Here is a 115,343-nt window from a genome sequence, read left to right on the forward strand (position 1 = left end):
CCCAAGACCGCGTCGCCGCCCGCAACCTCCTGGCTCGCCTGCGCTATCTGTGCCCGACCATCCGATTGGTCTGGGCCGATTCCGGCTACACCGGCACGCTCATCGACTGGACCAGATCGTTGTTCGGGATCAGCATCGAAATCGTCTCGAAACTCGCAGGTCAGGTCGGGTTCGTCGCCCTGCCACGTCGATGGGTCGTGGAACGCACTCTGGCCTGGATCAACCAGCACCGCCGCTGCGTGCGCGACTACGAACGCCGCCCCGAACACCACGAAGCCATGGTCCGCTGGGCCATGATCCACACCATCAGCAAGCGCCTCACTCGCTAGTTCAGGAACAGGCTCTGAGATCCGCGTGGGCGGGAGCCCACTTCACAGGCAGCGGCGAAGAGAGCGACCATTGCTCGGTCTCGTGCGCGGTGAACGCGGAGAGCCGGAGGCGAAGAGTCTCACGAATTTCTGCAAGATTTGTGGCTGTCAGGGGTCCTCGGCTGGAGCAGCGGGAGCACCGTGATGCCCAGGGTGATCAGGGCTGTCAACGCTGCGACGACGCTGGCGACCTTGTCGGCTTCGTCCGTGCCGTCGGTCAGCAGGTTCGTGATGATCCAGAATGCAGCAATGCTGAGGCCGAGTGCGAGAAGTGCGAGCTTTTTTCGCTGTGCGTGCAAGTCGGGGATACCTCGCCGCTCGTGATTCGCTGAGATCAAGAGTGTACCGGCCGTGCCGCTGCGCCAATAGTGGGAAATTTGCGGTGAACTGGTAACGGTGTTGCTCCTGGTGCTCTACAAGTATGACGAGCAGTATCCGATCTTCACTGGGGTGAAATCACATGTGACGCGCGGATGTGGAGTGCGCGCAGAGAGGTAGAAGCCGTGATGAGAACGGGTTTCAGGGGAGTGCTGCGCACATTCGCCGCCGCATCCGCCGCTGGGATGGTCGCGCTGGGTCTGTGCGCGCCCGCCGCCAACGCCGAGGACGAGGTGCCTCGATTGGCCGACGGTTTCGGTCTGACCGTGAAGCGGCAGCCGGAGTGGCTGGACGGTGGGCATCGGTCGTTCGTGTTCTCCGTTGCCACGGACGAGGTGCCGAATCCGACGCTCCTGTCGGATCAGACCGCCGGACAGCACGACATCGTGGTCACGCTGCCCGAGGACTACACGCGCAGCGAGGCCCGTTACCCGGTGCTCTACTCGCTGCACGGCAACCCCGATTGGCCCACCAACCCGTACCTCAGGCAGGTCTCCGAGCAGGCGACCGCTGGGAAGCCGCTGATCACCGTGCACCCCAACGGCGTCCGGAGTTGGTACTCGAACTGGGTGAACCCGGGAGGTGTGGGTCCGCAGAACTGGGAGACCTTCCACCTGGACCAGCTCGTCCCGTTCATCGATGCGAACCTGCGGACGTTCGCCGAGCGTGACGGCCGGGCCATCGTCGGTCATTCGATGGGCGGTTTCGGAGCGTTGCACTACGCCGAGCACAGGCCCGATCTCTTCAGCTATGTCGGCAGTTTCTCCGGCGGGCTCGACCTGCTGAACCAGAAGGTTCGCGCCGCGGTCATCGGGACGGAGGTGAGCCCGGGCTCGGGGACGCCGACCGTCGGTGCGGACGCCATCTTCGGCCCGCCTGTCTGGCCGCTTGACGGTGTGTGGAACGCGCAGAGCCCCGCGCAGCACGTCGAATCGCTGCGCGGCATGGGTGTGGCGCTCTACAGCGGAAATGGTGGAGACCCGCTCGTGGCGCCGGTGCAGTCGGTGACCGAGCAGGGAGTCCGGGAGACGAACGTCGTGACCTCTCAGAACCTCACGGCGGCGGGGATTCCGCACGAGTTCCTCGACTACGGTGACGGGAGTTCCTGGGCACCGGGATGCTCCGGCAAGCACGCCGACATCCAGTGCCTGCAGAAGGACATGGACCACTACGTCGGGCTGATCTTGGAACGCCTCCGGACCCGGTAGTCGGGTCAGCGGGTCCGGAGGCGGGTTCTAGTCCGCTCGGAGCGGGGGTAGGACGCCTGCGGTTTCGTAGTGGGTGAGTTGGGTGAGGCGGCGTTGGTGTCTGCCTCCGTCGAACTGGGTGGTGAGGAAGGTGTTCACGATGAGTTCCGCTTCCGTCAGGGCGTGGAGGCGGGCTCCGATGGCGGCCAGCTGGGCGTTGTTGTGCCTGCGGGCGAGGCGGGCGACGTGGGCGTTCCAGACCAGGGCGGCGCGGGCGCCGGGGACCTTGTTGGCGGCGATCTGCTCTCCGTTGCCGGAGCCGCCGATCAGCACGCCCCGGCTGCCCGGGTCGGCGACCACCCGCCGCGCCGCGTGGATGCAGAACGGCGGGTAGTCGTCGGCCGGGTCGTAGGTCGCCGGGCCCACGTCGATCGTGTCGTGTCCCCGTTCCGCCAGCTTCTTCACCAGGTGGTTCTTCAGCTCGAAACCGGCGTGGTCGGAGGCCAGGTAGACGCGCACCGCTCAGCCCGCCCGGACCGCGTTCAGCGTGCGGCGGGCCGCGGCCACCACCGCGTCCGAGGTGATGCCGAACTCGGAGTAGAGGCGGGCGAAGTCCGCTGAGGCGCCGAAGTGCTCCAGCGACACGACCTCTCCGGCGTCGCCGACGAAGCGGTGCCACGGCTGGGCGATTCCCGCTTCCACCGCGACCCGGGCGCGCACCGACGGGGGCAGCATCGAGGTCCGGTAGGCCTCGTCCTGGGCGTCGAACCACTCCACGCACGGCATCGACACCACACGGGTCGCGATCCCGTCGGCCTCCAGGACCTCCCGGGCCGCGACCGCCAGCTGCACCTCCGAGCCGGTGCCGATGAGCACCACCTGCGGCACGGCGGCCGAGGCGTCGGCCAGCACGTAACCGCCGCGGGCCACGCCCTCGGCGTCCGTGCCGGCCAGCGTCGGCACCGCCTGCCGGGTCAGCGCCAGACCCGTGGGGCCGCCGGTGTTCTCCAGCGCCGCCTTCCACACCGCGGCGGTCTCGTTGGCGTCGGCCGGGCGGGCCACCGCTAGGTCCGGGATCGCGCGCAGGCTCGCCAGGTGCTCCACCGGCTGGTGCGTCGGACCGTCCTCGCCCAGGCCGATCGAGTCGTGGGTCCACACGTAGATCACCGGCAGGCGCATCAGCGCCGACAACCGCACCGCCGGGCGCATGTAGTCGCTGAACACCAGGAACGTCCCGCCGTAGGGCCGGGTTCCGCCGTGCAGCGCGATGCCGTTGAGGATCGCGCCCATCGCGTGCTCGCGGATGCCGAAGTGCAGCGTCCGGCCGTACGGGTTGGCCGACCAGGTGTCGGTGGAGATCGACTCGGGCCCGAAGGAATCCGCGCCCTTGATCGTCGTGTTGTTGCTCTCGGCCAGGTCGGCCGAGCCGCCCCACAGCTCCGGCAGCACCTCGCCCAGCGAGGCCAGCACCTCCGAGGAGGCCTTGCGGGTCGCCACGCCCTTCTCATCGGGTTCCCAGGCCGGCATCCCGTCGGCCCAGCCGGCCGGCAGCTCGCGGGTGCGCATCCGGTCCAGCAAGGCCTTGCGCTGCGGGTTCGCCGCCGCCCACGCGTCGAAGGACAGCTGCCACTTCTCGCGCAGCGCGCGGCCTCGCGCACCGGCCGCGCGGGTGTGTTCCAGCACCGCCTCCTCGACCTGGAAGCTCTCGTCCGGGTCGAAGCCCAGCAGTTCCTTGACCTTCGCCAGCTCGTCGGCGCCCAGCGCGGCGCCGTGCGCTTTGCCGGTGTTGCTCTTCGTCGGCGACGGGTGACCGATCACCGTGCGCAGCACGATCAGCGACGGACGCGACGTCTCCTGCTGAGAGGCCTTGAGCGCGGCCAGGATTCCGGTGATGTTCTCGCCGCCGTCGACGGTCACCACGTGCCAGCCGTAGGCCTCGTAGCGCTTCGCGGTGTCCTCCGACAGGGCGATCTTGGTGTCGTCCTCGATCGAGATGTCGTTGGCGTCGTAGATCACCGTGAGGTTGCCGAGCTGCTGGGTGCCGGCCAGCGACGAGGCCTCGGAGGTCACGCCCTCCTCGATGTCGCCGTCGGAGGCGATCACGTAGACGTGGTGGTCGAAAACGCTCTCGCCGGGCGCGGTTTCGGGATCGAGCAGGCCCCGCTCGCGGCGCGCGGCCATCGCCATGCCCACCGCGTTGGCCAGTCCCTGCCCCAGCGGACCCGTCGTGGTCTCCACGCCTCGGGTGTGGCCGTGCTCCGGGTGGCCGGGGGTGAGCGAACCCCAGGTGCGCAGCCTCTGGAGGTCCTCGATCTCCAGGCCGTAACCGGCCAGGAACAGCTGCACGTACAGCGTCAGGCTCGAATGTCCCGCCGAGAGCACGAAGCGGTCGCGGCCGATCCAGTCCGCGTCGTTCGGGTCGTGCCGCATGACGTGCTGGAACAGCGCGTAGGCGGTGGGGGCCAGGCTCATCGCCGTGCCCGGGTGGCCGCTGCCGCACCGCTCCACGGCGTCGGCGGCCAGCACGCGCGCGGTGTCGATCGCCCGGACGTCCAGGCCGGTCCAGTCATCGGGCACGTGGGAGGTGGTCAACCGGTCGAGCTGGTCGCTCACGCGGGGGACAGCGGTCATGGTGGGCACTCCTGAGTTCTCGGTGATGGCGGGTCCTACGCGGGCCACATCCGGGACCGCTCCGGGTGGTCGTCGTCGATGAGCCGGTGCGCCAGCGCGATCGCCTCGGTGCGGTCCAGCTCGGCGACAGCGGGATCGTCGCGGGAGATTCCCTCGAAGATGGTGGCCAGCCGCTCGGCGTCGGCGACCGACACGCTGGTGTCGCCGTCGAAACCGCCGTCGTAGCGCCGGCGCACGATCGCGGCGGCCTGGCGCAGCAGGGCGCGCTGCACGTCGCTCAGGTCCACCTGGCAGTCGCTCATGTCGTTCTCCCTCACGTTCGAGGCGATCCGGGGGAGCGGGAAGGGCGTCGCCTTCCCGCTCCCGCGCCGGGTGTCAGCGGATCCGGGAACGCAGGGCCTTCGCGGCGGCACCCGGGTCGGCGGCGCTGTAGATCGCGCCCCCGGCCACGGCCACGGTCGCGCCCGCTTCCTGCACCGAGCCGATCGAGTCGGGCTTGATGCCACCGGCGATGGAGAACGGCACCCCGGCCTGCTTGCCGTCGTCCAGCAGCGCCTGGATCGAGTAGCCGGGACGGGCCTGCTCGTCCAGACCGGCGTGGATCTCGACGAAGGACACGCCGAACTTCGACACCTCGCGGATGCGGGAGACGCGGTTGTCGACCACCGCGATCATGTCCGCGACGACGTCCTTGCCGTGCTTGCGGCCCGCGGCCACCGCGCCCTTGACGGTGTCGTCGTCGGCGGTGCCCATGACGGTGACCAGGTCCGCGCCCGCGGTGAAGGCCAGGTCGGCCTCCAGCTCACCGGCGTCGGCGGTCTTCATGTCGGCGAAGACCAGCTTGTCCGGGTGGGCGGCCTTGATGGCCGTGATCGCCCGCAGGCCCTCGGCCTTGATCAGCGGGGTGCCCAGTTCCAGGATGTCGACGTGCTCGGCGGTCTGGCGCGCCAGGGTCAACGCATCGCCGAGCGTGGCGACGTCCAGTGCTACCTGCAGCTTCACGATAATCTCCTCAATCGGTGGTGCTCGGCGGATTCCGGCGCGGGTGATCCCGGCCGGAAGATCCGCGATGCGGTGAGCAATGTCCGGCGCCCGAACCGATTGCCATTCCGGGCGATGTGCGCGGATCACGACGATTCCGCGGGCTGCGCCTTTCCCGGCCCCTGGTGATCGGGGCCGTGAACGAGCAACGGCATGTGACGGTGCACGGATTCTCGCGGTGCGGTCAACCTCTGCGGAACGAACGGCGGGCGCGGCGGCACAAACGGTCTCCTGCGGGCCTCCAGCTGCCCGGAACCGCAGGTATGAGGCCTGTGCGATTACTTTCGCTGATGGGGCGATCAGGAATTGTTCGGGCGAATTCCGCGATTCCGCTTGAGGCCGTTTCAAAACCGTTCGTGCTTTCCCGGTATCTGTTCGTTCTCGTCGCGTTGACCGGGCGATGGGCGGCGTGCACTCTCGCTCTCCGACGCGGCATCGACCGCGTTCGAGGTCCCGTGCTCCGCGAATTCCCGCGGGTTTCGGCGAAGAACTCGGCCCCTCGTCACCGACCGGCATCCGGTGGTGCGAAGGCGGGCCGGACGAATGACATCCGAGTGGGGAGTGCCACGATGACCGACACCGTGAATCCCGGCGGCGACACGCTCAACCCGCCGCTGTTCAACTACGCGACCCTGGCCATCACCGGCGAGGTGGACCGGATCCGCCGGGGCGTGCAGCCCGCCGCGTGGGCCCGCGCCGGGGCGATGCTGCTCAAGGCTCCCGCGGTGTTCACCGTCGGCACCGGGCGCAGCGGCCTGGCGCTGCAGATGGCCGCGATGCGGTTGATGCACCTCGGGCTGTCGGTGCACGTCGTCGGCGAGGTGACCGCGCCCGCGATCGGCCCGGACGACGTGCTCATCGCCGCCTCGGGCTCGGGCACGACCAAGCGCGTCGTGCAGGCGGCCGAGACCGCGCGCAAGCAGGGCGCCAACGTCGTGGCCCTGACCACCGCGCCCGACTCGCCGCTGGCGTCGGTCTCCACCGAGGTCCTGGTGATCCCGGCCGCCGACAAGCAGGACTTCGACGGCAAGGTCTCCGACCAGTACGCGGGCAGCCTCTTCGAGCAGTCCGTCCTGCTGCTCACCGACGCCCTGTTCCACGCCCTCTGGCGCTCCAGCGGCACGCAGGCAACCGAGTTGTGGCGCCTCCACGCGAACTTGGAGTGAAGGCCGAGGCAACGGTCGAGACGAGGAGACCCGGACATGCAGGAAACGCGAACCCGCACCGACATCCACACCCTGGAGGCCGTGGCGCTGGGCGCTACCCAGCGGGCCGCGCTGGCCAGCTACCCGTGGGTCGGACGGCACGACAAGAAAGCCGCCGACGCCGCGGCGACCGAGGCCATGCGCGAGGTCCTGGCCGGTGCTCCCGGGCGGGGGACCGTGGTCATCGGTGAGGGCGAGAAGGACGAGGCGCCGATGCTGTTCAACGGCGAAACCGTGGGCGACGGCACCGGCCCCGACTTCGACATCGCCGTGGACCCGCTGGAGGGAACCTCGTTCTGCGCCAAGAACCTCCCCGGCGCGATGGCCACGATCGCCTTCGCCGAACCGGGCACCCTCTGGTCGCCCGGGCCCGGCTTCTACATGGACAAGATCGTCGTCGGGCCCGGCGCCAAGGGCGTCATCGACCTCGACGCCCCGCCGGAGTCCACCGTGGACAGTGTCGCCAAGGCCCTGGGCAAGAAGGTCTCCGAGATGCGCGTGGTCGTCATGGACAAGCCCCGCCACACCGAGCTTATCGCGCGGCTGCTGGCCGCCGGCGCGGCGGTGCACACGCCCGCCGAGGGCGACGTCGGCGGCAGCCTCGAAGCGCTGCTGCCGACCGGTGAGGCCGACCTGCTGCTGGGCGTCGGCGGCACGCCGGAAGGCGTGATGACCGCCGCGGCCGTGCGCGGCCTGGGCGGCGACATGCTCGGCAGGCTCGCCCCGCAGCGCCGGGAGGAGGCCGACGCGATCCGCGCGGCCGGCATGGACCTCGATCGCGTCTACACCTGCGACGAGCTCGTCGGCGGCGACGCGCTGTTCGCCGCCACCGGCGTGACCAGCGGTTCTCTGCTCGGCCGGCCCCGGGAGTCCGAGGGCGCCGTGCTGGCCGAGTCGCTGCTGGTCTCCCGCGGTCAGGTGCGCCGCATCGCGCACACCACTTTCGGCTCGATGCCCCGGCAGTGAGGACATGCGGTGACTCTGCACTTGGACGACCTCCGCGTTCGCCACCTCGGCGAATGCCACCACGACTCGCCGCTGGCCGATCTGGTCGCGGACAAGAAGACCTCTCCGCACTACGTCTCGGAAGGCGACCGGGTCCTGCTCGACGACACGGTGTCGATGCTCGACCGGCGGGGCATGGCCCCCGGTGACCTGCCGAGCTTCGAAGCCGCGGGACCGCGTCGCAAGATCTACTTCGACCCGGCCGAGGTCACCGCCGGGATCGTGACCTGCGGCGGCCTGTGCCCGGGGCTCAACGACGTCATCCGCGGCCTGGTCCAGGAGCTCACGGTCCAGTACGACGTGAAGCGGATCCTCGGGTTCCGCAACGGTTTCCGCGGTCTGACCGCCCGGCACCGGCACGACACCGTCGATCTCACGCCCGACGTGGTGCGCGACATCCACAAGTCGGGCGGCACCATCCTCGGCAGCTCGCGCGGCGGGCAGGACGTCGAGGAGATGGTCGACACGCTCGTGCTGCGCGGGGTGAACGTGCTGTTCGTCGTCGGCGGTGACGGCGGCATGAACGCCGCCACCAACCTGGCCGCGGCGATCCGGTCGCGCGGACTGGACATCGCCGTGATCGGGGTGCCCAAGACCATCGACAACGACCTGCCCTACACCGACCAGTCCTTCGGGTTCCAGAGCGCGTTCGCGCAGGCCGCGAACTTCATCTCGTCGGTCTCCATCGAGGCCTCGGCCAGCCCGGACGGCATCGGGATCGTGAAGCTGATGGGCCGGCATTCCGGTTTCATCGCCTGCTACGCCTCGCTGGCCCGCAACGCCGCCGACGTCGTGCTCATCCCGGAGGTCCCGTTCCGCCTGGAAGGCCCGGACGGCCTGCTGGCGCGCGTCGAGCGGCACGTGCGGGAGAAGGGCTTCGTCGTCATCGTCGTCGCCGAAGGAGCGGGTCAGGACCTGCTGGCCGAGCGCGGACTGCTGCAGGGCGGCGCCACCGACGCCTCCGGCAACGCCAAGCTCGGCGACATCGGGCTGCTGCTGCGCGAGATTATCAGCGCCCACCTGACCGAGGTGGGGCTGTCGCCGACGGTGCGCTACATCGACCCCAGCTACGCGATCCGCAGCGTCACCGCCAACGCCTACGACAGCGTGTACTGCCTGCGCCTGGCGCACAACGCGGTCCACGCGGCGATGGCGGGGCGCACCGAGACCGCCGTGGTGCGCTGGCGGCGGCGGTTCGTGCACGTGCCGATGCCGCTGATCATCAGCCACCGAAACCAGGTCGACCCCGACGGCGACCTGTGGATGTCGGTGCAGGAGGCCACCGGCGGGCTTGTGGCGCCCAGCGACGGGCGCAAGCTCGAACGGCCCGGCGTGCCCGAGCGGCCCGGTGCGGGGGTCGTCGCGGGATGACCGCTGGTTGGCGCGGCACCACCGCTCGTGGTCCGTTCGGCGGCGGTCGTGGTGCTCTGCTTGCCGCGCGTTTCCAGCACGACGTAGTTTTCGCCCACGACGCCGCGAAACCTGAGCGCACGGAGGCGACCGCGCTCGGGAACGCGGCCTGTTCCAGCGAGTCAGCGGCCCGCGCGGCGGCGCGGTCCGGCCCGGTTCCCCTCGCGAGATCGACGCGCGCCGGGCCGGGTGAGAGGACCGGAGGCGGTCTGAAGATGGCGAACGTGCAGCGACCGACCTTGCCGACCCGCAACGCGCGCACCCCCACGGTCTACGGCGCGTGGGAGCGGTTCGTGCGAGGTGAGGACGACATCGCGGGCGTGCGGCCCGAGGTGGCGCTGTCCTGGCACCGCTGCCGGGACCGGTACCGCGTCGACCCCGCGCTGACGGAGGCGCCGGTGGCCATCACCGACGTCGACCACAGCCTGGAGCACGACGTGGTGTTCGCCGAGCTGGGCTTCCGCGCCGCCTCGGTCGTCAACGAGGTCGCCGGCATCGGAGGCGTGGTCACCGTGGCCGACGCGACCGGGCGGGTGCTGGCCGAGTGGGGGAACAAGGACACCCGGAACTTCGCGGCGAAGGCCAACCTCGCGCCGTGGTACTGCTGGTCGGAGAGCGCCACCGGCACCAACGGCATGGGCACCGCGCTGGAGACCACCGCACCGGTGGTCATCCGCGGGCCCGAGCACTGGTGCGAGGCGTTCCACGACTGGAATTGCGCGGGCGTGGCGGTCCGCGACGTGGTCTCCAAGCAGCCGGTGGCGGTGCTCAACATCTCCTGCTGGCGCAGCGAGCTGCCGAAGGCGGCCGGTGCGTGGTTGAGCAACGCCGCCAGCCGCACCCAGTTCACGTTGCGCCGCCGCGCCCGCGACGCCGGCGCCGAGCTCATCGCCGCCTACAACCACGCCCGCTCGAACGCGGCGGTGTCGCTGGCCGCGGTGGACCCGTCGGGCCGGGTGGTGATCGCCGACGACCGCGCGGGCGTGCTGCTCGGCGTTCCCAGCTGCACGCCGGCGCCGGATCCGGCGGAGCGCTGGAACCCCGGCCTGCCGGGACTGGTCCGCGCGGTCCGCTACGCCGCCAAGCAGGCCGCCAGCAACCCGGACTGGGTGGGCTCCACCCAGATCCACACCCACCTGTCCGACGAGCCGACGCAGGTCAGCATCCGTCCGGTGTTCCAGTTCGGGCACCTGGTGGGCGACATCGTGGTGTTCGGGGCCTCCGACGGCGAGCAGATGCCGCGCGGCGAGCAAGGGGTGGGCGTCCCGGAGCGGGGGAGCGCGCCGCGGGTCGTGGCGTCGCGGGAGAACCGGATGGTGCTGCTGCGCCCGCCGGAGGTCGCCTTCGCCGAGTCCGACGGCAGCGACGTGTGGCTGTCCACCGACGAGGGCAGGCTGCGGGCCGCGTCCCCGGCGCTGGACAAGATCGAGCGCGAGCTGGGCGGCACCGGTTTCCTGCGGGTGCACCGGCAGTACGTGGTCAACCTCGACCGGATTCGCGAGGTCGAGCGGGGTTTCAAGGGCGAACTGGCGCTGGTGATGGACGACGCCGCCCGCACGATGGTGCCGGTCTCCCGCCGCAACGCCCCGGTGGTGCGCAAAGCGCTGGGCCTCTGAGAGTCGTGGGAAGGAGCTCCCGTGCCGGAGAACCCCGATGCCATCGCGGTCACCCGCAACTACGACCAGAGCGTGAAGCGCGCGGCCGAGCGCACCCGTGAACATCCGGCGGCCGGGGGTAGCAACCTGGACTGGTGGCCGCGTCGGCTGAATCTGGAGATTTTGGCCAAGCATCATCCGGCGCGGAATCCGCTGGGTGAGGACTTCGATTACGCCGCCGAGTTCGCGACTCTGGACCTGGATGCGGTCGCGCGTGACATCGACCGGGTGCTCACCACCTCGCAGGAGTGGTGGCCCGCTGATTTCGGGCATTACGGGCCGCTGGTGCTGCGGATGGCGTGGCACTGCGCTGGGACGTATCGGGTCTCTGACGGGCGGGGTGGGTCGCGCTCGGGGATGCAGCGGTTCGCGCCGTTGAACAGCTGGCCGGACAACCGGAACCTGGACAAGGCCCGCCGGTTGTTGTGGCCGGTCAAGCAGAAGTACGGCCGCAAGCTCTCCTGGGCCGACCTGATGGTCTTCGCCGGGAACCGGGCCCTGGAATCGATGGGGTTCCGCACGCTCGGTTTCGCGGGTGGCCGGGAGGACGTGTGGGAGTCCGACGCCGACATCTACTGGGGACCCGAACGCACCTGGCTCGGGGATGAACGCCACACCGGTATCCGTGACCTGGAAGAACCGCTTGCGGCCGATGAGATGGGCCTGATCTACGTCGATCCGCAGGGACCGGCGACGTTGCCGGATCCGATCGCGGCGGCCCGGGCGATTCGGGACACCTTCGCCCGTATGGCGTTCAACGACGAGGAGACCGTGGCGTTGATCGTCGGCGGCCACACCTTCGGCAAGACCCACGGCGCGGGCGATGTCTCGCACCTGGGGGCGGAGCCTGAGGGCGCTGACCTGGAGCATCAGGGTTTGGGCTGGTCGAGTGACTTCGGCACGGGCAAAGGTGCTGACGCGATCTCCACCGGTCTGGAGGGCACGTGGACGCCCAACCCCACGCAGTGGGACAACGGGTTCCTGGAGACGCTGTTCGCCTACGACTGGGACGTCGAGCTCAGCCCGGCCGGGGCGTGGCAGTGGATTCCGCGCGGCGACCAGGGCCACGGCACCATCCCGGACGCCCACGACCCGCTCAAGCGCCACCGGCCGACCATGCTCACCACCGACCTCGCGTTGCAGGAGGACGAGGAGTACCGGCGGATCGCGATGCGGTTCCTCGCGCGGCCGGAGCTGCTGGAGGACGCCTTCGCCCGGGCCTGGTTCAAGCTCACCCACATCGACATGGGTCCGATCGAGCGCTACCTCGGGCCGCTGGTGCCGGAGGAGCGCTTCCTCTGGCAGGACCCGGTGCCGGCCGTCGACCACGAGCTCATCGACACCGACGACATCACCGAGCTCAAGCGGCGGGTCCTGGACTCGGGCCTGTCGGTGTCGGAGTTGGTGTTCACGGCGTGGGCCTCGGCCTCGACCTACCGCGACAGCGACAAGCGCGGCGGCACCAACGGCGCCCGCATCCGCCTCAAGCCTCAACGCGATTGGGAGGCCAACGATCCCGAGATCATCGAGCCCGTTCTGGCCGAGCTCGAAAGGATTCAGAAGGACTTCCACGCGGAACAGACCGGAGGGAAACGGGTTTCGCTCGCCGACCTCATCGTGCTGGCCGGATGCGCGGCGGTCGAGCACGCCTCCGGTGAGCGGGTGCAGATCCCGTTCACGCCCGGCCGCACCGACGCCACCCAGGAGTGGACCGACGTCGAGTCCTTCGCCGTGCTCGAACCCCGCGCCGACGGATTCCGCAGCTACCTCGGTAAGAAGCCCCCATTGCCCTCCGAATACCTCCTCATCGACCGAGCCAACCAACTCACCCTCACCGCCCCCGAGATGACGGTGCTCATCGGCGGACTCCGCGTCCTCGGCGCCAACCACCGGGGTTCGACGCTGGGCGTGCTCACCGAAACACCCGGAACCCTCGGCAACGACTTCTTCGTCAACCTCCTCGACATGAACACCGAATGGTTTCCGCAGGGCGGGATATTCACCGGGCACGATCGGAGCAGCGGCGAACGGCGGTGGAAGGCCAGCCGAGTGGATCTCGTGTTCGGCTCGAACTCCGAACTCCGCGCCATTTCCGAGGTGTACGCCGGAGATGAGGAGCAGTTCCTGCGCGATTTTTCCGCCGCGTGGAACAAGGTGATGAACCTCGGCCGATGGTGACCGCGCAACACCGCGGGAATGAGGTCCTGGGCCCTCGTGGCACCAGGGCCTCTTCTCGTTCCAGCGGTCGCCTCGCGAGGCTCTCACGAGCGCGAATCCGGTTGGGCGGTAGCTGATTCCGGGGGAGCGGTGGGGCTCGGCAGCTCAGCGGTCAGCCCTTCCGGTGTGGTTGCGGTCACCGTAAACTTCCCGAGTATCACAGGTTAATTCGGAAGTGCTCGGAACATTCGGCCAGGGGCCGAAAAAGCCGTCGCATCGCCTGTGGGGAAGAAGCAGATCCCACGCGCGCAGCGCCTTTCCGCGAATCTCGGAAGCGCTGGGGCGCACCCGTGCGCGAGTGATCCGGATGCGGACTCGAAGTAGGAGGTGAGGTCCGATGACGTCGACTCAGGAACGCGATGACCTGCTGAGCGAACTGGGCTTGGACGCACAGAACAGCGCGGCCATCGGCCGCGTGCTCGGTACCGGCAACATCGAGCGGGCGACCGAACGGCCCGACGGCACGATGGAAGCGACCATCCGGATCAACGAGGACGAGATCGCCTGGGACCCGGCGATCCTCGTGCTGCCCCACGGCGGCAAGGTCGAGCTCACGGTCATCAACGACGACAAGAACACCCACGCGTGCCTGCTGCCCAGCAACGGCGACAAGAAGTTCCTGTGGCTGCTCAACCACTCCAAGGGCAGGGCGACGCTCGACCTCGATGGCCCCGGCTACTACTGGTACAGCTCGCCCGGCGGCAACGACGAGGGCCGCGGCCTGACCGCCGCCATCGTCGTGCTCGGCGAGGTCCCGCCGGAAGCCCGTCTCGACCGCCCCGACCAGCCGCGCCGGTGAAAGGAACGAACAGATGACCATCGAGTACGTTGACGCAGGTGAGGCCATCGATCACGGTGCGCTGAGCGCCGTGTCCGGCACCGCCCCGGCGGTCACGGACAACATCGACTACGACCGCATCCTCAACGCGCGCTCCGAGTCGCACAACTGGATCACCTACTACGGCGACTACGACGGCAAGCGCTTCAGCCTGCTGGACCAGATCAACGCCGACAACGTCAAGCGCCTCGGCCCCGCCTGGATCTTCCAGGCGGGCACCTCCGGCCAGATCGCCGGTGCCTCGACCTACGCGTTCGAGACCACCCCGATGGTCGTCGACGGCGTCATGTACGTGACCGGCTGGGACGGCTGGTTCTGGGCGCTGGACGCCAAGACCGGTGAGCAGCTGTGGCGCTACAAGCACGCCGTCCCGTTCGACGTCTCGCTGTGCTGCGGCAACGTCAACCGCGGCTGCGCCGTGGCCAACGGCAAGGTCTACTTCGTGACCCCCAACGCCCACCTGCTGGCGCTGGACGCCGCCACCGGCAAGAAGGTCTGGGAGAAGACCATCGGCGACGTCCGCGCCGGTGAGAGCGCCTCGCTGGCGCCGCTGGTCGTCAAGGACACCCTCATCACCGGCAGCGCCGGCGGCGAGTTCGGCGTCCGCGGCCACATCGACTGCTGGGACCTGGAGACCGGCGAGCAGCGCTGGCGCTGCTACACGGTGCCGAAGCCGGGCGAGCCCGGTTCCGAGACCTGGGGCGACGCCGAGGCCAACGCCTGGGCCCGCGGCGGCGCCAACCACTGGGTGACCGGCACCTACGACCCGGACACCAACCTGTACTACGCGGGCACCGGCAACCCGGCCCCCGACTTCGACGGCGAGGTGCGCCCCGGCGACAACCTCTACACCGACAGCGTCGTCGCGGTGGATGTCGACACCGGCAAGATCGTGTGGCACTACCAGTTCACCCCGCACGACCTGTGGGACTACGACTCGACGATGGAGATGACCCTCTTCGAGCGGGACGGCAAGAAGCTGCTGGGCCACTTCGACAAGAACGGGTACTTCTTCGTCCTGGACCGCACCAACGGCGAGCTGCAGCACGTCACGCCGTTCGTCGACCGGATCGACTGGGGCACGATCACCCGCGACGGCAAGGTGACCCCGCGCAAGTACCCGGACAAGGAAGGCGAGCCGGTTCACTTCTACCCGGGCCCTGCCGGGGCGAAGGAGTGGACGCACGCGGCCTACAACCCGAACCACGACCTGTTCTACGTGCCGGTCGCGGACGTCGGCGCCACCGCCACTCGCCGTCGCCGCGAGTTCAAGGAGGGCCAGCCCTACTGGGGCGCGGCCGTCCAGGTCGACATCGACAACATGGCCGGGTCGGTCAGCGCCTTCGACTCCCACGGCGTCGAGAAGTGGCGCTGGCGCAACCCGCACCCGATGGCCTCGTCGGTGCTGACCACCGCCGGTGACCTGGTGTTCGCCGGCACTCCGACCGGCGAGTTCATCGCGCTCAACGCCCGGACGGGCGAGGAGCTGTGGAAGTTCCAGTGCGGCAGCGGCCACCACGGCAGCCCGATGACCTACTCGGTCGACGGCAAGCAGTACGTGGCCGTGCCCGTCGGCTGGGGCGGATGGCTCGAGGGCATCATCCCCGGCATGCTCGGCGCCGGTCACGGCTCCGCCCTGATCGTGTTCGCGCTGCCGGACTGATCGGGATCACCAGCACGGAGTGAAGCAGGGAGGCTCCGGCCGGGCGGTGCGAGTGTGGACGCACCGCCCGGCCGGACTCAGTTCGCACCCGCTTCCGAGACCACAGCAACGGGAGGATGCGATGGGTGAGACGCGACGCGTTGTCGGGATCAAGGGGAACCGCCAGGTCCTGTTCGACATCGCCGAGGTCATCGTGGCCGAAGCCGTCGGAAGGGCTGTGTGGCTGAGGACCGACCTCGGGCGATTCCGGTGCGCCACCGACGGGATAGACAAGATCGACGACAAGTACGCGTCCTGCGGATTCGTGCGGGTTCACCGCAGCTACCTGGTGAACCTCAACCGCGTCCGCGAGGTGACGCGCAAGGACGGCGGGGAGCTGGAGCTCACCGTCGCGAACTACGGGTGGGTCGTGCCGGTGTCGCGCCGGCGGGCCAAGTTCGTCACCGAAGCGCTGGGTCTGTAGCGCTTCCGGCTCCGCAGCCGCACCTGTTCCGAGGCTCCGGGCGCACTCCTGCGCTCTCTCGGGACGGGTGCGGCTTTTTCGTGCGCTCCCGGTATATTCGAAAAGCGTTGGGAAAAGCGGGTGTTTTTCCGATCCGGCCAAGAAAATACGCGTACTGCTTCAGTCGCGCAACGGGTTTCAGCACTGCGGCCGCCTGCGACCACCTGGGAACCGTTCGTGCGCCGACGATCCCGGTTCGTGCCGAAAGCGTTGACCCGCAAGGGGGTTCGGGTCAGCCTGGGAACCCGATACGCGTCCTCGCGGCGGCTCGCAAGGACAGCAGAACCTCCGCGCGGTCACCTCGCGCAGTCGACGAACCCGAACCCGGCACCGCACGTGCCCCACGCTGGGAGGCGCAACGAAACATGGCCACCTTGAACGAAATCGCGCGCGACATGGTCTCCGACCGGCGCGGAATCCTCGCCGCCGACGAGAGCATCGGGACGATGTCGGCGCGCCTGGAGGGCGTCGGCGTGACCGCCTCCGACGAGAACCGCCGCGTCTACCGCGAGCTGATCGTCACCACCCCGGACCTGGTCGACTCGATCAGCGGCGTCATCCTCGCCGACGACACCACGCGCCAGAAGCTCTCCGACGGCCGCACGTTCCCGCAGGCGCTGAAGGACATGGGAATGCTGGCCGGCATCAAGGTCGACACCGGCGCCAAGCCGCTGGCCGGTGCCCCCGGCGAGAAGGTGACCGAGGGGCTCGACGGGCTGCGCGAGCGGATCGCCGAGTACGTCGAGCTGGGCTCCAGCTTCGCCAAGTGGCGCGCGGTGATCACCATCGGCGACGGCATCCCGACCGAGCGCGCGGTCCGCGCGAACGCGCACGCGCTCGCCCGCTACGCGGGCCTGTGCCAGGAGGGCGGGCTGGTCCCGATCGTCGAACCCGAGGTGCTCATGGACGGCGCGCACTCGCTCGGCCAGTGCCAGCAGGTGACCCGTGCGGTGCTGCGCGTGCTGTTCGACGAGCTCGACCTGATGCGGGTGCGGCTCGACTCCATGGTGCTCAAGCCGAACATGGTGGTGGCAGGCAAGAACTGCCCCGAGCAGCCCGGCGTCGACCTGGTCGCGCAGACCACCGTGGACACGCTGCGCGACACGGTGCCCGCGGAGGTGCCGGGCATCGCGTTCCTCTCCGGCGGCCAGAGCCCCGAGCTGGCCACCCGGCACCTGGGTGCCATGCAGAACTGCGGTGACCTCCCCTGGGAGCTCACCTACTCCTTCGGGCGAGCCCTGGTCGGGCCCGCTCTGGAGACGTGGCGGGGCGACGGCGCCCGGTGGGCCGACGCCCAGCGCGCGCTGTCGGTGCGCGCCGTCGCGAACGCCGCGGCCCGCTGAGCGACCCCGGGACGCGGCGACAAGGTGCACCGGAACCGCAAAGGAGCGGATTGTGACCACATCGGACACTTCAACGGACCGTGACAGACCCGCACACCGCGAGCCCGAGGAGGTGGCGGGGCCGCTGGCCGGCGACCCCGCCCTGATCGGGGTTCCCACGTTCGTGGTGGGCTCGATCGCCCTGGGCATGACGCTCGTCGGCGTCGTCCCCGCCGAAGCGGTCGGGGCACCGATCGCGATCATCCTCGCCGCCACCGGCCTCGGACAGCTCGTGGCGGCCCTGTGGGCGGCGGCGATCGGCCAGGGCGCGGTCGCGTCGATCTTCGGTACCTTCGCCGGGTTCTGGCTCAGCTACGGGCTCCTCGTGCTGGGGCTGACCCACGGCTGGTTCGGCGTGCCGGAGGGCAGCGCCACCGCCACCCAGGTGCTGTTCCTGACGTCGTGGTTCATCGTCGTGGCGCTGCTGACCGCCGGAACGCTGCGCCTGCCCGGCGCCTACACGCTGCTGTTCGCGCTGATCGCGGCGGCGCTGGGCCTGGTGCTGGTGGCCACGGCTCAGGACTCGGCGCAGCTGAAGACCATCGGCGGTTTCGTCGTGCTCACCTTCGCCACCCTGGGCGCGTACCTGTTCCTGCACGTGCTGTCCGTGGCCACGGGTGGTCGTGGCCTGCCGCTCGGCCGTCCCCTGCGGGGGCGGTGAGGCAGGCGCGGGGGCGGCCCCAACCCACCGCCTCCGCGCCGTCCCCCACGACCACGCCCGGTGGGGGAGGAGGGCCCGGTCTTCGTCGCCGCGAAGACCGGGCCCTCGACGTGCTCAACCCGGGGCGCCGCACTTGATGCAGTGACGTCCTCCACCGCCCTGCTCCGGCACCCAGGTGTGAGCACCGCCGGCGGGACACTCGTCCGCGGGAGCGGGCGGTGTGGTGGCCGCGCCGGGGCGGTGCTCGGGTGGTGCGCCCACTCCTCGTGGTCCTCCCAGCAGTCCTCGCCGGTCACCGCCTCCGCCCACAGCCGCATCCGGTCGTGGCAGCGGCGGAAGTGGGTGTAGACGGAACTGCCCCGGCTGAGCTGTTCGAGGTTGTCGTGCCAGTCGCGGGTGACGTGGCGTTCATCCCCGACGCGAGCCCGGGTCCGGCCGTCGGGGTCGGTGGACTCTATGAGGGTGACGAGGTCGTGCCGGGCGTGCGTTCGGGTCATCGTGGCGATCCAGTCGCACACGTCGTCGGGCGACAGCAGCACCGATTCGGGCAGCTGCGTCAGGCGTTCGTCGCGAGTGGTGATGTCCTCGAACGGGTCGTCGCTGGAGACCTCGACGTAGGCGTGCCAGTGGACGCCGCGCCGCATCCACTGGTCCGGGTCCTGCAACAAATGAAATCCTTTCGGCGAATCGGGGATCGCCCGCCCCGGCGCCGCGTCGAGGTGGGGTGGACGGCGCCGGACCGGGAGCGTGCGGAAGCGCGCGGTTCGGGGGCGAACCGCGCGACCGTGCCCGGGACTCCCCTCAGCGTTACCGCAGCGAACGCCCATCACCAGGGGTGAAGCTCCCTCAGAACCCGATCGAGTGTCCTGTTACTGGGACATTGGGGTGATCTTGAACCCGAACGGACGCCAAAACCCGAACCAGGTACGGAAATCAGGTTCGAGATGCACGAAAACAACGACCACTGGCACAGTTTCGATCAAGCACATTGGAACAATGCCCATTGACGCGGTTTCACCGGCGCCCGGCGTCCCAGCAATCCCCTCCGGCAACGGCCTCGGCCAACAACCGGATCCAGCCATCACACCGGCGAGGCGGGCCGCCCACATCAACGGCCCGTCCTCCTCCCGCAACGCCACCAAGACCAACAGGTTCACCCGCCGGTCCAACCCAGGAACGGTCCTCCTGAAGTGGTGGGTGGGGGAAGTTTTCATGAAAACTTCCCACCCACCTGGAACGGGAGGTTTTCATGAAAACTTCCCCCACCCTGGGTGGAGTCGGGCTCACGGGGGAAGTCCGTCTTGTTCCGAGGGGACAGTTTTCATGAAAACCTCCCTCTGAGATCGACGAGAAGGTTTTCATGAAAACTGTCCCCTCCCCACCATGGTCCGCACCTTCCGACGCCGCGTCCCGAAGCGAGGGGCGCACGTCGTCAGGACCCGGATTACGGCCGTATTCGGGTGCCGGATTACGGCCGTAATCCGGCACCTCCGCGGCGGGGAGGTGCCGCCCGGTGTCAAAAACTCCTGCTTTCACGCGACGAAAACCGGGGTTTTCGACACGACGAATGCGGGGGTTTTCGACGGAGCGGGGCGAAACCTGCGGGTATTTGACCGGTCAAAAACTGCGGTATTTGACCCGGCGAATCCTGCGGTATTTGTCCTGGGTGTCAGGGGGTGAGGACGAGTTTGCCTCGGAGGTGGCCTGCGTCGAGGTGGTGATGGGCCTGGGTGATCTGGTCGAACGGGTAGATCGCGTCGACGTGGACTCGGAGTGCGCCCTGGTCGGCGAGGGTGGCGAGGTGGTGGAGGCCGACCGGGTCGGGGTCCACCGCGATGCCGCGGAAGTGCTTGCCTTCGGCTTCGTACCTGGCCGCGAGGTCGGGGTCGTCCTCGGCCACCGCGGTGACGAGGTGACCTCCGGGGCGGAGGACCGGGAGGGAGCGTTCCGGTGCGTCGCCGCCGATCGGGTCGAGGACCACGTCGACGTCCCGGAGTTCCTCGGCGAAATCGGCCGCGGTGTAGTCGATGACGCGATCCGGCCCGAAAGACTCGACGAACTCCCGCTTTCCGGGACTGGTCGTCGTGATGACCTCCGCTCCCAGGGCTTTGGCGATCTGGATCGCGACGTGCCCGACGCCACCGCCACCGCCGTGGATCAGCACCCGGTCACCGGGCGACACGCCGGCGAGATCGACCAGCCCCTGCCACGCGGTGAGTCCGACGACCGGCAGCGCGGCGGCCTCGACGTGCGACAGCGAGGCCGGTTTGCGGGTCACGTGCAGCGCCGGAGCGGACACGAGCTCGGCGTAGGCGTTCGCCGGACGCGGGAACAGCGGCATCCCGAACACCTCGTCGCCCGGCCGCAGACGCCACGTCTGCGCCTCCTCGACGACGCCGCTGATGTCCCAGCCGAGGATGAACGGCGGCGCTCCGACCAGCGGGAACTCGCCCGCGCGCAACCGCGCCTCCAGGGGGTTGAGGCCGATGGCCCGGACGCGGACGAGCACCTCGGTGGGCAGCGGGCGGGGTCGCGGCGCCTCGACGACGCTGAGCACCTCGGGTCCGCCGAGCTCGTGCTGTGTGATGACTCGCATGACTCTCCTGGCTTCCTGTGGGGGAGAGCTCCGAGGCTAGGCAGCCCATAGGAACCAACGGGTACCTTGGGAGCCATGAGCGGTTTCACCCCGGGCGATCCCTTCCTGTCCGACTGCCCGGCGCGGATGGCGCTCGACCTCATCGCCGACAAGTGGACGGCCGTCGTGCTCTACGGGCTCAGTCGGGGGCCGGTGCGCCACGGCGACCTCGTCGAGGTGATCGGCGGGATCTCCCGCAAGATGCTCACGCAGACCCTGCGGCGGTTGCAGGAACACGGCCTGGTGATCCGGCACGCCTACGCCGAGGTGCCGCCGCGCGTGGAGTACGAGCTGACGCCGCTCGGCGAGACCCTCATCGAGCCGATCCACGTCCTCACCGAGTGGGCCCGCGAGCACGGCGAAGCGGTCCTCGACGCGCTCGACTCCGGAAGCGCCGCGCAGACGTGACAATCGGGTGAACCGGGCAAATCGACCCAAGGGGCGTGACCTGGTCCGGTTTTCGCGGGATGCGCGGTTTTCGCCGTAGATTCCTTTGTGGACGAATCGCGGGAGGCCCGTCCTCGATCGAGCGGATCGCGGCCGCGGAGGCGCTGAGCAGCGGGGATGTTTCCCCATAGGGAAACCCTTCGGGAAGTCCAGGTGTTGCCCCACTGGTCCTGTGGGGTCGGGGTGCTTAGCGTTCCCTGCCGGATCGCGTGCCCGAGGGTGTGCGGTCCGCATCCACCGCGTCACCGGGCGCGAGCGCGCCGAGTCCGTAAGAGGCTGATGAACATGTCCGCAACCACCAGATCCGACACCGCTGCCCCGGGGTTGCGGCGCGAGCTCAAGGTCACCGACGCCGCCGCGTTCTCCATCGGGCTCATCGGGCCCGTCGGGGCGATGGCGCTGCTGGGCGTCGGCGCGGCCGGGCTGCTGGGGCAGGGAGCGGTCTGGGCGTTCGTGTTCGCCGTGCTCGGGGTGTCGCTCGTCGGGTACGGGTTCATCAAGCTCTCCCAGCACATCTCGCACACCGGCTCGGTGTACGCGCTGGTCGGGCGCACGATCGGGCCGCGCGCCGGGTTCGTCGCCGGGACCGCGCTGCTGACCGCCTACGCCACCATCGGCACCGGGTCGACCATCGAGATCGCGCTGTTCTTCGACAAGGCGCTGGCCCGGCTCGGGCTGATCGGCAGCGGACCGACGGAGTGGATCTGGACGGGCCTCGTCGCGCTCGTGCTGGTCGTCGGGCTCTCGCTGAGCGAGGTGCGGGTGGTCACCCGAGCGCTGCTGGTGGTCGAGCTGGCCGGGGCCGCGCTGGTGGTGCTGCTGTGCGCGGTCGTCCTGGTGCGGGTCGGCACCGGTCACGCCCCGCACGGGCAGACGCTGAGCTGGGACTTCCTCCAGCTGCCGCCCGGGACCGGCGTCGGCACCATCGCCGCGGCCGCGGTCTTCGGCTTCCTGGCCTTCGCCGGGTTCGAAGGGGCCGCCTCGCTCGGCGAGGAGACCATGAACCCCAAGCGGGAGATCCCGCGCGCGCTGAAGATCACCATCGTGGTGGTGGGCGTGTTCTTCCTGATCACCATCGTCGGGCAGGTCATCGGCTACGGCACCGGCGGGGTCAGCGCGTTCGCCGCCGCCGAGGACCCCTACGGCGATCTCGCCGGGCCCTACCTCGGCACCTGGATGGCCGTGCTGCTGGACCTCGTCGCCAGCCTCAGCCTGTTCGCGATCACTCTGGGCACCGTCAACGGGGCCGCGCGCATCGGCTACGCCCTGGTCCGCGACTCCGGGGTGTCCGGGCCGCTGGTGCGGCTGACCCGGCGCGGGGCCCCGGCCGGGACGATCGTGGTCGTCAGCGCGCTGATCCTGGTGTTCGCCACCGGCCAGTGGCTGGTCGGGACCGGGGTGCTGGACGCGACGATGAACTGGCTGACGCTCGGCACCCTCGCCCTGCTCGTCGCCTACGCGCTGGCCACGCTGGGGGCGTTGCGGTTCCTGTTCACCGGCCCGCAGCCCAAGGCTCCTCGCTGGCAGGCCGTCATCCCCGCGCTGGCGCTGGCGTTCCTCGGCTACACGATCTTCAGCAACGTCGCCGACGCCGAGGGCACCGCCCGGTTCTTCCCGTACGTCATCCTCGCCGTCCTGGTCGTGGCCACGTGCACCGTGGTGTTCGTGCCGGGCCTGGCCGACCGGGTGCGCGCCCGCATCACCGACCACGGAGACGACCAGTGACCCGCATCGTCTGCCGCCAGCTCGCCCCGGTGCTGGGGGATCTGGTCGCCAACCACCGCGAGATCGTCCGCACCATCACCGAGGAGACCGCCGCCGGCGCCGACGTGCTGGTCCTGCCGGAGCTGGCCACCAGCGGCTACGTCTTCCGGGCCTCGGAGGAGGTGGCGGCGTGCGCGATCACCCCGTCCGACCCGCTCGTCGAGGAGTGGGTCGCGGCGATCAGCGGGGGAGCGGTGGTGGTGTGCGGGTTCGCCGAGCGCGGCGAGAACGGTCTCGTGCACAACAGCGCCGTCGTGCTGGACGCCTCCGGGGTGCGCACGACCTACCGCAAGGTCCACCTGTGGGACCGGGAGAAGCTGTTCTTCACGCCGGGCGACCGGCTGCCCGAGGTCGTCGACACGAGCTTCGGCCGCATCGCGCCCATGATCTGCTACGACCTCGAATTCCCCGAGTACACCCGCAGCGTCGCCCTCGCGGGCGCCGACCTCATCGCGGCCCCCACCAACTGGCCGCTCGTCGACCGTCCCGACGGCGAACGCCCGCCCGAAGTCCTCATCGCCCAGGCCGCGGCCCGCGTCAACCGGGTCACCATCGCCTGCTGCGACCGCACCGGCACCGAACGAGGCCAGGCCTGGACCGAGGGCACCACCATCATCGACCACAACGGCTGGCCCGCCGCCGAAGCCGGCCCCGACCACCGCGCGGCGTGCACCGCGGACCTCACCACCGCCCGCGACAAGCAGATCAGCCCCCACAACAACCTCTTCCAAGACCGCCACCCCACCCTCTACATCACCACCTGACCCCATCGGGACACGGATTACTCCGGTATTCGGGGAACCGAATACCGGAGTAATCCGTGTCCCCACCCCCACACGGGCGGCCACTCCCACCCCATCGCCCCCGACGAGATCGACGCCGACCCGCCGGACGCCTCCAGTGAGTCCCCTCCGGAGAGGCACCTCCAGCGAGACGCTTCCGGAGAGATGCCTCCGGCGAGCCCCCTCCCGGCGAGACCCGGTGAGGCGGGGTCTGGGCGAGGCAGTGGCCGGTTGAGATGGGGGCAGGGCGCGGGGTTCAGCTGGGTTCGTTTGTCGCCAGGGGACAGTTTTAGTTAAAACTGTCCAGGGGTGGTGTTCGTTTTGTCTGGACAGTTTTCGCTAAAACTGTCCCCTGACCACGTTCGAACCTCACCGGAGGTGTCGAAAACTCCGGTTTCCATCGCGTCGAAAACTCCGGTTTTCGTTGCGTTGAGAGGTTCGGGTTTCGGGGTGGTTGTGGGGTTGGGTTTCTTCGGGGCATCGATCGTGCAACGGGGGTTGGTGGGTGGTTGGCAGGGGGTGTTCGGGGTGGGTGACTCGGGGGACGCGTTGTGTTCTTCGGGGAGGTTTCGGATGCGCGGGTCGGGGAGGTCGTGGCGTCGGCGCGGTGCCGGGGTCGTCGTGGGGGTTGTGGCGTTGGCGGTGCCCGTCGTGCCTGCTCAGGCTTCCGGGGTGGCCTATCCCGATGCCGACTGGAGCGAGGCGTCGATCCCGTCGCCTTCCAGTGCGGGGGACGCGACGTTGCACGCGGACGTGCTCCGGCCCAAGGGGCTCAAGCCGACCGACAAGACGCCGGTGATCCTGTCGATCGGGCCCTACTTCAACCATTCCGGGCAGACCGGGCCCTCGGGTGCGGTCGAGGGCACCCCGTACGACCCGATCGGGCCGAACGACGGGCCGTCCGAGCGGTTCCAGGATTTCGTCGAGGGTTCCGGGCTGCTGAAGAAGGGCTACACGTTCGTCATGGTTGACCTGCGCGGCTTCGGCGGGTCCACCGGATGCCTGGACTGGTCGGGACCGGGCGAGAAGGCCGACGTGGTCAACGCGGTGCAGTGGGCCGCGAACCAGCCGTGGTCGACCGGGCGCGTCGGCATGTACGGCAAGTCCTACGACGGGCTGACCGGCCTGGTCGGCGTCGACGAGCGACCCCCGGGACTGGCCGCGGTGGTGTCGCAGGAACCGGTGTACGACGACTACCGCTACCTCTACGGCGACGGGATGCGCCGCACCAACTCGGTCGCGACACCCGCGCTCTACGACGGCATCGCCGCCACGCCCGGGCCGATCACCGACAACCCCGGCTACAACCTCCGCAGCCTCACGGACCCGCTGTGCCTCGGCAAGAACCTCGCCCAGCAGTCGCTGGACGACCGGCACGACTCGGAGTTCTGGAAGCAGCGCGACCTGATCCCCGGCGCGACCGGCTCGAACGTGCCGCTGTTCCTCGCCCAGGGGCTCACCGAGAACAACACCGTCGCCGACGGCACGCAGGAGTACCTCGCCAACCACACCGGCTACGAGCGCAGCTGGATGGGACCGTGGGAACACGTGCGCGGCAACGAGACCGACGAGAACGGGCGCCTGAAGATGGGGCGCCAGGGCTGGTTCGACGAGGTCATGCGCTTCTACGACCGGTTCCTCAAGGACCAGGCCCCGGCCGTGCCCGACCCGCCGCACGCCGTGCAGACCAACGACGGCACGTGGCGCTCCGAAGCCCAGTGGCCGCCGGCCGACGTCCGGTCGCACCGCACGCCGCTGCTCGGCGGGAACTACGTCGACACCGCGAAATCGGTGTCCAGCGCGGCGAACTCGTCCTCGGGTGAGCCCACCGACCCGGACGTGACCTCGGGCGTGTGGACGGTGTCGCAGCCGCTGCCGCACGACGCGCACCTGTCCGGTTCGCCGCAGGTCTCGGTCGACGTCACCACCAGCAGGCCGAACGCCAACCTCGTCGTGGACGTCTACGACCTCGGCCCCGACGGCACCGGGCCGCTGATCACCCGCCAGGGCCACCTCGTGCGCGAGGCGGGCGAGTCGACGGTGCCGCTGACCCTGTGGGGTGCCGACTGGAAGCTGCCCGCCGGGCACCGCATCGGCGTGCGCGTCACCGACAACAACCGCGACTGGTGGCAGCTCGCCGCCCCCAGCGGCCAGACCGTCGAGGTGCGCGGCGGGTCGATCGACCTGCCGTTCCTCACCTACCGCCGCACCGGCACCGTCCAGGGCGACCCGGGCGTGCAGCTCCCGGGCTACCTGGAGCAGCAGATCGCCACCGCTCCGCCCGGATCCGCCGAGTTCGCGCTGCCCGCGCCGCTGGCGGACCCGCCGCCGGGCTCGGTGTTCACCGGCGACTACGTCGAACCCGTCGGGGGCAAGTGATCTCGGGGTGGGGGAAGTTTTCATGAAAACTTCCCCCACCCCACCACTCAACCGCGGGTGAAGAACTCCACCAGCGACATCGCGATGTGCCTGCGCTCGTTGAGGTCGACCGCGTCGCGGATGACGATGCGGACGCGGACGACGTCGCTGGTGCGGAGGTCGATCGGGTCGGGCTGCGGCTGATCGGTGAGGGCGACCGGGATCGTGCTGGTGCTGCCGTCGGCCTGGGTGAGCACGACGTCGATGTGCGAGGGCCGGGCCTGCTTGGTGAACCGCTCCGGTTTGGCCGACGGGCCCAGGTGCACCAGCATCCTGACCAGCCGAACCGGGTGCTCGAAGGTGAACTCGGCCCACGCGCCCGGACCGGGCGCGCCCCAGTAGACGTCGGTGCGCACGTCGGTGAGCGCGCCGGCCGGATGGCCGGGCACGGCGTCGCTGGCCGTCACCCCCGCCGGGGCGATCGGCACCGCCTCGGAGGTCTTGTCGAGCACGTCCTGCACCGCCAGCTTGCCCAGCGGGTACAGCAGCACCGCGGCCACGGCCAGCAGGATCACCGCCGCCAGGATCACCAGGCGTCGCCACAACTTGTACCGGTCGGTGTTGCTCAGGCGGCGCTGCTTGCGCGGCGCCGCCGGTTCTTCCGGCTGGAGGCGGTGGGCGCAGCGGCGGCAGAACCGCCGGTCCGGCGGGTTCGCGGTGCCGCACGACGGGCACGGCGGCCCCTCCGGCTCGGGCTCCTCGACCTGCGCGGTCGGCTCGGGCCGGGGCGCGACCGGTTCGGCCGGCTGCACCGCCTCCGGCTGCTCGGGTTCGTCGACGGGAATCCGCCGGGTCGGCGCCTCCGACGGCGGCGGAGGCGCCTCGCCGGTGTCGGCCGCCCAACCCAGGTACGAGCCGCAGGTGCCGCAGAAGTCGTCGTCGCGGGCGACCTGCGCACCGCACGTCGGGCAGGAACGCATCCCGCTACCCCCTTCGCTCGGGTGGACCGGTGAGCACCTCGATCGTGCAGGTCAGGTGCACCGGCAGGACGGAATCCACCAGCGCGGTCACCCGCTGCCGATCCACCTCGGACCGGCCGGGCCACACCTGCACCACCACGCTGGAGACCGGGCTGCCGGGCAGCGGCGTGCCCGGCCGGGTCGACGACGCCGCGCCGGGGCCGTCGAGCACCCGCGCCTGCACGCCCGCGCACAACCGCAGCAGGTCGATCAGGCCGTGCGCGGTGCCGCGCTGCCGGTGCAGGTCCACGGCCCGGCGCAGCACCGCGCGCCGCAGCTCCAGCGGCCACCGCGGATCCAGCTCCACGGCGACCCACCCGGCCAGCCACGTCGCGAAATCCTCCGGTGTGACGCGAGGATCGAAGTAGTGCGCGAGGTTGTCCAACGTGGACAGAATGGGCGCCAGCACGGTGTCCAGGCCCGCGGTGAAGCGCTGCGCCAGGTCGTCCCCGGCGTACATCGCCGGGAGCATCTCGCCCAGCGGATACCGGCTGGGCAGACCGGGAACCGCCCGCCTCACTCGGCACTCCCCGACATCGGCTGCACCATGACCTGGTGCTGGTGGGAGAACACCAGCGCGTGCTCGGCCAGCTCCACCCGCTCCACCGGCGAACCGCGCTGCCCGGTGATCGGATCGGCCGGGAACAACCGCACCTCGTCGACCAGCTCCGCGCCCTCGACCCGCTGCAGCACGCCGAACACCTCGCCCAGCTGCACCGGCCGCCCGAACGGCCAGCCCGCACCGTCGATCCCGCCGCGCAGCGGGTTGAGGTACCGGTGCAGCGCGGTCAGCGCGTCCCGCCTTACCCGGTTGAGATCCTGGTCCGCCGACCTGATCCGCGCCACCACCGTGATGCCCTGGTAGAACGGCGGTTCCACGACCAGCCGGGTGCCCAGCAGCCTGCGCTCGTCGAGCCGGGCGGCGATCGTGGCCAGCAGCTGCTCGGTGGGCACCAGCTGCTCGAACCTCAGTTGCTCGCCCGCGTCCGGGGTCGCGTCGGGCACCACCAGCAGCCGCGCCGACCCCGGCTCCTGCCCGGCGGGCAGGCAGCGGATCCGGGCCGCCGACGGGGCCGCCTGCCGCGCGATCCGCTCGTGGTCCTCGGCGGTGACCGCCCTCTCCTGCACCCGGATCTGGTGCGGCGCGCGGATTTTCGCCTCCTCCACGGTCTCACCGTCGACACCGCCGGTGGCGGCCTCGCGGTTCTCGACACCGGAGACGTAGGGCACCGAGCTGCGCAGCACCGAGATCGTCCCGCGCGCCACGTTGCCCGCCCGGCCACCCCCGGTCCGGTACGACGGCACCCGGATCTGCGCGCCCTTCGGCGGCACCGCCCCGAACGACGTCAGCGTCCCGTCGGCGGCGCGCACCGCGGGCGGGAAACCGAACTCCCCGGTCGTGGCGTCCAGCGTGACGTGCCGGTCAGCGGGCCCCGACTCGCCGAAGTGCTCCACCACCCGCCAGTCCTGCCAGCCGTCACCGGCCGACACCTGCACCACCACCGGCTCGGAGTCGGTGAGCACCGGAGCCCGGTCCAGCCGGAACCGCTGACCCGGCACGCCCGCCGAAACGCCCAGCGACGCGTCGGTGATCGTCTCGGCGTGCTCGACCGCGGTGATGCCGCCGACCGTGAACGCCTCGGCCACCCGCACCGTCGGCGACTCCGAGTAGAACGGCTGCTCCTCGGCCGGGGCCACGACCCGGCAGCGCAACCAGCCCGCCTGCACCCCGGCCACCACCGACGTGCTGTGCCCGGCGGGCACGTGCAGCAGCACCTCGCCGGGCCGGTTGAGCCCGCCGGTGGCGTCGCCGAACACCGCGCACTCGCTCCAGCGCATCCCGTCCCACGACTCCCACACCAGCGGCGGCTGCCGCGGATCGACGCCGATGCCCTCCACCTGGCTGTCCAGCCGCACCGCCACCACGCAGCGCGGCACCGCGTTGGACAGCCCGAACAGCATCGCGTCGCCCACCGCCGGTTCCGGCTGGAAGCAGGGCACGTCCTTGGCCACGTCCAGGTCCTTCGTCCGGTTCGCCTGCTCGCCGGACGCCGAGATCGTCACCAGCGACTTCAGCTCGCACGGCACGATCGGCAGCTCCTCGGTCGTGCCGAACACCACCGCGTCGCCGGACTCCGATCGCGCGGTGGCCACCTCCGTGCCGCGCGGCAGCAGCACCGTCTCCGACTGCGCCGCCGACAACCAGAACGTCACGTCCGCCCGCGCCGCCGCGGGCGGGAACAGCCGCACGCCCAGCAGGTCCAGGAACGCCAGGTGGTTCTTCTCCGGAACCCGGTTGAGCCGGTACACCAGCTGGTCCACCATCTGCGCGAACGTCTCGATGAGCGTCACGCCCGGGTCGGAGACGTTGTGGTCGGTCCACTCCGGCGCGCGCTGCTGCACGAAGCGCTTGGCCTCGTCGACCAGCTGCTGGAACCGGCGATCGTCCAGGTTCGGCGTGGGCAGTGCCATCAGTCGGCGTCTCCGTCGCTGCGGGGGATCGTGTAGAAGGGGAAGACGAGGTTGCGGCGGTCGTTGGTGGCGCGCACCGCGTAGTGCACGTCGATGTAGAGCACCCCGTCGTCGACGGCGTCGAAGGCGATCACTACGTCCGAGACCTCGATGCGGGGTTCCCAGCGCCGCAACGCCACCCGCACCTCGTGGGCGATGCGCCCGGCCGTGGCGCCGTCGCCGGGGGCGAAGACGTAGTCGTGGATGCCGCAGCCGAACTCCGGGCGCATCGGGCGCTCGCCCGGCGCGGTGCCCAGCACCAGCCGGATCGCCTCCTCGATCTCCCGCTCCCGCTCGACCATGCCGATCCCGCCGGTCGGGCCGACGCGCAGCGGGAAGCCCCAGCCGCGGCCGATGAACCGATCGCTCACAGCGGGCCCCCGATCAGCACGTTCACCGCGCCCATCACGATCTGGGCGCCGCAGGTGGTCTTGTCGCGGACGCAGGCCGCGGGCACCCCGCCGATGAGCACCACCGAAGTGCTCGGCGGGCTGGGCAGGATCACGTTGCCGCCGCTGATCAGGGCGTGCGGCGGGTTCGGGCACGCGTGCTGACTCCCCACCACCGCGGCGGGTTTGCCGCCGATGAGCACGCGCATGACCGTTTGCGGGTTCACCCGCGGCGGGCCGATGGTTCCGCCGTGGTTGGTGGGGTCGCCGATCCGAGCGGCAGGGGGCATCGCGGTACTCCTCGTCAGTTGATCCGCACCATCGGGGCGTGCAGCGCCGCGGTCGCGCCGCCGTCGATGTCCACGCTGGTCCGGCCCTTGATCGACACCGAGGTGGTGGCGTCCACCGACACCGACCGGCCGGACAGGGTGATGTCGCCGGCGCGCGCGTCCAGCTCGATCCCGTTGGGGGACAACGACAGCGAGCTCAGCACCCGCTGACCGCCCGGGGCCCGGACGGTGATGTCGATGGTCTGCTTCTGCTCGTCCATGCGGACGTCGAGCCGCTTGTTCCCGCTGGCCACGTGCACGCCCGGCGACCGCGTCGTCGAATCGACGAGCTCCAGCCGATGTCCCTTGCGGGACACCAGCGAGCGCCGGTTGACCTTGCCGCTGGTGGGGTCGACCAGCGGGCCGTCGTGCTCCGACGGCGCGTCGACGCCGTTGTAGAGCCCGCCGATCACGTACGGGTGGTCGAGGCAGCCCTGCTCGAAACCGACCAGCACCTCGTCGCCGACGTCCGGGCTGAACACCCCGCCGCCGCCCTTCCCGCCGAGCTGCACCGTGCGGACCCAGTCGGTGGTGTAGTCGTCGGACAGCCACGGGAACGTCAGCTTCACCCAGCCCCGCTGGGACTTCCCGGGCTCCTTGATGTCGGTGACGATCCCGGTCGCCACACCCGGGATGCGCGGGCCCCGGTCCGGTGCTCCGGCACCGCTGACCAGGCCGGTCAGCGACCGGTCCGGTGAGGTGCTGACCAGCACCGTCGTCCGGTAGCCCTGCCCCGGTTCGAGGACGTGGTGCACGGCGGTCGCGGTGTACTTGCCGGCGAAGTCCGCGCCGACGTTGCCTAGCGCCACCGGCACGCCCGCCCGCAGCTTCGGGTTGCCCTCGGCGACCGCCTCGACCTCCCCGAGCCCGGCCCGCATCGACGCCGCCAGGGACTTCGCCGCGGTCCGTGCCTCGGCCTGCGTGCCGTAGGGCGTGTCGGTGACCAGCAGCTCGGGCTTGCCGAACTTCGCGCTCGCCTTCGCCGCGGTCAGGCCCGGCTGCACGACGTCGCTGGTGGCGGTGGTGTCGCGGGCGACGAGGGGTTTCTTGGTGTCGACGTTCCAGCCGCGCACCTCGACGGCGTCGACCTGGTCGGCGGCGGTGAGCACCGCCCGCAGCGCCATCAGGTTCCGCCCGTACTCCAGCACGAACGGGCTCTTGTTCGCCGGTGTCGACGGTGACGGTGCCTTCGAGGCGGGGGTGAGCTCGGCGAAGTCGAGGCGGCCCTTGCCGTCGACGCGCACGACGACGCCGTGCTCCTGGGCGAGGTTCTGCAGGAACTCCCAGTCCGAGACGTTGGCCTGCGACAACTGGGTGTAGGTGATCGGTTTGGGCTTGATCCGGCCCGGTTTCAACTTCGCCCCGGTGGCGACCTCGCGCACGATCCGCTCCGCCGTCATGTTCCGGAACGCCTTGACCTTCCGGCCCCGCATCAGCCGGTGCGCCTTGCTCATCGCCCGCACGACCGTGAACGACCCGGTCCCGTCCGAGTCCAGCTCCAGCGCCGTGACCTCGCCGGCGAACAGCTCCTCGGCCGCGGTGCTCCCGGTGGTCGTCACCTTCACCGTCAGCTCCGAGCCGATGCCGATCCCGGTGGAGGTCAGCAGCTCGTGGTTCGGGTCGCGGAACACCACCGTCGCGGCGTCGGGCAGCCCGACGTTCTCGTCGACGACGCAGCTGGTCAGCTGCTGCTGCCAGGCCGCGGGCAGCTCCGCCGGGATGCCCACGATCGGATCGGCGGCCACCGACCGGCCGGAGGAGTCGTTGCCCATCAGGTCGCGTCCCTCTCGTCATCGAGCGCGGGCACCAGCAGTTCCGCGCCCGGGGGCAGGATCATGGGGTCGTCGATGTCGTTGGCCTCGGCGATCAGCCGCCACGCGGTCGCGTCGCCGTACTCCTGCCACGCCAGGTGCGCCAAGGTGTCCCCGGCGACGACCCGGTGCGTGCGGCGGGCGTTCTCCGACCCCGACGTCGGGTTCTGGCCGGGCGTGTCGGCGCCGGCCTCCTCGATGCTCAACGAGCACGTCGCGCGCAGCGGCGTGCCGTCGACGTCGAACAGCGAGTACTCCACCGAGAAGCTCGACAGCACGCCGTCGAACGAGGTGGTCTTGGCCGTGCCCCACTCGAACCGCACCCACGGGCTCGCCGGTTTCTTGGCGCGCAGGCTCTTCGGCGTCGGCACGCACGCCAGCATCAGGTCCTCGACCTTCTTCTCCACCGAACGGTCGTGGGTGTCGGTGGCGTCGAGGAACACCTCCAGCGACAGCGAACGCGGGCCGCTGCCGACGAACTCCGGCGTGGCGGAGTCGTCGGCCATGCGCGCCGGTTTGCGGCGCCACTCGGTGCTCTTGGTCAGGCTCAGCCGGTTCGGGTTGAACTGGAACCGGACCTCCTTGAGCCGCGCGCCCGCCCGGGCGCCGACCTTCGCGGGCGGCTCCATGATCAGCAGCTTGGCGCGCGCCAGGTTCCTACCGGCCATCTCGTCCCCTCACCCGGCCCGCAGGCCCTCGTGGGCGATCTCGAGGGTCTCCATCGCGGCCTGCGCGGTCGCCGGGTCGAACGTCGGCCCCTGCCAGCTGATCGGCACGATGCCGAGCACCTGCCACCGGGCGAGCGGCGTCCGGTCCGGGCGGAGCGCGACGATCTCGCCGTCCTTGCGCTCCACCCGTTGGATGATCTGGGTGAACCACTTCGAGATCTTGGCGGTGTCCTCGGTGACCGGCCTGCTCAGCGTGATGTTCGACCAGGTGACGCGGGTGGGCAGCTGCCAGGTGAAACCGTTGTTGCCGCCCTCGCTGAACTGCTCCACCTCCACCTGGGCGCCGAGCCCGGAGCAGGTGTGGAACGGACCCAGGTCGTCCCCGGCGATCTTGAGCTGGAAGAACACGCTGGAGGCGAAGATCTTCTGCGACATCGGCACTCCTTCCCTCACCTGCGGCGATCGTTCAAGCGGCCGAGACGTTCCCGGCCGTGGCGCAGCTCGGCCCGCAGCAACCGGCTGACCGGCTCGACCAGGCTGCGCGCGAGCTCCTCGGTGTCGGTCTCCCGCGCGGGCGCGGGTTCCGGCCGGGGCTCGGGCGGCGCGGCCTCGCGCTGCACGACCGTCACCGGCACCCCGGCGGGCACCCCCGGGACCTGCGGAGCGGGGGAGCGCTGGATCGGGGGAGGGGGGCTGGTGGGGGTGGGGGTTTTGGTGGGGGCAGACCGGGTGGGGGCGGCAGTGGCGGGGGCCGCGGTCGTGGGGGACTGCCGGGGCGCTGGTGGGACGAGATCGGTGGTAGACGTCGGTGGAGGTGTGGGGCGGTGGGGACGGGCCGTCGGGGTCCGCTGGATCGCCGACCCCGGGGTGTTCCATCGGGCCGGTGATGTCGTTGTCGTTGGCGGAGCGTGTGTTTCGGTACTGGCCGACTCAAACCCGCGTCCCGTTCGGACGTTCAACGGATGCGCAGCGATCAACGACCTGACCGGCAGTGGGCTCGTCCGGTGCCCCCCGATCTGTGTCGAGGCAGAACGCTGCGACAACGCCTGCCGCTGCACAGTCAACCCCACCCCGGCCCCATCCGAGACACCCGAGGCCGACGGACCACCACCGGATCGCTCCGCACTCCCATCCTGAACGCCCCCTTGCACACCTTGAACGTCCCCTTGCGCACCCGACGAACCACCCACCGGAACCCGCTGAGCACCACCCACCGGACGGGAAGAACGGATTCCGTCCCCTCCCACACCGTCACTCGAAACCCGCTGCACAGCACCAGAACTCGCAACAACCGGCAGACTCCCACCCGCGCCACCCGCACTCGACCAACCTCGCGACCCCTCCGTCACCCGAGCCTCAACTCCCACCTCACCCGGAGACCCAGCCACACCCGAAACCCCCGCCGCACTCGCGCTCCCAGCCTCACTCGGGGTCCTGACCGCACCCGGGGACCCGACCCCACCGGAGGCCCCAGCCCCACCCGGGTACCTGGCTCCCGCCGAGGACCCGGGCCCATGCGGGGACCCGGCCCTACCCGAGGCTCCGGTTTCACCCGAGGCCCCAGCTCGCACGACAGGTACGGAGGCCTCCGACTGAACCCCCTCGCCCTCCCACGACGAATCCCCAGAACCGGATTCGCTCACCGCCGCCGGCAACACGGAAAACCCGGACGACTCAACACCACCCAAGGTGCTCCGCTGGACGAACTCACCTCCCGAGTGGGGGAAGTTTTCATGAAAACTGCGTTCTCCCCCTCCGTCGTGGGGAGAGGGGAAGTTTTCATGAAAACTTCCCCCACCCCGTCGAGAACGTGAGACGGGGTCGATGCCCTGACCTCGGTCTTTGCTCGTGACGGGGAAGTTTTCATGAAAACCTTCACCACCTCGGTTGGGTTGGATGGTGGGGAAGTTTTCATGAAAACTGCGGTGTTCACGGTCGTCGTGGGGGGTCGGGAGGTTTTCATGAAAACTGTCCTCACCGGATGGGGGTGAGGTGGGGAGGGGGTGTGCTGAGGTCGGGAGTTGGGGGATCGGGGGGCCGATTCCCAGTCGGGGTCGGGTTGTGGAGGTTGGGGTGGGTGGTTCCGGGGTGGATTCGGGGGAGCGTTGGATTGTTGGCTGGTTGTGTGAGCTTCGGGGTACGGGGGTTTGCGGGTGTGGGGAAGTGGGGGAGTCGTGGGGTGTGGGTGTGCGGTGGAGCACGGGTGGGTTTGTGGTGTCGTGGTGAGTGGTTGTGGAGTCGTGCGCTGATTCGCTGGTGGTGCCGGAGTCGTGCGTTGGTTCGGGGGTGTTGCTGGAAGCGGGGGTGTGTTCGGGGGTGGTGTTGGATTTCGGGGGGATGATGGCTGTAGGTGGGAGGCTCGGTAGTGGATCTCCCGGGGTGCTGCCGGGGGAGATGGTGCGTTGGATGGCGTCGATTCGTGGCTGCTGCGTGGTTTTCGCGGTTGGGTCGGCCGGTGTGCGCTCGGGTGGGGTGACCGGTCGGATTGCGGTTACCTGGCGGGGTGGGAGTGATCGGGCTCGGCGGGCGACCGTCAGCGGTGGGGACAGCCTGTGCGGTCGGACCAGCGGCAGACTGGGAGTGTTCGCTCGGTCGTCGGTCTTCGCGGCCCGTTTCGCTGCTGGGGTCGAGGATTCGGTATCCGGACCCGACGGACGTTCGGCAGTCGGAACCGACTGAAGGTCACCAACCGGAACCGATGGAGGCCTGACGACCGGCCGGCGTCCGGTACCCGATGCATCCCCCTTCGCCGACCGGCCGCGGGCCTGGCGCCGCGGGGTCTGCACGTGCGGCTCCGCCGGCCGGATCACGCCCCGGACCGGCAGGTCTCCGCTCGTCGATCGCTGCACGGGAACGCCGGAGGCCGGGCGCAGCAGCCCGTGGACCAGCCCGGACGGGGCGGTCGGGTCGACGAGGTGCCCCATCCCGCTCATCGCCCCGTGCTCCCGGTACGAGGCCACCGAGTCCCGGAACCCGCCCTCGACCACCCCGGGCGCGGAGCCCTGGAGCACCCGGACGTCGCCACCGGCGCGTCGCCAACCCCCGTCCCATTCGGGAACCGGTGCGGGAGCGGGGGTTTCGACGGGACGTCGGCGTCGGAAGAGGTCCAGCAGGCCCACCGGGTCATCCCCCCTCGTTCATCCGCGTGTTGATCCGGGCGATCTCCTGCACCCACCGGCCGCGTTCGCGGTGGTCGAGGTCGAGGATCTCCTCGCGCGTCCAGTGGAAGTGGTAGGCGACGTACGCGACCTCCGCGTGCAGCCGCTCCGGCGCGTACGTCACGATTCCCCCAGGCGACCACCTGCCAGGTCGACCTCGAACGCGGTGTCGCACGACGGGCAGGTGACCCCTGCCCGGGTGTGGCCCTCGCTGTTGATCCGCCGGTAGAAGTCCTGCAGGAACGCCACGTCGGTGGCGTACATGTTCTCCACCACGCCCGCGTGCACGTCGGTGATGTCGCCGAGCTGGGTGATGACCTGCGCCAGCAGCACCACGCTGAGGTAGGCCGGGTTCTCCTTCACGCGCACGTCGATCTGCGTGCGCAGCTCGTCCTTGGCGGTGGCCAGCCGCATCCGGCCGTGCCGGTGCACCGTCCCGTCGCCGTGCACGTAGCCGCGCGGCAGCTCGAAGTCGAACTCCTCGTGCGATCCGCTCTCCGCGGGCTCGGGAGCGCGGTTGCCGGCGACCTCGTCGAGGTCGCTCAGCGAGGTGATGCGACGCCTCATTCGATCTCGATCCGCTCGAACACGATGGTCACCTGCTCGGTGGCCGCGTTGGAGTCGCCCGCGGTGAACGACGGGCCCTCCCACCTGCTGACCCAGCAGTCGTAGAGCTGCATCCGGCGGACCGATTCGCCCATCGTGTCCTGGATCTCGATGGTGAGGTTCTCCCGCGCGCTCTCCACGTCCCCCTTGAGCAGGGTCTTCATGATCCAGGCGGTGAACTCGGTGCTCTTGTCGAGGCCGCGGGTGATGGTGACCTCGCCGCCCTTCTGACCGCCGGGCTGCTTCTTGTTGATCCGCTCCCCGGTCGGGGTGACCTGCTGGGTCTCGATCACGTCCTGCTCGACGGTGAGACCGGAGACCTCCTTGACCGATTCCACCGTGATGCTGCCGAGTTCCACGCCGAACCGGTGCGTGGAGAGGGTGTCGCCCTGTGCCATGTCGTCTCCTTACTCGCTGACCAGGCTGGTGCTGTCGGAGAACTGCGAGAGCCGGAAGACCACGAACTCGGCGGGTTTCACCGGCGCTACCCCGATCTCGCACACGACCTGGCCGAGGTCGATGGACTCCTGGGGGTTGTTCTCCCGGTCGCACTTGATGAAGAACGCCTCGTCGGCGGTCCGGCCGAACAGCGCCCCGTCGCGCCACGACTGGTGCAGGAACGCGCCGATGTTGCGGCGGATGCTCGACCACAACCGGTCGTCGTTGGGCTCGAACACCACCCACTGGGTGCCGACCAGGATCGACTCCTCCAGGTAGTTGAACAGCCGCCGCACGTTCAGGTACCGCCACGCCGGGTCGGAGGAGAGGGTCCGCGCGCCCCAGATCCGGATGCCGCGCCCGGCGAAGGACCGCACGCAGTTCACGCCGACGGGGTTGAGCAGGTCCTGCTCGCCCTTGCTCAGGTTGGTCTCCAGGTCCACCGCCCCGCGGATGACCTCGTTGGCGGGCGCCTTGTGCACGCCGCGCTCGGTGTCGCTGCGCGCCCACACCCCGGCCACGTGACCGCTCGGCGGCACCATCGTGTTGCGGCCGCTGGACGGGTCGAACACCTTGATCCACGGGTAGTACAGCGTCGCGTACTTCGAGTCGTAGCCGGCCTCGTCCATCCGCCACGCCCGCACCTGCTGGGCGTTGAGCCCGGGCGGCGGGTCGAGCACCGCGACCCGGTCACCCATCTGCTCGCAGTGCGAGATGGCCGCCAGCTGCACGGTTTTCACGCCTTCGGCGTCGATCAGCCCGCGCTGGTGCGCGCTCATCAGGTCCGGGACGCACACCATGGTGATCTCGTCGACGGTCTCCAACCCGCCGAACCCGGTCCGCGCGGCGAGGTCCCCGACGTACTCCTGTGCGTCCACAGTGGCCGGTGCGGGCGCGCTCGGTGGCGCGGCGACCGACACCGACTGGTTGTCGGGCCTGCTCAGCGCACCGCTGGAGGCCTCGGTGATCTCGATGAGCCGCGACCGCTCGCGCACCTGCGTGACCACGTAGCTCTTGACGTTCTTCTTGGTGGACACGTCGAAGGTCTCGGCGACCTTGCCGTCCTGGCTGACCACCAGCCGGAACCGGTCCTCCGGCGGGTTCTCGCCCTCGGCGTCGGCGACCTCGACGGTGACACCCGACCCGGCGCCCGGCAACGCCGACACCCTCAACCCGCCGAGTTCCACGGGTTTCGCCGCGGCCGGCGAGGCGGGCGCCGACGGGCCGCCGATGCGCACGACGTAGGCGGACCCGCCGCCGTTGGCGAAGTACCCGTAGACGGAGTGCGCGAGGTAGCCGTCGCCGAACCCGCCGAAGATCCGGGTGAACTGGCTCCAGTTCGTCACCAGCGTCGGTTCCTGGACCGGCCCCTGCGAGGCGAAGCCGACGAAGGCGGCCACAGCGGTCCCGACCCCCTCGATGGGCCTGGACCCGTTCTGGACCTCCTCGACGTAAACGCCAGGAGACAGGTACGACGGCATGCTCGCTCCCTCATCGCTCGAGGCACGGACGATCCCGAGCCTCGCGCCCCGCGAGCCCGGCGACCATGTCCACCAGCACCCCCGACGAGGGCAACAGCACTGCCTCCCCGGACACGCCGGCTGCCTCCTAGGTGCCGAACCGGGCGGCGAGCTCGGCGACCCGGCCGCCCCGATGCTCCGGACGCATGCGGCCGGACCGCTCCAGCAGGCTGAGGCCGTGCAGCGCGCCCCAGAACAATTCGGTGGCGGTGTCGCCCGGATCGCCGAGGGCGCGGGCGAGCGCGGTGAACCCGGCGCGCAGCTCGGGCTCGTTGTCGTCCTGGGCGAAGCGCACGTCGAGCGGCAGCTGGAACATCGCTTCGTAGAGCGCGGAGTGCTCTTGCGCGAAGTCCAGGTAGGCTACGGCGACGGCCTCCACGGCTCGCAGGCCGCGTTTCCGGCCCACGGCGCTGCGGCAGCGCTGTTCCAGCTCGGTGAAGCCCTCCAGCGCGACGGTCCGCATGATCTCGCTCTTGCCGCCGGGGAAGTGCCCGTAGAGCACGGGCTGGGTGTAGCCGATCGACTCGGCGAGGTGGCGGGTCGTCACGGCGCCCCAGCCCTCCGCGTCGGCCCTGGCGCGGGCTGCGTCGAGGATCTTCCGCCGCCGCTCCTCGGTCCGCCGCTGTCGTGCTGAGGTGTCGACCATGGATTCCTCCTTGCAGGTCAGTGCCCTGAAGACCTAGTCTAGCGGTGCTAGGTTTTCTAGCAGTGCTAACCCGAGAGGGTGTTCGCTCATGGTCCAGTTGCTCGCGGTCATCACCGCGACGGTCGTCGGTCTGATGGTCGGTGTGGAACTCGCGGTCGCGGTCGTCCTCAACCCGATCTTGATGCGGCTACCTGCGGGTGCCTCCATCGAGGGACGCGCCGATGGCGGTCGCATGATGGGTCGTGCCATGCCGTTCTGGTACTTCGGCTCCCTCGCGCTCACCGCGGCGCTCGCGGCCGTGACCTGGGGTGAGCCGTCGGCTCCGCCCGCCGCTGCGGCCGCCGTGCTGCTGGTGATTAGCGTGGTCATGTCCCTCGCGCTGCTCGTCCCGATCAACAACCGGGGCACGACCTGGACGGCCGAAGACCACCCACCGGACTGGCGCGCTCAGCAGCAACGCTGGGACCGCCTCCACCACGCCCGAGTCGCGGTCATCACCGCAGCCTTCGTTCTAGTCCTCGTGGCCGTCACCGCGCTGTGACACCGCTTGGGCGCAGCGGATGCGGACCTCACGGGCGAGGTGCGTCGAGCAGGGTCGCGACGGCTTCGCGGGCTTGGTGGGCGGGGGTGGGGTCGCGCCGGATGCCGGCGGTCACGATGGCTCCTTCGGCGAGCAGGAAGACCGGCTCGGCCACCTCGGCTCCGGTGTCGTGGACCCACGTCGCGATCTGGTCGTGGAACGCCTGCTTGTGCGACCGGACTTCGGCGAGCACCGCCTCGGACGACGCTCCGAGCTCACCGTGGGCGTTGACCCAGGCGCATCCGCGGAAGCCGGGTTCTGCGAACCACTCGCCGAGCCAGTCGAAGACGGCCAGGACGCGCTCGCGGGGGTCCGCGAGTGCCTCCACGTGGGCGGTGAGGCTCGTTCTCCACCGCCGATCCCGGCGTTGGAGCACCGCCACCACGAGGTCGTCCTTCGTCGGGAAGAACCGGTAGATCCGCTTGAGCGGTAGACGGGAGGCGGCGCGGACGTCGTCCATGCCGACCGCCTGGATGCCGTTCTCGTAGAAGAGTCCCTCGGCGGCGTCGAGCAGGGCTTCGCGGTCCAGCCGGTGCTGCTCCTCGGTGATCCGGGCCGGCATGTGAGCTCCTCGCGGTTGAGAACGGACGTTCTCCATCGTAGGCTACCACCGATGGAGAACGTGCGTTCTCGACTTGAGGAGGTCGTCATGCCGGAAGGTCGTCCGCCGTATCCGCCGTTCACGCAGGAGACGGCGTTGCAGAAGGTGCAGGCTGCGGAGGACGCGTGGAACACCCGGGACCCGCAGCGGGTGGCCCTGGCGTACACGCCGGACTCGACGTGGCGGAACCGGGACGTGTTCGTCACCGGCCGGGAGGAGATCGTCGCGTTCCTGACGCGCAAGTGGGAGCGTGAACTGGACTACGCGCTGCGCAAGAGCCTCTGGAGCTTCCACGAGAACCGCATCGCCGTCCGCTTCCAGTACGAGTGCCACGACCGGGACGGCCAGTGGTGGCGCAGCTACGGCAACGAGCTGTGGGAGTTCGACGAGCACGGCCTCATGCGCCGTCGCGAAGCGAGCATCAACGACGTCCCCATCACCGAGTCCGACCGCCGCATCCACGGCCCCCGCCCCACCGAAGAGCACGGCCTCGACATCCCGCTGCAGTAGTTCCCGGCTGACGCACTCCCCGGTCAGGATCTGCGCGACGGGGTGCTCATGAGCGGCTGACCTTGATCAGTCGATATTCCCCGGGATGCTGGGTCTGGAGTGTGGCTCCCGCCTGTCCATCGGCGTCGGCGCCGAGCCGGGTTGAGCCGTAGCTGGGGATCGGAACCACCTCGACGGTGGTGGTCAATCGCTGGTACCCGTCCACGCCTGCGTTGGCCTCGTTCATCGCGGAGATCCGCTCGACGAGCATGTCCGCGTACCGAGCATTGGGCTCGCTGTCGGTGAGCACGTAGGCGCGGCTGTCGGCTCCCATCACCCGATCCAGGCAGCTGGCGAGATCGTCCGGTTCGGCCAGGCGGATCCACGGGCCCGGGTGGGGGACCAGGACGTCGGTGTGCGGTACGTGCGTGCCGAACTCGGTGATCGACGCCTTCCGGAGGACGCTGGCGTTCGCAGGAACACCCCGCTTTTCGAGCTGCCTGCGCAGGAATCTCTCCTCCATCTGCGGGTCGTAGGCGGAGAACCCCTGCTTGCGCCAGTCCTGGACGTTGGCCAGGAAATCACCTTCGCGGGGGTGCGGGCCGCTGATCGCTCCGACCACGGTGTTCCGCGACTGCTCCAAGGCTTCATCGAGGGTGAGTAAGGGGTCCTCCATCGACGTTGCCAAGGCCTGCAAGCGCTCGATCCGGTCGGGGGAGAAGCCTTCGACCTGCGGCAGGCTCGGGACCCGCTCCGGTGGCATGGCTTCGAGCAGGTCGTTCCCGTCGTCGTCCTGGTTGAAGATGATGCGCTGGACGGGGCGTTGGTCGTTCGCGCCCCCACCAGGTACTGCGGGGCCCGGACGTTCCGGCGGATGGTCGGAGAGCGCTCTGGTCGCGTTCTGCTCGGCCTCGCGCTCGAAGCGGTCGGTGGGGTCGCTGATCCGCAGGCCGGCACCGTTGTCGGTTCCGTCCACCGCTCCCCGGCGCTGTTGGATGACGTGCGTGAGCTCGTGGGCCAAGGTGTGCGCGTCGGCCCCGTGCGGGCCGATCACCACGTGGTTGCCGGAGGTGTAAGCACGGGCTCCGATCTCGGTGGCCGACCGTTGCGCCGATGCGTCGGTGTGCAGCCGGACGTCGGAGAAGTCCGCGCCGAGCCTGGTTTCCATGTCGGTGCGAGTCGAGGCGTCCAGCGGCTGTCCCGGCTTGCGAAGCACGTCGTGCACGGCTGATCGCTGGACGGGTTGCTGCTCGTCGAGCATGCGGGCGACGGCGGCGTTGCCGATCGTGCGTTGCAGCGCCACCAGACCGGCGGGTGATGTCGTGCGGGGAGACGGCGTCCCGACGTCCACGGATGCCGCCCTCGTGCGCGACGGGGTGCGGCCTTCGGCGGTGGTCTCGTCTGATTTTTCGTGTGCGAACACGGTTTCTCCCTTCCGGCTGCCGGGGCTCAGGTGTGGAACTCGGAGTCCAAGATCAGGCGGCCGAGCTTGCCGTACTCCTGGCGGATCGCGGTGATCAGTTCTTCGCCACCGACCGGCTTTCCGGCTTCGGCGGCCAGGTAGGCGGCTGTGATGGTGCAGGAGCGGATGGAGCCGCCGGAGAGTTCGAAGCCTGCGCAGAGGTCGAGGTCGAGGTCGTCGGCGCGGGGGAGGGAGTTGCCGAGGCAGCGGTCCCAGAGAGCACGTCGTTGTTCGTGGTCGGGCATGGGGAAGTCGGCGATGACGTCGAGGCGGCGGGTGAAGGCTTCGTCGAGGTTGGCTCGGAGGTTGGTGGTGAGGATGGCGATGCCGTCGAAGGTCTCCATGCGTTGGAGCAGGTAGGCGGATTCGACGTTGGCGTAGCGGTCGTGGGCGTCCTGGACGGCGGAGCGCTTGCCGAAGATGGCGTCGGCCTCGTCGAAGAGCAGGACCCCGTTGACGCCGGCGGCTTCGGTGAAGATGCGCTCCAGGTTCTTCTCCGTCTCACCGACGTACTTGTCGACCACTGTGGACAGATCCACCACGTAGAGGTCCATGCCGAGGTCGGCGGCGACGACTTCGGCCGACATCGTCTTGCCGGTGCCCGATTCGCCCGCGAACAGGGCGAGAACGCCGCGGCCTCGACCGCCGCCGGGACGCATTCGCCAGTCGCCGAGGACCCGGTCGCGGTGGCGGGCGCGCATCGCCAGCTCGGTGAGCTGCCGGTGCGTCGGGGCGGGCAGCACCAGGTCGTCCCAGGTCACGGTCGGGGTGATGTGGCGGGCGAGCCGGTCCAGGCCCGCGCCGTTCTGGGCTCGGGCGCCGGCGCGCAGGTCGTCGGCGTTGACCGGGCGGGAGTCGAACGCGGCGAGCTGCACCGCCACCGACGTCGCGCGGCCGACCGCCTCGGTGTCGAGCTGGTAGGTCCCCACCGCCTCGGCCAGTTCGTCCTCGGGTATCTCGGCCGCTAGGGCGGTCAGGGCTCGTCTCCACTCCTGGGTCCGCTCTTCGGCGCTCGGTGGTGCGACGCGGATCGACACCGGTGCTCGTTGGGACCAAGCCGGGTCCCAGCTCCCCGACCCGTGCAGCAGCAGCGGGACCCGCTCCGCGGAGCGAACGAGTTCCCGGAGCAGGCGGGCACGTTCCGCGCCGAGCTTCTCCAGCGGTCCCAGCACGATTCCGGCCCGGCTCAGCGCCGCTTCGCGGACGAGCACCGGGGCGGAATCCGGGGAGAGGTCGGCGATGTCGACGACGAGCGCTGCCCTGCCGCTGACCGAAAGGGCATCCAGCGCGACCCGCGCGGTCCCCTCCGCGCCGTGCAGGTGGACCAGCCGCACCCCGGAATCCAGTGCCACGCCGAGGCGTTTGGCGAGCTCGCCCGGCGGGCCGCCGCGCACCAGCCGCCCGGCCTCGGGCTCGTCGTGCCCGAGCAGGTGCGCCACCACGCGATCGGGCACCCGCAGCGTGCGGGACAGCGCCGGGCGCTCGGGCTCCAGCACCTCCACCAGTCCGCCCGCCACCAGCGGAGCGTGGGAGGTGAACCGGAACCGGCCGTCTCCGGCCGATGGCATCCCGCACAGCTCCAGGGCCAGCCCGGTCGTCGCGCGGCGCCGGGTGACGTCGTCGTTGAGGTAGCCGTAGAGCGGTTCGAAGCGGACGTCGACGTCCGGGGCCAGCGCCACCAGCAGCAGCTCCACGTCCAGCTCGGTGAGACCGAAGTCCTCGGCGAGCCGTTGCAGCCTCGGGCCCGGATCGGCCGGGGTGAAGCCGTCGCCGGACCAGGAGGTCGCGGGCGTGGCCAGGATGCGCTCGACGTGCTCCGGGGTCAGGTAGAGGCCGCGGTGCGGGTCGTCCGGCTGCGGATCGGTGGCGCACCGGGCGTCCACCGCCGAGCGGACCCGCTGCTCGACCCGGCCCAACCGCGCCCACAGGTGGTGCAGGTCGGCGGCTGTCACGAGACCGGTCCCCGGCGTCGCCGCTTCGGTTCCGGGCGCGGGCGGGCCGGGGCGAACGCCTCGCCCTCGGCGGTGGACTGGGCGTAGCGCAGGCGCCGGGCCTCGTCGTCGGAGCGCAGCACGACGCCCTCGGTGACCGGCGGGCCCGCCGGGATCAGGTCGCCGGCCAGCGGGGCCGTGACCCGCAGGTTGATCGACGGCTTGAGCTGCCCGCCCAGCGCCGACCACACGTCGGCCGCTGAACGGCCCTCCGCCATCGCCCCTCCCGCCTCGAACCCCACCGTCAGCCCGAGCTCGGCCAGCGTGCCGGTCAGCCACCGCGGTGCCAGCGAGTCGTGGCGGACCAGGCAGCGCAGCACCTCGGCCAGCAGGCGGTGCTCGTCCTGCGGGCGGTTCGTCCACACCGTCACCAGGTAGGCGAGGTGGAACCAGTGCGGCGGCTCCTGCCAGCCCGTCACCGCGCCCGACTCGTCGCGCCGCTCGAACCGGCCGCCCTGCCGTAACCCCGGTTCCTCCCGGATGTCGTAGAGGAACACGCTGATCGTGGGCGCGTTGCGCTTGGCCGCCCAGTCCGTGGTCGGCGCCTCGAAACCCAGCTTCACGCCCGAGCTCGGCAGGTCGTGCTCGGCGAGCAGCAGTCGCAGCGCCTCGTCGACCTCGTGGATCACCGGCGCCCCACCATCCCGGGCGGCGCGATCGCCGGATCGACCACCAGGAAGCGCGCGGTCACCGGGCCGAACCCGGCACCCGAGGCGGTGATGGTGCGCGGACCGGTCTCGTCCTTGGGAAGGATCAGCAGCTGCGCCGCGAACCTCCCGTCCGGCCCCGGCAGCGTCGGCGCGGCCGAGGCCGTGATGCCCGGCGACCACTCCAGCCGCACCGGCGTGCCGGGCGGGAAGTCGACGCCGCGCACCGAGGTGACGAACCCGGGTTCGCCGACCTCCGGCACCGCCACGATCCGGGGTTGCAGCACGCGGTAAGGCCGGGTGGCGCGGTTGTCACCGGGACCGGAATCCGACCCGCTCGTGCGCACCGTCGCCCCGATCTCCGAGGTCACCGCCGCGTTCGGCGCCAGCACGACGCGCCGCTCCACCACGCCGCCCGGCGGCAGATCGGGAAGCGGGCACCGCGCCTGCGCGCAGTCCGGGGGTGCGCTCTCGACCGGAACACCCGGTGGCAGCGCCATGTCCAGCTCCAGACCGGTCGCCTGCGCCTGGCCGTCGTTGCGGACCGAGAACACCACCTCGGTGCGACCGCCCACATAGGACGGATCGGGTGCGCTGGTCAGACCGACAGCGGGATTCGCCTGCAGCGGAGGCTGTTCCGGGCGCACCGGCACCACCGTGCGGGAGGTGTTGTCGCCCGGAGCGCTGTCGCGCACCGAACCCGTCGCGGTCCAGGTCAGCGGGTGATCACCGGGCGCGGAGCCGGTGAGCTCGGCCGTGACGCGCACCGACTGCCCGGGCTCCAGCACGCCGAGGGAACACCGCGCGCCGTCGCACGACCCCTGCTCGGCGCGCAACCGGCTCAGCTTCACTCCGGAGGGCACGTTCAGCGTCGCCGTCGTGCCCGGCGAGGTCGCCGGCCCGTTGTTGCGCACCACGCCCGTGACCGACACCGACCTGTCCACCTGGATCTGGTCCGCCTGCTGCGGTGCGGTCATCGACAGGTCCACCGTCGCCCGCCAGCTCGGCTCCTTCTGCCTGCCCGGCAACCGGTCGGTGAGCGAGGTGACCTCGCGCGTGGCCGGGTCGAGGATCGACAGGTGCTCGGGCGTGTTGTTGTTGCTGCCCAACCGCCGGGACAGCACCAGCCGCTTCCCGTCCGGCGACCAGGTGGCGTCGCGCGGCTGGTACGTCCCGGAGCCGTCCGGCAGGTCCGGGACGTCCACGCAGCTGTTCTGACCGCGCGGCAGCAGCACCTCGCAGCGGTTTCCGTCCAGGTAGATCCGGTACAGCCCGTCGCGCTCGCGGTTGAACACGATGCTGCGCCCGTCCGGCGCGAACACCGGGCTGTCGTCGACCACCTCGCACTGGCAGATCGTGTCGCTGAGGTCCTGCTGCCCGCCCAGGTCGTCGGCGCGGGCGATCCAGATGTGGTTGCGCCGCTGCTCGTCCGGCACGTCGGAGACCCGGCCGCGGCTGAACGCGAACCGCGTCCCGTCCGGCGACCACGCGGGCTGGGTGTCATCGAGCGCCGGATCCGAGTTGCCCAGCCGCTTGGTCACCTCACCCGAGTCGACGTCCACGACGACGATGCGGCTGCGACCGCGGTCCTCGGCCGGGGTCAGCGCACCCGGTGACCTGCGGGCCACCGCGATCGACCGGCCGTCCGGCGACCAGGCGACGTCGGACTCCCAGTCGTCGGCCTGCCGATCGGCGATGGGCAGCCGCCGGGCGTTGGAGCCGTCGGCGTCGACCAGCCAGATCCGCTGCACCCGCTGCCCGCCGGAGTCCTCGAAGCGGCTGACCGCGATCTGCGAGCCGTCGGGGGAGTAGGCCTGCCGCTCGGTCCACGGGTCGTAGCCCTCGTTCGGGGTGAACACCAGGCGGGAATCCCGGTAGGCGTTCGGGTCCTCCGTCATCACGTTCACGCCCAGATCGCGGGGATCGACCCCGTCGGACCGGATGTCCTGCAACCGCACCACGTTCCGCGACGACGCCGTGGTGCGCGCGACCACCAGGCGCCCGACCCCGCCGCCGGTGAACCAGGTGGGCGAGTCGACCTGGCGGTCCTCCGACAGCAGCCTGCGCGCGGGCGCCGAGGCCGGCGAGTCCGAGGCGTCGACCTGGAAGACCTGGTCGTCGATGCCGTCCGGCTGCGGGTTCGCGGCCGGGTAGGTGGGGCTGAGGAACAGCAGCCGCCGGCCGTCCGGCATCCACCGGGGTTGCCGCGTCTGCCAGCCCGGATCGTCGGCGAACAGCGCCCGGCCCGTTCCGGTGCCGTCCAAGATCCGCACCTGGTGCGCGGCGCTGTCGTCGGGGGAATCGGCCTCGTAGTGGGTGTAGGCGATGCGGTCGGGTTCGACCGGGTTCCACGACGGTTCCCCGGCCGAGCCCGACGGCTCGTCGGTCAAGCGGCGCAGCGCGCCACCCGAGGCGGGCTGGTCGTAGATCTGCCACCGGCCGCCCGCGTCGCAGGCGAAGGCGATCCGCGAGCCGTCCGGTGAGAACGTCGGGTGCGTCTCGTTGTTCGCGGTGTCGGACAGCCGGTGCGCCCCGCTGCCGTCGGTGCGCGCCAGCCACAGGTCGCGATCGCCGTCCGACCCGGCCGAATCGAACGCCACCCACCGCAGGTCCGGCGAGAGCTCGGGATTGGCCGCGTCCACGCCCCGCGTGAGGCGCCGGACGGTGCCGTCGGTGTCGCGCAGGTAGACCTGCGGGGTCTTCTCGTCGCGCAGGCTGGTGAACACCAGCAGCCCGTCGCGGGAGGAGACGTCCTGGTCGAAGTGCTGCCGCGGCTCGTCGAACAGCGGCGACGTCGGTGCCTGATCCGTCAACCCGCCGATGCCCAGGCTGCGATGCCCGGTCCCGGCGTAGGAGATGCGACTCGCCTCCACCGCGTCCGCCCGGGGCTGGGCGGCCGCCGGGGCTTGTGCGACCGTCGTCGGGAGGCTGATCAGCCCGCACAGCAGCAGGATCACACCGAGCAGGACGATTCCCCAGCGGGTTCGCCCGTGCCGGAAACCGGGCACGTTGCCGATCACGATCACCCTCCGCCCGATCGATGCCTCCCCGCAGCTTCACCCGTTCCCGCTTCGGTGCCCAGGAACCGACAGGCACCGAAGCGGGAAGAGCGGAGGCACTTTCGGGCAAGCCGGCTAGATCAAGCCCTGCCGCATCGCGTATCCGACCGCGTGCGCCCGGTTGCGCAGCTGGAGGCGCGTGGTGACCTCCTGCAGGATGTTCTTCACCGTCCGCTCGGAGTAGGACATCTTCGTCGCGATTTCCCGGGTGTCGAAACCGTCGGAGATCAGCCGCAGAACCTCGCCCTCCCGCGCCGACAACGTCGAGAGCGTCGCGCCGGAGGCGCTCGGAACGCCGCGCTGCAGGCGGCCCACGTGATCCAGCAGTCTGCCGAGCATGTCGCCGGGCAGCACCCCCTCGCCGCGGATCAGCGCGGTCACCAGCCCCACCAGCCGATCGGCGTCGGCGTCGCGTCTGCGCAGCACCGCCGCCACCCCGCACTCGATGCTGGTCTGCAGCGCGTCCTGCCCGAACTCGCCGATGATGAGCCCGGTGCGGACCGCGGACGTGCGCTGCAACCTGCGCAGCACCTGCTCGTTCTCCTCGTCCAGCCGGTCGACCACGACCAGCGCGACCTCCGCGCGCTCCGCCTCATCGGCTCTGAGCACCTCCACCTCCGGGCGCGGGCGCAGCTGGTGGCTGACGCCGCTCTCCAGGATGGGATCGGCCGCGCATATCGCGACCGGAACTCTCGTCATCGGCTCTCCTCCCTCAGAACCAGCCCCCTCATCCAGTGTTACGCCAATTCCCGGTCTCGCGGGACGGCCATTCGGGGAAGGAAGCTGTGGAACGGGCCATGGCGAAGGGTTTTTGCGCTCATGCGAGCGACTTTCGGCCCAATTTCGGTATATTCCAAGAAATCGGGCCGGGCAATGGCCGATGCCCCGCAGGGTCACTTCCGCTGCCTTCGCGTTGCCCTCGCCGCTCTCAACTCGGCGGCAGGGCGGCGCATAGGTTTTCGTCCGTGACGACTCAGGCCGAATTCGACGGCGAGCGGGTGGAAGTCGCGCCCGGCGGTGAGGCAACTGCGAATTTCACCGTGCGCAACAACACCGACATCGTCGAGGCGTACGAGTTCGAAGTCATCGGCGAATGCGCGGACTGGACCGCGGTGATCCCCGAACGCCTCCCGGTCTACCCGGGCGAGCAGGGCACCGTCACGCTCGTGCTGCGCCCGCCGCAGTCCGCCGACGTGCCCGCGGGCGAGGTGCCGCTGGCCGTGCGGGTCGTGCCGGTCGAGCAGCCCGACCTCGTCGCCGTGCCGGAGACGACCGTCGTCATCGCCCCGTTCCACCGCTTCCGCGGCGCGCTCACCCCGCAGCGGCGACGCGGGTGGCGCAGCGGCCGGTTCGTGGTGTCGGTGCACAACCAGGGCAACACCCCCATCGCCGTTCCGCTCGCGGCCACCGACCCGGCCGAGGAGCTCGCCTTCTCCTTCGAGTCCGACCGGCTCGCGCTCAACCCCGGCGACCGCGCCGAGATCCGCCTGCGGGTGCGCGCGGGCGGGCTCATCTGGTTCGGCAAACCCGCGTCGAAACCCTTCCACGTCACCGCGTCCGGCAGCGCCGAGGAAGCCGACACTGAAGGGCTCGACGGCGAGCTCCTGCAGGTGCCGCTGCTGCCGCGGTGGCTGCTGGCCCTGCTCGGGTTGCTGCTGGCGCTGCTGCTGCTCTGGTACACCCTCGTGCTGCCCGAGCTGACGAGCGCCGCGCAGGAGGCCGCGCGCCGCGAGACCCAGCAGATGGTGGCCGACGGCGAGCTCGGCCCGCCACCTCCACCCGGTGGCGAGCAGCCGCCGCCCGGTGAGCCCGGCGGCGGCGAACCGCCCCCGCCCGCGAACCCGGCGGCCGCCGGTCAGCAGCACTCGGCGACCATCGAGCTCAACACCAGGCCGGGCGGCTCGGCGGTGCGCTCCTACGAGGTCCCGGAGGGACAGGACTTCTACGTCACCGACCTCGTGCTGGCCAACTACCAGGGCGACGAAGGGCTGCTGACCATCGAGTTCGACGGGCGGATCATCACCACGATCGCGCTGGAGACCTTCCGCAACCAGGACTACCACTGGGTGACGCCGATCAAGATCCCCAGCGAGGCGACCGTCGAGGCGACGGTGCGCTGCGCCCGCCCGGGCACGCCGCCCTACGGTCCGACGGCGTCCCGCTGCGTGCAGCAGCTCAACGCGAGCGGGTCGCTGGCGCCCGCTCCGCGCTGAAGCGTGTTCACGTTCCGCGCACGAGAGGGTGAACCCACCCTGTGAAGTCCCCGAACGAGTGATCTCCGGTGGCTGCGGGCAACAGGTCTGGTTAGAACGTTGCGCAGCCGATCTTGTCACTCGAGGGGACCCAGGAGGGTTTCGTGCCGAAGTCAAGACACCGCGCTCCCACCGCCTGCTTGCGCCAGTGGATCACCTGGGCGGTGGCGGCCCTGGTGGCCGCCGCCGCGTTCGCCGTCCTCGCCCCGATCGGCGGGCAGATGCCCGTCATCTGGACGTTCGTGCTGCTCCTGCTGTGCTTCGCCACCGGGTCGATGGCCGGCTCGATGCTGCTGTCCCGGCCGCTGCGCCAGGACGGGCACCTGGTGTTCTCGGCCGTCCGGGAACCCGAGGCCATCGAGCAGGCGCCCGTCGAACGCCCCAAGTCCCTGCCCGCCCCCGAACGCCCCAACACCGCCCCGCGCACCGACGAGACCCCGGCCTTCGCCACCTCCGACGACCTGGAGGTGACGGTCCTGGTCTCCGGCAACGACGGCTCGGAGCAGTCCGGCGGCGAACTCGCCGGAGCCGGGTTCGCCGACCTCAGCGCCGCCTACGTCGTCCCCGTCATCCCCGCCCAGCAGGCCCGGGACTCGGTCAGCGAGGGCGAAACCGGTGCGGACGAGCCGGATTCGGGCCCGTACCCGGGCGCGGTGAAGGCCAAGCCCAACGGTAAGTCGCCGCGCAGCGACTACCGCGTCAAGGGCAACGCCCGCTCCAAGCGCTACCACACGATGCAGTCGCCCTACTACGAGCGGACCAAGGCCAGCGTCTGGTTCCGCTCGGCCGCCGACGCCGAAGCCGCCGGCTTCTCCGCCTGGAACAGTCGCACCAAGAACCCGCTCTGATCTGGGGCGACGCCGTCCGGTGGTGCATGCTCGACGCGGCCGGACGAATTCTCCGGGAGGAGAGGCGATGTACCGAATGACCGTGATCTACGACCACCCCGACGACCCCGAGGCGTTCCTGCGGCACTACCGCGAGGTGCACGCGGTGCTCACGAGCAAGATGCCCAAGCTGCGGTCCTACCAGTGGGGCGTGTGCGAGATGCCCGACGGCAGCACCCCGCCGCACTTCGTGGTCGCCACCCTCGACTGGGCCAGCAAGGACGACGCGCTCGCGGCCATGCAGTCCCCGGAGGGACAGGCGGGCGCCGCCGACCTCGGCGGCTTCACCGAGCCGGATAAGGTTCGCCTGGTTTTCTCGGAGCTCACCGACGCCGTCTAGCCTGGCGGGGTGGATTTGGCGTTGCCTGAGTGGACCGTGCTCGCACTGCTGCGGGAGGAGTCCCGGCACGGCTTCGCGCTGGCCGGGCTCACCGCGCGGCAGGGCGAGCTGGGCCGGGTCTGGCACGTCCCGAAACCGATGATCTACCGCGCGCTGGACCGGCTGACCAAGGCCGAGCTCATCGCTCCGTCCGGTGTGGAGTCCGATCGCGGCCCGTCGCGGACGGTGTTCGCGCTGACCGACTCCGGGCGCGACGCGGTGGAGGAGTGGCTGCACCGGCCGGTCGAGCACGTGCGGGAGATGCGCTCCACGCTGCTGATGAAGCTGGCGCTGCTGGACCGCCGCGATCTCGACCGCGCCCCGCTGCTGCGGCGGCAGCGGGAGGTGCTGGAGCCGATCGTCAGCGCCCTCGACCAGGAGCGCGCCGACGGCGACGGCTTCACCGAAGTGCTCATGACCTGGCGCTACACCAGCGCCGACGCCGCGCTGCGGTTCGTCGCGGAGCTGGAGTCCCAGGCCGAGTAGTTTCAGCGCAGTCCGGCGCGGCGGCGGACCCACGAGGGCGGCTGACCGCACTCGGCGGCGATCTCGCGCCAGGCCATCCCGGCCGCGCGCCGGTCGTCGAGGTAGTCGGTGATGGTGGCGAAGCCGAACTCGGCGGCCACCCGCGCGGCCCGCTCGGCGCAGCGCTCCCGGTTGGTGGCGTGCGCGGTCTTGGCGATGCCGTGGCGAGCCAGGGCCGTCTCGACGGCGCCGCGCCCGAACCCGACCTCGTGGGCGATGGCCCGGATTGACCGGCGCTGCAGCACGTGCCGGTCGTGCAGGTAGTCGGCCACCGAGCTGAAACCCCACTCGCCGATCCGTGCCAGCCACGGTGCGTCGAACCGGCGACCTGCGGCGATTCCCTCGATCTCGCGGGCTGTTTCGGCGTCCACGCTGGACAGGTGGCGGCACAGCCAGTCCTTGTGCAGTCCCGCTTCCCGGCTGATGGCCGCCAGGCTGCGGCCGGCCGCGACCCGGTCCCGCACCAGCGAGCCGATGTCGGCGAAACCCAGTGCGGCAGCGGCGTTCCGGGCGGTCTCGCGCAGCTTCGCCAGCTTCTGCCGCCGGGTTCCCTCGGCACGGGCGGCGGGGGAGATGGCCGCCAGCGTGCGCAGCGTCTTGGCGCGGCGCTGCTCGGGTTGCCTGCGGCCGCGCGAGGCGCGGGCGGCGGCCTTGGTGAGCTCACCGCTGCGCAGCCAGACCTCGCCCTGCTCGCACCCCGCGCGCACGTGCGGGTCCCGCAGCCGCCGGGTGCGCATCGCCACCGCCCGCCGCTGACGCGTGCCCTCGCCTTCCAACGACTGGTTGCGCTCCAGGCCGAAGGCCTCGCGGTAGGCGAGGTGGGTCCAGCCGTGCGCGGACAGGTGGGCGGGGATGGAGCGGAACCACTGCCCGCACAGGTGGCACAGCACCCGGTCTCCTTCGCGGACCACGACGCCGGTCGGTGCGTACTGCGACAAGACTGCCTCCCGCCTCACTAGTAACAGTGAGACTAGCGGGTCGGACGATCTTCGGGAAGCCCTGGCCTCAGCGGGCGAGGGCCCGCGAGATCAGGCCGTGCAGGAGTTCGTCGACGAGCTCGGGGTGCTCCAGGGTCACCATGTGCCCGGAGCGCGGGATCATCGCGAGTCGCGAGCCCGGCACCGCGTCGGCGATCGCGCTGCTGCGCTCCGGCGGGATCGTCCGGTCCTGCTCGGCGCCGATCACCAGCGTCTCGACCCCGGCGAACGCGGGTAGGGCCGCGCGGCGGTCGAGGGTGAGGAACTGCGGGACCAGCGCGATCAGCGCGTGCACCGGGTTCGACCGGGTCAGCTGGAGCACGAAGTCCACCAGCGGCGGCGGCACCCGCGAGGCGAAGGCGAAGCTGCGCGCCACCAGCAGCGCGGCCCGCCGCATCGCCTGGCAGGACACCCGGGTCAGCCGCAGCCGGTCGATGGCGGCCAGTACCAGGTTCGCCGCCTGCGGCGGCAGCACGGCCCGGGCGTTGACCGGAGCGGCCGCGGTGGTCACGAGCCCGGCGCCGACGACGCGCTCGGCGAAGAGATCGGGGTGGCGCTCGGCGAAGGCCATGACCCCCATGCCGCCCATCGAGTGCCCCACCAGCACGACCGGCCCGGCCGGGGCCGCCTGGTCGATCACGGCGGCGAGGTCGTCGCCGAGCTGGTCGAGGGTCAGCCGGTCGAGGTCGCCGAGCTCGGAGCCGCCGTGCCCGCGCTGGTCGTAGCAGACCACGCGGGCGCGGCGGGCCAGCGAGGAGCGCTGGAACAGCCACATGGCGCTGTCGGCCAGGTAGCCGTGGCAGAGCACGACCGTCACCGGGGCGTCCGGATCACCCTCGACCTCCACGTGCAGCCGCACTCCGTCGGTGGCGGTGACGGCGGCCGAGCGAGTCGCGGCCCTCGGTGGACTGGTCATCGAGCACCGCGCCTTCCGTTCGGGGAGCACGGCCGTGACCGAACCGTGACGTTCCCACGAAGGTAACGGAAGGTAGTTGGCCTTTCAAGGTGTCACTTGTTTGGCCTAAGTAAGCGTCGCGATGCGGCTACTCAGGGTGTTCAGTGGATCGAGATCAGCCCCAGCGCCAGGCCCGAACCGATGACCACCGCGCACACCAGCAGCGCCCACTTGATCGCGAACCGGTGGTGGTCGCCCAGGTCGACCTTCGCCAGCCCGATCAGCACGTACATCGCCGGCACCAGCGGGCTGAGCATGTGGATCGGCTGCCCGAGCAGCGAGGCGCGGGCGATCTCCATCGCGCTGATGCCGTGCTGCGCACCGGCCTCGGCCAGGATCGGCATCACGCCGAAGTAGAACGCGTCGTTGCTCATGAAGAAGGTGAACGGCACGCTCAGCACCGCCACGATCACGCTGAAGAACGGGAACAGCGCGTCCGGCATCGCCGCGAGCAGGTACTGCGCCATCTGCTCGATCATCCCGGTGCCCGAGAGCACCCCGGTGAACACCGCGGCGGCGAAGACCATCGCGACCACCGCCACCACGCTGTCGGCGTGCGAGGCGATGCGGTCGCGCTGCTGCTCCAGCCGCGGGTAGTTGACGATCAGCGCCAGCGCGCAGCCGATCATGAACAGCACCGAGATCGGCAGCACGCCGACGATGAGCGCGGTCAGCAGCGCGATCGTGAGCGCGGCGTTGAACCAGTACAGCTTGGGGCGCAACGACTCCCGGTCGGGAGCCAGCACGTCGAAGTCGGCGCCGCCGTAGGACGCGGGCGCCACCTCGTCGGGTCCGCCCGCACCGACCAGCGCCGGGGTCGCGGTGCGCAGCCGGGCGCGCTCGCGCTGGCCCAGCACGTAGGCGAGGACGAACACGGTGGCCAGACCGGCGATCAGCGCCGGGATCATCGGCACGAACAGCTGCTGCGGATCGAGTCGCAGCGCGCTGGCGGCCCGCGCGGCCGGACCGCCCCAGGGCACGAGGTTGAGAAGTGCGTTGGTCAGGCACGCCAGCCCGGTCATGATCACCGGGCTCACGCCCAGCCTGCGGTAGATCGGCAGCAGCGCCGAGACCGTGATCATGAACGTGGTCGTGCCGTCGCCGTCCAGCGACACCAGCGCGACGAGCGCGACCGTGCCCACGATCAGCCGCATCGGGTCGTTGCGGGTGAGCCGGACCACGGCGCGCGCGATCGGGTCGAACAACCCGGCGTCGATCATGATCCCGAAGTACAGGATCGCGAACAGCAGCATCGCCGCCGTCGGCGCGACCGAGGTGATGCCGTCGGTGATCATGTCGCCGAGGTCCGGGGCGAAGCCTCCGACCAGCGCGAACACCGCCGGGACGGCGATCAGCGAGACCATCGGCGACAGCCGTTTGCTCATCACCAGGTAGAGGAAAACGGTCACCATGCCTAAGCCGAGCAGCGCGATCAACGCGTCCTCCTCCCCGCGGACCTCCGGTGGTCCTCGTTACAGCGGCGTTGCGTTCCGGGGAACCGTAGGTGAGCCCGGTCATCCTGACGAGAGTTGTCGATGTTGTTCGCGTATCCCGCGTTCGCAGCGTTCTGCGCGTTCTGCTCACCACGTATCGTCGGGGCATGCCCCACCGCCCGATGCGGTTCGCGCGGCAGGCCCTGGTGCTGCAGGTCGGCTTGATCACGCTGGTCACCGCGATCGGGTTCGTGCTCGTCGCGTCCCTGCTCGATCGCCACCTCGTCGACCAGTACTCGCAGCGCGCGCTGACCGCCGCCCGCGTCATCGCCACCGACACCGACCTGGCCGACGAGGTCGCCCGCGGCGACCGGCAGGCGGTGCGCGACCAAGCGGAGCGGGCCCGCGCGGCCTCCGGCGCGCTGTTCGTCGTCGTCACCGACCGCAACGGCATCCGCCTGTCGCACCCCAACCCCGCCGAGATCGGCGAGCGGGTCAGCACCGATCCGCGAGAAGCGTTGGCGGGCAACGAGGTCGTCGCCGTCCAGCGCGGCACGCTCGGCTACTCCGCCCGCGGCAAGGTCCCGCTGCGCGACCCGAGCGGGGCCGTGATCGGGCAGGTCAGCATCGGCTTCGACGCCGCCGACATCACCACCGCGCTGCTGCGGCTCATCGGCACCACCGCCGCGTTCACCGGGGGAGCGCTGCTGGTCGGCGTCGCCGGGGCGGCGTGGCTGACCCGGATGCTGAAACGCCGCACGCTCGGCCTGGAACCGCAGGAGCTCGCCGAACTGGTGCGCCAGCGCGAAGCCGTGCTCTACGGCATCGGCGAGGGCGTGCTCGCCGTCGACGCCGACGGTGCGGTGTCGGTCCGCAACCGCGAGGCCGAGCGGCTGCTCGGCATCCCGCTGGAGCCCGGGACACCGGTGTCCGACCTGGACCTGCCGCCCCGGGTGCGCGAACTGCTGCTCGGCGGCGGGCAGGTCGACAACCTCATCACCCTCACCGGCGAGCGCGTGCTGGTCGTCGGGCACCGCCCGGTCAGCCGCGGCGACGTGGCGCTGGGCAGCGTCCTGACCCTGCGCGACCGCACCGACCTGGAATCGCTCAACCGCGAGCTGGACAAGGTGCGCAGCACCGCCGACACGCTGCGCGCGCAGCGCCACGAGTTCACCAACCGCCTGCACACCCTCTCCGGCCTGCTGCAGACCGGGAGGCAGGAGGAGGCCGTCGACTACGTGCAGGCGCTGACCCTTGGCGAGATCACCGGGCTCGGCCCGGCCGGCGACGCCGTCCGCGACCCCTACCTGGTGGCGTTCCTGTCGGCGAAGAAGTCGGTGGCCGCGGAGAAGGACGTCGCGCTGGAGCTCGCCGAGACCAGCTGGGTCCCGACGCCGCTGGCCGCGCCGGTGGAGGTGATCACCGTCGTGGGCAACCTCGTCGACAACGCCATCGACGCCGCCCGGGTGGGCGCGGCGCGCCCCGCGCGCGTCGAGGTGGACCTGCTGGCCGACGGCACCACCCTGCACGTGTCCGTTGTGGACACCGGTGACGGCGTGCCCGAGGATCGGCGCGAGGAGATCTTCGCCGAATCCGTCACCTCCAAACCCGACGGCAACGGGCTCGGCCTCGCGCTGAGCCGCCAGGCGGCGCGAGGCCTGGGCGGCGACGTGTGGGTGACCGGCCCGGACTCGTCGTTCGTGGCGAAGATGCCGCGAGCACTCGAAACCCCCGCCAGCGAGGAGGCACGAGCGTGATCGGTGTGGTCGTGGTGGACGACGACTTCCGCGTGGCCCAGGTGCACGCCGAGTTCACCGAGCAAGTACCGGGATTCCGCGTGCTGGGCGTCGCCCACACCGCGGCCCAGGCCCGCGAGCTCATCGACACCAGCAGCCCCGACCTGGTGCTGCTGGACAACTACCTGCCCGACGCCGACGGCGTCGCCCTGCTCGCCGAGCTCGACACCGACGCGATCGTGCTCACCGCCGCCACCGACCCGGCCACCGTCCGCGCCGCCCTCGCCGCCGGAGCGCTGAACTACCTGATCAAGCCGTTCACCGCCGAGCAGCTCGCCGAGCGCCTGCAGGCCTACGCCCGCTTCCACGCCCGCCTGCCGGTCACCGGAGGCGCGGTCGACCAGGAGGAGATCGACCGCGCCCTGCGCCTGCTCCGCGAGGGCGACCGCCCCGCCACCCCCAAGGGCCGCTCCACCCTGACCACCCAGCTCGTCCGCGACGCCCTCCGCAACGCCCCGCACCCCCGCTCGGCGGCCGAGATCGCCGACGAACTCGGCATCTCCCGCGCCACGGCTCAGCGCTACCTCGCAGCCCTCACCCAGGACGGCGCCGCCACCATGACCCTCCGCTACGGAGCCAGCGGCCGCCCAGAACACCAATACGAACCCGCCTGACCAACCCTCGCCCGGTCGGTGGTCGCGGGAGGTGGTGGTGCTGCGGTGGGGGCAGTTTTGGTCCGAACCGCCCGGGATCCCAGGGGTGGGATCCCGGGCGGTTCGGACCAAAACTGCCCACTGGTGACTCCCGCGCCCCTCGGAACTGGGGAACAGGGCTGCGGCCGGTCCCTCGTCCGTGGTGGTTGGGGAGGTCGGGGAGCGGGTATGCGGGTGGGGCGCGAGTCGAGTGGAGGTGGGTCGCATGGCCGAGCGTGGCCGGTTTCCGGTGCTGGTGGGGTTCGACGGGTCCGAGGCGTCTCGGGAGGCCGTGCGGTGGGCGGCTCGGGAGGCGTCGAGCCGGGGGTGTCCGCTGGTGCTGATGCACGTCCTGGCGCGGCCGTTCCAGCACTCGCTGCCGATGCGGATCCCCGACGAGCACGACGTGATGACCAAGCTGAGCAACGCCGTGCTGGAGCAGCTCGAAGCGCTCGAGGACGAGTGCCGCAAGATCGACCCCGACCTGCAGGTCAGCAAGGACATGCCGATCGGTGACGCCGCCGAGGTCCTGGTCGAGCGGGCCGGGGACGCCGCGCTGGTGGTGCTGGGCGGGCCGCTGGTGGGCTCGCGCACCGACCGGCTGGGCGTGACCGCGGCCGAGGTCGTGGCCCGCCGCGCGGCCGCGCCGATCGTGGTGGTGCGCGGGCAGGCCGGGACCCGGCCCGACTCGCCGGTGGTCGTGGGCGTCGACGGGTCGGCGGTGAGCGAGCGGGCCATCGGCTTCGCCTACGAGACCGCCGCGCGGCTCGACCGGCCACTGGTGGGTGTCCACTCGTGGGGTGAGACGGCGTTCAACCCGTTCGACATCGTCGACGAGTGGGACGCCGATCGCAGCGAGTTCCGGGACCGTGCGCGGGAGATCCTCAGCGAGTCGATGGCCGGCTGGGCCGATCGCTACCCGGACGTGCAGGTCCGCCACGTCGTCGGCCCGGAACAACCCGCCACCCTCCTGCTCGGCGAGACCGACGGCGCGACGCTGCTGGTCGTGGGCAGCCACGGCAGGGGAGCGGTCCGCCGCACCTTCATGGGCTCGGTCAGCCACGCCGTCCTCAACCAAGCCCCCTGCCCGGTCGCGGTCCTGCCCGCCGAGTGACCCCGCGGCAGCGGGCTCGAGACGGCCCGGATGGGGGCTGGGCCGGACGCCGTGCGCGCGTCAGCCTGAGGGAGACCTCGATTCGGCGCTGAGGAGGCTGGGCATGGGGACTGGCGCGTTCGGCTACCCCGAGGGGCCGGTGCACAAGCCGGTCGGGCGGATCCGGCACCTCGTGGGTGCCGCGACCACTCCGGCCGGACCGTCGCTGGGGCGAGTGGCGCTGGAACGCAACGCCGGACAGCGGCGTGCCCGGCTCACCGCCGCCGTGACGGCGCGGCGGAGAACTCCGACGATGCGCGCCCTGGTCGCCTCCACCGGTGGGCGGTTGCGCTGGCGCGACGTTCCCGCGCCGCCGTCGCCGGGACCGGACGCCGCGCTCGTGCACCCGATCGCCGTGGCCAGCTGCGACCTCGACCGGGCGATGGGGCTGGGCCGGACGCCGTTCGTGCTGCCGTTGCAGTTCGGGCACGAGTGCGTCGCCGAGGTCGTCGAGATCGGGGAGAACGTGACCTCGGTGCGGCCGGGCGACCAGGTCGTCGTGCCGTTCCAGATCAGCTGCGGTCGCTGCGCGCCCTGCTCGCGCGGCCTGACCGGCAACTGCGCCGCGGTCCCGCCGATCTCGATGTACGGGTTCGGCGTCACCGGCGGGCACTGGGGCGGGGTGCTCGCCGACCTGGTGTCGGTGCCCTTCGCCGACGGGATGCTCGTCCCGCTGCCCGCCGAGGTCGACCCGGCCGCGGCCGCGTCGGTCGCCGACAACGTCGCCGACGGGTACCGGCTGGTCGCCCCGCACCTGCCCGCGATCCTCGCCGCCGACCCCGACGCTCCCGTTCTCGTCCTCGCCGAGCTCGGCCGCCGGATGCCGCTGTCGGCGAGCGCGCCCCTCTACGCCGCGCTCGTCGCGCGGGCGCTGGGGGCGCGCCAGGTGCACTTCGTCGACCGCCGGCCGCACCTGCGACGCCACGCCGACGCGCTCGGCCTGCACGCCCACCGGCCGGAGGACGTGCCGTCGCTGCCGCTCGCCCCGCTGGTGGTCGACGGCACCGTCACCGCACCCGGCCTGGCCACGGCCATCAGCCGGACCGCGCCCGACGGCACCTGCGCGGCCATCGCCTCGATGCGCCGCACCACCAAGATCCCGACGGCCCTGATGTACGGCCGCAACATCAGCTTCCACCTGGGGCGGTCGCACGCCCGCGCCCAGATCCCGGCCGTCCTGGAGCTCATGGCCACCGGCGCGCTCGACACCACCGCGGTGACCACGCACCTCGGCTCGCTCGACGCCGCCGACCGGGTCTTCGGCGAGCACCTGCGCGGCGACGCCACCAAGACGATCGTCGTGGAGCAGCGGTCACCGGCGCGATGACCGCTGCTCCGCACGACATCAGGCCGGGCCGAAGTTCCAGATCGACCGCTGACCCGGGGTGTTGCCGTTGATGCGCTTGAGGTCGACCTCCGAGGTGTCCGGCAGCGACGGATCGGTGAGGACCTCGACGACGTAGGGCCTGCCCTCCGACACCGCCTGCACCGCCTTGGACAGGCTCGGTTCCAGGTCGGCGACCGAGTCCACCAGGCAGCCGTCGACGTCGAAACCGGCCGCCAGCGTCACGAACGACAGGCCCGGCCTGCCGTCGAGGTGCAGGTAGTCGGTGTCGCCGCTGGGCTCCCAGTCGTAGGACTTGCGCATCACGTCCAGGCCGACGCGCAGCGTCTTGTACTGCTTGTTGTTGGTGATCAGGTACAGCACCGGCAGCCCGAGCCGCACCGCCGTCCACCAGGTGTTGAGGTAGAACAGCGCGGAGCCGTCGCCGACCGCGTTGACCACGATCGGCTGCTTGCCGCCCGGCTGCGCCTGGCCGCGCACCGCGTCGGCGACGCCGAGGCTCGCCGGCATTGAGAAGCCCAGCGAGCCGCCCTCCGAGGACATGTAGCTGGTCGAGGAGTCGTAGGTCAGGCCCGCCACGAAGTCCGCGGTGTCCGAGCAGGCCTCGTTGATCAGGTGCACCGAACGCCCCCGCAGCACGCGGTCGAGGGTGTCGACCAGCATCGCCGGGGCGATGCCCCGCTCGGGAATCTCCCGGGCGCGCTCCTGGAACTCGGCCGCGAGCGTCCGATCCTCCTGCGCCAGCTCGTCGTTGAGGGCCGCGACGTGCCCCCGGTCGTAGTCGGAGTGGTCCCGGATCGCCGAGGTGAGCTTGGGCAGCGCGTCCTTGATGTCGCCCAGCGCCGCGGCGTCCCCGCAGTGGTTCTTGCCGATCTGCCACGGATCGTTGTGCAGGTAGATCTGCTTGAGGTGACGGGGGATCAGCGGTCCCTCGTCCCAGTTGTAGATCACCAGCTGGGCCTGGGCGTTGAAGCCGCACAGGAACACCGCGTCGCGCACCGTGCCCTCGTCCTTGCGCCCCAGCACCTCCCGCACCTGCTCCTGCACGCTCGGCAGCTCCCCGCGGGCGTGCGGCAGGTGCGGCGGGTAGTTCAAGTAGCTGCTCAGCTGCTCGGTGTAGACCGGGGCGCCGATCGTGGTCGCGAGATCCCGCAGCTCCTGCCACGCGTCGGCCTCGCCGACGCCGTCACCGGCGACGATGACCGGGTTCCGCGAGCGGGCCAGCAGATCCGCCGCCTTGTCCAGCTCCGAGGGCTGGGCCTGGAACTCGGCGCCGATGCGGGTGAAGCGGCCGCGGTTCGGGTCGGTGCCGTGCTCGACCAGGAACTCCCACGGGATCGACAGGAACACCGGTCCCATCGGCGGCGCCAGCGCCGTCTTGAGCGCGCGCTGCATCGCCATGCCGATCTCGTTCGGGCCGCGCACCTCGTAGGCCCACTTGGTGTACTGCCCGGCGACGCGCACCAGGTCCGAGCCCAGCAGCGGTTCCTGGATGAGCAGGTTGCTGTGCTGCTGCCCGCACAGCACGATCAGCGGCACGTGCGAGCGGTAGGCGTTGAACAGGTTGCCGATCGCGTGCCCGGCACCCGGTGTGACGTGCAGTTCCACCGCGCCGGGCACGACCTCGCCGGCCTCGGTGCGCTTGTGCCGCGCGTAGCCCATCGCGGCGCCGAGCGCGATGTTCTCGTGCAGGCAGGGCACGTAGGAGATCCCGTTCTCCGGCACGTCGGTGCCGTCGATGAGCGGGATCTCGTTGGTGCCGGGAACCCCGTAGAGCCGGTCGACGCCGGCGTGGGCGAGGTAGTCGAAGATGATGTCCCGCCCCAGGTGGCTGTGGTTCTCCTCCTCGATCGGGAGCCACCCGGCGAGTTCGGTGACGGTGTCGGTCACGGCCTTTCCCCCTCAGCTGCGATGAACGCGGACAGCGGTGAGCAGGACCGCGACGCGGCACCGGAGGCACGCGCGGGCCGCACGGAACGCCTCGGCGACCCGGTCCCCAGCGAGCAGCGGCGCGTTGCGTCCCCCAGCGACGAACGCGCGGTTCCCCCAGAACCGCTCGTGCACGACGGCGGGCGAACCCGCCGACTCCTCGAAGGTATCAGGAAAGTCACGTCGTGCGAGCCGATTCGCGCGAGTCGCCGCGACAGCACCGGCAGGCAGTGGAGATAGACGAGGTCTATCGCTCCCCTTCAGGATCGGTATGGACGAATCCCTAGAACTGTTTGATCGAGCGCCCTCCAGCTGAGAGCCTCAGCTCCGAGCACACAACGAAAGAGGTTCCGCCCGTCCGGGTGCGGGATGCGACATCGCTTGCGGCGCAACGAGAAAGCGGCGAAGCGGCTCGCTCGTGCCGAATTTCTCGACACAAACAGGGTTTTCACCATGACAACGAAACAGAACAGCGGTGCGGCCAATCATACCGTCTTCGCGGTGTCGATCGCCGTGTCCGCACTGGTCGTCCTGTGGGGAGCGATCGACCCCGCCGGGTTCTCCACCGTCACCACGCAGCTTTTCGACCACGTCGTGTCGGACATGAGCTGGTTCTTCCTGCTGGCAGCGAACATCCTGCTGGTGTTCGCGATCTACCTGGCGGTCAGCGGCTACGGCCGGATCAAGCTCGGTGCCGATGACGACAAACCGGAGTTCGGCAGGTTTTCCTGGTTCGCCATGATGTTCCAGGCCGGGATGGGTCCGGCTCTCATCTTCTGGGGCCTGGCCGAACCGCTCTCGCACTACGTCGACGTCCCCTTCGGACTCGCGCCCCCGGAGACCGACGCGGCCGCCGGTGTGGCGATGGAGTACTCGTTCTTCCACTGGGCGCTGCACCCGTGGGCGATCTACGCGGTCGCGGGGCTCGCCGTCGCCTACTTCACCCATCGCCGGAGTGAGCGCGGTCTGCTCAGCGCGATCTTCCGCCCGCTGCTGGGAGATCGGGTCGACGGGCCGATCGGCAAGGCCATCGACATCCTGGCCGTGCTCGCCGTCGTGTTCGGCATCGCCGTCGCGCTGGGCCAGGCGGGCCTGCAGATGACCGCGGGTCTCGGCGAAACCTTCGGCATGTCAACGGGAATCGTCGTGCAGCTGGTCGTGCTGGCGCTGACCACGGCCGCGTTCATGGGATCGGCGACCACGCGGATCGAGCACGGCATCAAGTGGCTGTCGAACATCAGCATGCTCATCGCCCCGATCCTGCTGATCTTCTACTTCGTCGTCGGTCCGACCATCACCCAGCTCAACGCGTTCACCGAAGGGCTCGGCAACTACCTCGGCGACATCGTGCCGATGAGCTTCCGGCTCGACGCCTTTGACCCGAACAACGGGTGGATGGGCAGCTGGACCGTCTTCTACTGGTCCTGGTGGATCGCCTGGGCGCCCTACGTCGGCCTGTTCATGGCGCGCATCTCGAAGGGCCGCACGATCCGCGAGTTCGTCGCGGCCACCGTGCTGGTGCCCAGCGCGGTCAGCGTCATCTGGATCGCGGTGTTCGGCGGTGCCGCGCTGCACCTGGCCCGCAACGGCCTGGCCGGTGACATCGCCCGGACCGTGAGCGAGAGCCCGGCCGCCGGCATGTTCGTGTTCATCCAGCAGTACCCGCTGCCCGGGCTGCTGTCGGTGATCACGCTGATCGTGCTGTGGGTGTTCTTCGTGGCCGGTGCTGACGCGGGCACCGTGGTGCTCGGTGAGCTGTCCACCGGCGGCAAGCCCGACCCCAAGACGTGGGTGCGGCTGCTGTGGGGCGTGCTGCTGGCGGGTGTCGCGGCGGTGCTGCTGGTCTCCGGCGGGCTCGACGGGTTGCAGAAGGCCTCGGTGCTGACCGGGACGCCGTTCGCGATCATCCTCGTGGGCATCTGCTTCGCCTTCCACAAGGCGCTGCGCGAGGACCGCGGGTTGCACGCGCCCCGCTCGGCGGCGGTGGAACCGGAGAAGCCGGAGAAGCCCGAGGAGGAACCCGTGCCGCAGCCGTAGGGCTCGGTGTGTGGAAGGTTTTTGCCAGAATCGCCCGGGGTCTCGTGGTGAGATCCCGGGCGATTCTGGCAAAAACTGCCCCCTGGTGACCCTTACGCCACCGGGGGACGCAGGGCTCAGGAGTCCCAGGGACCCGTGATGGCGTAGAGAACGCCCGGGTTCTGGACGTTGGCGAACAGGGTGCTGCCGTCGGGGGAGAAGACCGGGCCGCAGAACTCGCTGAACTCGGGCGCGAGGTCGGTGCCGGTGTTGATCTCGTTGCGGGCCAGCGGGTAGGTCTGGCCGTCGGTGGTGACGCCGAAGAGGTGCTGCTGGCCGTCGCCGTCCTCGGCGAGGATGAGGCCGTTGCCTCGGGAGGAGACGGTGATGTTGTCCGGGCCGTCGAACCCGGTGGCGTCGTCCTGGTCGTACTCGAACCGCAGCTTGAGCTCGATGGTCTGCTCGCGCGGGTCGTAGAACCACACCTGACCGTCGTGCGGCGTTCCGGGGCTGTCCTCGATCCGGGCGTAGCTGCACACGAAGTACGCGCCGCCGTCGCCCCACCAGGCGCCTTCGAGCTTGCGGCCGCGGGTGATCTCGTCGTCGCCGACCTGCTCGCGGATCGAGGTCGAGGCCGCCGCCCGGTCGGGAACCGCGACCCAGGTGAGCGCGTAGGTGGTGCCGACCTCGGTCGCCCGGGACAGGTCGTCGACGTGCCGGCCCGACTCGTCGGAGGCCTTCATCGCCTCCAGGACCCCGTCGTCGTCGCCGAGCGCCCGCAGCGCGCCGGGGCCGAGCGGCAGCGCCGAGGCGGGCGGGGTGAACCGGTAGAACAGGCCGTTGGGGCCGGAGGCGTCCTCGGTCTGGTAGATGTGCCCGGTGTCCGGGTCGACCACCGCGGCCTCGTGCGAGAAGCGGCCGAGCGCCTTGATCGGCTTCGGGTCCCGGTTGGCCTCCCGGTCGTGGGGGTCGACCTCGAAGGTGAAGCCGTGGTCGCGCTCGTGGCCGTCCTCGCCGGCCCTGGCCTCGGTCTCCTCGCAGCTGAGCCACGTGTTCCACGGCGTGCGGCCGCCCGCGCAGTTGGTGGAGGTCCCGGCCAGCGCGACGTGCTCGCTGATCCGGTTGCCCTCGGCATCGACCTCGACGACGGTGCAGCCGCCCGGCGCTACCGGGTCGTAGGTGAGCCCGTCGATGCGCGGCACCGGGAACTCGGCGTCGTGCCCGACGTTGATCTCGTGGTTGTAGACGATGACGCTGCCGCCGCCGGGACGCTCGAAGGTGGCCATGCCGTCGTGCTTCTGCGGCGTCGGCTCGCCCGATTCCAGCACTGTCTTGCCCGCCTCGGTGATGATCTTGTAGCTGAAGCCCTCGGGGAGCGACAGCAACCCGCGGGGATCGGGGATCAGCGGACCGTAACCGGGCGCGGTGCCACCTCCAGCGACCGCGGGGGCCGCGGCGGCGACCGCTCCGACGTTGCCGACGAGCGCGATGCCGATACCGCTCAGCAGCGAGCGCTGCACGAACTGCCTGCGAGAGAGGTCCATCGGGGACTCCTGGGAGACGAGAACGGGAACAGCGCGCCAGCCTCGCCCGCCCGGGCAACCGCAGGATGAACGCGACGAAGCGGGAGAACATCGCAATCCCTGGTTCTACATCATCAGCGCCACGTTCTTCCTGCTGTTCGTGGTGGTGCTGCTGTTCACCCGCTGGGGGTCCGTCCGGTTGGGACCGAACGACTCGCGGCCCGAGTACTCCAACCAGGCGTGGTTCGCGATGCTGTTCACCGCCGGGATGGGCATCGGGCTGGTCTACTACGCGGTGAGCGAACCGGTTTCGCACTTCCTGGAGCCGCCGACCGGGCAGGGCGGCACGGCCGAAGCCGCTCGGGCGGCGATGAACTACACGTTCTACCACTGAGGTCTGCACCCGTGGGCGATCTACATCGTGCTGGGCATGGCCCTGGGCTACTTCGCCTTCCGCAAGGGACTGCCGATGCGGCCCGCGTCGGCGCTGTACCCGCTGATCGGTGACCGGATCTACGGCTGGATCGGGCACGTCGTGGACGTGCTGGCGGTGTTCGGCACGCTGTTCGGCCTGGCGACGTCGCTGGGCCTGGGAGGCCAGCAGGTCGGTGCCGGGCTGGAGACGCTGTTCGGCATCGAGAACTCCACGGTGCTGCAGCTGGTCCTGGTCCTCGGCATCACCTCGATCGCGGTGGTCTCGGTGATGCTGGGCATCGACAAGGGCATCCGGAACCTGTCGCTGATCAACCTGTGGCTGGCGTTCGCGCTGATGGTGTTCGTGTTCTTCTTCGGTCCCTCGGTGGACCTGCTGAACTCGCTGGCCGGCAACCTCGGCTACTACCTGCAGAACCTGCCGCAGACGAGCTTCGAGACCTACGCCAACAACCCGGCCGGTCAGGAGTGGCAGGCCAGCTGGACGCTGTTCTACTGGGGCTGGTGGATCTCCTGGTCGCCGTTCGTGGGCATGTTCATCGCCCGCATCTCCTACGGCCGGACGCTGCGGCAGTTCATCGTGGGCGCGCTGTTCGCGCCGGTCGGTGCGTCGATGGTGTGGCTGTCGATCTTCGGCAACTCGGCGCTGACGCTGCTCACCCAGGACCCGCAGAACCCGTTGGCGGAGGCTGAGTCGTCGACGGCGATGTTCGCGCTGCTGCAGCAGCTGCCGGTTCCGGGTGTGATCGCGACGCTGGCGTCGGCGCTGGCGATCGTCGTGGTCGTGCTGTTCTTCGCCACTTCGTCGGACTCCGGTTCGCTGGTGGTGGACATCCTCACCAACGGCGGTGACCCGAACCCGAAGTGGCAGCAGCGGCTGTTCTGGGCCGTGCTGGAAGGCGTCATCGCCGCGGTGCTGCTGGCCGCCAGCGCCGCCAGCGGTGAGGACGCCCTGACGGCGCTGCAGACGGCGGCGATCGTCATCGGCCTGCCGTTCTGCGTGGTGCTGCTGGTCATCTGCCTCGGCTTCGTCCGAGGACTGGCCGGTGAACGCATCAGCGTCGACGTCGGCCCGCCGCCGGCCACGGCGCTGCGCGAGTCGGCCACCGACGGCCGCCACCGCACGACGGAGGACAAGGCCACCAGCTGACCCCACCCGACGAACAGGGGCACCGGAACCCACCGGTGCCCCTGTTGGCGTTCACGCCCGTTCGAAACGGTCCGCGGGGTCACTCCCACTCGTGGGCGGGGAATGCGCCTGCGAGCCGGTCGAAGTAGCGGAGGTCCTTCCACAGCTTCCGGTTGCCGATGACGTAGAAGCGCCGTTTGGCCCGGGACACCGCCACGTTGAGCAGGTTCGGGCGCGAGGCCGCCCACTGGCGCGCGCCGTGCCGTCGCGGATCACCGCCCAGCACCAGGACGATGACGTCGGACTCCTTGCCCTGCACGGTGTGCACCGTTCCCACGTTGTGCTTCGCGAAGTCCGGTCCGATTTGCGCGCGGAGCCGCTTCTTCGCACCGGTGACGACGTCGCGGAACGGGCTGATCACCCGGACGTCGTCGAGAGCGATGCGCTGGTCGGACAGCCGCACGAACAGATCGGTGAGCGCGTCGCCCTCGTCCTCGATCCAGTGGCCCTCCGACGTCGCGCTCTGGACGTCGATCCAGCGGTTCTCGCCCGGGAACTCGCCGTCGTGCCGGGTCGCGTAGACCATGAGCGTCCCGCCGTAGGCGATGTCGTTGGAGACGTCGAACATCGGCCGGTCGCAGCGTCGGTGCACGCGCAGCGGGGCGCCCACCCAGACCTGCTCGTCGCCGTCCTGAACGGGCAGCGCGGTCCCGTGGCGGGTGAGCCTATCGGCCACGCCCTGCGCCGAGGTCGTTTCCGGCGTCCACTCCTCGTCGACCCGGTGGTGGCGGCGCAGCGCGTGCTGGGCGGAATCCGGCAGCGCCACGATCGGTTCCAGCTGCTGCGGATCTCCCACCACGACGGCGCGTTGACAGCGCCACAGCCCACCTACCACCTGCTGCGGGGTGGCCTGTCCCGCCTCGTCGACGAGCAGCCACCCCAGGCTTTCCCGGCCGAGGCCGGTGAACAAGCGGGGAAGCGAGGCGAACGTCGTCGAGACCATCGGTACGACCAGGAACAACGACTGCCACGCCGCCAACCTCGCTGCCGGGGAGGGACGGACGTTGCCCTGCAGGATCTCGGTCATGACGCTGAGGTTGTTCCGAAGCCGTGGGCCCGAGCGCAGGACGAACGCGCGGTGCAGGCGCAGTGCCTGCAGGAACAGGCGGTTGCGGGCGGTGACGTACTCTTCGTCGGCCCACGGCGCGCACTTCTGGAACTCCTCGTCCCCGGCGAAGTCGTCGGGGATCGGCAGGTGCCCGGGCCAGTTCTCCCGCGCTCGAGTCACCTCGCCCAGCGCCCGGTCGAGCTCGTAGGAGGCCGCGGCGCGGGCCTCCTCGGCCTTCTGCCGCTCCGCCGTCTTGACGTTCAGCCGCTGCTGGAACTGATCCCGCGACGTTTCGGCGTCGCGGAGCCGCTTCTTGGCCGCGTCGCGAGCCTCCTCCAACTGCTCGTGCTTGGCCTGCCACTCGCGCGGTGCCCGGAACCACGTCGCCAAGGAGACCCACAGGCCGGGCCGGTGGCGGAGGTGGCTTTCGTAGTCGCCGTCCGCGTCGCGGAACACCCCGTCGGCGCGCGTGACCTCGACATTGCCGGCCGCCAGGTCGTCTCGCACCAGGGCGCACAGCGCGTCGGCGTCCGCGAACGCTCTCCGCGCCTCTTCCCACTGCCGGCGACACGCGGCCACGGCGGTGATCGACTCGGCGGCTCGCTGCCGGGTGTTCGCGAGGCGTTCCACCTCCGCGCGGGCCCGGCGGAATTCGGCGACGGCGGTCTCCCAGTCCTGCGCGGAGTCCGGATCGTCCTCGGCTTCCTTGAGCATCTCGTACATGCCCTTGGTGCCGTCCTGGTTCTGCGTGCTCTTGTAGTCGGCCCACCAGAAGCGCTTGGCGAACGTGTTGCGGTACTGGAGGTTCCCGAGCGTCGCGGAGACCAGCCCCCACGCGTCGGAGTCGAGGACGTGCGAGGCCAGCTCCGCGAAGTAGTCGGCGCCGAGCGCTTCCTCGGCGTACCCGCGCACCGCGTCGACCCCGGGAACCTCGGCGGAGACGTTCTTCGCCGCGTCGTTGGTGGCGGTGGCGAGGACGATCTCGAAGCCGCTCAACGCGCTGGACACGCCGTGGACCGGGATCTGGTACTTCTTGGGTCCTACCGGCACGAGTTCGATCCGGTCGGTGAAGCCCTCCGCCGGGGAACCGAGCTCCGCGAGGCGGTTCGCGCGATCGACGACGATCCCGGCGACCACGTCGCGCAGCAACGTGGTCTTGCCGGTTCCGGGAGGGCCGTTGACCGAGAAGATCCCGGGGTTGTCGCGGAGTTCGGCGAGGACTCGGTTGACGGCGAACTGCTGGCTGAGCACCAGCGGCTTGGCGGGGTCGCCGGGCCAGCGCCCGGCCGGGATGTGCTGCGGCTCGACAGCGGCGATCACCGCGTCCGGATTGGTCCGCACGTCGATCCGGTGCGCGGTGCCGATCGATCGCTCGTCGGTCAGGTAGTCCCGCAAGGCGGGGCCCACGTCGTCCGCGGCCACGGCTGCTGCGACGTGGTTGAGGTCGTCGGCGATGTGGCTGTTGAGGAAGGTCTGGTCGGCGGAGTCGTCGCGGTTGGGCACCGCCTGGCAGCGGATCCGAACCCCGCGGGCGCCGAGGGAATCGCGCACGCCCAGCGCGGCGGCCATCTCGTCGACGAACGCGTGCAGTGCCGAGGCCGTCACGAGAAGGCGTGGCGTGCTGGGTGTTTCGGTCGCGGATCCGGACTCCTCACCGTCCTCGCCGTCGTCACCGGGGCCGAGCACGCTCTCGGTGAACGCTCCCGCAGCGGCCCCGGCGACGTCGCCCACGACCGGGCCGACGGCGGTCTCCGCGACAGTTTTGACAGCGGTGCCGGCGGCTTCGGCTCCGGCGCTCCACGCGTCCATCCCCGCGGACTTCAGGCGCTGGCCGAAGGCGCGCACGATGCGATCGAAGGGCCCGGGAGTCGTGCTGCCGTCCGGTTCCTCGTCGGTGGCGCGGCGGTCCGGCGGAACCAGCCCGTCCATCTCTGAGGAGAACGCGCGTTCCACGTCGTCGAACCCGTCGAGCGCCTCGGGCGCAGGCTCGGCGGAGGTCAGCTTCCCCAGCGCCCAGGCGCAGGCCGACAGGGTCGCGCCGTTCTCGACCAGGCACCCGTCGGCGTCGATGGTGAGCGCGAACAGGGCGGTGTCGCCTTCGCTCGGACGTTCCTCGCGCGTGTCCTGGCCGAACGCCTTCACCAGCGTCTCGGACACCGCCGCAAGCGGGTACAGCCCGCCGTAGGCGGTGAACCGCCAGGTGTAGCGGTGGGGGAGCGGCTCGTCGAGGAGCGGGTGCCCCGTCTCCCACGGTGCGAGGTCACCGGCGGCCAGGTCGAAGATCTTCTCGTGAGCCTGGCGCCGGTAGGGCTTGGTCTTCGGCACGGTCTGCGGGCTGAGCATCTCGACGCTCCGCCAGAACCGGACGATGTTCGCAGACCGGTTGTCACCCACAGAATTCCCCCAGTGCCGTCGCGCAGTGTGCTCGCTCGATTACCGCACGCGCACTGTAGGGCATGATCGGCTTCGCGTGGGCCGCAAGACCGAGATCTCATCCTCGCCGGTCACCGGGACGGAGCAACCGCGTTCACCGATTCCGCGCTGCGGTCAGGGTTGTTGTTGCGGGAGTGCGGTGAGCTCTTGGGTGACCTGGACGAGGTCGTCTCCGGTGATGTCGGCGGGGGTGAACACCTCGGCGTAGTGGCCTTCCAGGCGGGCGGCCCAGCCGGTGGTGAGCCCGGCCCGCTTCGCGCCGTGGCAGTCGAAGGCGTGCACGGCGACCAGCGCGACCTCGTGCGGAGCCCGCCCGATCCGTTCGAGCGCGTGCTCGTAGACGTGGACCGGGGGTTTCCAGCTGCGGGCCTCGGCGACGCTGATGACCTGCTCGACGTGGTGGGCGAGTCCGGTGCGCTCCAGGAACGCCGAGGTGGTCTCGGCCGTGCCGTTGCTCAAGCAGACGACGGAGATCCCGGCCTCGGTCAGCACGCGCATCGCCGGTTCGGCATCGGGGTGCGCGGGCAGCGCGCCGAACCCGGCGAGCACGTGCGCGACACCGTCCTCGCTGATCCGGCCGCGCGACAGGGTCCGCAGCGTGGACGCGGCGACGGTCGGGAAGTCCGCGTAGTCCCCGGCCAGGCTCAACGCCATCCCGTCCCGCAACAACCGGTCGAACCACCGCTCCACCAGCTCGGGAGGCAACCCGGCCTCGGCGAACTGAGGCCGCAGCGGCTCCAGAGCCATGAGCGTCTCCACCACGTCGAACGCCACCACCCGCGGCCGCATCGGCATGCCGGCCCCTCCCCGAACTCGACGACAACGCCGCCCCGATTCGTACCGCCCCGCGCAACACCACGCCAGAGAGCGATCTGCCCGCACCTCTGCCCTTCGGTGCCTGGTGATGTGGGGGCCGGGAGGTGAGTCTGGGAGCGATGGGCAATGCGCGGAGCTCGGAACGAGGGAGGGACGCCCGGGTTGAGGCGTCCCGGGCTGGCGGGCATCAGAGGGCTTCGGGTGTCGCGCCGGGGGATTTGCTGGGGTTGCAGCGTGTGGTTGGGAATCGGGCTGCGAGTGCTGTGGTGCAGCGGGCGGGGGAGCGGTCGGTGGCCGCGCCGGACGGCGGTTGGTGGTTGGGCAAGCAGGTCAGCGCCCGGAAGTTGGAGTCCGACCTGATGCGGCGGCTGAAGCAAGGACCGCTGTTCAGCGCTGACGAGGTGCGTGCCATCCGGGAGCAGGAGCGGGGCTGGTTGGCGTTGACCGGGATCGGCACCTACGACGACGCCGTGGCCTACTCCCGCAACGGCGAGTACTACGACTGGCTCCGGCTCTCCCCGGGCAAGCGGCTGCTCATCGCCACGCTGGAGTTCCGGGAACGGGTGCGCGGCGGGGAGCAGGGCAGCCCCGCCTACACCCTCGGCCGCACGCTGACCGCGAACACGCTGGATCCGAGTGGCCGCGCACCGCTGGACGCCGAGCGGGACGCGCAGATCCGCAACGCCTTCGTCGACACCCTGCACCCGGCGGAACCCACCGGGCGCAGCGACCCCGCGGCCGAGGCGAAGCAGGCCAACGCGCAACAGCTGCTGACCAGGGTGTTCCTGATCCTGCAGAACGGCCTGAAGATTCGGCCCGGTCCCGGCCAGGAGCACATCGACTACCGCGACGGCGACGTGGCGCGGGCGCTCGCGCACGGCGGGCGAGTCAACATCCGGATTCCGCCGCTGTCCGGGGAAGTCCCCGGCTGCTACGAACTGGCGCAGTGGCTGGAGATCACCGATGAGCGCGGCGAGCTCACCGACCGGGTCAGCGAACGTACGTACGCGACCCATTACCAGTCGATCGGGCGCGAACGAGGGGATCGCGAGGGGAAGTTCAAGGAACGCGGCGGCTTGATCTCCTCGGCGCGCAACCTGGCCACGCAGCTCACCAAGGATCCGGTGCTGGTGCTGGGGATGAACGCGGGCATGACCGGGTTGAACAAGTTCGACTGCAACGGTGATGTGGTCATGCCCGACGGTGCGCACGGACACCTGCTGCTGATCTACACGCCACCGCAGCCGAACACGGCGGGTTCGCTGGTCGTCGGGCTGGAGACGCTCGCACCCGGCAACCACAACAGTCCCGTCGGCTACGAGCACACTTGGCGTTCGACGGAAGCCAGGGCCAACCCCGAGTCCAGCGTGCACGGCCACAAGCAGGACAAGATCGGCGCGGGCAAGCTGAGCGAGAACCAGCGCTACGTCAACCTCGCCGAGTTCGGTGGCCCGGAGACGCCCTGGCCGAAGTTCCTGCGGGACGTGGAACGCGACTACAAAGCGAGGATGAGCGCGGCCCGCGATGTCGACGAACAACGAGAGCTGGTCACCCGGCTCGTCGGCCCTCGCGGCGAGGGTCGCTTCCCGCAGGCCTGACGTCAGCCGACCTCGAGGACGAGCTTGCCGCCGGGCTTGCCGGACAGGCTCAGCTCTGCGGCCTCGCGCCACTTCTCCAGCGGGTAGGTCCCGGCGATCGGGATCGAGAACCGGCCCTCGGCGGCCAGTTGCGCGTACTCGCCGAGGACGTGGTTGTGGTACTCGTGGCCCTCCTCGCCAAACTGGAACCGCACGCCGAGTTCCTGCGCCGCCTCGAAATCGCTCATGGTGAGCGCGTTTTCGGGACGCGTCACGGTCTTGACCACCTCGGGCAGCGAGTTGCTGACCGGCGCGGCGTCGAAGGCCAGATCCACCGGGCCACCGGCGATCTCGCGCACGCGCTCGCCCATCCCGTCGCCGTAGGTGGTGACCTCGGCGCCCAGCGCCCGCAGCGCGTCGGCGTGGGTCGTGCCTGCCGTGGCGATCACGCGGGCGCCGTAGCGCAGCGCGATCTGAGTCGCCGCGAACCCCACGGTGCTGCCCGCGCCGTGGACCAGCACGGTCAGCCCCTGCGCGGCATCGCGGCGCACGCCCAGTCCGTGCAGGCCACGGTGAGCGGTCTCCACGGCCATCGGCAGGGCGGCGGCCTCCGCCGGGTCCAGGTTCGCGGGTCGCGGGAACCAGACGTCCAGGAGTGCCTGGTCGGACGCGCCCGCCGTCGGCCCGGTGAACGGCACCGGGCCGAACACCTCGTCACCTGCGGCGACGTCGGTGACCCCGTCGCCCACCGCGTCGACCGTGCCCGCGACCTCCAGGCCGATGCCCCTGGGCAGGTCGCCGGGGAACAGCCCGCCGGCCAGCGCCCAGTCCGCCGGGGTCAGCCCGCAGGACCGCACGGAGACCCGGATCTGCGCAGGTCCCGGGGTGGGTGCTTCGACCTCCTCGAGCTGCAGGACGTCGAGCGCGGGACCGGTCTGGTGAAAGCGAAGGCTTCGCACTTCATGCCTCCCAAGTTCGAAGTGACAGCAGATGCTGTCATCACTCACGGTACCAGGTGATGACAGCATCTGCTGTCACCTACGATGGCCCCATGGCACGCTGGGAGGGCAACACGCGCAGCCGCTTGGAACGAGCGGCCCTGGACCTGTTCACCGAGCAGGGCTACGACCGCACGACCGTCAGCCAGATCGCGCAGCGCGCGAACCTCACCGAACGCTCCTTCTACCGCTGGTTCAGCGACAAGCGCGAAGCCCTCTTCGGCGGCAGCGAGGAACTGGAGCAACGCCTCGTGGCGGAGATCGGCACGGTTCCCGAAGGCGAGAGCGCTCTCGACACCCTCATGATCGCCCTCGCCGCAGGCCCGGAAGTGTTCCGCCCCAAGGACTTCCTCCGCGAACGCTCAGCGCTCATCGCCGCGAACCCGGCCCTGCGCGAACGCGAACTCGTCAAGCTCGCCGCCCTCGGCGAAGCCCTCACCGAAGCCCTGACGGAACGAGGCCACGACCCCCAAACCGCCCGCCTCGCCACCGAAGCAGCCCTCGCCATCGCCCGCCTCGCCGGAGAGCGCTGGGCCGCCGACGACACCACCACCTACGACGAAGCCCTCACCACCAGCAGAACAGACCTGCGCAACATCCTCACCAGTTGATCTGGCGGTTCCGTATCGTGCCGGGGTCGGGTCGTTGCGGGTGGAAGGTGATGTTGTGGTGGATGCGGCCGGGGCCAGGTCGGCGAAGCCCGTTCGGGCGGCGGCGGGAAGCTTCGTGGGGGCGGTGGTGGAGTGGTACGACTTCCTGCTCTACGGGATCGTTGCGGCGGTCGTGTTCAACGACGCGTTCTTTCCCGACATCAGCCCGCTCGCCGGGACGCTCGCGGCGTTCGCCACGTTCGGTGTCGGGTTCATCTTCCGGCCGCTGGGCGGGGTGTTCTTCGGGCACTTCGGCGACAAGATCGGGCGCAAGACGATGCTGGTGTGGACGGTGTCGATCATGGGTGTGTCCACCGCCCTGATCGGGCTGCTGCCGACCTACGCCAGCGTCGGGTGGTGGGCGCCGTTGCTGCTGGTCGTGCTGCGCGCGATCCAGGGTTTTGCCGTGGGTGGCGAGTGGGGTGGTGCGGCGCTGATGGCCGTCGAGAACGCGCCGGCGAAGCTCAAGGCGTTCTTCAGCAGCGGCGTGCAGGTCGGCTACTCGGTCGGACTCCTGCTGGCCACCGGCGTGGCGGCCGGGATGCAGGCGTTCACCAGCGACTCCGCGTTCCACAGCTGGGGCTGGCGGGTCCCGTTCCTGATCAGCGTCGTGTTCGTGGCGATCGCGCTGTGGATCCGCGCCGGCGTGCCGGAGAGCGAGGTGTTTCGCGAGCAGGCTACCGAGCGGAAGCTGCCGGTCCTCGACGCCCTCAAGCGGCACCCGGCCGCGTTCTTCCAGATCATCGGGCTGCGGCTGGGTGAGCTGCTGACGATGTACATCGTCACGACCTTCGCGCTGGCCTACGCGACCAAGCAGTACGGCTTCGACTCCGGGTTCATGCTCACCGTCGCGTTGCTGGTCGGCGGCATCGGCATCGTCACGATCCCGCTGTTCGCCTGGATCTCCGACCGCTACGGCCACAAACCCGTGTTCATCACCGGCGCGGTGATCGGTGCGCTCGGCGCCGTGCCCTACTTCCTGTCCATGCAGGCGGGCTCGGAGATCCTCGTCGTGGTCTGCTCGGTCGTGCTGGTCAACATCGCGCACGACCTGATCGTCTGCGTGCAGCAACCCCTGCTCACCGAGCTGTTCGGCGCCGAATACCGCTACAGCGGAGCCGGATTGGGCTACCAGGTCGCCGCAGCGATCGGCGGCGGGTTCACCCCCGCCATCGCGACGGCGCTCGTCCTGCTCGGCGACGGCGACTGGCACTGGGTCGCCGCCTACCTCGCCGCCGGATGCCTCATCTCAGCCCTGGTCGCACTCACCCTCAAACCGGCCGACCGCGCCGTGGAATCCACCCGCACCTCCGCCTGAACGAGCCTGCACATCGCTGCGCGGCCCGGGCGGATGTCGAGTCCGCCCGGGCCTTCCCGTTATCGGGGGCGCTCTTCGACGACTGCGATGACGTCGCCGTCGACCGCGGGCGGCTGTGCGCCGTCCCTGCGCAGCACTTGGGCGAGCCGGTCGCAAACCCGCGCGAGCTCTTCGTGCTCGTCCCGGGTGGTGTGACCGGCTTCGACGTTGTCCACGGCCGAGGCGATCGCCACGAGCGCTCCGCGCATGACGTTCGCGATGGTGTTCACGGCGCCACCGGTGGCGCGGGCGGCATCGGAACACCGGCGAGTTCGTGGGTGACGACGTTGCAGGCCGCGCACGTGGGCAAGAACCACGCCTCCGCGCAGGTGTCGGCGATCTCCGCCGATCCGCAGAGCGCCTGGAACTGCTGTCCGTCGGCGGGCACGCCGGTGGTGGCGTGTCTGCTGGTGCTGCCCGGTCGCCAGCTGAACGGGTGCGGCCTAAAGCTCGTCATCGAGTCCCCAGTGCGTTGTGATCATTGGAACGGGTAACAGAGTGACAGGTGGTAACGACCCGGGCAACGAACCGTTCGGGTGATCTACCTGCACGAACGGGCGTCTGGTTATGCTCCGGTACATGGCTGGTAACACCCGGCGAACCATCAAGGCCCGCGTCTTCGGAGCCGAACTCCGCGCTGCCCGCGAGGCTTCCGGCCTCGGACTGCGCGGCCTCGCCGCACTTCTGGACACCTCGCACGCAACCGTGTCCCGCTGGGAAACCGGCGCCCGGCGGCCGGGAGTTGCCGAGGTCGCCGCGTACTTGCAGGCGGTTCGGGCATCGGCGGAGGTGCGCGACCGGCTCCTCGAGATCGCGGGCGAACCCGACGCGCCGCGGTGGCTGTCGATCGGAATGCCCGAGCAACCACGTCAGCTCGCGACGCTGCTGGAGATAGAGCGCGCGGCTACCAGGATCACGACCGTTTCGCCCTTGCTGGTACCAGGTCTGATGCAGACCGCGGATTACGCGCGGGAGATCATGATCGCGGCCGAGGTTCCCGCTTCCGAGATCGACACGCGGGTGGCTGTGCGGCTGGGGCGCCGTGACGCCATCAACCGGAAGAAACCGGCGCAACTGCACGCCTTCGTCGGTGAACTCGCGCTCCGCCAGGAGATCGGCGGCGACGAGACCATGGCTGATCAGCTGCGTGAACTGCTGAAGCTCGCCGAGCAGCCCAACGTCGAGTTGCGGGTGGTGCCGATCCGCACGGGGTGGCATGCCGGTCTTGAAGGCCCGTTCGTCCTGGTCGAGTTCGACGATCGCGACCCGGTGATCAGCATCGAGAATCGCGTCAGCGCGATTTATCTCGACGAACCCGAAGATGTCTCGGCATACCGCGCTGCATTGCCTAGGGTTGAGCAGGTGGCGATGAGTCCAGCGGAGTCCAGCTCGTTCATCGCCGACATCGTCAAGGAACGGGAGGAACAGGATGCATGATCACACCGGTCCGACCGGATGGCGCAAGAGTTCCCGCAGCTCGCAGGTCGACAACTGCGTCGAGGTGGGCCGGATCAGCGATGGCGCTGCGGTGCGCGACACCAAGGACAGAGCGGCGGGTTTCTTCACCGCGTCCAGTGACCAGTGGTCGTCGTTCATCCGTGCGGTGAAGGCGGAGAAGTTCGATCACCAGTGATCACGGCTCGTCCGGTGCCCCCGCTCCTCTCCGCCGGGTAGGCGGGGGTGCCGTTGTCGTGACCGGAGATCTGGTGTCCTCTTAGCAGGTCAGGGGTACCGCGGGTGCTGATGCCCGGTTGCCGGGAGTTACCGTGCGGGCTATGGATTTCGCCGATCAGGTTGTCGTGGTGACCGGAGGCGGGCGCGGACTGGGTGCCGCGCTGGTGCGCGCGTTCGCGGGGCAGGGCGCTCGGGTCGTGATCGACTACCGCCGCAGCCGCGAGCAGGCCGAGGCGCTGGCCGACGAGCTCGGCGACCGGGTGGTCGCCGTCGCGGCCGACGTCACCGACCGGGCCCAGGTCGACGCCCTGTTCGCCGCCGCGCGTGAGCGTTTCGGGACTCCGGTGACGACCGTGGTCAACAACGCTCTCGCCGACTTCACCTTCAACGGCGACGCGCGCTCGCACGCCGACGCGATCACGTGGGAGGAGTTCTCCGGGCAGTTCGAGGGCAGCGTCCGAGGCGCGCTGAACGTCGCGCAGGCGGCGCTGCCGGGCATGCGGGAGCTCGGGGCCGGCCGGATCGTCAACGTCGGGACGAACCTGTTCCAGAACCCGGTCGTGCCCTACCACGACTACACGGCCGCGAAGGCCGCGCTGCTGTCGCTGACCCGCACCCTCGCCGCCGACCTCGGGCCCGAGGGGATCACGGTCAACATGGTCTCGGGCGGGCTGCTGCGCACCACCGACGCGAGCGCCGCCACCCCGGAGGAGGTGTTCGACGCGATCGCCGCGAACACGCCGCTGCGTCGCGTGGTGACTCCGGAGGAGTTCGCCGACGCGGCCCTGTTCTTCGCCTCGCCGTGGTCGCGGGCGATCACGGGTCAGAACCTGGTGGTCGACGGCGGCCTGGTCAACGACTGACCGAGTCGATCACGTCGAGTGGCTGATCGGTCGCTGCCCGTTCCGATACGGTGTGATCATGACCGACGAGACCAGGGGAGTCGAGCCGGGGATCGAGGTTTCGGACGTCGACCTCACCCGGCCGAGCATCGCCCGGATGTACGACTACCTGCTCGGCGGTTCCGCCAACTTCGAGGTGGACCGCCGGGCGGCCGAGCACGCGCTGGAGCTCGTCCCGACCGAACGGGACTACAGCTACGCGAACCGGTCGTTCCTCGGCCGCGCGGTCCGGTACCTGGCGACCGAGGCCGGGATCGACCAGTTCCTCGACCTGGGATCCGGTGTCCCCACGGTCGGCAACGTGCACGAGATCGCGCGCGAGCACTGCCCGCGCGCGAAGGTCGCCTACGTCGACTGGGAACCCGTCGCCTGCCATCACGCCCGCCACCTCATCGGCGACGACCCGCAGGTCTCGGTCACCGAACTCGACGTCAGCGACGCCGAAGCAGTCCTCAGCGCCCCGGGAGTGGCGGGCCTGCTGGACTTCTCGAAACCGGTCGCGGTCCTGGCCTTCGGCATCCTCGACCTCGTCCCGGATCCCAACGGCGCGGCCCTGGTCAAGCGCTACCGCGACGCCTGCGTCCCCGGCAGCGCCCTGGCGGTGTCCAACAACGCCCAGCTCTCGCGCACCGACGCCGACATCGAAGCCCTCCGCTCCCTGCTCGCGGGAACCTCCACCCCGCACCTGCACATCCGCACCCCGGACGAGGTCGCAGCCCTGTTCCCGGGCTACACCCTGGTCGACCCGGGGATCGTCCCCGCAGCCCACTGGCGCCCCGACACCCCGGTCACCGACGAGGAGGCGAACGACGGCAACGTCCTGGGCGGAGTCGGAATCCTCGGCGCGTAGCCGTACCGGAGCGCGGTTCGGGGGCAGCGTGATGTTGCGTTCGGTCTCCGCGGGTGGTGATTCGGGAGGGCCGCTTCGGGGGTGCGGGGGGTTTTGGAGGGGGACAGTTTTTGCCCTAATTGTCCTCCGCCCCACGAAACGGCAGTTCTGGCAAAAACTGTCGCCCTCCCGGTGCCCGGGAACACCGGGAGAGCGCATCGGGGGTGAGGATCACCAGACGGTGTAGCCGCCGTCGATGACGAGGTCTGTGCCGGTGCAATAGGTGCTGGCGTCGGAGGCGAGGAAGACGACCGCCGGGGCGATCTCGGTGGGTTCGGCGACGCGGTTCATCGGGGTGCCGTCGAGCCAGACCGCGCGCCACTCCTCGTTGGCGAGGCCCTGCTTGGTCAGCGGGGTGCCGACGTAGCCGGGGGAGATGGAGTTGACCCGCACCCCGCGCGGCGACCACTCGCCGGCCAGCGACTTGGTGAGGTGGATGACGCCGGCCTTCGCGGCGTTGTAGGCGGCCTGGGGTTGCGGGCGGTTGGCGATGTGGCCGCTCATGCTGCCGGTGTTGATGATGCTGCCCGAACCCTGCGCCAGCATCCGCCTGCCCGCCGCCTGGCAGCTGTAGAACACGCCGTCGAGGTTCACCGACATGACCCGGCGCCAGTCGGCCGGATCGACGTCCTCGCTGGGCTGGTTGTGCACGATGCCCGCGTTGTTGACCGCGATGTCGAGCGAACCGGCCGCGCCGGCCACCTGCCCGAAAGCCGCGTCGACGGCGGCGGGGTCGGTGACGTCGGCGGCGACGAACTCGACGCCGTGGCGCTCGGCCGCGGCCCCGCCGACTTCGGGATTGATGTCGCAGATGAACACGCGGGCGCCCGCGTCGCGCAGGCCGAGCACGATGGCCTCGCCGATGCCCTGCGCGCCACCGGTGACGATCGCGGTCCTGCCGCTGAGGCTGAAGAGGTCGGTCATGGCTCCTCCTTGAGGCTCGGGGTCACTCGGCGTTGGCCAGGTACACGGGCCGCAGCCCGTCGTAGAGGCCGCGGTGGACCGGGAAGATCCGGTCGTAGACCCGGGCTGGTTCCCGTTCGGGCGCGAAGGTGCGCTCCACGCCCACCCCGGCCAGGGCCTCGTCGAAATCGCGCCAGCGGCCGGACCCGACCCCGGCGGCCAGCGCCGCGCCGTAGGCCCCGCCCTCTGACGACGCGGTCACCACGTCGATCTCGCGGTCGAGGACGTCGGCGAGCATCTGCAGCCACAGCGACTCGCTCGTCGCACCGCCGGAGGCGATGACGCGCTCGCACTCCAGCCCGGCGTCGCGGCACACCTCCAGGATCTCCCGCAGGTTCAGCAGCACCCCCTCCATCACGCTGCGCGCCAGGTGCCCGGCGTGGTGGATCGGGGTGAGCCCCACCCACGTCCCGGTCGCCTCCGGCGCGACGTGCGGGGAGCGCTCGCCCAGCAGGTACGGCAGGAACCGCAGCCCGTCCGAACCCGGGTCGACGGCCTTGGCGAGGCTGATCAGCCGGTCGAACGAGATCGGTTCGGTGGCCGCCACCGGCGCCAGCGCGTCCCGCAACCACTGGAAGGCCCCGCCCGCGCTCAGCGACACGCCCATGCAGTGCCAGCGCCCGGGCGCGTTGCCGCAGGACACCTGGACGCGTCCGCCGGGGTTGTCCGGGCAGGAGGCCGCGCCACCGGCGACGATGCCCGCGGTGCCGATGGTGAACCCGACTGAACCGGCGTCGACCAGCCCCATCGCCGTGGTCTGGATGACGGCGTCGCCGCCCCCGCCGAACACCGGTGTCCCGTCGGGGACGTTCCACCGCCGCACCAGTTCCGGGGTGAGCCGCCCGGTCTGCTCGACGGACTCCACGGCCTCCGGCAGCAGGGATCGATCGATGTCGAGCAGCTCCAGCAGTTCGTCGGACCAGACGCGTCGCGCCACGTCGAACAGTCCGGTGCCCGAGGCGTCGGAGACGTCGGTGGCGTACGCGCCGGTCATCCGGAACCGCAGGTAGTCTTTGGGGTTGAGGACGTGCGCGGTCCGCTCGAACAGCTCCGGTTCGTTCTCCCGGAACCAGACGATCTTGCCTCCGGTGAAGCCCGGCAGCATCCGGTTGCGCGTCATGCGCAGCAGTTCGTCGAGCCCACCGGCGCGTTCGGTGATCCGGTCGCACTGCGGGGCCGCGCGCTGGTCGTTCCACAGGATCGCGTGCCGCAGCGGCTGGCCGGTGGCATCGAGGGCGGTGAGGCCGTGCATCTGGCCGCACAGACCGATTCCCGTCACCTCCCGGCCGCGTTCGGGCAGCGAGGCGGTCAGCGCGGTGATCGCCTCGTCGGTGGCGCGCCACCACTCGGCCGGGTCCTGCTCGGCCCAGCCCTGCCGGAGGTTGATCATCGGGTAGTCGCGGCTCTGCTTGGCGACCACGTCGCCGTCGCCGTTGACGGCGATCGCCTTGCAGGTGGAGGTGCCCAGATCGATGCCGATGAGCATGCTGCTACGTCCTTCCGCGCCTCATCGCGCGCCGTGGCGAAGCCGGATGTGCTTGAGCTGCAAGTAGGATTCGAGCCCTTCGTGGCCGTGCTCGGAACCGAAGCCGCTTTCCCGCCGGCCGCCGTAGGGGGCGTTCATGATGCCGGCGTCGACGTTGTTGACCGCGACGTTGCCGAAGTCGAGTTCCCGTGCGAGAGCGAAGGTTTCGCGCGTGTCGTCGGTGTAGGCGTAGGCGGCGAGACCGCCGGGTGCGGCGTTGGCGCGTTCGATCGCGTCGTCGAGATCGGTGAAGCGCGCGACGCCGACGAGCGGGCCGAAGGTCTCCTCGTGCATCACCAGCGCCTCGTCCGCCGCGTCGTCGACCACCGTGGGGCGCAGGAACAAACCGGGGGAGAGCTCGGTGACCGGTCCGCCCCCGGCGACGATCCTGGCGCCGCGGTCGCGGGCGTCGGCGATGTGGTCGAGGGTGCGCTGGTAGGTCTCGTCCATCGTCATTGAGCCGACGTCGGCGGAGGGGACCTCGATGCCGTCGGCGACCTTGAGCGCGTCGGCGGCGGCCGCGAGCCCGGCGACGAACTCGTCGTGCACGGCGTCGTGGACGTAGATCCGGTTGATGGCGATGCAGATCTGCCCGGCGTTGCGGAACGAGCGCCGCGCCGCACCGGTGATCGCGGCACCGATGTCGGCCCGCTCGGTGACGATCATCGGGCAGCTGCCGCCGAGTTCCAGCGACAGCGGCGTGATCCCGTTGACCGAGCGGGAGATCGCCTGCCCGGTGCGCATCGACCCGGTGAAGGCGATCTTGGCGATCGCCGGGTGCTCCACGAGCGCCTGCCCGGTCCGCCCGTCGCCGTGGACGATGTTGACCACACCCGGCGGGAAGACCTCGGCGACGCACTCGGACAGGATCTGCGCGCAGCCCGGCGTGTACTCGGAGGGCTTGAGGACGATGGTGCAGCCGGCGGCCGTCGCCCCGGCCAGCTTCCAGCCGATCAGCTCGATCGGGTAGTTCCAGGGCACGATGCCCGCGACCGGGCCGATCGGTTCCTTCTCGACGATGCTGGTGAAACCCGCGGTGTCGTTGGGGATCGTGCGGCCGAACACCCGCTGGGCCTCTTCGGCGTAGTAGTGCAGCGCCGTGACGAACTTGCGGACCTCGCCGCGCGCCTCGTCGAGCGGTTTTCCCTGCTCGCGGGTGATGGAGGCGGCCATCTCGTCGACCCGCGGCGCGCACGCCGCCGCCAGGTCGTGCAGGTACCGGGCGCGGTCGGCCGGGAGCGTCTTGCGCCAGGACCGGAAGGCGGTCGCGGCCGAGGCCACCGCCGCGTCGACGTCCGCGGCCGACGAGCGGGCGGCGATCGCGACGAGCTCACCGGTCGCGGGATTGTGCCGCTCGATCGTGTCAGCGGGATCGTCGTGCCAGGTGCCGGAGTGGAAGTTCCGGCAGGTGATGACGTGGTGGTGAGGCATCCGGCTCTGCTTTCTCGGCGTTGAGGCGAGATCCGGCGATGGTCAGCGTTGCGTCTCGAAGCGGTGGAGCGCGGCGCGGCCGATCCGGCCCGCTGCCGATGCGAAGGTGTCGTGACGTTGACTTCGTATGATGATCGGACGATAGTTCTCGCATGGCCGCGTCGCAACCCTCGATCATGGGCGCCGAAACTCCGCGCGCCCCAGCGGAAAGGCCGCCTCGCCTTCCCGAGGTCGTGGCCGAGCGGCTGCAGAACGACCTGCTCGCGCAGGGATTGCGCCCCGGGGACCGGTTGCCGACCGAACCGCAGCTCGTCGAGCGCTACGGGGTGAGCCGCACGGTCATCCGGGAGGCCGGCCGTATCCTGGAGCAGCGCGGGCTGGTCGACATCCGCCCCGGTCGCGGGATGACGGTGTCCACACCGGACGGTTCGGCGGTCGCCCAGCACTACTCGCTGATGCTGGGGATGAACGCGACGACGTTCCAGCAGCTGATGGAGACCCGGCTGATCATCGAGGTCGAGGTGACCGCCCTGGCCGCCACCCGCCGCACCGACGGCGACCTGGCGGAGCTGCGCGCGTCGGTGGACCGCGTGGAGCGGAACATGAACGACTACCGGGTCTGCCTCGAGGAGGACGTGCGCTTCCACGAGATCGTCACCCGCGCCGGCGGGAACCCGTTCTTCTCCTGGTTCATGGACCCGATCAACACCTGCCTGCGCGAGTCCTACCGCGACGCCGACTCCTACCCGGCGAGCCTGCCGCACACGCTCGCCGAGCACGCCCAGATCCTCGACGCCATCGCCGCAGGCGACGCGGAAGCGGCCCGCCACGCCGCCCGCACCCACCTCAACCGGGTCGTCGCACAACAACACGACCTCGTCCCCGCAACAGCACCCGAGGCACCCCGGACCTGACCGCGCCCCGTCGCCGGGCTTCCCGACTCCCGTGACGGCGTTCGTCGCCTGGGGGCAGTTTTAGCCATAACTGTCCAGTAGCCGAGTAGCGGGTCCCGGGACAGTTATGGCTAAAACTGCCCCCAGGCGCCCCACGCCGAGGCCCGGGTCGACCGGGCGAACGACCGCAGCGCGATACCGCCTCGAAACCGCGGACGCCGCGCGTCCGGGTGGGTTCTGCCGGTTGGAGCAGAGGAGTCACCGGTCTTGCGGTGCCGGGGGTATCCGCGGCCGCGCGAACATGATCAGGTGTCTCCGTCCGATGGGAATCTGGACCAGGCCGAAGCAGAGAAGGAAATCCAACGATTCACGGGGCGGAATCTCCGCATCCGCCCTGGCTGCAGGGTGCATCGCGTCAAGTTCACGACCGAGAGCGGGGTGCAGCAGCCCACGACCGTCTGCGGTCAACTGATCAGCCGGTCCCCGCTGTTCACGTGCGAGGCGGTCGAGCTGAGAGCCGACTGCAAGCGATGCCGGAGGCTCTGCGCCACGAGGGACCCGTGGTCGGACGTGGAATTCCCGGAGGACCAGGACGGGCAGATGGCGCTGTTCGAACCGCCCGAAGCCAACCCCGGGGTCGGGGTGTCTAGGTAGGGAACCCGGTAGTTCTGCCCTGGTTGTGGGGGTGCCCGGAGGGGAGGTTGGAGGGTGTCAGCCCCGGACCCCGCGTGAGAGAGCTCGGGCGATGTCTTCGCCCCGAAACAGCGGTGCACTGCCGCATCAGACGTCACACGTGTATCGGAATCCGTGCACCGGCACCTGGATCTGCGACTCCGTGGGCACCCGTGCCGAGCCTGGCCCCGACAGCGCTCGCACGGTGTGCCGGACCCATCGCGAGGCGGTCCGCGTGGCCGTGACCGGCGCTCCCGGCCTCGAGGTTTAGGCGCCGGACCCCGCGTGCGCGCTCACCCAGGGTGAGCCAGGGCTGAGATCAGCGCGCACGCAGGGACATCAACCCGGCCTCAGGCCGTGGCCTTGGCCGCCGCTCGGCCGGCTTGGCGGCCGGAGAACAGGCAGCCTCCGAGGAACGTGCCCTCCAGCGCCCGGTAGCCGTGGACCCCGCCGCCCCCGAAGCCCGACACCTCGCCCGCCGCGTAGAGGCCGGGGATGGGGTTGGCCCGGGCGTCGAGGACCTGGCCGTCGAGGTTGGTCTGCAGCCCGCCGAGGGTCTTGCGGGTCAGCAGGTTCATCCGGATCGCGATCAGCGGGCCCGCCTCGCGATCGAGGATCTTGTGCAGCGGCGTGGTGCGGATGAGGTTGTCGCCGACGTAGGCCAGGGAGTTGCGGATGCCCATGACCTGCTCGTCCTTGGTGTAGTTGTTGTCGACCTGGCGGTCGCGCTGGACGATCTGCCGTTCCAGGTCGGCGGCGTCGAGGAGGTCGTCACCGCTGAGGTCGTTCATCCGGGCCACCAGCTCCGAGATCGTGTTGGCCTGCACGAAGTCCTCGCCGAAGTCCTGGAACGCCTTGACCGGCGGCGGCGTGTCGTTGAGCGCCCGGCTGGCCAGGTAGCCGGCGAGGTCCTTGCGGGTGAGCTCCGGGTTCTGCTCGGAACCGGAGAGGATGAACTCCTTGTCGATGATCCGCTGGTTGAGCACGAACCACGAGTAGTCGTAGCCGGTGTCCTTGATCAGCTTCAGCGTGCCGAGCGTGTCGTAGCTGGGGATGCCGGGGTTGGGGAAGCGCCGGCCGCGCGCGTCGAACCACAGCGACGACGGCGCCGCCAGCACCCGGATCCCGTGATCGGGCCAGATCGGCGTGTGGTTGGCCAAACCCTCGGTGTAGTGCCACATCCGGTCGCGGTTGACCAGCCGCGCACCGGCCTTCTCGGTGATCCCGAGCATCCGGCCGTCGACGTGCGCGGGAACACCGGTGATCATGCGCTTGGGCGGTGCGCCCAGCCACTCCGGCCAGTTCTGCCGCACCAGGTCCTGGTTTCCGCCGATCCCGCCGGAGGTCACGAGGACGACCGGGGCGTGCAGCTCGAAATCACCGATCCTGGTACGGGAACTCGGCTTGCCGCGCGGCGCGTTGCTGGGCTCCAGGACTCCGCCCCGGACGCCGTCGACGACACCGTTGGTGACGGTGAGCTCGTCCACCTGGTGCCGGAACTTGAACGTCACCAGGCCCTTCTCGGCGGCCTCCCGCACGATCTTCTCGAACGGCTCCATCACCCCGGGGCCGGTGCCGAGCGTGAGGTGGAAGCGCGGCACCGAGTTGCCGTGCCCGTCGGCGTGCTGGCCGCCGCGCTCGGCCCAGCCGACGACCGGCACCCACCGCACGCCCAGACCGTGCAGCCAGGAGCGCTTCTCCGTCGCGGCGAACTGCAGGTAGGCCTCGGCCCACTGCGCCGCCCAGTAGTCCTCGCCCAGCGGGTCGTCGACGCCCCGGTCGAAACCGGCGGTGCCGAACCAGTCGGCGCGCGCCAGCTCCAGCGAGTCGCGGATGCCGGCCAGCCGCTGCTCCTCGGAGTCGATGAACATCAGCCCGCCCAGCGACCAGAACGCCTGACCACCGAGACTGGCCTCGGGCTCCTGATCGACCAGCAGCACCTTGCGACCCTGCGCCACCAGCTCCGAGGTCGCTACCAGCCCGGCCAGACCACCGCCCACCACGATCGCGTCGGCATCACCACCGGACGCCGCCGGAGCGGCACCCGCGACGCCCGGGGACATGGCCGCACCCGCGGCGGCCACACCACCGCTGACCAGCATCGAGCGCCGACTGATCAAGCCGTTCTCGCGATCGCTCATGACGTCCTTCCGCCGTTCGGTCCGCATCGACAGCGCGCGGACACCGGGCTCTCGGCGACCGCGCCACCGTGCAATGAACACCGTTTACCGAAGGCGGCACAAGACTTCCGGATCATTCGTTAGGAAACGGACGCAGGTCGGCGGAACGGCAGCGTCCGCTTGGCTCACCAGGTCGGCATGACCGACTCCGGATAGCGGGATCCGGCCGAGCCGCGGGGCAGGATCTCGCGGATGCGGTCGAGATCCTGCGGGCTGAGCGCGATGTGCGCCGCCGCGGTGTTCTCGGCGACCCGCTGGGGGCTGCGGGTGCCCGGGATGGGCACGATGTCCTCGCCCTGGGCCAGCAGCCAGGCCAGGGCGAGCTGGGTGACCGTGATGCCCTTGGCCTCGGCGAGGGCGGTCAGCTCGCGGATCGCGGTCAGGTTCTTCTCGTAGTTGCCGGGCTGCCACCGCTCGTCCCAGCTGCGCATGTCGTCGGCCGGGTACTCGGCGGCGGGCTTGACCGCACCGGTGAGAAAACCGCGCCCCAGCGGCGAGTACGGCACGAAGCCGATGCCCAGCTCGCGCACCACCGGCAGCACCTCGGGCTCCACGGCGCGTTCGAACACCGAGTACTCGGTCTGCAGCACCGACACCGGGTGCACGGCGTGGGCGCGCCGGATGATGTCCGGGCCCGCTTCGCTGAGCCCGAAGTAGCGCACCTTGCCCGCGTCGATCAGCTCACCGACCGTTCCGGCCACGTCCTCGATCGGGACCTCCGGGTCGACCCGGTGCTGGTAGAGCACGTCGATGTGGTCGGTGCCGAGGTAGCGCAGGCTGTTGTCGGCGACCCGGCGGATGTTGTCGGGACGGCTGTTGAGCCCGAACCCGTCGGCACCGGTCGGGCTGCTCATGTCGAACCCGAACTTGGTGGCGAGCACGACCTCGTCGCGCACGTCCTTGAGGCCCCGGCCGACGAGCTTCTCGTTGCTGCCCGTGCCCATGCCGTAGAGCTCGGCGGTGTCGAACAGGGTCACGCCCAGTTCGTGCGCCCGGCGGAGGGTGGCGATCGCGCTGGACTCGTCGCCGGCCCCGTAGGCCATCGTCATCCCCATCGTGCCGAGGCCGATCGCGGCGACCTCGAGGCCCTGCGTGCCGAGCCTGCGCTTCGGGAGGTTCGTGGTGTTGTGCTGCTGCGTCATGCCGTCAACGCTAGGTTCGCGGCGCCGCGAGGGCATGGGCTGCGGGTAGCATGAGATTGCCTGATCCTCTCACCGGGGAGTGCTCATGCTCGACGATCTCGAGGCCGCCATCACCCGGCACATCGCCGCCGAGCCCGCCGTGCCGCGGCTGGCGCTGGCGGTTGTCGACGAGCCCGTCGTGCCCTTCGACGTGCTCTACGAACCGCTGGTGTGCTTCACCGCCAACGGGTCCAAGAGCGGTGTCGCCGGTGAGCGGAGCTGGACCGTCGGCCGAGGCGAGATGTTCCTCAACTCGCTCGTCATGCCCGTTACGGCCACCTTCGACGAACTGCCCTACCGCGCGGCGGTGCTCAGCCTCGACGGCGGAATGCTCGCCGACCTCGTGCTGGAGCTGGACCTGAGCGAGCCCGCGCGCACGACCCCCGGCGGGCAGATCACCGCACCCATGACCCCCGACATCACCGACGCGGTGACCCGATGGGTGCGGCTGCTCGACACACCCGAGCACATCGGCCCGCTGGCCCACCGCGTCGAGACCGAGATCCTCTACCGCCTGCTCGTCAGCCCGCTCGGCCCGATGCTGCGCGACCTCACCTTGACCGACACCGCCGCGGCCCGAGTCCGCACGGCGGCGAGGTGGATCAGCGCCCACTTCACCGAACCGCTCACCGTCGAGGCGATCGCGGCGGTCGCCCACATGAGCACCGCGAGCCTCTACCGCCACTTCAAGACCGCCACCGGCATGAGCCCGCTCAACTTCCAGAAGCACCTCAGGCTCCAAGAAGCCCGCCGTCGCCTCCTCGCCGACGACACCACGGCGGCCCAGGTGGCAGAGGCGGTCGGCTACGTCAGCCCCACCCAGTTCAACCGCGAATACCGCCGCGCCTACGGCCTCCCACCCGCCCAAGACGCGGCCCGCCTGCGCGGAGAGCTGGCCGGCACCGGACGGGTGGACTAGTTGCGATTCTCAGCCTCGTATTTGCGGTTCCAGGTTTCGTTCCGGAACTGCGCGAGTGTCTGGGGCCCGCCGACGCCGCTCCTCATGTCGACGAAGTAGAACCGATTGTCCCGGCCGAATCGCTCCTTCAGTACCTCGGAGTGATCCCCTCCCATGCCGACGTACCGGGTCCCGTTTCGTGCGGCGGCCTCCAGTGTTTCGACGAAGCGCTCGTCCCTGATCTTCTTCAGCTCAGCGGCCTTCTCGTTCGGCGACAGATCCTCCGGATTCCGTGCGCTGTCGGGGTTTTCGGGGGCGGCTCGGTGCAGTTCTTCGTTCACGAGGACTTCGAGGTACGTCGCCAGGAGTTCCCTGTACTGCTCGCTCTCCTCGCGGTTGAGTTCTTGGAACGCGTTGCCGATGTGGCCTTCGGCGGGGAGATCCTTCATGAATTTCTTGAGGCCCTTGTTATTCGCGGCATTCTTGTACGCGCTCTTCAGCTTGTTCTTGGAGAGAGGTGACCACTCCCTGGTCTTCACGTCCTTGCCGTATCCCCAGGCCATCTTGAGGTATCTCTGCGCCGTGAGTCCGAAATGTGACCCCCTCTCCTTCGTGAGCGTTGCCAGGGTGGTCGGTCTATTCAAGATAGTGATCAAGAGGGACATGGCTTCTGCGAGCTTGGGATGCAGCGGTTCTGCGCCGTGTTGTGTGTAGTCGGCGTCAGGGTTGAGATCTACGCCGTGAAACCGGTCGAGAACCGGGGAGAGTCCTGCGAGGTAGGCGGATTTGGTTTTGGAATCCTTGGAGAAACCGGTGGCGAAGGCCTCGTACACGAAGCTGTTCGACCCCACTGCGCGGAGCACGTCAGGAAGCGTGATGTCGGTGTGCTTCTCTCCCACCACGTTGACGCGGTCAGGATGGAATCGGAGCCAAGTGAGATCCGGTCCGTCTTCCAGGTGGCCCAGGTAGTCGGTCTTCCCGGTGGCGTGGTTCTCGAACTCTTCACGGGAGTCGTAGATGCGGACCTTGTCGTCTTCCGCGTGGGCCTTCATGGCGGGTGACAAGCCGTCCTCGGTGGGATCGACCCGCCTTCCTCCCACCCACGCCCATCGCTGAAGGGTGACGGGCGCGGGTGGTGCCGAGGGGGCGGCGTCCTCGTCGCGGGCGCGCTGCACCGGTGGTGCGCTGCGCATGGCTTCCGCGGCGTTGGCTTCGGCGGCGCGCTCGTAGGCGTCGGAGGGGTCGGACACCTTCACGCCGTCGCCGCGGTCGGTTCCGGAGACCGGCCCGGAGCGCTGCTGCAGCACGTGGGTGAGTTCGTGGGCGAGCGTGTGCTTCCCGGCGGCGGAGGTGTTGTAGTGCCCGTTCTGGAAGACGATGTCCGCACCGGAGGTGAAGGCCCGGGCCTCCACGGACTCGGCCGCGGCGTGCGCCGAGGGGCCAGTGTGCACCCGAACTTCGGAGAAGTCCGCACCGAGCCGGGTTTCCATCTCCGAGAGCACAGCGCCACCGAGCGGACGTCCCGGTTTGCGCAGCTCCTGCTCGACCGCGGAGCGCTGCACGCTGGTGTCCCGCTCCGCGTCGTCGCTCCGGCGGGAGAGCATCGCGGCCACGGCGGAGTTTCCGGCGGTGCGCTGCAGAGCCAGGATCGCCGCGGGCGCCGGGGCCATGCCGGCCGGAGGCGTCGTCGCCTGCCGTGCGTTGGCACCGGGCTGCGTGGTCTCGTGCTCGGCGCGTCCGGGTCGCCGGTGATCGTTCAGGCGCATGAACACCCCCGTTCCTCCGCGGCGGATCACCCCAGCGTCCCCGGGACGTGCGCGTTCGGGAACAGCCCGCCGGACGTCCTCGCGGGCAACGTGCTTGCCCCTTGAGGCCACTCGGTCTCGGGTCACGGGTGCCAGCGCAGGGCGAACCAGAGGTGCATTCGGGTTTCTGGGTCATCGAGGTCGGCGTTCAGGGCTTGTTCGATCTGCTTGATGCGGTGGCGGATGCTGTTTCGGTGGGCGTCCATTGTGGATGCTGTGCGTTCCCAGTTGCCGTGGTTGGCGAGCCACACCCGCAGCGTCTCCACGAGGTGGTTGGCAGGACGAGCGGCGTCGAGTTCGTGCAGGGGTGCGAGCAGGTGGGTGCTGAAGTCGGCGGCACTGCCCGGCTCGATGACGCCGGTGAGGCCGAGGTCCGCGTGCTCGGCGACCAGGGGAGTGCCGAGCCTGCGAGCGCGTTCGAGCAAGGACCGCAGCTCGGGGATGGCCTCCGCCAGCCCGTCAGCGGGCCGGGCCGTGCTGACGACGGCGAGCCAGCCGTGATCTCGCAGGGTTGCGAGGGTGTCGTCGCTGGGGAGAGTTCGGACGATCGCGTGCACGTCGTCCCCGTTCACGCGCACCAGCGGGGTTCCGAGGGTGGCGCTCAGCCAGTCGTACCCCGCTGCGGCGTCGGTCGGTCCCTTGCCGTGCGGCGTGGTGGCGACGACCCGGCACGGGCCCGATCCCAGCAGCTCGCGCAGGGACTCGGCCGTCTCCCCGAGCAGCAGGGCGGTGGTCGCGCCGCCCAGCAGCGCTGAATCCGTGCCCGCCCGGGCGGTCAGGCCGAACAGGGCCGCGCCGATCGCGAGGATCGCGCGGTCGGTGTCGCCGAACCGGTCGCCGCGCGCGGCCACCAGCACCCGGGCGGTGCCGGCCCGCGCGTAGACCGGCTGCGCGACCACGTAGCTCCCGTCGTCGAGTTCGGTCGCTGCGGTGCGGATGCCGCCGCCGGACACCTTCGCCACGAGCTCGTCCAGCTGCGCGGGCAGCACCCTCGGGGCGCCGTGCTCGGCCGTGCGTTCCCCGGCCGATCCGAGCAGCACGATCCAGCCGCGCAGCCACGCGGCGACGGCCTTCGCCAGTTCCGCGAGCCCGGCTGACGCCGCCCGGGTCAGCGCTTGCCGCGCGTCGTCGAGGTAGCGCTGCTCGCGCTGCCCGGCCTCGATCAGCTCGACGGCCACCGCCCGGTTGACCGCGAGGAACGGGGTTCCGGGGTCGATCACCAGCAGCGGAACGCCGTGCCTGATGCACGCGTCGCGCAGCGGCTCCGGGAGCCGGTCGTGCCGGGGCGGGGAAATGCCGAAGGCCAGCGCGGTGATCCCGGCGTCCCGCAGCTCGCGGACGTAGGCGTCGACCTCCTGCTCGGGCTCCGGCAGGTCGACGCCCGAGGTGAGCAGCAGCTCGCCCCCGAGCAGGTAGGGCGTCGGGTCGCGCCGCTCGCTCACGTGCGCCCAGCGCACCGGCAAGTCCCGCGCCCCCGGCCGCAGTGAGCCGGGGACGACCTCGATGCCCAGCTCCGGGTTCTCGATGACGCTGCGGAGCGGGACGTGAGCGACGTGTGACGTGCCTGTGGTCATCTCGGCCAGAGTGTAGCGATTTCTTGGCTGAAAAATACCGGCGTAACAGGAGTTTCACGGACCTACGGTTACCTGAACGCCGTCCCGGAACGCCGTGGGTGAAGGAGCGATGCCGTGTTCGTGGACTACCTCGTGATCGCGCTCTACATCGCCGGACTGCTCGGGATCGGCTGGGCCGGGATGCGCATGGCCAGGACCAGGAGCGACTACCTGGTGGCGGGCAGACGCCTGGGCACGTTCCTGTACTCGGGCACCATGTCGGCCGTCGTGCTCGGCGGCGCCTCCACGGTCGGCGGCGTCGCCCTCGGGTACGAGTCCGGCATCTCCGGGGCGTGGCTGGTCGGCACGATCGGCCTGGGAATCCTGGTGCTGCACGCGGTCTTCGCCCGCAGACTCGTGCGGCTGCGGCTCTACACCGTCTCCGAGATGCTGGACCTGCGCTACGGCGGCGGTGCCTCCAGCGCGGTCTCCGGCGTGGTGATGTGGGCCTACACCCTGATGCTCACCGTGACCTCCGTGCTGGCGTTCGGGAAGGTCTTCACGGCCCTGTTCGACCTGCCCGGCATCGCCGGCATCGCGCTCGGCGGCGGCATCGTCCTGCTCTACACGGTGCTCGGCGGGATGTGGTCGGTGACGCTGACCGACATGGCCCAGTTCGTGGTGATGACCATCGGATTCCTGCTGGTGCTGCTGCCGTTCGCGCTCACCGCCGCGGGCGGGTTCGACGGGCTCACCGCGCGGCTGGACCCGAGCTACTTCCAGGTCGACGCCATCGGCTGGGACACCATCGTCACCTACGTGCTGATCTACGGGTTCGGCCTGCTGATCGGCCAGGACATCTGGCAGCGCGTGTTCACCGCCCGCTCGCCGAAGGTCGCCACCGCGGGCGGGATCGGCTCCGGCCTCTACTGCCTGATCTACGCGGTGGCGGGCGCGCTGATCGGGACCGTGGCCAAGACGCGCTACCCGGATCTGGCCAACGCCGACGACGCGTTCACCCGCATCGTCGAGGACCTGCTGCCCGCGGGACTGCGCGGCCTGGTGCTCGCCGCGGCGCTGTCGGCGCTGATGTCCACCGCCAGCGGCACCCTCATCGCCTGCTCCACGGTCAGCACCACCGACATCCTCGCAAGGCTGGGGCTGCGCAAGGGCAGCGGTGAGTCGGGCCTGCGCGCCAACCGGGTCACCACCGTCGTGCTCGGCGTGGCCGCGATCGCGGTGTCCATGCTGATCAGCGACGTGGTGGCCGCGCTGACCGTGGCCTACAACCTACTGGTCGGCGGCCTGCTCGTGGCGATCCTCGGGGCGCTGTTCTGGCGCCGGGGGACCAAGGCGGGCGCGCTCGCGTCGATGGCCGTCGGCTCGGTCGCGGTGATCGGCTCGATGATCGGGTACGGGCTGGAGGCCAACGAGCCGATCTACTTCGGGCTCGGCGCCGCCCTCGTCAGCTACGTCGTGGTGAGCCTGGCGACGCCGCCGACCCCGCAGCCGGTGCTCGCGGCCTGGGACGCCCGGCTCAGCGGCACCGACACCACCGACGACGTTCCGGCCGCCGTCTGAGCGTTCACCGAGCACGAAGCACGAGGAGGAATCCGAGAAGTGAGTGAGCAGTCCCCGATCGGCCCGGTCGATTCCTCGCAGGTCCCGCGGTTCGCCGGATTCGCGACCTTCGCGCGGCTGCCGCGCATCGACGAGGTGGAGCGGGCGGACATCGCCGTGGTCGGCGTGCCCTTCGACACCGGTGTCTCCTACCGGCCGGGCGCCCGGTTCGGGCCTGCCGCGCTGCGGGAGGCCAGCCGCCTGCTGCGGCCCTACCACCCGGGACTCGACGTGTCGCCGTTCGCGCGGGCGCAGGTCGTCGACGCCGGAGACATCGCGCTCAACCCGTTCCACATCGGATCGGCCATCGAGACCCTGCAGGACGAAGCGCAGCGCTTCGCCGCCGCCGGCACGCGCATGGTCACGGTCGGCGGCGACCACACCATCGCGCTGCCGCTGCTGCGCGCCGCCGCCGCGCAGCACGGTCCGGTGGCGCTGCTGCACTTCGACGCGCACCTGGACACCTGGGACACCTACTTCGGCGAGCCCTACACCCACGGCACCCCGTTCCGCCGCGCCTCCGAGGAGGGGCTGCTGGACACCAGCGCGCTCTGCCACGTCGGCACCCGCGGCCCGCTCTACGGCAAGCGCGATCTGGACGAGGACCGCAGGCTCGGCTTCGGCATCGTGACCTCCGGCGACGTGCTGCGCCGCGGTGTCGCCGACACCGTGGCGGCGCTGAGCGAGCGCATCGGCGACCGGCCGCTGTACATCTCGGTGGACATCGACGTGCTCGACCCGGCGCACGCACCCGGCACCGGAACCCCGGAGGCGGGCGGGATGACCAGCCGGGAACTGCTGGAGATCCTGCGCGGCCTGGCCGGTCACCGCATCGTCGGCGCCGACGTCGTCGAGCTCGCCCCCGCCTACGACCACGCGGAGATCACCGCGATCGCCGCCTCGCACGTGGCTTACGACCTGGTGAGCCTGCTGAGCCTGGGGGTGTCGGCATGAGCAGGATCGGTGGTGACGTCGTCGTCGAGACGCTGCGGGCGCTCGGCGCGGGCACCGTGTTCGGGCTGCCCGGCCAGCACGCGCTCGGGCTGTTCGAGGCGCTGCGGCGCGCGCCCGACCTGCGGCTGATCAGCGCCCGGGTGGAGAACAACCTCGCGTTCGCCGCCGACGGGCACGCCCGCGCCCGGCTCGACGCCGACCCGCACGGGCCGGTCCCGGTCACGCCGATGATCGTCTCGACCGGCCCCGGCGCGCTGCTCACGCTCGCTTCGCTGCAGGAGTCCCGCGCGGCCTCGGTGCCGGTGCTGGGGATCTCCAGCCAGATCCCGGTGGCCGGGCTGGGCGGCGCCCGGCGCGGGTACATGCACGAATTGCCGGACCAGAAGGCCGCTTTCGAGGGCGTGGTCAAATCCGTGCACACCGCCCGGTCGGTGAGCCAGATCCCCGCCGCGCTGCGGGCGGCGTGGGAATCAGCCGCGACCGCGCCGTACGGGCCGGTGTGGGTGGAGATCAGCGAGGACGTGCTGCTCGCCCCCGCCACCGGACCGGCGATCACGACCGCCACGGCGGCCCCCGCACCGCCGGCCCCGTTCGCGGACGAGGTCGCGGCCGCGGCCGACCTGCTGGCCTCGGCGCAGAACCCGGTGGTGCTCGCGGGCGGGGGAGTGCGCCGGGCCGGTGCGCACGCCGAACTGCTGGCGCTGGCCGAGGCGCTCCGGGCGCCGGTGCTGACCACGTTCGGCGGCAAGGGCGCGTTCCCGTGGCACCACCCGCTGTCCGGGCAGTCCTGGCTGGAGGACACCCGCTCCCGCGACTTCCTCGCCGACGCCGACGTGCTGCTGGTGCTCGGTTCCGGCCTCGGTGAGCTGTCCAGCACGTATCACACGCTGCGCCCGCGCGGCCGCCTCATCCAGGTGGAGGCCGACGCGGGCAAGCTCGGGGCCAACCACGAGGGACTCGGCCTCCACGCCGACGTCCGGCCGACCCTGCGAGCGCTGCTCGACGTCCTGCCGCGGCGCGCACCCGACGGCCGGGCCGAGAGCGCGGTGGCCGGACTGCTCGCCTCGGTGCGGGACCGCCTCGACGCGCAGCCGCTCGACCTGGAACGACAGGTCATGTCCGACGTTCGCGCGGCACTGCCCAGCGGCGCGCCCTCCTTCTGGGACATGACCGTCCTCGGGTACTGGGCCTGGTCGGCGTGGGACGCCGACGACGCACCGATGCACAGCGCGCAAGGCGCCGGTGGCCTCGGTTTCGCCCTGCCCGCCGCGCTCGGCGCGGCAGCCGCGGGCGCCGGTTCGGTGCTCGCGGTGTCCGGGGACGGCGGGGCGATGTACGGCATCGCGGAGCTGGCGAGCGCCGTGCAGCACCGGCTCGACGTCACCTGGCTCCTCGTCGACGACGGCGGCTACGGGATCCTGCGCGAGTACCAGACCAGCGCGTTCGGGCAGACCCACGCCACCGAGCTGGCCCGGCCCGATTTCGTCGCGCTGGCGCGCTCTTTCGGCGTCCCGGCGACGTTGTCCGATGTGGACTCGCTGCGCGCGGATCTCGCGGAAGCGCTCAGCGCTCCCGGGCCCGGCGTGGTCGTGCTGCCCGCGACCCTGCGGATGTTCGAACCCACTCACCTGTGAGCCGCGACCGCCCAACCGTCAGAGGATTTCCAGCGGTGTCGCCCGGTTCGGGGCCGGGAACCGGGCGTCGAGCTCGGCCAGGTCGTCAGGCGACAACCGGATGTCCAGCGCCGCGTGGTTCTGCTCGACGTGATCCCGGGTCGCGGCCTTGGGAATCGCGCACAGACCCTCGCCGGCCAGGACCCAGGCGATGGCGATCTGGGCGGGCGTGGCGCCGTGGCGCTCGGCGACCCGCGCCAGCACCGGGTCTCCGAGCACGCGACCCTGCTCGATCGGCGAGTACGCCATCACCGGCATCTGCTGCTCCCGGCACCGGGGCAGCAGGTCGAACTCGATCCCGCGCCGGGTGAGGTTGTAGAGCACCTGGTTGACGGCGCAGTCGCCGCCGCCCGGCTGCGCCCGCAGCTCGGCCATGTCGTCGGGGTCGAAGTTGCTGACCCCGAAGTGCCGGATCTTGCCGCTGTCGCGCAGCTCCTCGAACGCCTCGAGCGTCTCCGACAGCGGTGTCCCGCCACGCCAGTGCAGCAGGTAGAGGTCCAGGCGGTCGGTGTTCAACCGGCGCAGGCTGCGCTCGCACGCCTCGACCGCACCGCGCCGGGAGGCGTTGTGCGGGAACACCTTGCTGACCAGGAAGACCTCGTCCCGGCGCCCGTCGATCGCCTCGCCCACGACCTCCTCGGCACCGCCGTCGCCGTACATCTCGGCGGTGTCGAGGAGACCGATGCCGAGGTCGAGCCCGTGCCGCAGCGCCGCGACCTCCGCCGCGCGCTCGGAAGCGTGCGCTCACCCATGCCCCAGGTGCCCTGCCCCAGCACGGGCAGGGCACCGCCGGACGGCAACGACAGGTGTCGCATCGTTCGACCTCCGCTCTCGCCAGTTTTTCCTCGAATTGTCCGGGCAAAACGGACGTTGATCATGGGTGATTCGAGGAAAAACCGTCCCTCACCCGGTGACCTTCTCCAGCCCGGTCCGGAGCCGGGCCACGGTCCCCTCGACGTCGCCGAGCTTGTCCAGGCCGAACAGGCCGACGCGGAACGAGGAGAAGTCGGCGGGCTCGTCGCAGTGCAGCGGCACCCCGGCCGCGACCTGGATCCCGACCTCCTTGAAAGCCGCACCGCTGCGGAGCTCCGGGTTGTCGGTGTGCACGACGACCACGCTCGGGGCCGCGAACTCGTCAGCGGCGACCGAGGGGAGCCCGTGCTCGGCCAGGAGCGCCCGCACGCGCCCGCCGAGATCGATCTGCGCGGCGCGGAGCTCCTCGAACCCGCGGTCACGGGTCGCCAGCATGAGCTCCAGGTTGTGCGCGAGGGTGTCGGTCGGCATCGTCGCGTGATACGGGCTCTGGCCCTGCGTGTAGGCGTCGGCGATCGACAGCCACTTCTTCAGGTCGGCGGCGAAGCTGGTGGACGTGCTCGCCTCCACCGCGGCCCGGCCGGCCTCGCTGAGCATCACGTAGCTGGCGCACGGCGACCCGCTCCAGCCCTTCTGCGGCGCGCTGAGCAGCACGTCGACGCCGAGATCGGTCATGTCGACCCAGAGCGCCCCGGACGCGATGCAGTCCAGGACCAGCAGGCCACCGACCTCGTGCGTCGCCTCGCCGAGACGGCGGACGTAGTCGTCCGGCAGCAGCATCCCCGCAGCGGTCTCGACGTGCGGCGCGAAGACGACCTCGGGCCGCTGCTCGCGGATCGCGGCCACGACCTCCTCGATCGGCGCGGGCTGCCACGGGGACCGGTGCGCCTCGTCAACGGGACGCGCCCGGTGCACGGCGTGCTCCCGCGCGATCGACCCCATGTCCAGGATCTGCGACCAGCGGTAGGAGAACAGCCCGTTGCGCACCACGAGGCAGCGGCGGCCGGACGCGAGCTGACGCGCGACGGCCTCCATGCCGTAGGTGCCACCCCCGGGCACCACCGCAACGCCGTCCGCGCGGTAGGCCGTGCGCAGGACGTCGACGATGCCCTGCATCACGCCCACGAAGCGCTGGGACATGTGATTCAGCGAGTGATCGGTGAACACCACTGAGTACTCGAGCAGGCCACCGGGATCGATGTCGTCATGAGGCAGTGCCATACCCGTAGCCTGACACACCCGCAGAACCCAACGGAGAACAGCACCGCGGCCCGGTCGAGATCACGATCCGGGTCTTCCGCCCGCCGGTCAGCAGCCCTCGGTGATGATCCCCTGCTCGCAGAGCCACTGGTGCTGGGTCTCGCCGGAGGTCTGCTCCTGGCCGCAGGCGGTCCCGCACTGCTGGTATCCGGGGAGCTGGTCGTGGTCCTCGTAGTCGTAGGGGTAGCCGGTGTCCTGCTTGTAGTCCTGGAACCGCTGGTAGTCGCCGCTCCACTCCGGCTCGCGGGGAACGGAGTCGCCCGGCGAGGAGGTCGTCCCCTCGGGCTCTGCCGGTTCGTCGACCGTCGGAGCCTCGGTCGGCGGATCCGCGGGTTCGGTCACCGGGGGAGGCGGCGCCACGGCAGGAGCCGGGGCAGTGGTCGTCGGGGGAGGGGGCGCTGGAGGCGCGCTGTCCCGGAGACACGCCGAGCCGGTGAACAGCACGGCCGCGCACCCGAGGGCCGCAGCAGTGCCGGTGACGGTGGTCATCGAGATCACGCCCCCAGTCATGTCCGGGATCAGGCGCCTGTGGCGACGAGGGTGATGAAGATGGCGCAGACGATGATGTTGACCAGCCAGCTGTGGGTGTTCATCCAGTCGCGGACCGCCGGCATCGCCCTGACCGCCTTCCTGTGGAACGCGAGGTAGAGCAGCAGCGGCAGGGCCGCTACCAGGAGCGTGGCCGCGAGGAAGGGGAGTGCTGCGCCGAACCCGGCGTTGTGGTGTTCGAGGTTCGCGCCGACGGTCAGCATGATGAGGACGTCCGAGGGCATGGACAGGATGACCAGCAGCCCGGTCTTGAAGCCGGTGGCGGGCGACGCGGACAGCAGCGTGCCCAGCCACTTCGGCGGTTGAGCGGTCTTGCGGCCGAGGTAGTTCTTCAGGGCGAGCAGCGCCAGCAGGACGATGAGTCCTATTTGGATCGCCTTGCCGAAGCCCGAGGAATGCGGCCCTCCTGCGTGGAGCGCGCTGCCGAGCAGACCGGCGAGCTCGCGGGCGATCGCCACTCCCGCGGCCGTGGCGAGGAGGATCCCGGAGAGGAAGGCGAGCGAGACCCGAACGGCCCGCCCGGTGGTGACCAGGACGATGGCGGACATGATCTGCGGTCCGGCCATCATCGTGATCGCCAGCGGCAGCACCTGCAGGCCCACGCCCACCCCCTCTCCCCGGGCGTTCCCCGGTCAACCGTGCCGCAGCTCCCGGCCGTGCGCGACCAGGGCGTAGATCACCACCAGGTCGAGGGCGATGACGATCGCCGACCAGACGGGGTAGGCGGCGAAGAAGGCGATGTTGCCCAGCACGCTCAGCGCGGCGAGCGTGATCGCCACGGCCCGGGCCCACGTCTTGCCGCTCATCACGCCGATCCCGGCCACCGCGAGCACGGCCCCCATGACGAGGAAGCTGATGCCCACGCCGGCGAAGCCGACCTGCACCGCCATCCCGGACGGCAGCAGGTACGTCGTGCCGGACTCCGCCATCGCGATCAGCCCGTTGACCACCTGCACGATTCCGGCCGCCACCATCACGATGGCGCCGAAGTAGATCCAACCGACCCAGCCCGTGCGGGCGGGATGCGCTCCATGCGTAGCCATGGCGAACTCCTCCAGGGGGATGCGAGCACCGGGGCGATCTGCCGTCGGCCCCACCCACCGTGTGCACCACCCCGCCCCCTGACCAGGGCAGAAAGACCCAACCGCTCGCCACCGCGTCCCTCACCAAGGAGCAGTTTTAGCCATAACTGTCCCGACATTTCGGGCGCCGAATGCGGACAGTTATGACTAAAACTGCCCCCTCCCGCACCACTGACTCCCCGACGCGAAGAACAGGCGACGCCGAACACCAGCAGTGGCGCATCCCGCGCGAGGCGGATGGCCGAGCGGGTTACGCGTCCGGTGCGGTGACGGGGGAGGGCGCTCCGGCGTTGCGGCGGGCGGCGAGGACGAGGGTGAGCGCGCTGATCGCGCCGAGGACCATCAGCGGCGCGAGGGCCCAGGTGAAGCTGCCGGTGGCGTCCTTGATCTCCCCGATCACATGACCGGGATCTGGGACGCTCCTGCACTACACGCATATGGGTGCGGCTGGAATGGAGTCACGCGGGTTTGCGGACAAGTCCGGTGTATCCGGCGACGAAGAGGGTGGCGAAGGCCCAGCCGAGCATGTGAAGGATGTAGCTGGTGGCGAAGAAAATCTGCCCGGCAGTTGTGGTGGTGGCGAACGGTGTAGCTGCCTCGCAGCAGGTTCCGGATGACCACGGCACGAACATCGCGGGCTTGTTCAGCCGAGAGGTGCAGCAGCGATCCGGCCTGCACGCTCTCGATCAGTCGCCGTTCCACCTCTGTCGGCTCAACCATGGTCAAGATCGTAGGAGAGCTGAACGACCGCCGTATGCGCTTCCCAGGGGATCAACGCCTTGTCGGCAGGTGTGGTCACGGGCGCGGAAGCAGAGCTGCGACCTCGGTCATGGCATCGAGATCGTCAGCGCTGTATGTGCCCGAGATCGTTTCCGCTTCCGCCACCGTGAGGACCGTTCTCCTGGGGTTTGAGTTGTAATGGTGACCAGTGAACTCAATATCGCCTATGTCGAAAAATTCACTTCCCAAGGCCTTGACGTCGCCGGTCCCGTGGCGGTCTTCCAGACGCTTGAACTTCCGGACAGTGCTCCGATCGCGGAACTCAACCCATGCTACGGAAACAGCCGCCGCGTTTCCTTGATCGTCGCCGACCGTGAAGACGAGTCTGTTCAGAGACTTGCACGGGTGACGGACCAGAAACTCGCGGACTTCTCCGAACGAATGCGCTACGCAGTCGAACGCTTGAACCTTGTCGGACTGCCGTAACCTGCGCAATCCCATCTTCCGCCAGGCCTCCTCGGCCTGTCCTTTACGAACCGATCGCTTAGCATCGGTCTTGCGTGCCGTGAGATTGCGTGACGACGTGCTTCGCGCAACGGTATTCGCTGATCCACTGGTTGCCGACTCGCCTGCTAGGAACTCTGCCGTGACAGAAGATCCAGCACCTGCAACGCCGCCGCCTGACGCGAGAGCGAAGGCGAGCGTGCCGGCGACGATCAGGCCTCCGGCGCTTCCCTTCCGCGGAGCTGGATCTGATCCTCCGCCCGCGCCGCCGATTCGACGATCTGCCACCCGTCTCCCTCCACGAAGGCATGAGCCGACAGCAGGCCATCATGGAGAGCGCGAAAACGATCACCAAGTAGTTCGCGTGAAATTCGGCCATTCGAGTGGATGTTCGGTGGTGGCCTTGTTGAACATGACGGGTTCCGCCATGTAGTCGGCTGTTGGGGAGTCGTGCGCTGGGAAATCGGGGAGCGGTGGCCGGGGCGAGGAGTTCTGCTGTTGCCGGGCTGCGGATTGTGCGGTGGGGAAGATCCGCGGTTACCCGTGGCGGGGTGTGCGTTTGGGGGTGACGGAGCTGATGTGGTTGGTGAGGGCGTCCGGGATGTGCCAGTCGTCGGGGGTTCCGGTGGGGCAGGCGTCGTGGTTGACGGCGGCTTCGACGATGGCTTGGGCGTCGTCGGCGGTCAGGCACCTCCAGCACGTCGCAGACAGCCTCCTCGGCCGCAGCTGAACACCTGCCTGGGCGGCCTGCCGCTCTCCTCAGGTGGCCGATTCCAAAGTCAGTGCGGTGTCACCGTGCCATTGCTGATGTAGGTGACCGCGCCGCGGATGTCGTGCCAGCTCAAGCCGGTGTCGTGGAGTGGCATGATCAGTTCACCGGCCAGGCCGAAGCCGCTGATCGGGCCTCCCCAGCGCGGCACCCGCACCGAGAGCCACTGGCCCCGCCGCAGACGAACCCGCTTCACCGCGGTCCAAGGCGCCGTGAACGTGCCGGAATCCGACATGTAGGTCACCCCGCCTGGGGTGAAAACCAGCTGGAGACCGCTCATCGCGGCGTGCACCCGGTACACGTGCAGGTAGAAGCCGAGGCTAAGGGCGAAGAGCACCGCGAGAGAGAAGTACACGGACCCGCCGGCGTTTCCCAGCGCGGTGAGGGTGGTTCCTGCCGCCAACTGGACTACGACCGCCACGGCCTGGGCGATGATCGGGATTCGCATGCGCCGGAGTTCCCGCCGGTACGCGTGCGGAGAACGGGTGACGACGAAGGTCGGCGGGGCAGGGGCAGGACCGGGATGCACCAAGACAGTCTCGCACCTGCACACCGGGCCCCATCGGCGATCCGAGAACCTTCCCGTGGGACGGCAACGTCAGCGGTGTGATGCAGAAGCCCTGGGCTTCCCAAAGGTGGAGAGCGGCAGCTCTAGGCGCGTTCGCTTGCTCCGTAGTGGCTGGTGGAGCTCAAGAGCTCGGCCGGTGCGTCGGTGTCGGTGTCCCAGAGCTGGATGAGGTAGTCCTCTACGGGCTCGGGTGGGGCGCCGTCGATGTCGGTGTCGCGCCCGGTGGCGTGGATGCGGGCGCGACACCGCCCACCGACGATCCTCAGCGGTGTGCGCAGTTCGGGAGCTGGTTCCAGCATCAGCCCCGCGACATGGAGCTCGCCGTGCGGAACTTGCAGGTCGAGTTCGATGACGTCGTCCCAACCGTGCAGGTCTGGTGGTGGAGCGCTGTCGAAGCGCTCCACCACCAGGTTGATCTCGCCGGTGTGAATTCCAGTGCTGAGGGCGAGGATCCCGGCTGCGCTGGTGGCCAGCCCGTTGTCCCGCCATGACAGCCGACCGCCGTCGGTGGGATAGGTCCGTGCATCCAGCAGGAAGAACTGGTGATGGCTGACTGGGACCGTTCCCGAGAGGCGAAGCAGTGGCTGAGTCATGGCGACCAGGCTAGCCCGCGGTTACCTCGACATAAGACGGATTGAGCTCTGGCCAGGCTTTAGCTGACACTCGGGGCTGAGTGCATTCATGCGACCAGGGCGTCGGTGTAGATGGTCTAATTCTGTCCAGAAGGGGTTTCCAGCGGCTTACTTGTTGCGTGGCTACCCAGCATCCGGGCGAGGTCAGAAAATCATCACAGCAGTCCCCGTGCGCTGAGAGATGGATCATCATGAGGTTGGACAGAATGGATGATCAGGGTGTCTTTGAGGAGTTCTTGTTCAGGCTCAGTGATGAGCAAGTGCGAAGCTTTCCTGAAGGCTACGTGGAGATTCGGTCTTGGCAGGATGTCGATCTTGATGCCCCGCTCCGGCTGCAGGTGAGTCCGCGGTCGTTGGCGGAACATTTGCGGGTAATGGAGCGTGACGGGGAGCTGGCATTCCCGGATGAGCAGCCGATAGTTGGGGCGCTTCAGCTTTTCTTGGTGCACCTCGATGAAGCGATCCGAACGAGGCGTTCCGGTGAAACTGAACTTGTTCCGTTTCGTGCGGGGGTGAAGTCACTTGTATCCGGCTAGGTGTTGTGGGGCGGGAGGTTGATCTCCCGGCGGTGCGCGTCGAAGTGAGTCAACCGCTATCGCCGCTGCGGCGAACTCGGCTTGTAGGCGGCGGCCGTGGGCGTGAGCTGAGCCGGTACAGCGAAACGCTGAGGTGGACGCAAGGAGAAGAGAACCGAGCGATCACGCTGTGGAACGAAGGCGAGGCCGAAACCAGCTGCGCCCAGAAACATCGCCCTGGACAACCTGCAGGACCAGGTCGGCGTGCGGGTGGAACTCGGCAACGACTTCTTCTGGTCGGTGCCGCCGGAGCTCACCTACGACGTGTACACCCAGCCGGAAGCAGATCAGTTGACCATCGGTCAGCTCTCGGAGGCCTGGAGCAACCTCGCCCGGCTGAACGCAGCGGGCGGTGACGTACCGGCGTACGCGTTGGTATGGCTGGCCGACGTCCTCAAAGCTGTCGGCCACCAGACCCGGTAACCGACGTACGCGGCTTCCGGTCCGCGTGTTCAAGTTTCCCCTCGGACACGCGACCTGAGAACTAAAAACCCCAGGTCAAAGGCTTGACCTGGGGTAAAAAGTGTCCGAGGGGCGAGTTGCGCACTAACCACACGGCTTCTGCTTCCTGAGACCGGTTGAAGCAGGGGCTGTTTGCTGTCCTGCCTGTCCCGTCGGGGAGCTGCCCGGGACACGCTGGCGGGACAGGCGGACTTGGGCTGTGACCTGGGAAATTGGCCCGGTGGGCTTCCCTGGGGCGCCCGGCGTTCGGTGTCCCTGCGTGTCCCGGACATGACTGCGGTGGACGTAGCGGGTGTCGGCTTACGAGGGACGCGTTCGCGGTTGCACTTGACTGCTGGCCGCCCGTGAATTTCGGCGGCTTCGAAGCGATCGATCGCGGAGCGGGTTCACGCGAGATCTCCCATACGCGTTGCCTATTGCCGGAGTAGGGCATCGCTCATTGTCGGCGCCCCGCACGAGCGCTTTGACTCAGTGGATGACGGGGCGTCCGCGAGGCAGCAGCGCCTGGTGGGCCCGTGCGGATGGAGAGGGGTGCGGCAATGGGTGCTGACCTGGTCGGAAAGGTCGTCCTGCTCACCGGGGCGACCGGCGATATCGGGGTTGCGTACACCATGGCGCTTACCGGGCAGGGGGCGAACGTGGTGGCCACCGACCTGGACGGTTTCTCCGAAACGGGTCGGGAGATCGCGGACAAGGCGACGGCGCAAGGTCCGGGTCAAGCGGTCTTCGCCGGTTGCGACATCACCTCGGACGAAGATCTGCAGCGCGTGGTGGACCTGGGCGGTGATCGGTTCGGCGGCCTGGATTGCCTGGTCAACAACGCGGCGATCTACCGGACGTTGGGACCGAAGAGGACGCTCACGGAGCTGACCAGCGACGAGTGGGACCTCGTGCTTCGCGTCAACGTGCGCGGCTGCTGGCAGTCGATCCGCGCCGTCGTCCCCGCCATGCGGGAGCGGGGTGGCGGGCGGATCGTCAACATCGCCTCCGTCGTGTCCCGGACCGGGGCGGCCGGTTTCGCGCATTACGTGGCGTCCAAGGCGGCGGTCGAGGGCTTGACCAGGGCCGCGGCGCGCGAGCTGGGGCCGGAGAGCATCGCGGTGAACGCGGTCTCGCCCGGCTTGGTCGACGACGCGGCTTCTCGCGACATCAACGATGTGAACTACTTGGAACGCATGAAGACCACGCGGTCCGTGCCGCGTTCCATGGAACCCGAGGACCTGGTCGGTGCGGTGGTGTGGTTGTGCGGCGACGGCAGCGGTTTCGTGACCGGGCAGACGATCGTGGTGGACGGCGGAGGGGTGTTCGTGTGATGCGTCCCGACGAGTTCTCACCTCGCATCGTCGTCGGCATCACCGGCGCGTCCGGTGTGATCTACGGGATCCGCGCGCTGGAGCTGCTCGCACAGTTGGGAGTGGAAACGCACCTGGTGCTCACCCGCGCCGCCCGGGCGACCTTGGCGCAGGAGACGTCCTGGACGGCCGCAGACGCGCGGGAGCGGGCGTCGGTGACGCACTCGGAGCACGACCTGGGAGCCGCGATCGCGAGCGGGTCGTTCCCGGCCGACGGAATGCTGGTCGCGCCGTGCAGCGTCAAGACGTTGTCGGCGATCGCCAACAGCTTCGACGACAACCTGCTGGTGCGCGCCGCCGATGTGACGTTGAAGGAGCGCAGGCCCCTGGTGCTGATGGTGCGCGAGACACCGCTGCACCCCGGGCACATCCGGTTGATGGCGCACGCTTCCGAGGCGGGAGCGGTGCTGATGCCGCCCGTGCCGGCGTTCTACACCCAGCCGTCGTCGATCGACGAGATGGTCACCCACACCGTCGCTCGTGCGCTGGACGCCCTGTCGTTGCCGCACCCGCACGCGTCCCGGTGGTCCGGAGAGCGGAGCGCGCCGTCGGCTACCGATCGGCGGTCCGTTCGCGCATGATGTCGGCATGGAGCTCCACCAACTGCGCTACGTGCTCGCGGTCGCGCGCGCCGGGAGCTTCAGCCGAGCGGCCGAAGATCTCTTCCTCGCCCAGCCGTCGTTGTCGGTGCAGATCCGCAAGCTCGAGAAGGAGCTCGGCATCGCCCTCTTCGACCGGCTGGGCCGCAGGGTCGTGCTCACCGCGGCAGGAGAGGAGTTCGTCGCCCACGTCCAGCAGGCCTTGGCGCACCTCGACCGTGCGCGGGCGGGCGCCGCCGCGGTGCGCAGCCTGCAAGGCGGTCGGGTGTCGATCGGCGTGCTGCCGAGCGTCGGCGCCGGGCTGCTTCCGGGAGTGCTCGCGGACTTCCGGCGCGAGTGCCCGGAGGTCGAAGTCCGGCTCACCGAGCACAACGTCTCCGCCGAGTTCGAGCGGATGATGGAGGACGGACGATTGGACCTCGCGGTGATCCGGGCCCCTTGGGCGCGGCCCGGACTCGTCGGCCGGTCGATCGTGCGCGAACCGATCGTCGCTCTGGTCCCGCCGGAGCACCCGTTGGCCGACCGGAATGAAATGGCGCTGGCCGAGTTGAAGTCCGAGAAGTTCGTCGCCATGCAACGGGACTACGGGCTGCGGGAGTTGCTGGAGCAGATCTGCAACCGAGCCGGGTTCGAGCCGACGGTGACGGTGGAGACCACCCAGCTGTCGGTGCTGCAGGGCATGGTGGCCAGCGGTCTGGGTGTCTCGTTGCTGCCGGAACTCGCCAGCGCGGGCTATCCCGTCACGATCCCGATCGATGACGAGGGCGCAGCCCGGGAACTGGGCATCGTCCACCGCGCCAGGACCCCGCTGTCACCGCCTGCCGCTCTGTTCCTGGAACTGCTCGCGGACGCGGCTGCCGAGCGGCCCGCGCGGCGTTAGTCCTCGAACTCGCCTCGTTCCGCGCGTTCGGCGAGCGAGGTCCAGAACCGCAGGGCCGCGTGCTCCATCTCCAGGCCGAGTCCGAGCGTGACCATGCGTCGTGAGATGGCCGACTCGTGGCCGAAGCGCTCCTGCATCTGCTCGTACTCGGCGATGCGGGCCTGGTGCTGCTTGATCTGGTCTTGCGCGAGCCGCTCGATGTCGTCGGGCTCGGCGAGCTCGTTGAAGAACAGCTTGATCTCGGCGATGTCGCGCAGCTCGAAGTGCTGGTCGGTGGGCTCGGCCAGCCACGAGCGGAGGGCCGAGAGGCCGGCGTCGGTGATCGTGTAGGTGCGGCGGCGTCGGCCGTCGTCCTCCTCCTCGACGTCGAGCAGGCCGAGCTGCTCGAGCCGCTTGGGCTCCGAGTAGAGCTGGGCGTGCGGGAAGTGCCAGAAGTAGCCCACAGAGTGGCTGATGGCCCTTTTGAGGTCGTACGAGGTCGAGGGCCCGCGCATGGCGATCATCCCCAGCACGACGTACGAGGTCGTGGAAAGCCGAACCGTTGACACGCTCCGAACCCTACCGTACGTTTCCAACCATCTGTTTCGGACGATGTGAAACGGATGATCTGCTTCGGACTTATTTCGCACCGGTGATGTTGCGAGAGGACAAGGAATGGATCTCGGGACAGTGCTGAGCTGGACCGCCGAGCGGTACCCCGCCAGACGTGCGGTCGGCGGCGAGCGCTCGATGACCTACGCGCAGTGGGACGCCCGCACCAATCAGCTGGCTCGGGCCTTGGCCGAGCTCGGTGTCGGGCACGGCGACAGGGTCGTGTTCCTGCTCGCCGGTGGCGAACCGATGGCCTCGCTGCACCTGGCCGCGCAGAAGCTCGGGGCGGTCTCGGTTCCGCTGTCGTTCCGCTTCGGTGCGGACGAGCTCGCCTACTGCTTATCCGATGCGGCACCGGCGTTGCTGGTCACCGATCAGTCGACGGTCGAGACGGCGAGCGAGGCGCTGCGGCTCATCGAGCCGGTGCCGCACGCGTACGTCGGTGAAGGCGCCCCTCCTGGTGTCACAGCGCTGCTGAACCTCGCCGCGGACCAGACCGAGGGCGCGATCGACGTGCGGGTCCGCGACTCCGACACGAGCGTCATGCTCTACACCTCCGGCACCACCGGGAAGCCGAAGGGCGTTCCGCGCACGCACCGGGCGGAGTTCCACGCCGCCGTCGCGCACCTGCACCAGAGCCGGTCGGCTCCCTTCGAGACGACCCTCGGCGTGATGCCCATGTTCCACACGATGGGCCTGCGCACGCTGCTGTCCACCGTGGTCAGCGCGGGAACGTGGGTGCCGCAGGTCCGGTTCGACGCCGAGGAATCCCTGGAGCTGATCACCCGCGAACGCGTCTCCGCGCTGTACCTGGTGCCCACGATCTACTGGAGCCTGCTGGGCACGGGACGGCTGGGGGAGACCGGCGTCCGCAAGCTCGCCTACGCCGGCGCCGCGATGACCCCCGCGCTGGCGGAGTCGCTCGTCGACGCGCTCGAACCCGAGGTGTTCGTCAACCACTTCGGCAGCACCGAGATCTACACCTTCACCATCGGGCCGGACGTCGCGGCCAAACCGGGATGCGCCGGGCGTCCCGGCGTGTTCACGCGGGTTCGCCTGGTCGATCTGCACCCGCAGGCCACACCGGACGCGCTGGTCGGTGCCGGCGAGCAGGGCCAGATCGCGATCTCCCTGGAGTCGCCGGAAGCCTTCGCCGGGTACTGGAACCGGCCCGACGCCGACGCCAAGTCCATCCGCGGCGGCTGGTACTTCCCGGGCGATCTCGCCGTCGCGGACGAGGACGGCGACCTGTGGGTGTCCGGACGCGTCGACGACATGATCAATTCGGGCGGGGAGAACATCTACCCCGACGAGATCGAGGACGCGCTGATCCGCTGCCCGGAGGTCGCCGACGTGGTGGTCGTCGGGATGCCGGACGACCGCTGGGGGCAGGCCGTCACCGCGTTCTTCGTCCCCGCAGCGGGACTGACCCCGCAGGACGCCGCCGCCGCGCTGAGCGCCTACATCCGTTCCGGCTCCGGGCTGCCGCCGCTCAAGCGGCCCAAGAGGGTCGTCGCGGTCGCCGAGGTCCCCAAGTCGGCGGTGGGCAAGATCCTCCGCCGCGACCTCGCCGGTGGGCGGTTCCAACCGCTGGCGGAGCTGTCCGCCGCTTCGATCGGATCGCGAAAGTGAGCACGTCGATGACGCCTGCGCGCACCACAGCACGCATCGAGGACCCGGCCCTGCTGACCGGGCGCGGCCGGTTCCTCGACGACCTCGACCCGCTGCCCGGCACGTTGACCGCGGCGATCGTGCGCAGCCCGCACCCGCACGCCCGCATCCGCAGCGTCGACCTCACCCGAGCCCGGTCGCACCCGGGCGTGGCGGCGGTGATCGGACCCGACGAGGTCCTCGAAGCGCTGAACCCGTTCCCGCTGTCGCTGAAAACGCCCATGCGGTACTACCCGACGGCGACCGATCGGGCGCGCTTCGTCGGTGAACCCGTGGCGGTCGTGGTCGCGGCCGACCGCTACGCCGCCGAGGACGCCGCCGAGCTGGTCGCCGTGGACTACGAGCCGCTGCCGCCGGTGGTCGACGTCGAGGCCGCGATGCGCCCCGAGGCGCCGCGGCTCCACGACGAGGCCGATGGCAACGTCGCCACCGACCGCACGTTCCACTTCGGTCCTGTGGACGAGCTCTTCGCCGCGGCCGATCACGTCGTCCGCGGCGAGTACCGGTTCCCGCGCTATTCATCGACACCCATGGAGTGCTACTCGGTGATCGCCGAGTGGCAGGACGAAGTGGACGGTCCGGCGATCACCGCTTGGGCGAACTTCCACGGCCCGTTCTCCATGGTTCCGGTGATCGCGGGAGCGCTGGGCGTGCCGACCTCACGGGTGCGGCTGATGATCCCGGCCGACAACGGCGGTAGCTTCGGCATCAAGGCCGGGATCTACCCCTACGTGGTGCTGATGGCGCTGGCCAGCAAGCACGCCGGACGGCCCGTGCGCTGGACCGAGGACCGCAGCGAGCACCTGCTCGCCAGCTCAGCGGGGTCGGACCGGGCGATGCGCTTCGAAGCCGCAGTCACCGCGGAGGGCGAGGTCCGGGCGTTGCGGGCGGATCTCGTCGACAACGTCGGCGCCTACTTGCGCCCGCCGGAACCGAGCACGCTCTACCGGTGCTTCGGCAACCTCACCGGGGCCTACGACGTCGAAGCCGTGCAGATCCGCTCCCGCGCGGTGGTGACCAACAAGACGCCGACGGGGCTCAACCGCGGTTTCGGCGGCCAGCAGCTCTACTTCGGGCTGGAGCGGCTGATGGACAAGATCGCCGCGACCTGCGGGATCGACGCCGCCGAGATCCGCCGGCGCAACCTGGTGCAGGCCGATGCGTTCCCGTACCGGACGGCGACCGGCGGCATCTACGACTCGGGTGACTACCCGCGGGCCTTGGACATGGCGTTGAAGAACGCCGACTACTCGGCTCTTCGGCAGCGCCAGCGGGAGGCGCGGGAGCGCGGTGAGCACTTCGGCATCGGGCTGGCCACCATCGTCGATCCGTCGGCGACCAACATCGGGTACGTGGGACTGGCCACCCCGGCCGACGAGCGCCCACCGGGGCGCGGCAAGTCGGGTTCCACCGAGCACGTGCGGGTCAGCGTCGACGTCAACGGTGTCGTCTCGGTACTGCTGGGCACCGTCCCGCAAGGCCAGGGGCACGCCACGGTCGCGCAGCAGGTCGTGGCCGACAGGCTCGGACTGCCCCTGGAGAAGGTCCGGCCGGTGGTGGAGATGGACACGGCCACCACTCCCTGGACGATCAGCTCCGGCAGCTACTCGTCGAGGTTCGCGCCGCTGCTGACCAGCGCGCTGGTCGAGGCGTGCGACCGGCTCGCCCGCACGATGCGGACAGCGGCCGGCTCCATGCTGGGGCTGGACCCCGAAGAGCTCGAATTCGCCGAAGGCCGGATCCGGCACCGCGAAGACCACGCGAAGTCGGTGGATTTCCGGCACGCCGCCGGTGTGGTGCACTGGGACCCCGGCTCGCTGCCGGACGGCACCTCAGCCCGGCTGTACGAGGAAGCCGCCTTCACACCACCGCAGGCCAAAGCGGCCAGCCGGGACGACCAGATCAACTCCAGCCTGTGCTACGGCTTCGTCGCCGAGCTCGTGGTCTGCCGGATCGACCCGCAGACCTGCGAACTCACCCTGGAACTGGTGTCCACAGTGCACGACGCGGGCACCATCCTGAACCCGGTGCTGCTGGAGGGACAGGTCCACGGCGCGCTGGCGCACGCCATCGGCGGCGCGATGTACGAGGAGATGCGCTACGCCGACAACGGCCAGCCCACCTCCGCGACGTTCATGGACTACTTGTGCCCGACCACCGCGGAAGTCGGTTACGAGCTGCGCAGCGACCACCTGGAAACGCCCTCGCCGCTGACCCGGCTCGGCGCCAAGGGCTGCGGCGAAGGCAGCTGCATGAGCCTGCCGGTGGCCATCGCCAACGCGGTCGCCGACGCGCTCGCGCCGTCCGGCGCCGACATCACCACGTTGCCGATCCACGGCGACGTGATCCACCGCCTGCTCACCGCGGCGACAACGGATACCGCGGTGCTCGAAGGAACAGAAGGGGAGAACTGACGACATGGCCCTCACCGGAGGCGAGATCAAGCTGACCCGCGGCCACGACGGCCGGGTCGCGTACCTGACGCTGGACCACGGCAAGTACAACATCATCACCTGGGAGACCCGGCAGGTCATGGCCGACCGGTTCGCCGAGATCGACGCCGACGACGACATCCAGGTCGTGGTCATCCGAGGCGAAGGCGAGCACTTCTCCTCGGGCGGCGACATCGCCGGTTTCATGGAGGTCGACCCGATCGACTTCACCGACCTCGGCCACAACGTGACCGCACCTTCTCGCAGCTCCAAGGTCGTCATCACCGCCGTTGACGGCTACTGCTTCGGCGTCGGGTTCGAACTCGCGCTGTCCTCGGACATCCGCGTGGCGACCGAGCGCAGCCAGTTCGCGCTGCCCGAGATGAACCTCGGAATGATCCCGGGATCCGGCGGAACGCAACGCCTCGCTCGGCTGATCGGGCTCTCGCGCGCCAAGTACCACGTGCTGACCGCGTCCCGGATCAACGCCGCCGACGCCAAGGACTGGGGACTGGTCGCCGACCTGGCGGCCGACCGAGCGGAGCTCGACGAGAAGGTCGAGCAGCTGGTGACCAAGCTGATCGGGTTCTCCCCGCTGGCCGCGCGCACCGCCAAGGAGGTTCTCGACCGCGGCGTCGACGCCCCGCTGTACAGCGGCATCGAGCTGGAGCGCAAGGCCTACGCGATGCTGCGCTCCAGCAAGGACTTCGCCGAAGGCGTGGCCGCGTTCACCGAGAAGCGCGCCCCGAAGTTCCAGGGGCGGTGAGGACCTAGATGAAGGCCGCACCTTTCGCGTACGCGCGCCCCGCGGCGTTGTCCGACGCCGTCGCCGAACTCGTCGACGCCGACGGAGGCGGCAAGGTCATCGCCGGCGGGCAATCCCTGGTGCCGGTGCTGGCCATGCGGCTGGCGCGGCCGACCACCCTGGTGGACATCAACGCGGTCACCGGGCTCGACGCGCTGCGGACGGTGGGCGACCGGCTGGAGGTCGGCGCCACCGTTCGGCAGCGTCGCGTGGAGCACGCGCCCGAGTCCGCTCAGGTGCCGTTGTTGCGGCTCGCGCTGCCCTGGGTCGGGCACCGCGAACTGCGCAGCCGCGGCACGGTGTGCGGGAGCCTGGCGCACGCCGATCCGGCTGCCGAGCTCCCGGCGGTCGCCTGCTGCCTGGACGCGGAGCTGACGCTGACGGGTCCCGAAGGCGAACGCCCCGTTCGAGCCCGCGAGTTCTTCGACGGGGCGATGACGACCGCACTGCGACCGGAGGACGTCCTGTCGGCGATCTCCTTCCCCGTGGCCGGGCCGCGCGAGGGCTTCGGATTCGCGGAGATCGCGCGCAGGCACGGCGACTTCGCGCTGGCCGGAGTGGCAGCGCACGTCCGCGTCGATGACGACGGTGGCGTGTCCGCCGCGACGATGACGGCCTTCGGCGTCTCCGACCGGCCCGTCACCCGCGACTTGACCAGCCTGGTCCGCACGACCGGTGGAGACCAAGCCGAACTGGCCGGTGCGCTCGACGAGGTGGTGCGCGAGGTCGTCGACACCGACGGCGACGTGCACGCGTCGAACGGCTACCGGCGGCGCCTCCTGCGCGCGCTGGCGGCCCGGGAATTGGCCAAGGCGCACCGCCGTGCGGTGCGCGGCACAGCTGAGGTGGAATCATGACGAGCACAGAAGAGCCCGTGCAGGAGGGGCTTCGACCGGTCCGGGCAGAAGCCGGTGAGACCGTCGAGGTGAGGTTCACGGTCAACGGCACACCCGCCGTGCTGAACCTTCCAGCCCGCGTCACGCTGGCGGACGCGCTGCGCGACCACCTGGGACTGACCGGGACTCACGTCGGATGCGAGCACGGGGTCTGCGGGATGTGCACCGTGCTCGTCGATGGCGAAGCCGCCCGCGCGTGTCTGCTGTTCGCCTGCCAGCTCGACGGCGCCGAGGTCGTCACGGTCGAGGGGCTCGGGCGTCCGGACGACCTGCACCCGCTGCAGGAGTCCTTCGGCCGGAACCACGCTTTGCAATGCGGTTTCTGCACCCCGGGTTTCCTGCTTAGCTCCTACGACCTGCTCAGCACCAAGCCCGAGGTCGCCGACGAGGAGCTCCCCGCGGAGCTGTCCGGCGTGATCTGCCGCTGCACCGGGTACCGGAACATCATGACCGCTGTCTCCGAAACCCGTGCCGCGCACCCGGAGGGGATCCCCGAGCCGGGCAACTGCGCTCGGCGGGCGCTGGTCGGTCGCTCCGGCGGTCGGTCGGCGACGGTCGTCGAGGAGCGCGCGGAACCTTCGGGCGAACCTGGCAGGAACGTGGAGATCGTGCTCCCCGAGGGAGACCCGACGATCGCGGTGCAGGTGGACACCGCCTTGGACGTGCCGTTCGACGAGGTGTGGCGCGTGCTCGACGACGTGCGCGTGCTGGCGGGATGCCTCCCCGGTGCGGAACTCACCGAGGAACTCGGCGAGCAGCTCTACGCCGGACGGGCGCGGGTCGCGGTCGGCCCCATCAAGCTCTCGTTCCACGGGATCGCCCGGGTGCTCGAACAGGACCGGGAAACCGGGACGATCCGCGTGCTCGCGCAGGGGCAGGACACTGGCGGAGCGCAAACCCAGGCCGACATCACGCTGCGGGCGCAGGCGACCGCAGCGGGGACGGAACTGCGCGCCGATGCGGCCGTGTACCTGACCGGCCGCATCGCCCAGTTCGGCCGAGCGCTGGCCGGTGA

103 protein-coding genes and 1 pseudogene (1 of these 104 running past the window's edge) are annotated in these 115,343 nt (G+C 70.2%); 50 read left to right on the top strand and 54 right to left on the bottom strand.

Annotated elements, in window-relative coordinates; genetic code table 11:
* The coding region (locus tag BM424_RS23470) for a transposase (protein WP_139274144.1) at positions 1-329 on the top strand (329 nt) is incomplete at its 5' end.
* A gap of 119 nt (positions 330-448) precedes the next feature.
* Here BM424_RS23470 and BM424_RS23475 read toward each other — a convergent pair.
* The gene (locus tag BM424_RS23475) at positions 449-667 is read right to left on the bottom strand and encodes a hypothetical protein (RefSeq protein WP_093422040.1); all 219 of its coding nucleotides are present in this window, start codon (positions 665-667) and stop codon (positions 449-451) included.
* A gap of 228 nt (positions 668-895) precedes the next feature.
* Here BM424_RS23475 and BM424_RS23480 point away from each other — a divergent pair, with 228 nt between their 5' ends.
* Positions 896-1,954, top strand: a complete 1,059-nt coding sequence (locus BM424_RS23480; protein WP_245776081.1) for an alpha/beta hydrolase — start codon at positions 896-898, stop codon at positions 1,952-1,954.
* Positions 1,955-1,981: 27 nt separating this feature from the next.
* Here BM424_RS23480 and BM424_RS23485 read toward each other — a convergent pair whose 3' ends face one another.
* The 4 genes from BM424_RS23485 to hxlA form a co-directional block, all read right to left on the bottom strand.
* Positions 1,982-2,452, bottom strand: coding sequence for a ribose-5-phosphate isomerase (locus BM424_RS23485; RefSeq protein ID WP_093422046.1), 471 nt, complete (start codon positions 2,450-2,452; stop codon positions 1,982-1,984).
* A gap of 3 nt (positions 2,453-2,455) precedes the next feature.
* Positions 2,456-4,564 (bottom strand): transketolase, encoded by a 2,109-nt coding sequence (tkt, locus tag BM424_RS23490; protein ID WP_175548232.1) that lies wholly within the window; start codon positions 4,562-4,564, stop codon positions 2,456-2,458.
* Between the two features lie 35 nt (positions 4,565-4,599).
* A complete protein-coding gene (locus tag BM424_RS23495) occupies positions 4,600-4,866 on the bottom strand; it encodes a hypothetical protein (protein WP_093422049.1) in 267 nt (88 codons plus the stop codon).
* Between the two features lie 73 nt (positions 4,867-4,939).
* Positions 4,940-5,566 carry a 3-hexulose-6-phosphate synthase gene (gene hxlA / locus BM424_RS29270; RefSeq protein ID WP_217649813.1) on the bottom strand — a complete coding sequence of 209 codons (627 nt, stop codon included), beginning with the start codon at positions 5,564-5,566 and terminating at the stop codon, positions 4,940-4,942.
* A gap of 608 nt (positions 5,567-6,174) precedes the next feature.
* Here hxlA and hxlB point away from each other — a divergent pair.
* The 10 genes from hxlB (at position 6,175) to BM424_RS23550 (ending at position 18,143) form a co-directional block, all read left to right on the top strand.
* Complete coding sequence (gene hxlB / locus BM424_RS23505; protein ID WP_093422054.1) at positions 6,175-6,771, top strand: 6-phospho-3-hexuloisomerase; 597 nt, start codon at positions 6,175-6,177, stop codon at positions 6,769-6,771.
* Between the two features lie 36 nt (positions 6,772-6,807).
* Positions 6,808-7,776 carry a class II fructose-bisphosphatase gene (gene glpX, locus BM424_RS23510; protein ID WP_093422056.1) on the top strand — a complete coding sequence of 323 codons (969 nt, stop codon included), beginning with the start codon at positions 6,808-6,810 and terminating at the stop codon, positions 7,774-7,776.
* A gap of 9 nt (positions 7,777-7,785) precedes the next feature.
* Positions 7,786-9,186 carry an ATP-dependent 6-phosphofructokinase gene (locus tag BM424_RS23515; protein ID WP_093422059.1) on the top strand — a complete coding sequence of 467 codons (1,401 nt, stop codon included), beginning with the start codon at positions 7,786-7,788 and terminating at the stop codon, positions 9,184-9,186.
* Positions 9,187-9,440: 254 nt separating this feature from the next.
* Positions 9,441-10,841, top strand: coding sequence for a DNA-binding protein (locus tag BM424_RS23520; protein ID WP_093422062.1), 1,401 nt, complete (start codon positions 9,441-9,443; stop codon positions 10,839-10,841).
* A gap of 21 nt (positions 10,842-10,862) precedes the next feature.
* Positions 10,863-13,058 (top strand): catalase/peroxidase HPI, encoded by a 2,196-nt coding sequence (katG, locus tag BM424_RS23525; RefSeq protein ID WP_093422064.1) that lies wholly within the window; start codon positions 10,863-10,865, stop codon positions 13,056-13,058.
* A 376-nt stretch (positions 13,059-13,434) separates the two neighbouring features.
* Entirely contained in the window at positions 13,435-13,896 is a 462-nt protein-coding gene (locus tag BM424_RS23530) for an MSMEG_3727 family PQQ-associated protein (protein WP_093422067.1), read from the top strand.
* A 13-nt stretch (positions 13,897-13,909) separates the two neighbouring features.
* Positions 13,910-15,598 (top strand): PQQ-dependent dehydrogenase, methanol/ethanol family, encoded by a 1,689-nt coding sequence (locus BM424_RS23535; RefSeq protein ID WP_093422069.1) that lies wholly within the window; start codon positions 13,910-13,912, stop codon positions 15,596-15,598.
* Between the two features lie 121 nt (positions 15,599-15,719).
* Complete coding sequence (locus BM424_RS23540) at positions 15,720-16,061, top strand: LytTR family DNA-binding domain-containing protein (RefSeq protein WP_093422072.1); 342 nt, start codon at positions 15,720-15,722, stop codon at positions 16,059-16,061.
* A gap of 404 nt (positions 16,062-16,465) precedes the next feature.
* Entirely contained in the window at positions 16,466-17,443 is a 978-nt protein-coding gene (locus BM424_RS23545; RefSeq protein WP_093422074.1) for a class I fructose-bisphosphate aldolase, read from the top strand.
* 112 nt (positions 17,444-17,555) lie between these two features.
* Positions 17,556-18,143, top strand: coding sequence for a GPR1/FUN34/YaaH family transporter (locus tag BM424_RS23550; RefSeq protein WP_175548233.1), 588 nt, complete (start codon positions 17,556-17,558; stop codon positions 18,141-18,143).
* Positions 18,144-19,812: 1,669 nt separating this feature from the next.
* Here BM424_RS23550 and BM424_RS23560 read toward each other — a convergent pair.
* Positions 19,813-20,739 (bottom strand): NADP-dependent oxidoreductase, encoded by a 927-nt coding sequence (locus tag BM424_RS23560; protein ID WP_093422082.1) that lies wholly within the window; start codon positions 20,737-20,739, stop codon positions 19,813-19,815.
* A gap of 75 nt (positions 20,740-20,814) precedes the next feature.
* Between BM424_RS23560 and BM424_RS23565 the strand changes: the two genes are divergently transcribed.
* The 4 genes from BM424_RS23565 to BM424_RS23580 all read left to right on the top strand — a co-directional run bounded on the left by BM424_RS23565 (position 20,815) and on the right by BM424_RS23580 (position 26,150).
* Positions 20,815-21,186, top strand: coding sequence for a winged helix-turn-helix transcriptional regulator (locus tag BM424_RS23565; protein ID WP_093422084.1), 372 nt, complete (start codon positions 20,815-20,817; stop codon positions 21,184-21,186).
* A gap of 324 nt (positions 21,187-21,510) precedes the next feature.
* Complete coding sequence (locus tag BM424_RS23570; RefSeq protein ID WP_175548234.1) at positions 21,511-22,950, top strand: APC family permease; 1,440 nt, start codon at positions 21,511-21,513, stop codon at positions 22,948-22,950.
* Positions 22,947-23,753 (top strand): nitrilase-related carbon-nitrogen hydrolase, encoded by an 807-nt coding sequence (locus BM424_RS23575; RefSeq protein ID WP_093422089.1) that lies wholly within the window; start codon positions 22,947-22,949, stop codon positions 23,751-23,753. Before BM424_RS23570 ends, BM424_RS23575 begins: the two co-directional genes overlap by 4 nt.
* Before the next feature lie 690 nt (positions 23,754-24,443).
* Entirely contained in the window at positions 24,444-26,150 is a 1,707-nt protein-coding gene (locus BM424_RS23580; protein WP_175548235.1) for a CocE/NonD family hydrolase, read from the top strand.
* A 47-nt stretch (positions 26,151-26,197) separates the two neighbouring features.
* Here the strand turns inward: BM424_RS23580 and BM424_RS23585 are convergent, their stop codons facing one another.
* The 14 genes from BM424_RS23585 to BM424_RS23645 all read right to left on the bottom strand — a co-directional run bounded on the left by BM424_RS23585 (position 26,198) and on the right by BM424_RS23645 (position 39,224).
* Positions 26,198-27,109, bottom strand: a complete 912-nt coding sequence (locus BM424_RS23585) for a zinc ribbon domain-containing protein (RefSeq protein WP_093422094.1) — start codon at positions 27,107-27,109, stop codon at positions 26,198-26,200.
* Between the two features lie 4 nt (positions 27,110-27,113).
* Positions 27,114-27,668 carry a phage tail protein gene (locus BM424_RS23590; RefSeq protein ID WP_245776082.1) on the bottom strand — a complete coding sequence of 185 codons (555 nt, stop codon included), beginning with the start codon at positions 27,666-27,668 and terminating at the stop codon, positions 27,114-27,116.
* Positions 27,665-29,620 (bottom strand): putative baseplate assembly protein, encoded by a 1,956-nt coding sequence (locus BM424_RS23595; RefSeq protein WP_093422097.1) that lies wholly within the window; start codon positions 29,618-29,620, stop codon positions 27,665-27,667. Before BM424_RS23595 ends, BM424_RS23590 begins: the two co-directional genes overlap by 4 nt.
* A complete protein-coding gene (locus BM424_RS23600; RefSeq protein WP_093422100.1) occupies positions 29,620-30,030 on the bottom strand; it encodes a GPW/gp25 family protein in 411 nt (136 codons plus the stop codon). The genes BM424_RS23595 and BM424_RS23600 overlap by 1 nt, the downstream gene beginning before the upstream one ends.
* Positions 30,027-30,338, bottom strand: coding sequence for a PAAR domain-containing protein (locus BM424_RS23605; protein ID WP_093422102.1), 312 nt, complete (start codon positions 30,336-30,338; stop codon positions 30,027-30,029). Before BM424_RS23605 ends, BM424_RS23600 begins: the two co-directional genes overlap by 4 nt.
* Before the next feature lie 14 nt (positions 30,339-30,352).
* A complete protein-coding gene (locus BM424_RS23610; protein WP_093422104.1) occupies positions 30,353-32,149 on the bottom strand; it encodes a VgrG-related protein in 1,797 nt (598 codons plus the stop codon).
* Positions 32,149-32,856: a CIS tube protein gene (locus BM424_RS23615; RefSeq protein ID WP_093422106.1), complete on the bottom strand. Its 708-nt coding sequence runs from the start codon at positions 32,854-32,856 to the stop codon at positions 32,149-32,151. Before BM424_RS23615 ends, BM424_RS23610 begins: the two co-directional genes overlap by 1 nt.
* Before the next feature lie 9 nt (positions 32,857-32,865).
* Positions 32,866-33,291, bottom strand: a complete 426-nt coding sequence (locus BM424_RS23620; RefSeq protein ID WP_093422109.1) for a phage tail protein — start codon at positions 33,289-33,291, stop codon at positions 32,866-32,868.
* A 14-nt stretch (positions 33,292-33,305) separates the two neighbouring features.
* Positions 33,306-33,485, bottom strand: coding sequence for a hypothetical protein (locus BM424_RS28975; protein WP_175548236.1), 180 nt, complete (start codon positions 33,483-33,485; stop codon positions 33,306-33,308).
* 2,494 nt (positions 33,486-35,979) lie between these two features.
* Positions 35,980-36,138 (bottom strand): DUF6760 family protein, encoded by a 159-nt coding sequence (locus BM424_RS28980; RefSeq protein WP_175548237.1) that lies wholly within the window; start codon positions 36,136-36,138, stop codon positions 35,980-35,982.
* Positions 36,135-36,581: a hypothetical protein gene (locus tag BM424_RS23630; protein WP_093422112.1), complete on the bottom strand. Its 447-nt coding sequence runs from the start codon at positions 36,579-36,581 to the stop codon at positions 36,135-36,137. Before BM424_RS23630 ends, BM424_RS28980 begins: the two co-directional genes overlap by 4 nt.
* On the bottom strand, positions 36,578-37,018 hold the full coding sequence (locus BM424_RS23635) for a phage tail protein (protein ID WP_093422114.1): 441 nt from the start codon (positions 37,016-37,018) through the stop codon (positions 36,578-36,580). Before BM424_RS23635 ends, BM424_RS23630 begins: the two co-directional genes overlap by 4 nt.
* Positions 37,019-37,027: 9 nt before the next feature.
* Positions 37,028-38,539 carry a phage tail sheath family protein gene (locus BM424_RS23640; RefSeq protein WP_093422118.1) on the bottom strand — a complete coding sequence of 504 codons (1,512 nt, stop codon included), beginning with the start codon at positions 38,537-38,539 and terminating at the stop codon, positions 37,028-37,030.
* A 127-nt stretch (positions 38,540-38,666) separates the two neighbouring features.
* The gene (locus tag BM424_RS23645) at positions 38,667-39,224 is read right to left on the bottom strand and encodes a TetR/AcrR family transcriptional regulator (RefSeq protein WP_093422120.1); all 558 of its coding nucleotides are present in this window, start codon (positions 39,222-39,224) and stop codon (positions 38,667-38,669) included.
* Positions 39,225-39,312: 88 nt separating this feature from the next.
* Here BM424_RS23645 and BM424_RS23650 point away from each other — a divergent pair, with 88 nt between their 5' ends.
* Complete coding sequence (locus BM424_RS23650) at positions 39,313-39,765, top strand: anthrone oxygenase family protein (protein WP_093422123.1); 453 nt, start codon at positions 39,313-39,315, stop codon at positions 39,763-39,765.
* A 28-nt stretch (positions 39,766-39,793) separates the two neighbouring features.
* On the opposite strand, the gene BM424_RS23655 is transcribed toward BM424_RS23650, so the two are convergent.
* On the bottom strand, positions 39,794-40,366 hold the full coding sequence (locus BM424_RS23655) for a TetR/AcrR family transcriptional regulator (RefSeq protein WP_093422126.1): 573 nt from the start codon (positions 40,364-40,366) through the stop codon (positions 39,794-39,796).
* 87 nt (positions 40,367-40,453) lie between these two features.
* Here BM424_RS23655 and BM424_RS23660 point away from each other — a divergent pair, with 87 nt between their 5' ends.
* Entirely contained in the window at positions 40,454-40,915 is a 462-nt protein-coding gene (locus tag BM424_RS23660; protein ID WP_093422128.1) for a nuclear transport factor 2 family protein, read from the top strand.
* A gap of 46 nt (positions 40,916-40,961) precedes the next feature.
* On the opposite strand, the gene BM424_RS23665 is transcribed toward BM424_RS23660, so the two are convergent.
* The 5 genes from BM424_RS23665 to BM424_RS23685 all read right to left on the bottom strand — a co-directional run bounded on the left by BM424_RS23665 (position 40,962) and on the right by BM424_RS23685 (position 48,752).
* Entirely contained in the window at positions 40,962-42,317 is a 1,356-nt protein-coding gene (locus tag BM424_RS23665) for an eCIS core domain-containing protein (RefSeq protein WP_245776083.1), read from the bottom strand.
* Positions 42,318-42,343: 26 nt separating this feature from the next.
* Entirely contained in the window at positions 42,344-44,308 is a 1,965-nt protein-coding gene (locus tag BM424_RS23670; protein WP_093422131.1) for an ATP-binding protein, read from the bottom strand.
* A complete protein-coding gene (locus BM424_RS23675; protein WP_093422133.1) occupies positions 44,305-44,976 on the bottom strand; it encodes a Pvc16 family protein in 672 nt (223 codons plus the stop codon). Before BM424_RS23675 ends, BM424_RS23670 begins: the two co-directional genes overlap by 4 nt.
* Entirely contained in the window at positions 44,973-48,014 is a 3,042-nt protein-coding gene (locus tag BM424_RS23680; protein WP_245776084.1) for a hypothetical protein, read from the bottom strand. The genes BM424_RS23675 and BM424_RS23680 overlap by 4 nt, the downstream gene beginning before the upstream one ends.
* Positions 48,015-48,128: 114 nt before the next feature.
* Positions 48,129-48,752, bottom strand: a complete 624-nt coding sequence (locus BM424_RS23685) for a helix-turn-helix transcriptional regulator (protein ID WP_093422136.1) — start codon at positions 48,750-48,752, stop codon at positions 48,129-48,131.
* Positions 48,753-49,018: 266 nt separating this feature from the next.
* Between BM424_RS23685 and BM424_RS23690 the strand changes: the two genes are divergently transcribed.
* The 4 genes from BM424_RS23690 to BM424_RS23705 all read left to right on the top strand — a co-directional run bounded on the left by BM424_RS23690 (position 49,019) and on the right by BM424_RS23705 (position 52,057).
* Entirely contained in the window at positions 49,019-50,266 is a 1,248-nt protein-coding gene (locus BM424_RS23690) for a COG1470 family protein (protein WP_217649814.1), read from the top strand.
* Between the two features lie 143 nt (positions 50,267-50,409).
* On the top strand, positions 50,410-51,153 hold the full coding sequence (locus BM424_RS23695; protein WP_139274145.1) for a sunset domain-containing protein: 744 nt from the start codon (positions 50,410-50,412) through the stop codon (positions 51,151-51,153).
* A 67-nt stretch (positions 51,154-51,220) separates the two neighbouring features.
* On the top strand, positions 51,221-51,532 hold the full coding sequence (locus BM424_RS23700; RefSeq protein WP_093422141.1) for an EthD family reductase: 312 nt from the start codon (positions 51,221-51,223) through the stop codon (positions 51,530-51,532).
* 21 nt (positions 51,533-51,553) lie between these two features.
* Positions 51,554-52,057 carry a PadR family transcriptional regulator gene (locus tag BM424_RS23705; RefSeq protein ID WP_245776085.1) on the top strand — a complete coding sequence of 168 codons (504 nt, stop codon included), beginning with the start codon at positions 51,554-51,556 and terminating at the stop codon, positions 52,055-52,057.
* A 2-nt stretch (positions 52,058-52,059) separates the two neighbouring features.
* Here the strand turns inward: BM424_RS23705 and BM424_RS23710 are convergent, their stop codons facing one another.
* From BM424_RS23710 to BM424_RS23720, 3 genes are all read right to left on the bottom strand, one after another.
* On the bottom strand, positions 52,060-53,034 hold the full coding sequence (locus BM424_RS23710) for a MucR family transcriptional regulator (protein WP_175548238.1): 975 nt from the start codon (positions 53,032-53,034) through the stop codon (positions 52,060-52,062).
* Between the two features lie 67 nt (positions 53,035-53,101).
* Positions 53,102-53,989, bottom strand: a complete 888-nt coding sequence (locus BM424_RS23715; protein ID WP_093422151.1) for an alpha/beta fold hydrolase — start codon at positions 53,987-53,989, stop codon at positions 53,102-53,104.
* A 140-nt stretch (positions 53,990-54,129) separates the two neighbouring features.
* Complete coding sequence (locus tag BM424_RS23720) at positions 54,130-55,464, bottom strand: CitMHS family transporter (RefSeq protein WP_093422154.1); 1,335 nt, start codon at positions 55,462-55,464, stop codon at positions 54,130-54,132.
* 164 nt (positions 55,465-55,628) lie between these two features.
* Between BM424_RS23720 and BM424_RS23725 the strand changes: the two genes are divergently transcribed.
* The 4 genes from BM424_RS23725 (at position 55,629) to BM424_RS23740 (ending at position 60,369) form a co-directional block, all read left to right on the top strand.
* Positions 55,629-57,218, top strand: coding sequence for an ATP-binding protein (locus tag BM424_RS23725; RefSeq protein ID WP_245776086.1), 1,590 nt, complete (start codon positions 55,629-55,631; stop codon positions 57,216-57,218).
* Complete coding sequence (locus BM424_RS23730) at positions 57,215-57,871, top strand: response regulator (RefSeq protein WP_093422158.1); 657 nt, start codon at positions 57,215-57,217, stop codon at positions 57,869-57,871. Before BM424_RS23725 ends, BM424_RS23730 begins: the two co-directional genes overlap by 4 nt.
* Positions 57,872-58,115: 244 nt before the next feature.
* The gene (locus BM424_RS23735; protein WP_093422161.1) at positions 58,116-59,003 is read left to right on the top strand and encodes a universal stress protein; all 888 of its coding nucleotides are present in this window, start codon (positions 58,116-58,118) and stop codon (positions 59,001-59,003) included.
* Positions 59,004-59,106: 103 nt separating this feature from the next.
* The gene (locus tag BM424_RS23740) at positions 59,107-60,369 is read left to right on the top strand and encodes a zinc-dependent alcohol dehydrogenase (protein WP_093422164.1); all 1,263 of its coding nucleotides are present in this window, start codon (positions 59,107-59,109) and stop codon (positions 60,367-60,369) included.
* Between the two features lie 18 nt (positions 60,370-60,387).
* Here BM424_RS23740 and BM424_RS23745 read toward each other — a convergent pair whose 3' ends face one another.
* The gene (locus BM424_RS23745) at positions 60,388-62,277 is read right to left on the bottom strand and encodes a thiamine pyrophosphate-binding protein (RefSeq protein ID WP_093422166.1); all 1,890 of its coding nucleotides are present in this window, start codon (positions 62,275-62,277) and stop codon (positions 60,388-60,390) included.
* Between the two features lie 492 nt (positions 62,278-62,769).
* On the opposite strand from BM424_RS23745, the gene BM424_RS23750 reads away from it, so the two are divergent.
* Positions 62,770-64,353, top strand: a complete 1,584-nt coding sequence (locus BM424_RS23750; RefSeq protein ID WP_093422170.1) for a BCCT family transporter — start codon at positions 62,770-62,772, stop codon at positions 64,351-64,353.
* Between the two features lie 116 nt (positions 64,354-64,469).
* Here BM424_RS23750 and BM424_RS23755 read toward each other — a convergent pair whose 3' ends face one another.
* A complete protein-coding gene (locus BM424_RS23755; RefSeq protein WP_093422172.1) occupies positions 64,470-65,876 on the bottom strand; it encodes an alkaline phosphatase PhoX in 1,407 nt (468 codons plus the stop codon).
* Between the two features lie 145 nt (positions 65,877-66,021).
* Between BM424_RS23755 and BM424_RS23760 the strand changes: the two are divergent.
* Positions 66,022-67,437 (top strand): annotated as a pseudogene (locus tag BM424_RS23760) (BCCT family transporter).
* A gap of 79 nt (positions 67,438-67,516) precedes the next feature.
* Here the strand turns inward: BM424_RS23760 and BM424_RS23765 are convergent.
* Both BM424_RS23765 and BM424_RS23770 read right to left on the bottom strand, forming a co-directional pair.
* Positions 67,517-70,867, bottom strand: coding sequence for a DEAD/DEAH box helicase (locus tag BM424_RS23765; protein ID WP_093422427.1), 3,351 nt, complete (start codon positions 70,865-70,867; stop codon positions 67,517-67,519).
* 204 nt (positions 70,868-71,071) lie between these two features.
* Positions 71,072-71,752: a haloacid dehalogenase type II gene (locus tag BM424_RS23770; protein ID WP_175548239.1), complete on the bottom strand. Its 681-nt coding sequence runs from the start codon at positions 71,750-71,752 to the stop codon at positions 71,072-71,074.
* A gap of 311 nt (positions 71,753-72,063) precedes the next feature.
* On the opposite strand from BM424_RS23770, the gene BM424_RS23775 reads away from it, so the two are divergent.
* Entirely contained in the window at positions 72,064-73,371 is a 1,308-nt protein-coding gene (locus tag BM424_RS23775) for a PE-PGRS family protein (RefSeq protein ID WP_175548240.1), read from the top strand.
* Positions 73,372-73,373: 2 nt separating this feature from the next.
* Here the strand turns inward: BM424_RS23775 and BM424_RS23780 are convergent, their stop codons facing one another.
* On the bottom strand, positions 73,374-74,309 hold the full coding sequence (locus BM424_RS23780) for an NADP-dependent oxidoreductase (protein ID WP_093422178.1): 936 nt from the start codon (positions 74,307-74,309) through the stop codon (positions 73,374-73,376).
* A gap of 92 nt (positions 74,310-74,401) precedes the next feature.
* Between BM424_RS23780 and BM424_RS23785 the strand changes: the two genes are divergently transcribed.
* On the top strand, positions 74,402-74,959 hold the full coding sequence (locus tag BM424_RS23785) for a TetR/AcrR family transcriptional regulator (RefSeq protein WP_093422180.1): 558 nt from the start codon (positions 74,402-74,404) through the stop codon (positions 74,957-74,959).
* Between the two features lie 58 nt (positions 74,960-75,017).
* Entirely contained in the window at positions 75,018-76,316 is a 1,299-nt protein-coding gene (shiA, locus tag BM424_RS23790) for a shikimate transporter (protein ID WP_281248797.1), read from the top strand.
* A 59-nt stretch (positions 76,317-76,375) separates the two neighbouring features.
* Here shiA and BM424_RS23795 read toward each other — a convergent pair whose 3' ends face one another.
* Positions 76,376-76,585 carry a hypothetical protein gene (locus BM424_RS23795; protein WP_093422185.1) on the bottom strand — a complete coding sequence of 70 codons (210 nt, stop codon included), beginning with the start codon at positions 76,583-76,585 and terminating at the stop codon, positions 76,376-76,378.
* Positions 76,582-76,812 carry an HC3 family zinc finger protein gene (locus tag BM424_RS28555; RefSeq protein ID WP_139274146.1) on the bottom strand — a complete coding sequence of 77 codons (231 nt, stop codon included), beginning with the start codon at positions 76,810-76,812 and terminating at the stop codon, positions 76,582-76,584. Before BM424_RS28555 ends, BM424_RS23795 begins: the two co-directional genes overlap by 4 nt.
* Before the next feature lie 122 nt (positions 76,813-76,934).
* Between BM424_RS28555 and BM424_RS23800 the strand changes: the two genes are divergently transcribed.
* The 4 genes from BM424_RS23800 (at position 76,935) to BM424_RS23815 (ending at position 79,781) form a co-directional block, all read left to right on the top strand.
* Positions 76,935-77,792, top strand: a complete 858-nt coding sequence (locus BM424_RS23800) for a helix-turn-helix domain-containing protein (protein ID WP_245776087.1) — start codon at positions 76,935-76,937, stop codon at positions 77,790-77,792.
* Positions 77,785-77,988 (top strand): DUF397 domain-containing protein, encoded by a 204-nt coding sequence (locus tag BM424_RS23805; RefSeq protein WP_093422189.1) that lies wholly within the window; start codon positions 77,785-77,787, stop codon positions 77,986-77,988. The genes BM424_RS23800 and BM424_RS23805 overlap by 8 nt, the downstream gene beginning before the upstream one ends.
* Positions 77,989-78,130: 142 nt before the next feature.
* Positions 78,131-78,892, top strand: a complete 762-nt coding sequence (locus BM424_RS23810; protein ID WP_093422192.1) for a 3-oxoacyl-ACP reductase — start codon at positions 78,131-78,133, stop codon at positions 78,890-78,892.
* 58 nt (positions 78,893-78,950) lie between these two features.
* On the top strand, positions 78,951-79,781 hold the full coding sequence (locus tag BM424_RS23815) for an SAM-dependent methyltransferase (protein WP_093422432.1): 831 nt from the start codon (positions 78,951-78,953) through the stop codon (positions 79,779-79,781).
* A gap of 210 nt (positions 79,782-79,991) precedes the next feature.
* Here the strand turns inward: BM424_RS23815 and BM424_RS23820 are convergent, their stop codons facing one another.
* Genes BM424_RS23820 through BM424_RS23830 form a run of 3 tightly spaced genes read right to left on the bottom strand, consistent with a single transcriptional unit; the run spans position 79,992 to position 83,739 of the window.
* Positions 79,992-80,744: an SDR family oxidoreductase gene (locus BM424_RS23820; protein WP_093422194.1), complete on the bottom strand. Its 753-nt coding sequence runs from the start codon at positions 80,742-80,744 to the stop codon at positions 79,992-79,994.
* 22 nt (positions 80,745-80,766) lie between these two features.
* Positions 80,767-82,269 carry a xylulokinase gene (xylB, locus tag BM424_RS23825; RefSeq protein ID WP_093422197.1) on the bottom strand — a complete coding sequence of 501 codons (1,503 nt, stop codon included), beginning with the start codon at positions 82,267-82,269 and terminating at the stop codon, positions 80,767-80,769.
* Between the two features lie 21 nt (positions 82,270-82,290).
* Positions 82,291-83,739 (bottom strand): aldehyde dehydrogenase family protein, encoded by a 1,449-nt coding sequence (locus BM424_RS23830; protein ID WP_093422199.1) that lies wholly within the window; start codon positions 83,737-83,739, stop codon positions 82,291-82,293.
* A 152-nt stretch (positions 83,740-83,891) separates the two neighbouring features.
* Here BM424_RS23830 and BM424_RS23835 point away from each other — a divergent pair, with 152 nt between their 5' ends.
* Positions 83,892-84,653 (top strand): FadR/GntR family transcriptional regulator, encoded by a 762-nt coding sequence (locus BM424_RS23835; protein ID WP_093422202.1) that lies wholly within the window; start codon positions 83,892-83,894, stop codon positions 84,651-84,653.
* A 1,001-nt stretch (positions 84,654-85,654) separates the two neighbouring features.
* Here the strand turns inward: BM424_RS23835 and BM424_RS23850 are convergent.
* Together BM424_RS23850 and BM424_RS23855 are read right to left on the bottom strand one after the other, a co-directional pair.
* Positions 85,655-87,367, bottom strand: coding sequence for an FAD-binding dehydrogenase (locus tag BM424_RS23850; protein WP_217649825.1), 1,713 nt, complete (start codon positions 87,365-87,367; stop codon positions 85,655-85,657).
* A 242-nt stretch (positions 87,368-87,609) separates the two neighbouring features.
* The gene (locus BM424_RS23855) at positions 87,610-88,626 is read right to left on the bottom strand and encodes an aldo/keto reductase (RefSeq protein WP_093422209.1); all 1,017 of its coding nucleotides are present in this window, start codon (positions 88,624-88,626) and stop codon (positions 87,610-87,612) included.
* 85 nt (positions 88,627-88,711) lie between these two features.
* Here BM424_RS23855 and BM424_RS23860 point away from each other — a divergent pair, with 85 nt between their 5' ends.
* Complete coding sequence (locus tag BM424_RS23860; protein ID WP_093422212.1) at positions 88,712-89,584, top strand: AraC family transcriptional regulator; 873 nt, start codon at positions 88,712-88,714, stop codon at positions 89,582-89,584.
* Here BM424_RS23860 and BM424_RS23865 read toward each other — a convergent pair.
* Together BM424_RS23865 and BM424_RS23870 are read right to left on the bottom strand one after the other, a co-directional pair.
* On the bottom strand, positions 89,581-91,329 hold the full coding sequence (locus tag BM424_RS23865) for an eCIS core domain-containing protein (RefSeq protein WP_093422437.1): 1,749 nt from the start codon (positions 91,327-91,329) through the stop codon (positions 89,581-89,583). The genes BM424_RS23860 and BM424_RS23865 overlap by 4 nt on opposite strands.
* Positions 91,330-91,451: 122 nt before the next feature.
* Entirely contained in the window at positions 91,452-92,942 is a 1,491-nt protein-coding gene (locus tag BM424_RS23870) for a PucR family transcriptional regulator (protein WP_093422215.1), read from the bottom strand.
* A gap of 114 nt (positions 92,943-93,056) precedes the next feature.
* Here BM424_RS23870 and BM424_RS23875 point away from each other — a divergent pair, with 114 nt between their 5' ends.
* From BM424_RS23875 to BM424_RS23885, 3 genes are read left to right on the top strand one after another with little or no spacing between them, the layout of a single operon-like run.
* Entirely contained in the window at positions 93,057-94,502 is a 1,446-nt protein-coding gene (locus tag BM424_RS23875) for a sodium:solute symporter family protein (protein ID WP_093422217.1), read from the top strand.
* 39 nt (positions 94,503-94,541) lie between these two features.
* Entirely contained in the window at positions 94,542-95,495 is a 954-nt protein-coding gene (speB, locus tag BM424_RS23880) for an agmatinase (protein WP_093422220.1), read from the top strand.
* Complete coding sequence (locus BM424_RS23885; protein WP_093422222.1) at positions 95,492-97,129, top strand: thiamine pyrophosphate-binding protein; 1,638 nt, start codon at positions 95,492-95,494, stop codon at positions 97,127-97,129. The genes speB and BM424_RS23885 overlap by 4 nt, the downstream gene beginning before the upstream one ends.
* A gap of 18 nt (positions 97,130-97,147) precedes the next feature.
* Here BM424_RS23885 and BM424_RS23890 read toward each other — a convergent pair whose 3' ends face one another.
* From BM424_RS23890 to BM424_RS23930, 10 genes are all read right to left on the bottom strand, one after another.
* Positions 97,148-97,876: an aldo/keto reductase gene (locus BM424_RS23890; protein ID WP_342742649.1), complete on the bottom strand. Its 729-nt coding sequence runs from the start codon at positions 97,874-97,876 to the stop codon at positions 97,148-97,150.
* Positions 97,877-98,071: 195 nt separating this feature from the next.
* Positions 98,072-99,202 carry a pyridoxal-phosphate-dependent aminotransferase family protein gene (locus BM424_RS23895; RefSeq protein ID WP_093422225.1) on the bottom strand — a complete coding sequence of 377 codons (1,131 nt, stop codon included), beginning with the start codon at positions 99,200-99,202 and terminating at the stop codon, positions 98,072-98,074.
* 87 nt (positions 99,203-99,289) lie between these two features.
* Positions 99,290-99,583, bottom strand: a complete 294-nt coding sequence (locus BM424_RS23900; RefSeq protein ID WP_093422227.1) for a hypothetical protein — start codon at positions 99,581-99,583, stop codon at positions 99,290-99,292.
* Positions 99,584-99,759: 176 nt separating this feature from the next.
* Positions 99,760-100,398: a GAP family protein gene (locus BM424_RS23905; protein WP_245776088.1), complete on the bottom strand. Its 639-nt coding sequence runs from the start codon at positions 100,396-100,398 to the stop codon at positions 99,760-99,762.
* 24 nt (positions 100,399-100,422) lie between these two features.
* Positions 100,423-100,833: a DUF7144 family membrane protein gene (locus BM424_RS23910; RefSeq protein WP_093422230.1), complete on the bottom strand. Its 411-nt coding sequence runs from the start codon at positions 100,831-100,833 to the stop codon at positions 100,423-100,425.
* 289 nt (positions 100,834-101,122) lie between these two features.
* A complete protein-coding gene (locus BM424_RS28985) occupies positions 101,123-101,272 on the bottom strand; it encodes a hypothetical protein (protein WP_175548241.1) in 150 nt (49 codons plus the stop codon).
* A gap of 58 nt (positions 101,273-101,330) precedes the next feature.
* Positions 101,331-101,504, bottom strand: coding sequence for a hypothetical protein (locus tag BM424_RS28990; protein ID WP_175548242.1), 174 nt, complete (start codon positions 101,502-101,504; stop codon positions 101,331-101,333).
* A gap of 163 nt (positions 101,505-101,667) precedes the next feature.
* Entirely contained in the window at positions 101,668-102,384 is a 717-nt protein-coding gene (locus tag BM424_RS28560; protein WP_139274147.1) for a hypothetical protein, read from the bottom strand.
* 491 nt (positions 102,385-102,875) lie between these two features.
* Positions 102,876-103,313 carry a PH domain-containing protein gene (locus BM424_RS23925; protein WP_093422238.1) on the bottom strand — a complete coding sequence of 146 codons (438 nt, stop codon included), beginning with the start codon at positions 103,311-103,313 and terminating at the stop codon, positions 102,876-102,878.
* Positions 103,314-103,516: 203 nt separating this feature from the next.
* A complete protein-coding gene (locus tag BM424_RS23930; RefSeq protein WP_093422241.1) occupies positions 103,517-104,026 on the bottom strand; it encodes a hypothetical protein in 510 nt (169 codons plus the stop codon).
* A 245-nt stretch (positions 104,027-104,271) separates the two neighbouring features.
* On the opposite strand from BM424_RS23930, the gene BM424_RS23935 reads away from it, so the two are divergent.
* The 5 genes from BM424_RS23935 to BM424_RS23955 all read left to right on the top strand — a co-directional run bounded on the left by BM424_RS23935 (position 104,272) and on the right by BM424_RS23955 (position 107,933).
* Positions 104,272-104,601 carry a hypothetical protein gene (locus BM424_RS23935; RefSeq protein WP_139274148.1) on the top strand — a complete coding sequence of 110 codons (330 nt, stop codon included), beginning with the start codon at positions 104,272-104,274 and terminating at the stop codon, positions 104,599-104,601.
* A 243-nt stretch (positions 104,602-104,844) separates the two neighbouring features.
* A complete protein-coding gene (locus BM424_RS23940) occupies positions 104,845-105,063 on the top strand; it encodes a hypothetical protein (protein WP_245776089.1) in 219 nt (72 codons plus the stop codon).
* 578 nt (positions 105,064-105,641) lie between these two features.
* Entirely contained in the window at positions 105,642-106,415 is a 774-nt protein-coding gene (locus tag BM424_RS23945; protein ID WP_175548243.1) for an SDR family NAD(P)-dependent oxidoreductase, read from the top strand.
* A complete protein-coding gene (locus BM424_RS23950) occupies positions 106,415-107,035 on the top strand; it encodes a UbiX family flavin prenyltransferase (protein WP_093422252.1) in 621 nt (206 codons plus the stop codon). Before BM424_RS23945 ends, BM424_RS23950 begins: the two co-directional genes overlap by 1 nt.
* Positions 107,036-107,042: 7 nt before the next feature.
* Positions 107,043-107,933 (top strand): LysR family transcriptional regulator, encoded by an 891-nt coding sequence (locus BM424_RS23955; protein WP_093422254.1) that lies wholly within the window; start codon positions 107,043-107,045, stop codon positions 107,931-107,933.
* Here BM424_RS23955 and BM424_RS23960 read toward each other — a convergent pair.
* Positions 107,930-108,481, bottom strand: a complete 552-nt coding sequence (locus BM424_RS23960; RefSeq protein WP_245776090.1) for a PadR family transcriptional regulator — start codon at positions 108,479-108,481, stop codon at positions 107,930-107,932. The two genes, BM424_RS23955 and BM424_RS23960, sit on opposite strands and share 4 nt — an antisense overlap.
* 106 nt (positions 108,482-108,587) lie before the next feature.
* On the opposite strand from BM424_RS23960, the gene BM424_RS23965 reads away from it, so the two are divergent.
* The 5 genes in view from BM424_RS23965 to BM424_RS23985 are tightly spaced (at most 8 nt apart) and all read left to right on the top strand, a layout consistent with a single transcriptional unit that may run on beyond the window.
* Positions 108,588-110,156 (top strand): class I adenylate-forming enzyme family protein, encoded by a 1,569-nt coding sequence (locus BM424_RS23965; RefSeq protein ID WP_093422257.1) that lies wholly within the window; start codon positions 108,588-108,590, stop codon positions 110,154-110,156.
* Positions 110,153-112,609: a xanthine dehydrogenase family protein molybdopterin-binding subunit gene (locus BM424_RS23970; protein WP_245776091.1), complete on the top strand. Its 2,457-nt coding sequence runs from the start codon at positions 110,153-110,155 to the stop codon at positions 112,607-112,609. Before BM424_RS23965 ends, BM424_RS23970 begins: the two co-directional genes overlap by 4 nt.
* Positions 112,610-112,613: 4 nt before the next feature.
* Positions 112,614-113,393 (top strand): enoyl-CoA hydratase/isomerase family protein, encoded by a 780-nt coding sequence (locus BM424_RS23975; protein ID WP_093422260.1) that lies wholly within the window; start codon positions 112,614-112,616, stop codon positions 113,391-113,393.
* An 8-nt stretch (positions 113,394-113,401) separates the two neighbouring features.
* A complete protein-coding gene (locus BM424_RS23980) occupies positions 113,402-114,289 on the top strand; it encodes an FAD binding domain-containing protein (RefSeq protein ID WP_093422262.1) in 888 nt (295 codons plus the stop codon).
* Positions 114,286-115,343: the 5' portion of a xanthine dehydrogenase family Fe-S subunit gene (locus tag BM424_RS23985; RefSeq protein ID WP_093422265.1), read on the top strand. Its footprint extends 166 nt past the window's final position; 1,058 of the gene's 1,224 nt are visible here — the first part of the coding sequence; its start codon is at positions 114,286-114,288; its stop codon lies beyond the right edge, outside the window. Before BM424_RS23980 ends, BM424_RS23985 begins: the two co-directional genes overlap by 4 nt.

The sequence above is a fragment of the Saccharopolyspora flava genome (assembly GCF_900116135.1).
Taxonomy (GTDB): Bacteria; Actinomycetota; Actinomycetes; order Mycobacteriales; family Pseudonocardiaceae; genus Saccharopolyspora; species Saccharopolyspora flava.

What these genes read in the sequence shown, in the direction of transcription:
- tkt (WP_175548232.1), bottom strand. Translation starts at nt 4,564, where the DNA reads ATGACCGCTGTCCCCCGCGTGAGCGACCAGCTCGACCGGTTGACCACC.
- BM424_RS23495 (WP_093422049.1), bottom strand. Translation starts at nt 4,866, where the DNA reads ATGAGCGACTGCCAGGTGGACCTGAGCGACGTGCAGCGCGCCCTGCTG.
- hxlB (WP_093422054.1), top strand. Translation starts at nt 6,175, where the DNA reads ATGACCGACACCGTGAATCCCGGCGGCGACACGCTCAACCCGCCGCTG.
- glpX (WP_093422056.1), top strand. Translation starts at nt 6,808, where the DNA reads ATGCAGGAAACGCGAACCCGCACCGACATCCACACCCTGGAGGCCGTG.
- BM424_RS23520 (WP_093422062.1), top strand. Translation starts at nt 9,441, where the DNA reads ATGGCGAACGTGCAGCGACCGACCTTGCCGACCCGCAACGCGCGCACC.
- BM424_RS23530 (WP_093422067.1), top strand. Translation starts at nt 13,435, where the DNA reads ATGACGTCGACTCAGGAACGCGATGACCTGCTGAGCGAACTGGGCTTG.
- BM424_RS23535 (WP_093422069.1), top strand. Translation starts at nt 13,910, where the DNA reads ATGACCATCGAGTACGTTGACGCAGGTGAGGCCATCGATCACGGTGCG.
- BM424_RS23540 (WP_093422072.1), top strand. Translation starts at nt 15,720, where the DNA reads ATGGGTGAGACGCGACGCGTTGTCGGGATCAAGGGGAACCGCCAGGTC.
- BM424_RS23545 (WP_093422074.1), top strand. Translation starts at nt 16,466, where the DNA reads ATGGCCACCTTGAACGAAATCGCGCGCGACATGGTCTCCGACCGGCGC.
- BM424_RS23560 (WP_093422082.1), bottom strand. Translation starts at nt 20,739, where the DNA reads ATGCGAGTCATCACACAGCACGAGCTCGGCGGACCCGAGGTGCTCAGC.
- BM424_RS23565 (WP_093422084.1), top strand. Translation starts at nt 20,815, where the DNA reads ATGAGCGGTTTCACCCCGGGCGATCCCTTCCTGTCCGACTGCCCGGCG.
- BM424_RS23570 (WP_175548234.1), top strand. Translation starts at nt 21,511, where the DNA reads ATGTCCGCAACCACCAGATCCGACACCGCTGCCCCGGGGTTGCGGCGC.
- BM424_RS23585 (WP_093422094.1), bottom strand. Translation starts at nt 27,109, where the DNA reads ATGCGTTCCTGCCCGACGTGCGGTGCGCAGGTCGCCCGCGACGACGAC.
- BM424_RS23595 (WP_093422097.1), bottom strand. Translation starts at nt 29,620, where the DNA reads ATGGCACTGCCCACGCCGAACCTGGACGATCGCCGGTTCCAGCAGCTG.
- BM424_RS23605 (WP_093422102.1), bottom strand. Translation starts at nt 30,338, where the DNA reads ATGCCCCCTGCCGCTCGGATCGGCGACCCCACCAACCACGGCGGAACC.
- BM424_RS23610 (WP_093422104.1), bottom strand. Translation starts at nt 32,149, where the DNA reads ATGGGCAACGACTCCTCCGGCCGGTCGGTGGCCGCCGATCCGATCGTG.
- BM424_RS23615 (WP_093422106.1), bottom strand. Translation starts at nt 32,856, where the DNA reads ATGGCCGGTAGGAACCTGGCGCGCGCCAAGCTGCTGATCATGGAGCCG.
- BM424_RS23620 (WP_093422109.1), bottom strand. Translation starts at nt 33,291, where the DNA reads ATGTCGCAGAAGATCTTCGCCTCCAGCGTGTTCTTCCAGCTCAAGATC.
- BM424_RS23630 (WP_093422112.1), bottom strand. Translation starts at nt 36,581, where the DNA reads ATGAGGCGTCGCATCACCTCGCTGAGCGACCTCGACGAGGTCGCCGGC.
- BM424_RS23635 (WP_093422114.1), bottom strand. Translation starts at nt 37,018, where the DNA reads ATGGCACAGGGCGACACCCTCTCCACGCACCGGTTCGGCGTGGAACTC.
- BM424_RS23640 (WP_093422118.1), bottom strand. Translation starts at nt 38,539, where the DNA reads ATGCCGTCGTACCTGTCTCCTGGCGTTTACGTCGAGGAGGTCCAGAAC.
- BM424_RS23645 (WP_093422120.1), bottom strand. Translation starts at nt 39,224, where the DNA reads ATGGTCGACACCTCAGCACGACAGCGGCGGACCGAGGAGCGGCGGCGG.
- BM424_RS23650 (WP_093422123.1), top strand. Translation starts at nt 39,313, where the DNA reads ATGGTCCAGTTGCTCGCGGTCATCACCGCGACGGTCGTCGGTCTGATG.
- BM424_RS23655 (WP_093422126.1), bottom strand. Translation starts at nt 40,366, where the DNA reads ATGCCGGCCCGGATCACCGAGGAGCAGCACCGGCTGGACCGCGAAGCC.
- BM424_RS23660 (WP_093422128.1), top strand. Translation starts at nt 40,454, where the DNA reads ATGCCGGAAGGTCGTCCGCCGTATCCGCCGTTCACGCAGGAGACGGCG.
- BM424_RS23685 (WP_093422136.1), bottom strand. Translation starts at nt 48,752, where the DNA reads ATGACGAGAGTTCCGGTCGCGATATGCGCGGCCGATCCCATCCTGGAG.
- BM424_RS23700 (WP_093422141.1), top strand. Translation starts at nt 51,221, where the DNA reads ATGTACCGAATGACCGTGATCTACGACCACCCCGACGACCCCGAGGCG.
- BM424_RS23715 (WP_093422151.1), bottom strand. Translation starts at nt 53,989, where the DNA reads ATGACCAGTCCACCGAGGGCCGCGACTCGCTCGGCCGCCGTCACCGCC.
- BM424_RS23725 (WP_245776086.1), top strand. Translation starts at nt 55,629, where the DNA reads ATGCCCCACCGCCCGATGCGGTTCGCGCGGCAGGCCCTGGTGCTGCAG.
- BM424_RS23735 (WP_093422161.1), top strand. Translation starts at nt 58,116, where the DNA reads ATGGCCGAGCGTGGCCGGTTTCCGGTGCTGGTGGGGTTCGACGGGTCC.
- BM424_RS23740 (WP_093422164.1), top strand. Translation starts at nt 59,107, where the DNA reads ATGGGGACTGGCGCGTTCGGCTACCCCGAGGGGCCGGTGCACAAGCCG.
- BM424_RS23750 (WP_093422170.1), top strand. Translation starts at nt 62,770, where the DNA reads ATGACAACGAAACAGAACAGCGGTGCGGCCAATCATACCGTCTTCGCG.
- BM424_RS23755 (WP_093422172.1), bottom strand. Translation starts at nt 65,876, where the DNA reads ATGGACCTCTCTCGCAGGCAGTTCGTGCAGCGCTCGCTGCTGAGCGGT.
- BM424_RS23765 (WP_093422427.1), bottom strand. Translation starts at nt 70,867, where the DNA reads ATGCTCAGCCCGCAGACCGTGCCGAAGACCAAGCCCTACCGGCGCCAG.
- BM424_RS23770 (WP_175548239.1), bottom strand. Translation starts at nt 71,752, where the DNA reads ATGCCGATGCGGCCGCGGGTGGTGGCGTTCGACGTGGTGGAGACGCTC.
- BM424_RS23785 (WP_093422180.1), top strand. Translation starts at nt 74,402, where the DNA reads ATGGCACGCTGGGAGGGCAACACGCGCAGCCGCTTGGAACGAGCGGCC.
- BM424_RS28555 (WP_139274146.1), bottom strand. Translation starts at nt 76,812, where the DNA reads ATGACGAGCTTTAGGCCGCACCCGTTCAGCTGGCGACCGGGCAGCACC.
- BM424_RS23800 (WP_245776087.1), top strand. Translation starts at nt 76,935, where the DNA reads ATGGCTGGTAACACCCGGCGAACCATCAAGGCCCGCGTCTTCGGAGCC.
- BM424_RS23805 (WP_093422189.1), top strand. Translation starts at nt 77,785, where the DNA reads ATGCATGATCACACCGGTCCGACCGGATGGCGCAAGAGTTCCCGCAGC.
- BM424_RS23810 (WP_093422192.1), top strand. Translation starts at nt 78,131, where the DNA reads ATGGATTTCGCCGATCAGGTTGTCGTGGTGACCGGAGGCGGGCGCGGA.
- BM424_RS23815 (WP_093422432.1), top strand. Translation starts at nt 78,951, where the DNA reads ATGACCGACGAGACCAGGGGAGTCGAGCCGGGGATCGAGGTTTCGGAC.
- BM424_RS23820 (WP_093422194.1), bottom strand. Translation starts at nt 80,744, where the DNA reads ATGACCGACCTCTTCAGCCTCAGCGGCAGGACCGCGATCGTCACCGGT.
- xylB (WP_093422197.1), bottom strand. Translation starts at nt 82,269, where the DNA reads ATGCTCATCGGCATCGATCTGGGCACCTCCACCTGCAAGGCGATCGCC.
- BM424_RS23830 (WP_093422199.1), bottom strand. Translation starts at nt 83,739, where the DNA reads ATGCCTCACCACCACGTCATCACCTGCCGGAACTTCCACTCCGGCACC.
- BM424_RS23835 (WP_093422202.1), top strand. Translation starts at nt 83,892, where the DNA reads ATGGCCGCGTCGCAACCCTCGATCATGGGCGCCGAAACTCCGCGCGCC.
- BM424_RS23850 (WP_217649825.1), bottom strand. Translation starts at nt 87,367, where the DNA reads ATGTCCCCGGGCGTCGCGGGTGCCGCTCCGGCGGCGTCCGGTGGTGAT.
- BM424_RS23855 (WP_093422209.1), bottom strand. Translation starts at nt 88,626, where the DNA reads ATGACGCAGCAGCACAACACCACGAACCTCCCGAAGCGCAGGCTCGGC.
- BM424_RS23860 (WP_093422212.1), top strand. Translation starts at nt 88,712, where the DNA reads ATGCTCGACGATCTCGAGGCCGCCATCACCCGGCACATCGCCGCCGAG.
- BM424_RS23865 (WP_093422437.1), bottom strand. Translation starts at nt 91,329, where the DNA reads ATGCGCCTGAACGATCACCGGCGACCCGGACGCGCCGAGCACGAGACC.
- BM424_RS23870 (WP_093422215.1), bottom strand. Translation starts at nt 92,942, where the DNA reads ATGACCACAGGCACGTCACACGTCGCTCACGTCCCGCTCCGCAGCGTC.
- BM424_RS23885 (WP_093422222.1), top strand. Translation starts at nt 95,492, where the DNA reads ATGAGCAGGATCGGTGGTGACGTCGTCGTCGAGACGCTGCGGGCGCTC.
- BM424_RS23895 (WP_093422225.1), bottom strand. Translation starts at nt 99,202, where the DNA reads ATGGCACTGCCTCATGACGACATCGATCCCGGTGGCCTGCTCGAGTAC.
- BM424_RS23910 (WP_093422230.1), bottom strand. Translation starts at nt 100,833, where the DNA reads ATGGCTACGCATGGAGCGCATCCCGCCCGCACGGGCTGGGTCGGTTGG.
- BM424_RS28990 (WP_175548242.1), bottom strand. Translation starts at nt 101,504, where the DNA reads ATGTTCGTGCCGTGGTCATCCGGAACCTGCTGCGAGGCAGCTACACCG.
- BM424_RS23925 (WP_093422238.1), bottom strand. Translation starts at nt 103,313, where the DNA reads ATGCGAATCCCGATCATCGCCCAGGCCGTGGCGGTCGTAGTCCAGTTG.
- BM424_RS23930 (WP_093422241.1), bottom strand. Translation starts at nt 104,026, where the DNA reads ATGACTCAGCCACTGCTTCGCCTCTCGGGAACGGTCCCAGTCAGCCAT.
- BM424_RS23935 (WP_139274148.1), top strand. Translation starts at nt 104,272, where the DNA reads ATGGATGATCAGGGTGTCTTTGAGGAGTTCTTGTTCAGGCTCAGTGAT.
- BM424_RS23945 (WP_175548243.1), top strand. Translation starts at nt 105,642, where the DNA reads ATGGGTGCTGACCTGGTCGGAAAGGTCGTCCTGCTCACCGGGGCGACC.
- BM424_RS23950 (WP_093422252.1), top strand. Translation starts at nt 106,415, where the DNA reads ATGCGTCCCGACGAGTTCTCACCTCGCATCGTCGTCGGCATCACCGGC.
- BM424_RS23955 (WP_093422254.1), top strand. Translation starts at nt 107,043, where the DNA reads ATGGAGCTCCACCAACTGCGCTACGTGCTCGCGGTCGCGCGCGCCGGG.
- BM424_RS23965 (WP_093422257.1), top strand. Translation starts at nt 108,588, where the DNA reads ATGGATCTCGGGACAGTGCTGAGCTGGACCGCCGAGCGGTACCCCGCC.
- BM424_RS23975 (WP_093422260.1), top strand. Translation starts at nt 112,614, where the DNA reads ATGGCCCTCACCGGAGGCGAGATCAAGCTGACCCGCGGCCACGACGGC.
- BM424_RS23980 (WP_093422262.1), top strand. Translation starts at nt 113,402, where the DNA reads ATGAAGGCCGCACCTTTCGCGTACGCGCGCCCCGCGGCGTTGTCCGAC.